Here is a 115,343-nt window from a genome sequence, read left to right on the forward strand (position 1 = left end):
AAAACTAAGGTTGCTGCCTTAGCATCGGCATTATAAATTATTGCTTTATCTTTTAACTTTTCATTAAACTGTTTAATCGCATATTGCTTCAATTGGTGGGTATATGTAATAATTTCTTGCAAAGTAACTGCATTAATAAAATCAATTGCTGCTCCAAAGCCAAAAATATCAGCAATATTAGCTGTTCCTGCTTCTAATCGTTCTGGTAATTTTTTTACACTATAATTTAAACCATCACTATCAATTCGGGCATTCATCCCTCCACCAACAATTAAAGGTTTTAATTCTAATAATAATTCTTCTTTTCCTCATAAAATTCCAATTCCCGTGGGCCCAAAAATTTTATGTGCCGAAAAAGTAATAAAATCAGCATCTCATTTTTGCACATCAGTTGGCATATGCATAACTCCTTGAGCACAATCAACAACAACAATTACCGCTGGATTAATCTTTCTAATCATTGCAATAATCGCTGTCGAGTCATTTTCATAGCCTAAAATATTTGGTACATTAGCAAAAGCAACAATTTTTGTTTTAGCAGTAATCATTGTTGCTAATTGTTCTAAATTAATTCTAAAATTTGTTTCTGGTAAAAATTTAACAACTGCTTTTTTTTCTTGCGCTAAACGATATCACGGTAAAATATTAGCCCCATGTTCTTGTTTGGTAATTAAAATTTCATCATCCTTCATAATCTTTGAGCTTAAACCATAAGCAATTTGATTTAAACCATATGTTGCTCCGGGTGTAAAAATAACTTCGGTTACTTTTTTAGCATTAATAAACTGTTTAATTTTCTTACGAACAATATCATATTGAACATTTGTTTTATAGCCTAAAATACTATCAATATTATGGGGATTAGTTCCATAATTTGCATAGTACTCACCAATCGCATCAATAACGACTTGGGGTTTTAAACTAGTTGCGGCACTATCAAGATAAATTTGCTCAGCATTATTTTTAAAAAAAGGAAATTGCTTTTTAATTTTTTTATAATCAATCATCGTTATTCTCCAATCTCTTTATCAATTTCATTAATAATATTTTTTTGTAATTCTTCGTTTTCAATTGCATCAATTACATTTTTAAAATAACCCATACAAATTAATTTTCGGGCCTGCGTTATTGTTAATCCTCTTGTTTGTAAATAAAAAAATTGTTCTGGGTCAAGCATTCCGACCGCATTAGCATGACTCGCCTTAATATCATTTTCATCAATTAATAAAATTGGATCAGAAATGGCTTTTGAAGTTTTATCAAAAACTAACAATCTTAATTCTTGATGTGCTTCTGATTTACTCATTGTTTTTTCAATATGACTAGTACATTTAACAGTTTGTAATGAATTATCTTTGGCAATTGAATATGTCTTAATTTCACTTTCCGTTCCCGGCGCTAAGTGATGGGCATAAATAATTGTTTTTTTATAATAATCATATGTTGACAAACTTGCCAAATAATATTTCAAAATACTACGTTTGCCTTGCAAATTAAAAGTAACATTTTCCGTAATACTACTATTAACAATATTTAAGTGATAAGTATTAACTTGGGATTTTTCTAATAAATTATAAAAAAGATTGGCCGTTTGTTCACATTCACGATTTTTATAAATATTAATAATACTAATTTGACTATTTGCAGGAATATTATAGTTAATTGTTACTTCTGATGTTAAATTTAAAAAAAACAAAAAAGTTTTATTAACAAGATTAGGAACAAAATTAATATCAATAACTTCCCCGGGTTGGTTATTCTCAAGGGCTAATTCCGTTGTTGTTGCATCAACATTAAATTTATCACTAACAAGTTCTTGTTTATTGACTAAAACACGCATTTTTATTTTCCTTTTTGCACAGCACAACCAATTCCTGCTAAAGGTTTGACCCCACTTTTTTTATTTTCCGCAGTTAAATTTAACTCTTGTAATAATCATTCGTAACCTTCTTCGTTAATTTTTTTAACTAAACTATAATCGCCACTTTTCACAATTTTCCCTTTCACAATAACATGCGCCTGTGTCGGTTTCACTAAATTAAAAAAACGATCATAATGTGAAACAACAATTGCCGCAAAATTTTTATTTCGCATTTTTTTTAATTCGCTACTAACAACATTTAAAGCATCAACATCTAAGCCCGAATCAATTTCATCAATTAAAGCTAATGATGGCTTTAATAAATTTAATTGTAAAATTTCATTTTTTTTCTTTTCGCCCCCAGAAAAACCAGTATTTAAATAGCGGTGAATCATATTATCATCAATTTTTAAATTCTTAATATTATGATTAATATCCTGATATAACTCGGGTAATTTAATTGGCAACTCACGATGTGCATTAATAATTGCTTTTAAAAAATCTAAATTTAAAACTCCCGAAATTTCAACTGGTGATTGCATTGCGAAAAAAATCCCCATTTTGCTTCGTTCATCTACTGTTTTTTCTAAAATGCTTTCGTCATCAATTAAAATATCCCCGCTTTCAACGGTATAACTAGGATGTCCCATAATTGTTGACAATAAAGTTGATTTTCCATTTCCATTAGGCCCCATTAAAGCATGAATTTCATTAATATTAACAGTTAAATTTAAACCATTTAAAATAACCTCATTATCCGCCGAAACAAATAGATCTTTTATTTCAATTTTTTTCACTTTAATCCCTCCTTTGGAATATTTTTATGCCAATCCAGAAGTGAAATTATCTTTATTTTTTTAATAAAGTCTACTTTTATTGTACAATAAAAGTAGACTTTATTAAATTTTTTTAATAGAATGTATTTAGTATTTTTTATCAAAAAGTACAAAAATAAAAAAAGTCAAAAGGAAGGATGAACTAAAATGAGAAAACTTTTATCATTACTGAGTAGCATGATAATAGTGTCCACAGCCGTAGTCACAACAAGTTGTAGTACTAAAGAGAAAAATAATCAGCACAAAAATGAAAATGGGGATAGTATTTGAGCATGAATTCCAGGAATTTTTGGGGGAAAAGAAATTACTTCACCTGATATTTGAAGTGTTCTAGAAAATCCATTTGTAAATGCAAGAAATGGAAAATGAACAAATGACCCAACCCAATGAGATGGACCTACTAGAATTAAAATGTCAGTAGAATTATCATTAATTTTAAGTGTTGCAATTTTGGCCAACCCTAGCAAGTTCTTTTTAGATAATAAAGAAAAAAATATTGATAGCGCAGATTATAAAGACTTAGTAAACATTTTAAAAAAACAATGAGAATTATTGGTTACAAGTACAAATAAAGCTGTTGAGAAAAAGAAACAAAGTTTTAAAGATAGCGACAAAAAAAAATGAGAAAAAAAATATCATGATTTCTTAGATTCAAACTATAAAGATATTAGCGGTAGTAATGGTAACAAAAAATATGAAATTAAAGAACAAAATTATAAGGCAGCTATTATGACAACAGGAGTTGATGGTGGTATTAGTGCAACGCAAATGTTAACTAGCACTTTGTTAAATAATAATATGCGTGTATATAAACAAAATACTACTAACAGTTCAGTTAAATTCTTAAAAGATTTTGCTACTTTCCTTAAAGATAAAAAATCACCAAAAGAATGAAATAGTAATAATCAAAATTTACGAATTCAATTAGCCTTAGCCTTTACTTGAGATAAAAGTAAAAATTCTTTTGGTGAAGATTTTAGTAAATTAACAATTAATGAGATTGATAGTCGTCTTGACAAAATTGCAAATAATTTAAAAACATATAATTATAACCATTTAGAATATATGAATGATAATCATCCACCAGTTTCAACACCTGTTTTTGAAAATTCAACAGCAACATCTATTGGAACACCAATATTAAGTGAAACATATGATGTTGGACAACTTTCATTATTTCAAAAATATATGACTAAAAAATGATTTCAAAATGAAAAACCATTAGCAATTTCAAAAATAACTTATGGTTTTAAATCAGGTGCAACACCAACTGATACTGGCTTTACAACAGATAGTTTTGATGAAGCAACAAAAAAACAAATTAATAATGATCTAAAAAATTTAACATCAGCTAAAAACTGAGAGGACTTTATTACTAACAGTGAAGGAACTGTTACCCCATCAAGTGACTTATTAACATTAAGTACACAAGCTGATGCTGTTAAATCAAATATTTTAAAATCAAGTGTTTATGAAAGTATTAATGCAAAGGGAGAAGCTGCACCTGCCGATATAGATACTGTAATAACTAAAATCAGTCGTAAAAATCAAGGTGACGCAATTAGTGCTAACTGAACAATTGGAAGTGGCAGCGGTGATATGGTTGTTAGTTTCTTTGATACAAATGGTTTAAATTTAGTTCATATTGATGGTCGTGAATATTTACAAGATGCAACTGCATCATCATATAAAGACTATAATATTGATTGACAATTCAAAAGTTTAAATTACTCAAGTAATACTTATAGTGCAATGGAGGATAAATCAGAAATTATGACAACTGATAAAGCAAAACAAATGATGAATACTCAATTTAGTAATGCTCAATACTTATGATATCTAGTAAACCGTAGCTTAGTTAATAATAGTAGCAATAGTAAACTTAAATTTAAAGTTTTAGATGAAGTTAAAAAATATGCTACTTTAAGTTCAAATTCTGGTTCAGCGGATGATAAAACATGATGATGAATTTTTGACTTTTTTAATAACTTTAATAATAAAATTTTAACAAATAATACAACTCCACAAGAGTGATTAAAAAAATTTATTACTTTTAATAATGATGGCGAAGGCCAAAATAATGCCGATTGATTTATTTCAATTATTAATGCGATGTCATCTAATTTATCTGGCGGAACTGTTCAACGTTTATACAGTAGTTTTGAAGCAGAAAATAAAAAAATTGAAGGTTATAAAATTGGTGGACCAGCGGCTAAAATTAAAACAAAAGATATTGTTCATAAAATTAGCAACGTAAAAATATGAAATGAAGAAATCAATGCCAATTACGCCGGGGCAAACAACAACGCAGCAGAAACAGCAGTGCTTTTAACACAATCAAGTGCTCCAGCAATGATACGTCCAACGACAAATCCAGCAATTTACTATAAAGGAGGTAGGCGATAATGAAAAAATTACTAAGCCTTTTAGGGGCAATAGCCTTTACTTCGTCTGCTAGTACATCAACCCTTGTTGCTTGTGCAAAAAAATCTTTTGAAAGATTTACTGAACCTGAGATTGCTGACCAAGTTAAACGTTGAATTATTGCCCAAATTAATGCAGAAGATGCATCAGATGTTGTTAAATATTCTTTCAATGATATTTTTACTAAAGCAGCATTAAAACAAATGGCAATAAGATTATTAGATACTAATATTTCAAAATATTTCTACGCTTCCGAAGAAGTAAAAAGAGCTCATTATACAGGAGTATCAATTGATATTAGTCAACCTGACTCATTATTAATTAAACAATTTATCAATTTTGTTGAACAAGTAGCCCTTGATAATTTAAGTACAAAATACTTTACTGGAATCTTTAATTCAACTCCATTAGAAACAACAATTGCCGGACAAGGATACGCTCCTGACTATCAAACCGAAAAATGATATGTTGGTGGTACTCAGTCATACTTCTGAACAGGTACATCTAACATAGATTATAAAAAATCACGAAAAGAACAAGAGGAAAATAACTTTAAAATTCAAATTAAAAGTGCTGGTAATAATTATAATGACTTTAATGCAATGTCAGAAAATGAGAAAAAAGCAGCATTAAAAGTGCGTTTTAAAGATTATTATATTCATGTCGAAGTACCAGCAGTTATCGATAAAATTATTACAGCGACATATTTACATCAAAACGAAATTAAACGTTATGGAAGCGTTGATAATAGTGTAATTTATTTAAATCGAAATAGTGCTTTATTTAATGCCACTCAATCATGAGATACTGTTAGTGGTGCACGATGAAAATCGTATCTTAAAATGGTTTGAGAATTAAAATTAGATAAAGAAAGTTTAGATAAATTATTTGCAGGAAGCGGTCCATTAGCAAAAGTTGAAGAATTAAATTATAATTTAACTAATTATAAAAATATCTTAACAGATATCCTAACAAAAATGTTTAATAATAAACAAAATAATGCATTTGATAACATGATTAAAGATGGGATTGATCCAATCTTTGGTATTAGTGGATTTAAAGGATTCGTAGGAATTAACAAAAGCAAAAATGATATTTTTACAATCCTAAGCAATGCTGATGCATATAAGCAAAAAATTATTGATACAGCAACTCCAGGAATTATTAAATCTGGTGAAGGGACAGATCCTTTAAGTTACCAATTCTTAGATGCTAATAAAAGATATGGTTCAGTTGTGTTAGTTTTACCAATCTATACCGTTGATTTAATGAAAAACATGAACATCAACTATAAAGCTGATAATAAAAATAACAAAGAATTATCATTAACTTGATATGGTTCAGGCGGAGCACAAACTGATTTAGACCAAGCTTGATTAGCACAACAAGGTGGTGCTAAACGTTCATTATCATGATTATACAAAGAAAAAGGTTACTTAGGAACCCACAATGAAACAGGAAGTCCACTTTATAATGACAAAGGAGCTCCTATTGACATTGCCAAAAATACAAAGGGACAAATCCTAAAATGAATTGAATATACTTTTGCTCAACAACAAAACTTACAAACAGCAGCAAAAACAAGATTATATTCCCTTGCCTTTGCTAATAATCCCGAGAATGTTTATTCACAAACCTTATATAATGCAATTAGATCATTCATTATTAAAGAAGAAGATTAAAAATCTTCTTCTTTAAATGTGTAAATTGTAAATACCAAATCATAAAAAGTTAACTATTAATTTAGTTAACTTTTTATGATTTGGTATTTACAATTTACACATTTAATATTCTCTTTTATTATGCAAAAAAATTAGTTTCATTTTCCGGACGAATTAAAATCCGATCAATTTTAATTGCTTTATTTGTTTTATCATCCACTTGTAATAATACTGCTGAAAAAATAAATCGATCATTTTCAGTTGCTGGTTCAAATCGCGCTGGTAATCCTGTTTTTTCTTTAATAATAATTTCATCTGGGTTAGCCCCAATAATTGAATCATAACTACCACACATCCCAACATCAGTAATATATCCGGTTCCTTTTGGCAAGATTCGATTATCAGCAGTTTGAACATGGGTATGGGTTCCAAAAAAACCAGTAATAATACCATCATAGTTTCAAGCAAAAGCTAATTTCTCAGCACTAGCTTCGGCATGAAAATCAACAAAATGATAATCACTATCATCATTTGCAATAATTTCTTCAAAAATGGTATAAGGATTATCAACAGGATCCATAAAACTGCGGCCCATTAAATTAGTAATGCGAACTTTTTTATTATTAACATTAATAACAACAGTCCCCTGCCCAGGGGTAAACGAGTTCATATTGGCTGGTTTTAATAAATCATTTACTTCTTTAATATATTTTAAAACTTCGGGATTCCGAAAAATATGATTCCCCGAAGTAATAATATTAATCCCCGCTTCTTTTAACTCATTATAATGATGCTTCGCTATTGACTTACCATGGGTTGTATTTTCACCATTGGCAATAATTAAATTAATATTATATTTTTTTATTAGTTGTGGTAAGTATTTTTTGACAGCTGTCCGACCAGCTTGCGCATAAATATCACCAATTATTAAAATATTCATTTTAGTTTCTCCTTAATCACTATCAATTTTTTTTAATTTTTTAATTAATCCAACGCATTCTTTAATGTTTTCAAATTCTTGATAAATAATATCCCGCTGATGCTGTTTAAATCCTAATTGTAAGTTATTTTCAAATTTTTGCAAAGCACTTGTAATTTTTACCAATGAATCATATACAGCGTTTCGAGAAACACTTTTTAAACCCGCAATTTCACTTAACGAGTAATCATCAAAAAAATATAATTCAAAATATTCTTTTTGCTTAGTTGTTAATAATTTGCTATACAACTCATATAAAATAATTAACTCATTTGATTTTTCTAAATCTTTCATTATTCTGTTTCCATTTCATTCTGATTAAATAAATCCTTTGTTAAATTATAAATATATTGTTCAATATCAAATTCTTGTAAATCAGTTGGTTGTTCACCTAAACCAATTAATTTAACCGGAATATTTAGTTGGTCTTTAATAGCCAATACAACGCCACCCTTAGCCGTTCCATCCATTTTGGTTAAAACAACTCCACTAACATCTGTTACTTCAGAGAAATTCTTTGCCTGGGAAATCCCATTTTGACCAGTAACCCCATCAATTACCAATAATGTTTCATGCGGAGCATCCGAAATTTCTCGTTTAATAATACGATTAATTTTATTTAATTCGCTCATTAAATTAACTTTATTTTGCAAACGCCCAGCGGTGTCAATAATAATAACATCAACATGGTCTTGTTTTCCTTTAACTAGGCCATCATAAATAACACTAGCCGGATCTTGGCCCTCTTTTAATGGTTTAACAATGGCAACTTGTAAGCGTTCTGCTCATTGGTTTAACTGTTCAACAGCCCCCGCTCGGAAAGTATCACCAGCAACTAATAAAACCTTTTGTTTTTGGTCAAGAAATTGTTTTGTTAATTTAGCAATTGTTGTTGTTTTTCCAGCTCCATTAACACCAACCATTAAGATAACATTGACACGATGATTCTTAATATTTAACTTATTTTTTTTACTTTTGGGGTCATTATATAAATCCATTATTACTTCGACTAAATAATCATTAGTGTCTTCAATACTTCACCCTTTTTGAACTTTCTTGCGAATTTGGTTCGTAATTCGTAAGACCATATTCATTCCTATATCACTGGCAATTAAAATTTCTTCTAATTCTGCTAAGTATTGATCATCATATTCTTTATACTTATGTACTAATTTTTTAATATCATGAGAAAAAGTTAAGCGTGTTTTTTGTAACGCCTTTTCTAATTTAATTTGTTTTTTCTCTTCACGCTTTGCTTTTAATTTTTGAAAAAAACTCATTTCTTTTCTTCACCCACTTCTCTATTGCGGATTATAATTTCACAACAACTTTGAAACTATCTTTATCTGTATACTGTAAAACTAAATCATAAAAAGTTAATAAAATTATAACAAATTAAAAATAAAAAACAATAATCACAAAAAATAGTAAATTAAAAATATTGTTTTTAATATTTATTTTTAATATTTCCGTTATTATCAATTTCTGGTGTATTTGGTTCACTGTCATTATTTCAGCAATAAACTGATTTAAAATAATCATCGCTTCTATATCATCAGTGAGAAAACTCAACAATACCAGATTTATATATATTTAAGTTAATACCCTTAATATCTGAATTAGTTAAATTTAAATTATAACCACTTAAATTATTAATATTTCTTTTTCCTGCAGGAGTATTTAAATCTATATTATTTTTAAATTTAACAATACGACAATCATCAGTTCCATTACCACGCCACACAACAAAATAATATTTATTATCTAATTTATTAAGTGGTTTTTCTTCTGGTGCTATTCATTCTAAAATACCATCTTTTATGTTTATATTGTTTTTCTCTTTTAGTTCTTTTAATTTTACTTCATTATATTCTGATTTATTACAAGCAACTAAACTTGTTGTAATTGTTCCAATTAAAGTGATGGTTGTTAAAAGATTTAATATTTTTTTCATATTTATATTATTTCTGTATTTAAAATTAGTTTAGGTTTTCCATCTCTTATTAAAGATAAAATTGCTTTTCCATTAAAAATTATACTATTATCTTCATTAATAATAATTTCATCTGGTAATAAACTATATTTTTGTAAAATCTGCATTGCTTCTTTAATTGATAATGTAACAATTTGCTCTTTATTATCACCACCATTAATTATTTCAACATTAATAGTTCCTATAATTTTTTGTTTTAAATTTATTGTAGATTCATATTTACTTTCTCTTACTGAATAAACAATTGTTTCTTTTTCATGGGGGAAAAGTTCTATTTCGTCTTCTGATTCATTAAATGAATATAAAATCATTTCTTGTTCTTGTTTATTTACATTTGATAAAGTATGTGTTGTTGTTTCATCCCTATAATTAATATTTAAAAAGTCTCATAATTCATTTTCATTATCCATATTTAAAGTTCAACCAGTTTGTAAATTATCTTTTCCATTTTTACTTATTCCTTTTATAATCTGAAAGATAAATTTTTATTTTTGATTATATTCACATTTGGATATGCTTACTGATTTTATAATTGAAGAATTTTTTTGCGTTCTTTTATAGTAAAAAAAACATTTTTATAATTAACACCCCAATTTAAATCTTCGTTTCTTTTTGCTTCAATATTTCCAAAATTTAAATTATTAGTATTAATATAATTTATTTTCTTAAATTTTAAATTGGGATTCTCATCTCGAAATTTAAAAAATACTGCTTTTTTAATTAATTTATTTAAATTAACAATTTTATTTTGTTGATTAATTATATAATATATTTTATTATTTTTAGAAAAATATTTATTACTATTATTTTTTTTCTTTTACTATAGCTGAATTATTTGTTTTGTTAATAATTTCTAATTATGAAATATCTAATTCAGGATTTAAATAATTTAATTCATTTAAAATTACACTATCAAAATTATTATTAATTTGTCCTAAATTATAATAATTAGGATCATATTCATAAACACTATTATCTCCTGAGCTAAAATATAATTTATTGTTGAAAACTACACCAGAAGAAGCAATTCAACCATTCATTTTAATAATAAATTTTTATTGTTTTGTTACTGGATCATATTCATAAACACTATTATCATCTGAACCAAAATATATTTTATTATTTAAAACAATTCCACTAGTAGAAATTCTGCCATTTGTTGTAATGATAATTTTTGTTCTATTTATTTTATCATTTTCATTGTTACTTCGCTTTTGTTTTTTATTATTTATATTTTCTATTTTTTGATACGGGCTAGCAGCAATGACATTTGGAATTGCAGTTCCGGTAATTGTTAATACACTTAATAAACTTAACAGTTTTTTCATTTTGTATAATTTCTTTTCTTTCACCTTGAAACTTTTTATTTATTTATCAAGATCTATTGACATTATATATATATATATATATATATAAACACTTTTAAATATATTTTAGAAAGAAGATTGTTTGGAATGATTATTATTGTAATTATATTGTACTAATCTGGGTTCGCGGGATTTTCTATAGTTTTACAGTATACAAATACTTAATAAAATGGGTGCAGTCCTTATCATATTTTCTTTTTTTATTTTGAATCTTTCCCAACGACTTTTTCTTTTTTTGCTGCTTCTTTGCGAGCTAAGATTTTCGCCATTTTTTTCTCCGCCATTAAACGACGACGTTTTTTCATTGACATTGCCATTTTATTATTCACCTTCTTCTTTTTAACTTTATTAGTAAAAATTTAATTTAATTTTGACTTAATAAATCTTGTTCAATTTCATTAGCAGTTACAAATCCTATCTTACGTTTTAATTCGTTTCCACTTTGAAAAATAATTAATGTCGGAATTGATAAAATCCCATGATCCTGAGCAATATCTTGTAGAACATCAACATTAACTTTAATAAAATTAACATCATCACGGGTTTTTGCTAACTCATCAATTATTGGAGCAATCATTTTACATGGTCCACATCAATCAGCATAAAAATCAACTAATGTTAACTTTGTATCAATAATTGCTTTTTTAAATTCATCAATATCTTTTATTTCTTTTATAGCCATCTTCATTTTCTCCTTTATTTAACTCTCTTACTTTTTTATCATATCATAAAAGTGCTATTTTTTTAAAAAATGTTGCAAATATTTTGCTGGGCCATCTTCACGATTTGATAATGTTACTTCATTGGCCATTTTTTTAATTCATCAATAGCATTACCAACAGCAATCCCAACTCCCGCTTGGCGAATTAATGAATATGTAAAGAAAAAAAGTCTTTGCTAAACTTTAGACTGCACCCAAAAAAGTAAGTAAAGAAAAAAAGTCTTTGCTAAACTTTAAAGGAGGTGCATTTTTATATGGCAAGAAAAGGACAAAAATTTAATAAATATACAGCATATTTTCGAAAAATGATAGTACAAGAGGTTAAAAATAATAGTATAAGTTTTATTGCAAAAAAATATCAAATTAATAAAAAAACTGTTTCTTCATGGTATGAAAATTTTAAGAAAGGAATTTTAAACACCAATAAAGGTCCAAAAGAATCATTTAAAAAAAGAGATTTAAACTATTACAAAGTTAGGTATGAATTACTAAAAAAGCTTCATGACTTTTACAATTAAATAAAAGAAAAATTGTATCTTTTATCAAAGAAAACATTAATAAATATCCACTAAATTTATTACTTGATATAACAGATTTAAAGCGTAGTTATTGAGATAAATATAAAAATTATTCAAGCAATGGTAAGGATAGCGAATCATTAAAAATATTGTAAAAGTCTATGAAGAAAATTTAAAACAATTTGGTTATCGTCGAATTACCAAATATTTAAAAGAAGATTATGGCATTGTTTATAATGCTAAGAAAGTATTGCGAATTATGAAAGAAAATAATATTCAAGCTGAATATGTAAAGCGTATGCGTAGAAAAATATTAATAAAACAAAATAGAAATAAAAATATAATTAAATATCCTGATTTAGTAAATCGTAATTTTAATGATATTAAAGAAAGATTTTCAATTTTATTTACTGATGTAACTTATTTAATTTGAAATGGTAAAAAACATTATCAATCAACAATATTTGATGGATATACTAAAGAAATTATTGATGTAAAATGATCAAAATTTAATAATAACAAACTTGTAATTGATAATTTAAATGATGCAATTAATAAAATTAAAAAAATAAAAAAAGATCTAAATAAAACAATAATTCATTCAGATCACGGATATCAATATACATCTAAAGATTACAATAGTAAATGTTTAGATAACAAAATTATAATTTCAATGGGTAAAAATTATCATTGTACAGACAACATTATTATTGAAAGTTTTCATTCATTACTTAAAAAAGGAACAATCCATAATAAAAATTATAAATCTCATAATGAATATATTAATGATGTTAAAAAATGAAATAAATGATATTCAAACCAAAAAGAAAAATATATAATAAATGAAAGTTTGTAAACCTTTTTATTAATGCTTACTAAACAGGGTGCAGTCTATATAATTAAATACCACAATTAGACCTTGCTTGGAAAATTTTACATCAAGACAATATTTTAAAAAAATTTTTTTAAATTAAATTAGTGTTTGTTAAGATTAGTAAAATTTATTTTTTGTTGTTTTTAATTTTATAATTTTAAAAATAAATATTAAAAATAATATTTTTAATTTACTATTTTTTGTGATTATTGTTTTTTATTTTTAATTTGTTATAATTTTATTAACTTTTTATGATTTAATTTTATAATATACAGAAAATAATGAGGGCCTTCACATGAATAATATTAGTTTCAAAAAAGTTGATTCCAAAATTATTGAATCAATTAATACTGCTTATCAAGCTTATACTATCAACAATGCCGATCTTAATAAAGTTAATGTTTTTAACAAAAACGGGATTACAATTACAATTTATAAAACCAATAGTGTTTTATTCCAGGGTTATCATTCCGAAAAAGAAGCCCAGCGGTTTTTTCCAACATTAACAAGTTCTTTGCCAAATAAAAAAAAAGAAAATGTTATTGCAATAAATTATTTTCAAAAAGATGTTATTGGTAATGATGAAGTTGGTGTTGGCGACATTTTTGGTCCGCTTGTTGTCACCGCTGCATATCTACCCTTGGCCACTTTTGACCAGTTAGCAGCCTTACCAATTAAGGATAGTAAAAAAATCACAAATCAACAAATTTTAACCTTAGCACCAACAATTAAAAAATTAGTTAAAAGCGCTACAATTATTATTAATAATGAACTTTATAATAAATGATATGATAAATACCAAAATGCCCATGTTATTAAAGCTTTAGGTCATAATCAAGCTTTGGTACAATTATTAGCAAAGTATAACCTAACTAATAAAACAATCTTTATTGATCAATTTGTTAATCAAACAAAATACTTTGAATATTTGCAACACACAAAGCCAATGATTAAAGATAATCTTGTTTTCATTACCAAAGGAGAGGAAAAATCATTAGTCATTGCCTGTAGTGCCATTTTAAGTCGTGCAACCTTTCTAATTAAAATACAAGAACTAGAAGCGAAATACCACCTTTTTTTCCCATTAGGAGCTAGTGAAACAGTTAAGACAGTGGCCCGAAACTACAAAGCAACAATGCCCGCCACTACGTATAATCAGTTTTTAAAAGAGCATTTTAATTTAACAAAAAAATAATACTTTCCAAGGATTATTTTTAATCTTCTGTATACTGTAAAACTAAATCATAAAAAGTTAATAAAATTATAACAAATTAAAAATAAAAAACAATAATCACAAAAAATAGTAAATTAAAAATATTGTTTTTAATATTTATTTTTAAAATTATAAAATTAAAAACAACAAAAAATAAATTTTACTAATCTTAACAAACACTAATTTAATTTAAAAAAATTTTTTTAAAATATTGTCTTGATGTAAAATTTTCCAAGCAAGGTCTAATTATGGTATTTAATATATCTAAAATAGATTTTAATCTACTACGAATATTAATTAATGGCTCATTTTAACCCAATCAACGCTTTATATCTCTATTTATTCTTTCTACTAATGCTTTCTGACGAGGTTTACCAGAATCACAAAAATAAACTCTTATTTTAAAATGTTTTTCTATTGTTTTTCATCTATAAAATTATTTTCCTCTATCGGTTAAAATACAACTAAATTTACTAATACCAATTTATTTAATCATTTTCATTAAAATTGTTAATACAATACTTGCCTTTTTACTAAATAAAATATGATAAAAAAGTATTTTTGATTTACGATTTACTAAAACTAACAAATAAAAATTACCACAATCAAGAGTATCCATTTCTCAAATTCCACTAAAACTTAAATCATTTCCATAATCATTTTAAAATTGCTTATAATCTCTAATATTAAGTAATTTTCCACGATTATCATTTTGTTCCCCATTTTTTGTTTTTCTTTTTTTATTTTTAAAATATAACATTTCTTTTTTTAAATTAAAATAACCTAATTTAATATACTTATACATTGTTTTAAACATACACCAAATTTTACATTATATTGTAATTCATACGAAGTAATAATATTTTGTGGCGAACAACCAAAATTATTATATTCATTAGAAAAATGACTTAATTCTTGTGAATTTAACATTGAATATTTACGACATTGTTTTTTATTTTTATCATGTATTTTTTGTGCTTTTGCAGCATTATAATCATTAATATTATCAAACAATATTTAACTCTTGCCAAATAGTTCTATAATCTCTATTCATTTGCTTAGCAATTTTTCGAATATTAATTATTCCATTTTCCTTTTTAAATAATTCATTATCTTTTAATTTTTCCAAATTTACTCTTTCATTAAAATCTAATCTTTCATATTTTTTCATACTTTATCTCCTAAAATATTTAAAATGTTATAATTTATGTGCAATAATTATAACATTTTAAATATTTTAGGAGATAAAGTATGAAAAAGTTGCTAAGTATTTTAGGAGCAATCGGATTAAAAGCAACAAGTACAACATCATTAATTAGTTGCGAAAAACCAAATAATAGTGAAAACGGCGAGTAATAAACCAGAACCCAAACCAGAGCAACGACCAGTTGGAAATAATTGAAAGTTAATTGAAGATTATAAATTACGCGGGATAATTTATTCTTTACTTTTTAATTTTAATATCATTTGCAATCTTATTGACAGTATTAATAACAATATCTTTACCATACTTTTTACTAACGACCGCAAAATTAAATATTGCTTTATTTGCATAATTTCAACCTCCTATAATTAACTTAAAAATTAACTTAAAAAAGTTAACTAAATTAATAGTTAACTTTTTATGATTTGGTATTTATAATTTACAATTCTATCACTACAGTAATTTTTTAATATTGATAATTTTAATCCTTAGGTTAATAAATTAATTATTTTTTTGGTTCTCGTTCGACAATAACATTAATGACGGGTAAACAACGATAACAAACTTGCGCTTGGTCAAACATTCGTTTCGCTGCTTGATTATCCTCGCTATCCTCATATTTGTCATCATCATAAATAACTTCTTTAATCCCCGCTTGAATAATAATCTTGGTACATTCAGTACAAGGAAACAAAGTTGTATAAATTCGACAATTCTCTAAGTTTGTTCGCGCACTTAAAATGGCGTTTAACTCTGCATGGGCAACATACGGATATTTTGTTTCTAAATACGCTCCTTCGCGTGCTCACGGAAAATAATCATCATTCAAACCACGCGGTAAGCCATTATAGCCTGTGGCTATAATTTGATAAATTTGGTTAACAACAAACTCCCAACTTGTGTATGGGGGTCTTTACTGCGCATTGCACAAACATGAGCAACACTTAAGAAAAATCATCCCATGATAAATAATCATCCCGTTTTTTGACTGTTAATACTGTCAAAAATTACCTAATCCGCCCAAGGCAAAAAGATTATCAAAACGAGTCTGACTATTTAATAAAAAGATTGGTCAATCCGGTTTGGGATAAAGATAATAATTATTTAACATGTCTTCAATGGCATTCCGACTCATTAATCCCGCACGTCAATAGCTTACTAAGACATCAATTACTGCCCCACTATATGGTGGCACATAACGCATTCATAATAAGGTAATGACACTGACTGTTATCATTGTGACAATAATAAAGACTGGATATAACATTGTTCAATTCACACGATGTGAGCGGTTAAATTCTAAGCCATAACCAATAGCACTCCCAACAAAAAAGCCAACAAAATTAATTAAATAATATGAATAACCTAAAAAGATTGGCATTATTAACAGCCATAACATAATAATTAAAGTTCATTGATTGGCAATTAAAACCCCTAAATTTTCTTTCCCATAATTATAACTAAACAAACTTCCTCATAGAATTGCTAATAAAATTGTTGAACCACCAAAAATTCAATTCGGTAACACGGCCCCTAAAAATAAGCCCGCTAATGGGACCCCTAACAATAAAATTACCGATAATCGTCAACGTCCTAACAAGGCTTCCACATAACGCGCAACGGTAAAAATCATAAATAAATTTAAAACTACTAATAATGAATTACTTGAAAATAAGACATATGTTCATAATCGTCATCATTGGTTATTTCAAATTAATAAATCCCGGGTAATTCCCCCATAAACCAGTTGCGTTGCTTTTTCACTTAATTCTTGCGTATTAAAAATCTGCGCTCCAAAAAAGATACCAATAAATGGAATCAGTAATAATAAGGCAATTAAAACTCACGTCACGCCTAGATTATTGACACTTAACTTATCACTTAATTGCTTTAAATTTTTCGTTAATTTACTATTTGGGTCTTTAATGCCATCTAAAATTTCTTCTGTTGTCATTCCCACCATTGAAGACTCGGTTTCACTACTTTCTTCTAACATGGTAATGTTCGGATAATAATTTTTTAACTGATCAAGATAATTATTTTTATTAACAAATAAGGTTACATTACCACTATCATCTTTGTAAATTTGCGAACGATTTTCAATTAAAACAATTGATAAAATAGTAATTTTTGCGCGTTGAAATTTCTTATTTAAAAAAGTCTTTAACATTTTCACAATTTCATCATTAATGATGAAATTGTGAAATTCACCACTAAAATTATCAATAATTTTAATAATTTGAAATTCTTTACTATCAACTTTATATAAGTAAGCATTATTATTATTTCGTGGTTTACTTTTATAAACACTGTATTTTTCTTGTTTTAAAAAATAATCAACTAGAGATAACTTATCTTTATCAAAACTCATTGTTTTCTATCCTTTCTCGCGTAGTATTGCTAATCTTTGTTCAAACTCTTGTGGTAATGTTGCTGTTATTGTCAGAAATTGTTTTGTAACTGGATGAACAAATGTTAATTGATAAGCATGCAGATATTGGCCAAAAATTTCTTTTTTATCAGTACTTGTCCCATATAACGGATCACCCACACTTGGATGATTAATGTATTTTAGATGGACGCGAATTTGATGCGTTCGTCCTGTTTCTAATTCACACTCTATATAAGTATAATCATTAAACCGTTCAATTACAAGAATATTAGTCACTGCTTTTTTAGAATTTTTTGCGGTTACGGTCATTTTTTTGCGGTTATTTGGATCGCGACCAATTGGAGCATCTATTTTAGCCCGCTTTTCGGTAATTTTACCATGAACAAGCGCTAAATACCGGCGTTGTAACTGTTTTGTTTGAATTTGTTCTTGCAACTGCTGATGAACAACATCATTTTTAGCAATAACTAAGACCCCTGTTGTTTGCCGATCAATTCGATGGACAATACCCGGACGTTGTTCACCACTAGCTGTTGACCAATCAACACCATGTGCTAATAAAGCATTCACTAAGGTATCATCTTGATGCCCTGGCGCGGGGTGAACAACTAAATTGTTTGCTTTATCAATCACCATTAAATATTCATCCTCATATAAAATTGTTAACAGCATTGCCCTCGGGGTTAAGGGACTGGCCTTTGGTTCGGGTAATTCAATAATAATTTGATTGCCAATTTTACCAAGCGAATTTGCTCGCACCACTTGGTCATTAACTTGTACTTGTCTGGCGGTGATTAATTCTTGCACTTTTGTGCGAGAAAAAGGAGTTGGTTGCGTCTTAAAATAATCAGTTAAAATTTTATCAATACGATTTGTTGTCGAAGCAATAAAAGTAATTTTAGCCATTTGACTCAACATTTTCCTCGTGATTGCTACGGCGGCGTTCAAGATAAAATTTAATAATTTCAATTATAATGGCAATAATTAGGACAATAACTCCTGCTGTTACTCAAGTATCAGCTAAATTAAAAATACTATACGGTGGAAATAAAATTCATGCCAGAAAGTCAACAACGCCCCCTTGATTTCACATTCGGTCAATTAAATTGCCAAAGCCGCCCGTTGTAATCATGATTAAACCAACAACCGCCGGTTTACTATTAACATACAGAAAAATTCCAAATGCGATCAAGGTAATAACAACAGCGCCAATAATTACAACCGGAAGATTATTCGCATTTACCCCAAAGGCAATCCCTGTATTAACCATAAATTTAAAGTTAATAAAGCCATCCAAAAATTTAACTTCTGGCGCATCAGGACTATGCGATAATAAATGAAAAACTAATTCTTTAGTAATAATATCTAAAATTAATAAGCCAATAAAAAGTGGTAAACAAACTTGCAGTTTGTATTTTCAAATATAATTCCGATTTTTAAAATGATCTTGAACATCGTGTCAGAATTGTTTTGTTCGTTCTTTCATTCGTTTTTAACTCCTTTATTTTTTTATATATTATTGCACATTTTTGGTCGATAAAACATTAAAACAACGATCACAGATTTCATTATTTTGAGCGTTTAAATGGTTATAAATTATTCAACAGCGTTGGCATTTTACCCCGGATTTTTCTTGCACTTTTAAATAACTTGTTTCATATTCAGTTAAATGATGATGATCAGTTGTAAAAATAATCTCACTAACAATAAAAATTTTATATAAATCCTTAATTGTTGCTAAGTCAGCATATGGTTCTTTTAAAGCAATCGTAACTTGGCACTCTAAGGATTTCTTAATTTCTTTTTGTTCACGACGACGTTCTAATTCTTTATTAACATCATCGCGTAATTTTAATACTTGTTCTCATTTTGTGATTAATGCTTGATCAATTGTGGTTGACAAAACAAAATTCTCTTCGCAATGCACCGAACTTTGTTGGTGGGGATATTTAATAAACTGGTGACTCTCTTCTACCGTATGCGGAATAATTGGTTTTAAAGCATCAACTAAAATACGAAATAAATAATATAAGGTTGTTTGCACAACACGCCGACGAGGATCCGCCATTTGCTCAATATATAAAATATCTTTGGTAAAATCTAAATAAAATTTTGATAAAGTTGTAATCACAAAATTATTAATTAACATATAAACATTATTAAAATTAAATTCCTCATAACTTTTATTAACTTTTTTTTGAAATTCATAGGCTAAATGTAACACATAATAATCAACTTCCGCTAATTGCGGTTGACAATCAGTTGCTGGATTAAAATCAGTTAAATTCGCTAATAAAAACCGCAAAGTATTACGAATTTTACGATAAGCTTCGGCAATTTGTTTTAAAATATCCGGACCAATTTTAACATCATCGCGATAATCAACCGATGCAACTCACAGTCGTAAAATATCGGCCCCATACTGGTCAGTAATCGCTAAGGGCGAAATTACATTCCCTAATGATTTACTCATTTTACGCCCCTTTTCATCATTAGCAAAACCATGCGCTAAAACTATTTGATATGGCGCATGCCCTGTGGCAACAACCGAAGTAATTAATGAAGAATTAAATCAACCACGGAATTGGTCAATTCCCTCTAAATAAACACTAACAGGATGCGGCAACTGGTAAGATTTTGTGACTGCTAAATTACTAACCCCACTATCAAATCAAACATCCATAATATCTTGCTCTTTGCGTCAATTACGCTTTTGATACGGTGGTGGTAATAATTGATCCGCTGTTCATTCAAATCAAATATCGGTTGTTTTTGCTTTAGCAAATAAATTAATAACATGTTCAATTAATTCGGGGCTAAATTGCGGTTGATTATTTTCATCATAAAAGGCAATAATTGGAACGCCCCATAATCTTTGCCGCGAAATACATCAATCTTGCCGGTTTTCAATCATTGTTGCCATTCGCTTCGCTGCTCATTCTGGATTTCATTGTACTTGTTTAATTTCCGCTAATAAGGCTGGTTTTATTTTTTCAATTGAAACAAATCATTGCGCTGTTGCCCGATAAATAACTGGTTTCTTTGTTCGTCAATCAATTGGTGAGCGGTGCTTAATAAATTTTAATTTTAATAATACGCCCTCTTGTTCTAAGCGTTGGCCAATCATTTTATTGGCATCTTCATAATACACTCCGGTTAAAGTATCATCGCCGACTTCGGCGGTATATTTCCCGGCATCATCTAAAGGAGCAAAAATTGGGACATTATTTGCTTTCGCAATCAAGTAATCATTTTCACCAAAACCAGAAGCCGTATGAACAACTCCCGTTCCTGTTTCAATCGTAACATGATGGCTAAGAACAACGGGGCTATAACGATCATATAAAGGGTGTTTTGTAATAATTCCCGCTAAGTTAGCCCCAACAACTTCTTGAATAATTTTAACTTTTTCTCAGTTAAAAAGAGATTGTAGCTGCTCTAATAACGCTTTGACAAATAAATACTTTTCACCATTAACTACAACTTCAACATAAACAATTTCTTCCCCCACTGCTAACATTTGATTCATTGGAATTGTTCATGGGGTTGTTGTTCAAATAATAAATTTTGTGCCTGGTTTAATTATTTTATTCCCTGTCGTTACCGGAAAGGTAATATAAATTGATGGGGAAATTAATTCGTCATATTCAATTTCGGCTTCCGCTAAGGCCGACTCACTCGATGGTGATCAATAAATTGGTTTTAATTGCCGATAAACTAATTTTTTTTGGACCATTGTTTGAAATAACCGGAATTGTTCTAGTTCATAGGCTAAATCTAATGTAACATATTTCTGCTGAAAATCACTAAATAATCCTAACCGACTAAATTGGTTAATCTGGTTATCAATTTGGTCAAGGGCATATTTTCGACAAATTTGGCGAAAGCGAACGGGTGGGGTTGTTTTACGATTGACCTCGCTTTTAACAACAGCAGTTTCAATTGGTAAACCATGGGTATCTCACCCACAAATTCAAGGACTATAGTATCCTTTTTGGTTATAATAGCGAACAATAAAATCCTTTAAAATTTTATTTAAGGCATGGCCAACATGCAAATCACCATTTGCATAGGGAGGGCCATCATGTAAAATAAAAGGTGGTTGGGTGACATTATGTTGATAACGACCAGCAACAACATTTGTTCGTAGTCATTCTAACTGGATTTTTGGTTCTTTCTCCGCTAAGTTAGCTTTCATTTCAAATAAGGTATTGGGAGTTAATAAGGTATCTTTATAATTCATCAGCGTTTTTTCCTTTCTGTCATAAAAAAAGCAAGACTATAAGAGCGCTTGGCGCGCGGTACCATCTTACTTTATAAATATTGCAATAATATTTACCTTTTTTGTTAATTTCTAATTGTAAAAACAAGAAATAATTATTTGCTGGCTATGATTAGCTCGCATCAACCTAATCTCGCTGGAATAGTCGTATCAAATAATCGTGGTTTGTTTTCTTATAATAAATATTACACTATTTATTTAATTTTGTTAATAATTTCTTTCTTAATCAATTCAGTAATTCGGTCACCATCATTAATAGAAAAAGCATAAATTCGTTTGTTGCGTTCTAAAAAATTATTAATGACTTTTAAAACAGCTTGGGAATTATGGCGATTATAATCAATGTCATCTAGTAAAACGGCAATCTCTTCTTTAAAAGCATAGAAAAAATAAACGGCTTTCATAATAATGTGCCCCGTGTTATGACTGGTAACTTCAAAGGTTTCGCGTGATTTCTCAATATTATAACGCGAAATATGTTCTAAATGTTGCAATTCTTGTAAACGAAGCATTAATTCCCGGTTATCATATGTTAATTTTTCAATAAATTCATTTTGCTCATAAATAACTGTCCATAAATCTTTCTCTTGTTCTGCCATATTTTCACCTACTTTTATGCAAACTTTGCAATCGTAATTCGATAATGTTGATTTTTTGATGTGTAAATTGTAAATACCAAATCATAAAAAGTTAACTATTAATTTAGTTAACTTTTTTAAATTAATTTTTAAGTTAATTATAGGAGGTTGAAATTATGCAAATAAAGCAATATTTAATTTTGCGGTCGTTAGTAAAAAAGTATGGTAAAGATATTGTTATTAATACTGTCAATAAGATTACAAATGATATTGAAATTAAAAAGTAAAGAATAAATTATCCTGCGTAATTTACAATCTTCAATTAACTTTCAATTACTTCCAACTGGTGGTTGTTGTGGTTTGGTTTATGGTTTATTACTCGCCGTTTTCACTATTATTTGGTTTTTCGCAACTAATTAATGATGTTGTACTTGTTGCTGTTAATCCGATTGCTCCTAAAATACTTAAAATGTTATAATTTTATTAACTTTTTATGATTTAGTTTTACAGTATACAGACACTTAAATAGATATCCTTCGCTGTCAAATATAAATCGCCAAGTACACGCATTTCTAATTTCATTTGATTTAAAATAAAACCAAGAATTTGGTGATGTTGTAATAAGTCTTGTTTTGGTTGGTTCGCATGTAACATAATAGTATTATCAGCATGCTCATTAAAACTAACGGTTGCCCGAAAACCATTGACAAAAGGCTGATGAATTTGATAATCAGTAATCTTTTCTTGCCGTAAGATTGCTTCTAAAATAACAATTTGACGTAAATCAAGAAAATCAGTGTTCATAACATGACCCCGCGTCCCTTGCTCACACCATCCTTTAATTTTATTAATTAACTCATAATCTTGTTAATAATGTTGTAATAACTGCGCCTTCTTAATCATTTTTTCGCACAGTAAAGTGGTGCGTGCGATGTTCAATTTTTTTGAACAGCACCATCAAATGCATACATCACACCACTAATGAAATCTAATAATCGGATTCGTTCTGCTTTTGGTATTTTCTCTAAATGGGCAATTAATTGCCCATTTGCCAATAATAAATCCGCCATTTTTGGAGCATCATGATAACTATCCGCAACAAAACCAGTTGTAATAACGCTAGTTGCACTGGCATCAGTTGGTTGCTTGTTCATTCCTTCACGCTCAAAAGTCACCTTTTGCAACGGGGCAGTGGTGACAGGAACAGGTTGGGGATTACTATGATCACTATAGACAATGGCTCAGTTAGACTATCACTAAAATCAATTCGTGACTGAGAATCGTAAATACTTCGTTTTTTTTCTTAAAAATACTCATTATTATCAACTACGACGAACAAATGGTGGTAAATCATCATCATCTTCATGGTCAATTACTTGACTATTATTAACATGTTCTCTTCGCGCATTAATGCGACGGTTGGCATTTGCCGTTTCGCGTTCAGCATTTTCTGATAAATTAGTAAAATAACTTGGTCGCTTACGCGCCATATCTTGATCATTATCATCAATTACATCTGGTTCACCTTCACGTATTGGTTTCGCCGCGGGACCTTCATATTCTTCCGAGGCAGTACGATAAGTATTATCCGAAGAACTAAAATTTTGTTCCTCATCAAAGCCAGTGGCAATAACTGTTACAATCATTTCATCGTCTAAATGTTCATTAACGGCTGTTCCAAAAATAATATTAACCTCGCCACCAATCGCTTGCTTAACAATATCAACCGCATCATTGGCATCGTTTAAAGTTAAGGTATTTCCACCAGTAACATTAATAATTGCATCACGAGCACCACGGATTGATGCTTCTAGCAATGGTGAAATTATTGCTTTATTAGCTGCTTCAATTGCTTTATCTTTCCCTGAACCAATCCCAATTCCAAATAAAGCGTTACCTTTATTTTTCATAATGGTTTTAATATCAGCAAAATCTAAATTAATTAAAGAAGGAACAGCAATTAAATCAGTAATTGTTTGGACTCCCTGACGTAAAATATTATCTGCTTCTTTAAAAGAATCCTTTAAGGGAACGCCGCCAATTACTTCTAATAAACGATCGTTTGAAATAATAATTAATGAATCAACATGTTTACGTAGTTCTTCGGTTCCTTGAATGGCATAACTATTCCGCGCACGACCTTCAAAGGAAAATGGTGTTGTAATAATCCCAACAGTTAAAGCACCTTGTTCGCGAGCAAGTTTAGCAATAATAGGAGTGGCCCCAGTTCCAGTTCCACCACCCATTCCAGCGGCAACAAAAACCATATCTGCTCCTTTTAAAGCTTCCTTAATTTCTTCCGCTGATTCAATTGCTGCTTGACGACCAACATCCGGATTAGCGCCAGCGCCCAATCCTTTTGATGTTTCTTTTCCTAATACAATTTTATTTTTTGATTTTGAAACACTAATAATTTGAGCGTCAGTATTGGCAACAATAAATTCAACGCCTTGTACACCGGCTTCAATCATGCGATTAACAGCATTATTACCACCCCCACCAATACCCATAACTTTTATTGATGCGACTTGTTCATAATTATCAAAATTTTCCATAACCTTAATTCCTCCACTTTTTATATATTATACTATTTATTTCACATTTTGGTAGTATTTTTGTTGATATTGTTTTGTGAACCGTTTAAATATTGATTATTGAGGTTCATTGCCCCTGATGCTGGATTAGCTCCAATTCCTGGTTGCTGTCCATCATAATAATGGTCAATTCGTTGGTCTTTTTTATCCACATTATTATTTAGATAACGAATATAACGATGATCAACGGATTGAATATTTGTGGCACTGACCTTATTTGCTAAATGTTGATAATAAATATTCCCTAGTAAACCAGTGCATCATGTTTCTTTAGCCCCTAACGTTGATACAATGTAAACTGAAATATTTTTATCTTTATTTAAAGCAAGTAGATTCTCTTTAAAACCACTAATTCGTAAAATTTCACCAACAACAATCACTGGATAGTCATAGCGCCCTAAGCTATTAGCTAACTTTTCACTTAATGTTTCCATTTCTTCTGTTAAAGCGTGATTAACAATCCGTTTTAAATCATAATGGGTAAAGTTTAATTGTGTTTGTTGTTGATGATCATATTTGCTATAAATAATTAAATTATCTTTACTATTATTATTTAAATTAATAATTTTATATAAATACTTTAGTGCTTGCTTGTTATCACAGCTTAAGACATTACGTAAACGCGTAATTATTTTTTTAATTCCACCCGAAATAATAATTTGTTCACACAATGTCTCACGTACAAAAACGTAAGCGGTAATATTATCATAATCTCAATTAATAATTGTAATCCCGTTTTGTAAATCAACCGGCGATGCAATATTTCACGCAAGACTAAACCCTTCTGGAAGGATGCCCATAACTTTAATTTTGGCATATTTAAGAGTAGCAAAAATACTTTGAATAACTTGTTTTTTTGTTACATAAACTATTGCCTTAATACTTACTTTGTGCGCTGCCTGTCCGATTGGTGGCGCTGATAATGCTTTTTGTTCATTAAGAATATAACGATATGGTCGAATAAAAAAAGCAGTTTCATCGTCTAATAAAGGAACTTCTTTTGCTAATGTAATCAATGAATCAATATCATTTTTGGTAATTAGTCGATCATGTGTTAAATTTAGCATTTTGGTTGAAGTTTTAATTGTCATATTATTAGCTGTAATACTAATTGCCACCCGCTCAATTACAATTCTTAATTGACGATTTGCATCTTTAATTAAATTAACTAATTCTTTTGCAACATTTTTTTCATCAATAATAACGCCGTTGTCACAAAAATGATATTCAAGATGTCGTTTATAAAGCACTTTAATTTGTGATTCACTATAAACACCAACCATAAAACTAAAACTATAATTTTTGATTTCTAACACGGCATATACTTCTTTTAACTTATATTCCACTTCGTTCACCTCCTTTTAAAAAGTGTTTGAATATTATTTTACCCGTTCTAATATTCGTAACTTAGCACTGGTACTCCGATGATTAATAGTTTGCTCATTAATCGAGGGAACGAGTGCTTTTTTGGTAATAATTCGATAATTACTTTCAAAATGTGATATTACTGGTAATTGCTGATTTATTTCATAATTAGGATCTTGTGTTAAACTTTGAAAATATTTTTTAACAATACGATCTTCTAATGAATGAAACGAAATTACAACTAAGCGTCCATGGACCGCTAATAGGGTTGTTGCTTGGCGTAATGACTCTTGTAAAACAAATAATTCTTGATTTACTTCAATCCGTAAGGCTTGAAAAACTCGTTTCGCCGGATGCTTCGCTTTTTTTAAAATTTTTTGCGGTAAGCTCTTTTTAATAATCTCAATAAGTTGGAAAGTTGTCACAATTTCTTGTTCATCCCGCGCAAGCACAATGTTTTTAGCAAGCACTTTAGCAAATGGTTCTTCGCCATAATCTTGGAAAACTTTTGCTAACGCTGCTTGCGAATAAGTATTAACAATTGTTCTCGCGATTAAACTTGCTGTTTGATTCATCCGCATATCCAAGGGACTATCATAACGATAACTAAAACCCCGTTTATAATCATCTAACTGTGGCGATGAAACTCCGAGATCATATAAAATCCCATTAACTGCTTTAATTTTCCGTAATTGCAATTCAGCAGCTAAATTAACAAAATTATTTTTAATAATTTCATAATTACGATATTTACTTTGATGCAAAATTTGTTCCGAAGCAGTAATTGCTGCTTCATCTTGCTCAAAACAATATAACTTCCCATTTGGGAGATGCTTTAAAATTTCAAGACTATGCCCCGCTCGCCCTAACGTGCAATCAACATAAACTTCATTTTTAATAATATTTAACCCGGCAATTGCTTCTTGTAATAAAACTGTTTGATGTTTAAATTCCATCGGTTAAATTTTTTCCTCAAAATTCTTTGCTGCTTCTTCCATTACTGGTGCTTGGTCAATATATACTTCTCAAACTTTTGGATCTCATAATTCTAAGTGATCATTGTTTCCAATAATAACAACATCTTTACTAATTTTTACTTTATTTTGTAAAATAGACAAAATTTTAATTCGCCCAGCATTATCGAAAGTAGTTTCATCAGACATTGACATAATTTTTCTTGTCAAAGCCCGTCCTTCGGCTGTGGCTTGCCCGGTTGAAGCAACTTTTTCTGCTCACTTCAATCATTCGGCATTATTACGAACATCAATACAACCATCAAAACCAAGCGAAATAAAGACTTTATCATCTTTAAACTGCTCTCTCATTTTAGAGGGAATTGTTAATCGTCCTTTATCATCTAATGTATGGTTGTAAGTTCCTAATAATGCCATTTTGACCCATTCTCCCCCACTTTCATACATATTGTATTATACTATTTTCCATATTGCAACATTTTTCCTAAACTTTTGCTGTAAATTGTGGATTGGTAACTGTAAATTGTAAATACCAAATCATAAAAAATTAACTATTAATTTAGTTAACTTTTTTTATAAGTTAATTTTTAAGTTAATTAAAGGGGGTTGAAATTATGCAAATAAAGAAATATTTAATTTTGCGATCGTTAGTGAAAAAGTATGGTAAAGATATTGGTATTAATACTGTCAATAAGATTGCAAATGATATTGAAATTAAAAAGTAAAGAATAAATTATCCCGCGTAATTTACAATTTTCAATTAACTTTCAATTACTTCCAATTGGTGGTTATTGTGGTTTGGGTTGTGGCTCCTCCATTTTCACTATTATTTGGTTTTTCGCAACTAATTAATGATGTTGTAGTTGTTACTTTTAATCCGATTGCTCCTAAAATATTTAAAATGTTATAATTATTGCACATAAATTATAACATTTTAAATATTTTAGGAGGTAAAGTGTGAAAAAATATGAAAGATTAGATTTTAATGAAAGAGTAAATTTGGAAAAATTGAAAGATAATGAATTATTTAAAAAGAAAAATGGAACAATTAATATTTGAAAAATTGCTAAGCAAATGAATAGAGATTATAGACTTTAGACTGCACCCTGTTTAGTAAGTATTAATAAAAAGGTTTACAAACTTTCATTTATTATATATTTTTCTTTTTGGTTTGAATATCACTTATTTCATTTTTTAACATCATTAATATATTCATTATGAGATTTATAATTTTTATTATGGATTCTTCCTTTTTTAAGTAATGAATGAAAACTTTCAATAATAATGTTGTCTGCACAATGATAATTTTTACCCATTGAAATTATAATTTTGTTATCTAAACATTTACTATTATAATCTTTAGATGTATATTGATATCCGTGATATGAATGAATTATTATTTTATTTAAATCTTTTTTTATTTTTTTAATTTTATTAATTGCATCATTTAAATTATCAATTACAAGTTTGTTATTATTAAATTTTGATCATTTTACATCAATAATTTCTTTAGTATATCCATCAAGTATTGTTGATTGATAATGTTTTTTACCATTTCAAATTAAATAAGTTACATCAGTAAATAAAATTGAAAATCTTTCTTTAATATCATTAAAATTACGATTTACTAAATCAGGATATTTAATTATATTTTTATTTCTATTTTGTTTTATTAATATTTTTCTACGCATACGCTTTACATATTCAGCTTGAATATTATTTTCTTTCATAATTCGCAATACTTTCTTAGCATTATAAACAATGCCATAATCTTCTTTTAAATATTTGGTAATTCGACGATAACCAAATTGTTTTAAATTTTCTTCATAGACTTTTACAATATTTTTTAATGATTCGCTATCCTTACCATTACTTGAATAATTTTTATATTTATCTCAATAACTACGCTTTAAATCTGTTATATCAAGTAATAAATTTAGTGGATATTTATTAATGTTTTCTTTGATAAAAGATACAATTTTTCTTTTATTTAATTGTAAAAGTCATGAAGCTTTTTTAGTAATTCATACCTAACTTTGTAATAGTTTAAATCTCTTTTTTCAAATGATTCTTTTGGACCTTTATTGGTGTTTAAAATTCCTTTCTTAAAATTTTCATACCATGAAGCAACAGTTTTTTTATTAATTTGATATTTTTTTGCAATAAAACTTATACTATTATTTTTAACCTCTTGTACTATTATTTTTCGAAAATATGCTGTATATTTATTAAATTTTTGTCCTTTTCTTGCCATATAAAAATGCACCTCCTCTAAAGTTTAGCAAAGACTTTTTTTCTTTACTTACTTTTTTGGGTGCAGTCTACAGCTAAAGTTTAGCAAAGATTTTTTTCTTTACTTACTCTTTTGGGTGCAGTCTATATTTGTATTAACAATTTTAATGAAAATGATTAAACAAATTGGTATTAGTAAATTTAGTTGTATTTTAAAACCGATAGAGGAAAAGAATTTTATAGATGAAAAAGAATAGAAAAACATTTTAAAATAAGAGTTTATTTTTGTGATCCTGGTAAACTTCGTCAGAAAGCATTAGTAGAAAGAATAAATAGAGATATAAAGCGTTGATTGGGTCAAAATGAGCCATTAATTAATATTCGTAGTAGATTAAAATCTATTTTAGATATATTAAATACCACAATTAGACCTTGCTTGGAAAATTTTACATCAAGACAATAATTTAAAAAAATATTTTTAAATTAAATTAGTGTTTGTTAAGATTAGTAAAATTTATTTTTTGTTGTGTTTAATTTTATAATTTTAAAAATAAACATTAAAAAAATATTTTTAATTTAATATTTTTTGTGATTATTGTTTTTTATTTTTAATTTATTATAATCTTATTAACTTTTTATGATTTAGTTTTATAGTATACATGATTTGGTATTTACAATTTACACGCTCCTTAAATATACTTAAAAATAATAAAATTCCAAATATTTATTTTTTTTTGAAAAAATGGTTGCAATTTATTAAAAATATTTTATTATTAATCTAGCAAGATATAAATTTGCTGTTTGTATCTACACAGTGCTTTTGTTATAATTTTATTAACTTTTTATGATTTAATTTTACAGTATACAAATTTGGATCATATTTTCGCCTAACTTTTGTTTTTAAAAACTAAGTGTTTGCAAAGAACTACTTTGTTTTTTTCGTAAATCGTTCATATAATTCATTAATCCGTTTTTCATATACACTATGTAATTTTGGATGATAATAAACAACTCCGCGCATTTCTTTTGGTAAATATTGCTGTGACACATAATCATTGGGAAAATCATGGGGATATTGATAACCAATCCCATTCCCTAACTTCCCAGCGGAAGCATAACTACTATCTCGTAAGTGATGTGGAATTGGATAAAGCTTACCATTTAAAACATCCTCATATGCTTGTTCAGTCGCTAAATAAGCACTATTTGATTTTTCACTTAAGCACATTTCAATAATCGCTAACCCCAATGGAATTCTGCCTTCTGGCAACCCAATTTGGCGAAAACTATCAATTGCTGTTTTAACGTGCCCCGCAATGGCTGGATTAGCTAAACCAATATCTTCATAAGTAATAATTTGCATTCGGCGAAATAATGCTTCATAGTCGCCACTCGCTAATAACCGAGCAAAATAATATAATGCTGCATCAACATCGCTTCCCCGAATTGATTTTTGCAAGGCTGATTTTAAATCATGATGCTCATCACCGGCAGAAAAATTAATTAAATTAGCTGATGGAGCAATATTTTTAACAATTACAGGTGTAATTTCTTCGGTAGGATATAAATTCAAACATAATTCTAAAATATTAATCGCAATGCGCAAGTCGCCACTCGCTAATTGGCAAATTAAAGTTAAAGCATCTGTTGTAATTGTTAAAGATAATTTTTTATTTATAATTAATTTTTCCAAACCAGTGAACATTTCTTCCAGCGTAATTCGTTCTAATTTAATAATATTAGCTCGGGAACGTAGCGCTGGGTTAATAACAAAATATGGATTTTCCGTTGTACAAGCAAACATAATTAAATGACCATTTTCTAAATATTGTAATAAAATATCCTGGCGATCTTTATTCATACGATGAACTTCTTCAACAATAATAATAAACCGTTTAACCGCTCCGGCTTGTTTGATAATGTTTTCTAAATCTTGTTTTTTATCAATTTCAGCATTAAAAATAGCATAGTCGATTTGTAAATCATTCGCCAATGCCCGGGCAATACTACTTTTCCCAACCCCTGGGTCACCATAAAAAATTAATGAACTGGCATAATTATATTTCAACATTCTTGAAATAACACCATTGTGGTAATTAATAATATGACTTTGCCCAATAATATCGGAAATTGTTGTGGGTCGTAATACAAATGCTAATGGTTCCGCCATTTTTTCTCTCCTAGGTGCTTTTTTTACATCATAACATAAAAAAACTGATAATTAATCAGTTTTATAATAAACCATCCTTAACTTTTGTTAGGTTGGTTTTGATTATTATAGTTGCTCTATGCTGACCATATTTGTTATTTTGGTATGCTATTTATCATTATATATAGCAACTTCTGACATAGTTTAATAATCTAATTCTTTGACTTTATGATGTTCTTGATGAATAATATCATAAATATCTGATTCGAATTTTTTTGTTCCATTGATAACAGCTAATAATGGTTGTTCACCAATCTTAGCTGGTAATTGCAAGGTATCTTCAAAGTAATCATCAATTCCTTTGATTAAACCACTACCCCCACAAATGGTAATTCCATTGCGGAAAATATCACCCGCCAATTCTGGTGGTGTTTCTTCTAGAGCTTGAACTGCTAAATCAATAATTCGTGATACTGGAACTTTTAAAACTTCTCGGATTTCTTCGGGGGTTAATTCAATTTCCCGTGGTAAACCTGAAACAACATCTCGTCCATATACTTTCATTTTTTGTTCATCACCATATTTTGCTAATGAGCCAATTTCGATTTTAATCATTTCTGCTGTTTTAATTCCAATTTCTAAACCATATTGTGAATGGACATATTTTAAAACCTCATCATTTAAATAATTTCCAGCAACTTTAACTGATTTTGAAATTACAATATCTCCTGAAGCAAGAATAGCAATATCTGTTGTTCCTCCTCCCATATCAATTACTAAGTTTCCAGCAGGTTTGTAAATATCAACCCCACCGCCTAAAGCAGCCATTTTAACTTCTTCCTCAACAAATACTTTTGTTGCCCCTAAATTAATTGCAATTTTTTTCAATGCATTTTTTTCTAATTCGGTAATGACTGACGGACAAGCTAATAACATAATTGAATTAACTAACTGTTTATTAACCCGTAAACGGTTAAAAATATATTTTAATTGTGCTTCAGTTGCACGAATATCAGTAATAACACCGTCAATCATTGGACGGACAATTCTAATTGTCTTATTTCCTTTTCCAATCATTTTATATGCTTCATTTCCGACAGCAATAATCTGGTTTTCTTTAATTTTATATGCCACAATGGATGGTTCATTATAAACAATCCCGCTCCCTGAGATATAAACCAAGGTAGAAGATGTCCCTAAATCCATTGATACAAAAATCGGCTTCTTATTATTAAATATGGCCATATCAAATCCTCCTTAGTAGTAATTATATTCTTTTTTATAAGAAAAACAATAAGTATTATTGCGAAACTACCTTTACCGAATTATTTTTCGTTTATCTTGTATACTATAAAACTAAATCATAAAAAGCTAATAAAATTATAACAAATTAAAAATAAAAAACAATAATCACAAAAAATATTAAATTAAAAATATTGTTTTTAATATTTATTTTTAAAATTATAAAATTAAACACAACAAAAAATAAATTTTACTAATCTTAACAAACACTAATTTAATTTAAAAAAATTTTTTTAAAATATTGTCTTGATGTAAAATTTTCCAAGCAAGGTCTAATTGTGGTATTTAATATATCTAAAATAGATTTTAATTTACTACGAATATTAATTAATGGCTCATTTTAACCCAAATCAACGCTTTATATCTCTATTTATTCTTTCTACTAATGCTTTCTGACGAAGTTTACCAGGATCACAAAAATAAACTCTTATTTTAAAATGTTTTTCTATTCTTTTTCATCTATAAAATTCTTTTCCTCTATCGGTTAAAATACAACTAAATTTACTAATACCAATTTGTTTAATCATTTTCATTAAAATTGTTAATACAACATAGACTGCACCCTGTTTAGTAAGTATTAATAAAAAGGTTTACAAACTTTCATTTATTATATATTTTTCTTTTTGGTTTGAATATCACTTATTTCATTTTTTAACATCATTAATATATTCATTATGAGATTTATAATTTTTATTATGGATTGTTCCTTTTTTAAGTAATGAATGAAAACTTTCAATAATAATGTTGTCTGCACAATGATAATTTTTACCCATTGAAATTATAATTTTGTTATCTAAACATTTACTATTGTAATCTTTAGATGTATATTGATATCCGTGATCTGAATGAATTATTATTTTATTTAAATCTTTTTTTATTTTTTTAATTTTATTAATTGCATCATTTAAATTATCAATTACAAGTTTGTTATTATTAAATTTTGATCATTTTACATCAATAATTTCTTTAGTATATCCATCAAGTATTGTTGATTGATAATGTTTTTTACCATTTCAAATTAAATAAGTTACATCAGTAAATAAAATTGAAAATCTTTCTTTAATATCATTAAAATTACGATTTACTAAATCAGGATATTTAATTATATTTTTATTTCTATTTTGTTTTATTAATATTTTTCTACGCATACGCTTTACATATTCAGCTTGAATATTATTTTCTTTCATAATTCGCAATACTTTCTTAGCATTATAAACAATGCCATAATCTTCTTTTAAATATTTGGTAATTCGACGATAACCAAATTGTTTTAAATTTTCTTCATAGACTTTTACAATATTTTTTAATGATTCGCTATCCTTACCATTACTTGAATAATTTTTATATTTATCTCAATAACTACGCTTTAAATCTGTTATATCAAGTAATAAATTTAGTGGATATTTATTAATGTTTTCTTTGATAAAAGATACAATTTTTCTTTTATTTAATTGTAAAAGTCATGAAGCTTTTTTAGTAATTCATACCTAACTTTGTAATAGTTTAAATCTCTTTTTTTCAAATGATTCTTTTGGACCTTTATTGGTGTTTAAAATTCCTTTCTTAAAATTTTCATACCATGAAGCAACAGTTTTTTTATTAATTTGATATTTTTTTGCAATAAAACTTATACTATTATTTTTAACCTCTTGTACTATCATTTTTCGAAAATATGCTGTATATTTATTAAATTTTTGTCCTTTTCTTGCCATATAAAAATGCACCTCCTTTAAAGTAGACTGCACCCTGTTTAGTAAGTATTAATAAAAAGGTTTACAAACTTTCATTTATTATATATTTTTCTTTTTGGTTTGAATATCATTTATTTCATTTTTTAACATCATTAATATATTCATTATGAGATTTATAATTTTTATTATGGGTTGTTCCTTTTTTAAGTAATGAATGAAAACTTTCAATAATAATGTTGTCTGCACAATGATAATTTTTACCCATTGAAATTATAATTTTGTTATCTAAACATTTACTATTGTAATCTTTAGATGTATATTGATATCCGTGATCTGAATGAATTATTATTTTATTTAAATCTTTTTTTATTTTTTTAATTTTATTAATTGCATCATTTAAATTATCAATTACAAGTTTGTTATTATTAAATTTTGATCATTTTACATCAATAATTTCTTTAGTATATCCATCAAGTATTGTTGATTGATAATGTTTTTTACCATTTCAAATTAAATAAGTTACATCAGTAAATAAAATTGAAAATCTTTCTTTAATATCATTAAAATTACGATTTACTAAATCAGGATATTTAATTATATTTTTATTTCTATTTTGTTTTATTAATATTTTTCTACGCATACGCTTTACATATTCAGCTTGAATATTATTTTCTTTCATAATTCGCAATACTTTCTTAGCATTATAAACAATGCCATAATCTTCTTTTAAATATTTGGTAATTCGACGATAACCAAATTGTTTTAAATTTTCTTCATAGACTTTTACAATATTTTTTAATGATTCGCTATCCTTACCATTACTTGAATAATTTTTATATTTATCTCAATAACTACGCTTTAAATCTGTTATATCAAGTAATAAATTTAGTGGATATTTATTAATGTTTTCTTTGATAAAAGATACAATTTTTCTTTTATTTAATTGTAAAAGTCATGAAGCTTTTTTAGTAATTCATACCTAACTTTGTAATAGTTTAAATCTCTTTTTTCAAATGATTCTTTTGAACCTTTATTGGTGTTTAAAATTCCTTTCTTAAAATTTTCATACCATGAAGCAACAGTTTTTTTATTAATTTGATATTTTTTTGCAATAAAACTTATACTATTATTTTTAACCTCTTGTACTATCATTTTTCGAAAATATGCTGTATATTTATTAAATTTTTGTCCTTTTCTTGCCATATAAAAATGCACCTCCTTTAAAGTTTAGCAAAGACTTTTTTTCTTTACTTACTTTTTTGGGTGCAGTCTAAAGTTTAGCAAAGACTTTTTTCTTTACTTACTTTTTTGGGTGCAGTCTATTTTATCAAAGAAAACATTAATAAATATCCACTAAATTTATTACTTGATATAACAGATTTAAAGCGTAGTTATTGAGATAAATATAAAAATTATTCAAGTAATGGTAAGGATAGCGAATCATTAAAAAATATTGTAAAAGTCTATGAAGAAAATTTAAAACAATTTGGTTATCGTCGAATTACCAAATATTTAAAAGAAGATTATGGCATTGTTTATAATGCTAAGAAAGTATTGCGAATTATGAAAGAAAATAATATTCAAGCTGAATATGTAAAGCGTATGCGTAGAAAAATATTAATAAAACAAAATAGAAATAAAAATATAATTAAATATCCTGATTTAGTAAATCGTAATTTTAATGATATTAAAGAAAGATTTTCAATTTTATTTACTGATGTAACTTATTTAATTTGAAATGGTAAAAAACATTATCAATCAACAATACTTGATGGATATAATAAAGAAATTATTGATGTAAAATGATCAAAATTTAATAATAACAAACTTGTAATTGATAATTTAAATGATGCAATTAATAAAATTAAAAAAATAAAAAAAGATTTAAATAAAATAATAATTCATTCAGATCACGGATATCAATATACATCTAAAGATTACAATAGTAAATGTTTAGATAACAAAATTATAATTTCAATGGGTAAAAATTATCATTGTGCAGACAACATTATTATTGAAAGTTTTCATTCATTACTTAAAAAAGGAACAATCCATAATAAAAATTATAAATCTCATAATGAATATATTAATGATGTTAAAAAATGAAATAAATGATATTCAAACCAAAAAGAAAAATATATAATAAATGAAAGTTTGTAAACCTTTTTATTAATACTTACTAAACAGGGTGCAGTCTAAAGTTTAGCAAAGACTTTTTTTCTTTACTTACTCTTTTGGGTGCAGTCTATAATTTATTCTTTACTTTTTAATTTCAATATCATTTGCAATCTTATTGACAGTATTAATAACACTATCTTTACCATACTTTTTCACTAAGACCGAAAAATTAAATATTGCTTTATTTGCATAATTTCAACCTCCTATAATTAACTTAAAAATTAACTTAAAAAAAGTTAACTAAATTAATAATTAACTTTTTATGATTTGGTATTTACAATTTACACTGTAAAAAACATTTCAAAAATGAAATGTTTTTTATCCTTTACCTTTGCATCCAAATCATGATATTAATTCATCAAATGTAGCTTTAATTGCTTCATATCCTGGTTTTAATAATTTTCGTGGATCAAACCCTTTACCATTTTCTGGTTTATCTTTTCCTTCTTCAATATATTTTCTAGTTGCAGCAACAAAAGCAATTTGTAATTCAGTATTAACATTTATTTTACTAATTCCTAATGAAATTGCTTTTTTAACTTGCTCTTGTGGAATTCCACTACCACCATGTAAAACCATCCCAATTTTTGCCACAGATTCAATATCTTCTAATGCTTGGAAGTTTAAACCTGGTCATCCTGTTGGATACGGTCCATGAATATTATTAATTCCAGCGGCAAGAAAATCAATTCCTGTTGTTACCATTTCGGCTGCTTCTTTTGGATCACCAATTTCCCCAGCACCAACAACACCGTCTTCTTCCCCACCAATAGTTCCAATTTCCGCTTCAACTGAAACAGCATTTGGTTTTGCATACGCTACTACTTCTTTGGTGTTTTTTAGATTTTCAGCAAATGGATGGTGACTACCATCATACATTACTGATGAAAAACCAGCATCAATAGCCATTTTACAACTCTCTACTGATTGCCCATGGTCTAAATGTAACGCTACTGGAACTGTAATGTTTAATGAATCTAATAAAGCATTAACCATCGCAACAACTAAATTATAGCCTCCCATATATTTAATTGTTCCTTCTGAAGCCCCTAAAATAATTGGGGTTTTTGTTTCTTGTGCCGCTTCTAATAAAGCTTTTGTTCATTCTAGATTATTAATATTAAAATGACCAACAGCGTATTTATTCTGATGTGCTTTTTTAATTATTTCACTAGCATTAACTAATTTAGCATGATATTTTTGTCCCATAATTTCTTTTCCCTCCTAAATAAAATATTACATTAATATTATAAACTTTTTATTTAAAAAAATACGGTAAAACAAAGAAATTTATTAATATTTGGATAATTTACCAAAATTTACCAAAAAAAGATAAAAAATAATAATTTTTAATCGTCTTATCACCTTTTTATAAATCCCGTGTTATAAATAACATACTATATGGCAATATATAGTAAACAAACAGAGCTTATCATTACCTGATGGATGGGCCTCCTAAAAGGTAATACCCAAAGATAGGTATCCGTTAGTAAATAGTTTTTTCTAAAGGGCATTCCTAATAAAGGAATGCCCTTTTTTATAGACTGCACCCTGTTTAGTAAGTATTAATAAAAAGGTTTACAAACTTTCATTTATTATATATTTTTCTTTTTGGTTTGAATATCATTTATTTCATTTTTTAACATCATTAATATATTCATTATGAGATTTATAATTTTTATTATGGATTGTTCCTTTTTTAAGTAATGAATGAAAACTTTCAATAATAATGTTGTCTGCACAATGATAATTTTTACCCATTGAAATTATAATTTTGTTATCTAAACATTTACTATTGTAATCTTTAGATGTATATTGATATCCGTGATCTGAATGAATTATTATTTTATTTAAATCTTTTTTTATTTTTTTTATTTTATTAATTGCATCATTTAAATTATCAATTACAAGTTTGTTATTATTAAATTTTGATCATTTTACATCAATAATTTCTTTAGTATATCCATCAAGTATTGTTGATTGATAATGTTTTTTACCATTTCAAATTAAATAAGTTACATCAGTAAATAAAATTGAAAATCTTTCTTTAATATCATTAAAATTACGATTTACTAAATCAGGATATTTAATTATATTTTTATTTCTATTTTGTTTTATTAATATTTTTCTACGCATACGCTTTACATATTCAGCTTGAATATTATTTTCTTTCATAATTCGCAATACTTTCTTAGCATTATAAACAATGCCATAATCTTCTTTTAAATATTTGGTAATTCGACGATAACCAAATTGTTTTAAATTTTCTTCATAGACTTTTACAATATTTTTTAATGATTCGCTATCCTTACCATTACTTGAATAATTTTTATATTTATCTCAATAACTACGCTTTAAATCTGTTATATCAAGTAATAAATTTAGTGGATATTTATTAATGTTTTCTTTGATAAAAGATACAATTTTTCTTTTATTTAATTGTAAAAGTCATGAAGCTTTTTTAGTAATTCATACCTAACTTTGTAATAGTTTAAATCTCTTTTTTTCAAATGATTCTTTTGGACCTTTATTGGTGTTTAAAATTCCTTTCTTAAAATTTTCATACCATGAAGCAACAGTTTTTTTATTAATTTGATATTTTTTTGCAATAAAACTTATACTATTATTTTTAACCTCTTGTACTATTATTTTTCGAAAATATGCTGTATATTTATTAAATTTTTGTCCTTTTCTTGCCATATAAAAATGCACCTCCTTTAAAGTTTAGCAAATACTTTTTTTCTTTACTTACTCTTTTGGGTGCAGTCTAGTCTAAAGCAAAGACTTTTTTTCTTTACTTACTTTTTTAGGTGCAGTCTATTATTTTAATTTTTGACAATAATTACAAAAATAAGTTCCTCTTCCATTCACAAAAATTTTGTCAATTTGTTGATGACAATTAACACATTCCATTTTATTTCGACCATAAACTTTTAAGTGTTGTAAAAATTTACCATTAACCCCTGGTTCGGGATGATAAGTTGCAACTGTTGTTCCACCTTCATTAATTGCTTTTTGCAGGACGAGTTTTGTATTATCAATAATATTTTGATAATCTTGATCTTCTAAATTTTTGGTCTTTTCTCCCGGATGAATTTTGGAAGCAAATAGAATTTCATTTGCATAAATGTTACCGATTCCAACAATAACATTTTGTTCCAATAATGTCGTTTTAATTGGTTGGCCTTTATTTTGTCAAGCATTCTTTAAGTATGAAACTGTCACTTTTTCCTCAAATGGTTCATATCCTAATTTATTTAACGGTGCTTGTTGTAAATAATCCTTTTTGCTATATAAATGCATTGTTCCAAATTTTCTTGTATCATGATAACGCAATTGAAAGTCCTTATCAAGCTCAAATAAAATCATAATATGTTGTCATTCCCCTGGTTCATCTTTTGTGGTGAAATAGTATTTCCCTTCCATTCGTAAATGACTAATTAAAACATAATCATCTAAAATAAAAAGCAAATGTTTCCCCATTCGATCAATTCAATTAATTTTTTGTTGAATAATTTCCTTAGTGAACTCTTTCGGATCAAGAGGATATTTTATTATTTTATTTCAAAAAATTTGGCAATCCGTAATTGTCTTACCAACGACATGTTTTGTTAAAGTACGGCGGACTGTCTCAATTTCTGGTAATTCTGGCATACTGTTTCTTCTTTCCTAATTAATAATTTAATTTTATTTTTATATCTAATGTAAATTGTAAATGCAAGTGCAAGAAATCTTTCAATTAAATAATAACATAAAAAATAATTAAAAGGCGCTGTATAGATACAAACGGCAAATTTAATATTTTTTGTGATTATTGTTTTTTATTTTTAATTTGTTATAATTTTATTAACTTTTTATGATTTAGTTTTACAGTATACAAATTAACTCAGAAAGGAATTGATTTGTTGCACTTCATATTACAGTTTACAATATTAGAATATTCATTAATAAATCATTTAAACATTGAATAATTTGAACTAATGGGACAACTTTATTTCGATATTCGGTTGTTTTAGCGGTAATTTCAATGCGTTTTTCTGGTGTTAATCCGATGACAAAATCATGATAAGCTTGTACCTCTTCAATAATTTTTTCTTTATTAAATTCTGGTAACTTGATTTTTCCTTCATTATAATCTTTTTCAATTTGATTAATATTTTCTAATTGCGCTTTTAATTTTTCATCTTTTTTTTCAACCGAAAAATCAGTTAAGATAATATCTCGTTGTAAAAATAAACCTAATTGATTTACTAAATTTCAAATTTCTAACGCATCATTAGTGTTATTAATATCTGTGATACATTTATCAAGAGCTGCATCAAGACCTTTAATTTCATCATCATAAATTTTTGTTAATTCCCCAACTTCAACTTTCATCATATTGACAAAAAGTTTATTTAAATCAACGGAACTAGCTTCTTTTGCACTAGTCATAAAATCATTTAAAAACCGTGGTAATGGAATAATCGCATTAAATAACTTGCTTACTTCAATTAAAGTAGTAACTTTTTTCTGATCAATTTCCTCGGGTTTTTTATCTTGAAAATATTCTGTTCTAATATCGTCAAATAATGGCTTTATTTTGGTTTTAACAAAATTAAATAAATCCTCAAAATTAGTTTTAAACTTTGCCCCCGCTAAAAAAGCTTCTATTTTTGGATTTTTTTCGGCCGTGTCTTTTTCATAGTCTGTTTCAAAAAGATTAATATATTTTGTTAAATAATTCATCATCCCTTTTTCAACATCTGCTCAGAAATTATTCTGTTCTGTCATATTTGATCCCTCTATTCTTCTAATAATAATTCGATGGCATATTTCAATTTTATAGTATACAGGAATTCGTTTAATTTGTAAATCATTTAATACTTTTCATTGTAAATTAAACATTTTTTCTTCATCAGGTGGTGTCTGATGATTATAACCTAAAATATGCAACATTCCATGGGTAAATAAAAAAGCAAATTCACGCCGAGGAGAATGGTTATATTCCGCAGCTTGCGCAAGTGCTTTTTCATAACAAATGAAAATATCCCCTAAACTACGTAATCCTGTTAATTTAAATAAATCAACCTTATTCTCCTCTTCTAAGGCAAAGGTAATAACATCAGCAACATAATCTTTTTGCCGATATTGCCGATTAAGTTCCAGTTGCTTTTGCTCATCAACAATAATTAATGATAATTCTAATGGTTCAGTTATTGCTAATGTTGTTTTAATTTTCTGAAAAATGGCATTAAAATCATCTTGATATGGTTTAATATCAAAATTTGTCTCATTGTAAATTACAAAATCATCATTCATTTCCTCACCGGAGCCTTCTATTTTTTTATTATAACAAATTAAATCATTATCTTCAGTAAATAATCTAATGTTGTTTGTTCCCCAAATTCTATTTTGGCTAGTAAATATCACACATTAATCATAAATTGCTGTTTATTGAAAAATAACATAATAATCATTTTCTCATTTAACCTGAGTTATCATCACATGTCATTGGTTTTTGATAAAATATCTTGTTGTTACTTGTTGGTGAACTTGTATGACACTGGTTGCTTGGTGCGGAACAAAAAGATAGTTTAATTCATCCATATTATTTTTACACTTAAGATAGTTTATTGGAAATTATTTGTTTTTAAAATTAGAATCTCTTAATTAAAAAAAATAACTCATTGCAATGAGTTATTTTTTTTCTTTATGTAAAGTGTGTTGATTACATTTTGAACAATATTTGTTAACTTCTAATTTTTCTTGTTGTTTCTTTTTATCACGTTTTGAAATGTAGTTTTCTTCCTTGCATTTTTCACAACGTAAAATTATTCCTTCACGCATTTGCTTATTCCTCTTTTCTGATTAAACATTCTTTTTTCGAATTTTTACAACAAATACATCATAACAAAATAATTTACTTTTGCCAATTATTTTTTCGGTCCTTTCCCCATTTTTTAATTATCTCAGCGGAAAATCCGGATATCAAGGAGGATTTATAATTTACAAACCCCAAGTTAATGTTGTTGCTTATGGGATGGGAAAAGGAAAGACTGAACGAACATATAATACTTTAAATTATATTTTAGATAATGATAAAGGTTCAATTGTTGTTGATGCCGATGGGATTAATGTATTAGATAAGTTGTGTGCACGTACTATTTTAATCCCGCATGCGTTAGAATTATCGCGTTTAATTAATAAAAGTGTTCCATAAATTTTAAGTAATCGGATTAATATTATGAAAGGATTTGCTAATAAATATAAAATTATTGTTGTTTTAAAAGGATACCAGTCAATTATTACCAATGGAAATCTTGTTTATGTTAAATGGGTACAGGTAACCCTTATATGGCAGTAGCGGGAATGGGGGATACTTTAACTGGTTTAATTGCTAATTTAGTCGGCCAAGGTTATTAATTATTTGAATCAGCAATTATTGGAACTTATTTACACGGTTTAGCTGGGGATGAAATAGCCCAGTCATAAAAACCATTTTTACGAACTGATATTATTGACCAAATTGATTTTTTGTTAGCTGAACTAATTGGCAATGATGATAATCTGCAGTTAGAAAAATAGATAATCGATATATTTTTTATTTTTTTAGATTTGATATAATAGATTAACATAAAGGGTGGAGAAAAACGATGCGCCAAATTTTAAAGAGTTATTTAAAATCATATTTTAAAAATTGGATTGAAGCGGGAGGTTTAATTCTTTTTATTATCATTATTATTGCCACAATTGCCGGGATTTTATCGGGCGCATTACAATATAAAATAAAATATAATGATTTAACTTATACTTCGGAAAAATGAGATTACGCTTTAAGAGGCAGGGCAAAAGATTATAAAAATAATTTTTTGAAAGATTATTATTTAAATAATAAATTTGTTAACAAAAATCAACAAGTAATTAATGTTACAGGGACCCCCCAAGCAATTTTAGCGAAAAATAGTGGTTGATGAAGAACCGTTCAAGCTGTTTGTAAGACTCTCCCAAGTATTGAAATGCAAAAAATTTGTCGAACACAACAAATTATTATTAAATTAGACAAAATCGGAACGAGTCGAGGAATTAATCAACAGATTGATGGTATTAATCCAATTGCGTGATGGTATCTTAAACAATATAATTATAATCGGAGTAAGGAACTTACAACGCGCTTATTAAGCCAACAACCTGCGGCTGCTTATAGTGGTGCTGGTTTTTTTGAAACAATCTCGTTTAAACAAGAAACTGGTGAAAATTATACTTTCAATATTACCCCAGCCGTTGTTAAAAATTTAGAAAAGACCGGAAATGTTAATTTTAATCAATTGAAATTATACCAGGGGCGGTTACCACTTGCAGTAGATGAAACAGTTGTTAGTAGTTTATTTGCGAAACAAAATCATTTCCAAATTGGCGATATTTTACCAGTTATTCCCCAACAACCAAAATTTGATTTAAAAATAGTTGGTATTGGGAATAATTTAGATAATTTTGTTAAGCGTACAAATTTAAAAGTAACTAATAATAATGATATTCGAAAATATGGTGTTTTATTTACAACTGCAGAGTTTCAAGCCAGAATTCAAGATGCTAATGTTAGAGGGGAATTAGGAACAATTAAATTGAACCACACCCAAAAAAGTTTAATTAAATTAAATCATCCTAATGCAACTTTAACTTTAAAAGAAAACTTAGGGCAAGCATATATTAATCCGACTGCTACTTTAGTTCCATATGAAGATAATTATATTGCTTTGCAAACGCAAAATATTAACATTCAAATTATTTTATATAGTTCAATTGGGGCTGTTCTCTTATTTTTAGAGTTTCTTTTTATTAATTATACGATGAAAAAAGAAATGAATAAAACGCGTCGTCAAATTGGTATTTTTAAAGCCTTTGGTTATCAATCGGGGGAATTATCGTGAATTTTTTCCACCAAGTTTTTTATGACCATGCTTTTTGGGATTGTGATCGGATATTGCTTTAGTATTCCAATTCAGTTATATGTTAATACCTTATATACAACAGGTTTATTAATTCCATTTAAATTAATTTATGTCTCGTGATGATTTATGTTTATTTTATTTTTTGTTATTCCAATCTTTTTTACAGCGTTATTCTTTTTATTCACCATTAGTTATTTAAAAAAACCAAGTTTAGTTTTAATTAATGTTGGTGGAAAAGTTCATTTTTATGCTTTAATGATTGGAATTAAAAAGATTTTTAGTAAATCAGGATTCTTGTTTCGGATTCAATTAGCTTTTTTCTTAAAAGAGTTTTGAAAATGAATGATTGTAATGTTTATTTTCTTTGTTTCTTACTTAATGTTTATTATTCAATTTAATGCATCGGATATTTTTAGTGATATTGTTCAAGCATTTAGTAATGTTTATCAAAAAGATGTTGACCATCGCTTTCAATTTCCTAATACATTAACAATGGCCACAAGTTATAAAAATCCTAGCGGGGAAGATAAATTACAATTAATCAATACTAATCATTTTCGGGTCTTACCAACTAGTGATGTTGAACAAACACAAGTTGTTTCATTAACTAAATTTAACGAATTAGCAACTGCGATTCATCATGAACCAGCAAATATTAAATTATGAGAAGAACTTGCTGTTTATCAACCAATTTATAAGTCAGTTTATTTAACTGATTTAATTCAAGTTTTCAAAGATTTAATAAATCTAAATCCTAGTAAGATAAAAATCCCCACTTGGGCAAAAAATATTCTTAATTTAAGTAGTTTGATTGACCAAACGAAAGTTAAAACGGTTGTTAGTTTTAATACCTTATATTATCATCCGCAAACAGAATTACCAATTCTTAATTTATCAGTAACCCCTAGCAATCGGGAGACAGCAGTAATTAGTGATCTTAGTTTGTGGGGAATTGAACCGCAAACTTGAAGTAAGTTTTATCAAATTGAAGGTGTTGACCCCATGGTTATTAAGAATTTATTTGCGGCACCCTTAACGAGAACAAACATCCCGGCCATTATTTCAGAAAAAATAGCAAAGTTAAATAATTTAGGGATTGGTGATTCGTTTGAACTTACGGTTAAAAATGCGGCAACTTCTTATAATTTAACAATTATTGTGCAAGAAATTAATAAAAATGATACCACACGGAGTAATGTTTTTATTAATACCGCTAACATTCGGTTCCTGTTTTGTAACATTGAAGGAAAGCCAGTGGAAGATTTATATAATGGGGTAATTTCAAAAGAAAAAATGATTTATGATAAGATTAACCCGAAAGATTTGTTAACCGGAAAACAAAATTATAAAATTACCTTACAAAATTTAACAATTAATATTTTTAATTATGATATTACGGATAATTTAGAAAATATTTTTCTAACCTTAACTAGTGATGGCAGTGATATTGGTGTTTTTACTAGTCCAGATAATGCTGAATTAATTACCTTGCAAAAATTATTAGCAAACGCCGGACTGGGAATGCTAAATGATTCATTATTAATTTTACAAATGTTAAACGGGATTATTATTTTTATCATTTTAGCAGTTATTACTTTGTCAGTGATTGATGAAGCTAGCCAAATTATTTTAACAATGTGAGCATTAGGATATAAACCATGCCAAGTAAACTTTATTGTTATTGGTAATTATGTGCTGGGGGTTTTATTTACTTTTGTTCTAGCTTATATTATCTCCTTATTAATTTGGCATTTTGCAATTAATATTATTTTACAGCAGTTTAAGTTTGTAATTAATTTACCATTAAATTGACAAACACCCGTGAAAGTTGGTGTGATTATTAATCTTATTTTAGTGTTATCATGATTTTTATCAATGTATTTAGTAAAAAAACAAAAACTAAATGAATTAACGGAGTAAAATAGGTTATAATAAGGTTATAAAATTTTAAATTAAATCGTTGATTTAGGAATAGTAATTAATATGCTTATCGTCAGAGAAGAGGTTATGGATGGTGCAAATAACTGGTGAGATATTAAGGAATTTATCTGAGGAGAGCTGCTAATCCCAGCCGGATTATTGAATGTAAATGATTCGTTAAGAAGGAATTAAAACTAATTTATTAGTAAAAAGGATGGTACCGTAAGAAATTGCTCCTTGTTTATATTTTTTTAATATAGGCAAGGATTTTTCTAACTTAATTAAAATTAAACAAGAAAGGATAAACTGATGGAAAAGGAATTAAAATTATTATTTACGCAAGCAACTAAAAAAATTACTGCGGCAAAAACAGTGGCCGAGCTTAATGCACTTCAATTAGAATATTTAGGGAAAAAATCAGTGTTAAATGATTTATTAAAAAAATTGAAGGATTTAAGCCATGAAGAACGGTTAATAGTTGGCCAAAAAGCAAATAAAATTAAGGCGGAATTAACTAATTTATGCCAAGATAAAAAAGTTGAATTGGAAGATGCATTGTTAATGACAGCCATTGAACAAGAGAAAATTGATTTATCATTGTCAGAGTATAATTTAACGTTAGCAACAAAGCATCCATTAAATCAAGTTATTGATGAGATTTCACAATTATTTCAAGAATTAGGATATGATATTGTGTTTGGAACGGAAGTTGATGATGATGAATATAATTTTCAACGTTTAAATTTACCATTAGGACATCCCGCTCGTGATATGCAAGATACATTTTATTTAACAAAAAATACCTTATTACGAACACATTGTACCAATATGACAGCGCGCACAATTTCCCAAATGAAAAATAACAAAGAAATTATTGCAATGATTTCAGCAGGAAATACTTATCGTCGCGATGATGATGACGCTACACATTCACATCAATTTATGCAAATTGATGGGTTTTTAATTGCCTCCAACATTACCTTTGCAAATTTAAAATGAACAATTCAATACTTTTGTCAAAGAATGTTTAGTGAAAAAACACAAACTCGGTTACGACCAAGTTTTTTCCCGTTTACCGAACCATCAGTCGAAGTTGATGTAACATGTGTTAATTGTCAAGGCGAAGGTTGTTCAATTTGTAAACAAACGGGATGAATTGAAATTATGGGGGCCGGAATGATTAATCCGCTTATTTATAAAGCATGTGGTCAAGATCCAACCTTAACGGGGTTTGCCTTTGGGATTGGGATTGAACGGATTGCAATGTTAAAATATGGAATTGATGATATTCGTCGTTTTTATACGAATGATGTTCGTTTTTTAGAACAATTTAAGAAATTTGATTAGGATGTGTTAAAGATGATTATTACAAGAAAATGATTAGATAAATATATTGATTTTACAGATATTAGTAATGACGATATTGTGGCTGCTTTAAATAGTTTGGGGTTTGAAGTTGAACGTACACATAATTTTGATCATAATCGCGATGTTGTTTGTGGACGGGTACAATTTATCAATGAAATTCTCGATACGCATTTAAAGTTTTGTTTAGTTGATACAGGGCAAGAATTAGTTGATCCAATTGTTTGCGGAGCTAGTAATCCTGTGGAAAATGGGTATGTTATTGTTGCCCGTCCAGGAACAGTTTTAGCGGATGGCACTAAAATTGCCAAACGACAAATTAAAGGATATGCGTCAGAAGGAATGATGTGTTCTTTAAGCGAGCTGGGAATTCCCGAGAAATATTTAACAGCGGTCGAAAAAGATGAAATTATTTTAACTTTTAATGAGAAAGAAGTTTCTTATGATATGATTGGTGCCGAAGATATTTTACCGAAAATTGGGTTAACCGATTATTTATTTGATATTGATTTAACATTGAATCGCAGTGATTGTTTAAGTGCTTATGAATTAGCCCGGGAATTAGCGCGTTATTTTAAACGAGAATTATTTCCATTAGAATTAGAATCAACGGAAAATTTAAAGGAATATCAAAACCCCTTGCAAGTTGGCATTAAGACTACGGCTGTTGAATCAGCAATTAGTGCCAATGTGAAGTTAACACCTGAAAAAAATCCGTTAAAATTAGCCGATCGAATTTGATTAAAAATTAATGAATATCAATCAGACAGTACTGATCCATTTGGCGATCTAGCAATTAAAACAACGATTGAAACCGGACAACCATTATTATTATATGATTTTAATAAAATTAAGGGTTCTTTAAAAATTACGGATGATTATGAAAATAAGGCTTTTAATATTAAAAAAGGGGATTTAGTTGTTATTGACAATAACGAATTTGTGGAATTAATTGGGGTTCGGGTAAATCCGGCTTATGCTATTACTTCAACAACAGCAGAAATAACTGTGTTAGCTTTACATTTAAATCATATTCTAATGCGTCAGCAACAACGAAAAGTTGGAATTAGTAATATTAATTTACAACGTTATATTAAGCCCCTTAGTTATGCAACGGTTGGATTAGGATTATCGCGTTATTTATATTTATTAAAGATTAATGGTTTTTTAGCGGAATTATCAGTTTTAAATTTTATTAAAAAGTATAAGAAAACTGTTGAGCCAATTCGGATTACATTAAATGAAATTAACCAGACAATTGGGCATCCTTTTAGTTTATTAGAAGTTAAAGCTTTGTTAGAACCATTAGCATTTCATTTTAAAAAGGCCGCGGAAATTTTACTTGTGATTCCACCAGTCATGCGCACGGATATTTTTCAAAAGGCTGATATAATTGAAGAAATTGCGCGTTTATTTGGTTATAACAATATTGTTTCAGAACCACCAGTCTTATCAAGCTTGGCCAAAGCAAATCGCCCAGCGGAGAAAACAATCAATAATTTTGAAACTTTCTTATTAAATAATGGCTTTTATCAAGCAAAAACATATGCTTTAGTTAAACAACAAGAAATTAAGGACTTTAACTTTTTTAATTATCAAAAGCCATATCAATTATTATCACCATTATCCGAAGAACATGAAGTAATGCGGCTAAGTTTAACAAATAGTTTACTAAATAGTGTGGTGTATAATAATGCACGAAATAATAAAAATATTAAATTATTTACAGTTGAAAAGATTTATGCTAATGGGGGAGAAAGTTATTATCATGGGGCTTTTGTCAGTCAAACGGAAATTATTGAAAATAAAGTAACAGGTAATAAACTAGCTAATTCATATTACTATGTTAAAAGTTTGTTGGAAGCTTATTTGCAAAGTGAACAAATTGATATTAATGAATTATCATATCAAGCGGCTCCCAAAAATAAAGTTTATCATCCTTATCAAACAAGTCAGGTTTTATTAGGGAAGCAATTATTAGCCGTAATTGGGGTCGTTCACCCCGCTTATCAGAATGCCGTTGATTTAAAAGGGGCCACTTATTTTGGTGAAATTAACTTCGAAGTAATTTTTAATCATTCGAATAAAAAACAAACATTTTTTACGCCACTTTCAAAATTTAGTGCAAGTAGTCGCGATATTTCAATTTGAGTACCAACAACGGTAAGCTATGAGCAAATTAAAAAGAAAATTTTAGCTGGGGTAAAAAATGTTGTTAAGATGGAAGTTATTGATCAATATTTTGATCCGAAATTAAAAGCTGGCCATAGTGCTTTAACAATTAGTTTTACTTTTAATGATATGACAAAGCAATTAACAGAAGCAGAAATTAATAAACAATTTGAACAAATTAAAAATAATTTAACAAAATTAGAATTATCAATTCGTTAAAAATAAAATTTATTGAGAATTAAGTTAAACTAGAACAAGGAGAACTTAATTTTTTTGTATACTGTAAAATTAAATCATAAAAAGTTAATAAAATTATAACAAGGCGTCCTGTGCGATGAATCGGCAAAAAACAATCTCACAATAATTGTTTTTTGCCGATTCATCGCACAGGACGCCTTGTTCCATTTTTCTTTTTAAATAATTCATTATCTTTTAATTTTTCCAAATTTACTCTTTCATTAAAATCTAATCTTTCATATTTTCATACTTTACCTCCTAAAATATTTAAAATGTTATAATTTATGTGCAATAATTATAACATTTTAAATATTTTAGGAGCAATCGGATTAAAAGCAACAAGTACAACATCATTAATTAGTTGCGAAAAACCAAATAATAGTGAAAACAGCGAGTAATAAACCAGAAACCAAGCCACAACAACCACCAGTTGGAAGTAATTGAAAGTTAATTGAAGATTGTAAATTACGCGGGATAATTTATTCTTTACTTTTTAATTTCAATATCATTTGCAATCTTATTGACAGTATTAATAACAATATCTTTACCATACTTTTTCACTAACGACCGCAAAATTAAATATTGCTTTATTTGCATAATTTCAACCTCCTATAATTAACTTAAAAAGTTAACTAAATTAATAGTTAACTTTTTATGATTTGGTATTTACAATTTATACTGCTAAAAGAGATTGAATAAAAAAATAATCTTACGGTTATTTTTTTAAATTTGAAACATGTTTTTTTAAATTATAGAATGTTTTAATTCCATCATATTCGGCTACTGTTCCTAATTCATCTTCAATTGCTAATAAACGATTATATTTGGCAATACGGTCACTTCTTGACATACTTCCTGTCTTAATTTGACCAGTATTTAAAGCAACAGCTAAGTCAGCGATTGTTGAGTCTTCTGTTTCTCCTGAACGGTGTGAAACAACAGCTGTTCAACCAGCTTTTTGTGCTAATTGAATTGTATCAATTGTTTCGGTAACTGTCCCAATTTGGTTTAATTTAATTAAAACTGAATTCGCTGCATTATGTGCAATTCCTTCTGCCGTAATTTTTGGATTTGTTACAAATAAGTCATCACCAACAATTTGGATTTTATGCCCCATTGTTTTAACTTGTAATTCAAAACCAGCTCAATCATTTTCTGCTAAACCATCTTCAATTGAAATAATTGGATATTTATCAACTAATTTGTCTAAATATTTAATTAATTCTTCTGTTGTCATTGCATAGTCTTTACCTGTAACTTTTTCAATTTTCTTAAAGTGATATTTTTTATCTTCAAAGTATAATTCTGATGAAGCACAATCCATTGCGATCATAACCCCATCTTCTCCTGCTTTATATCCCGCTGTTTTAATCGCTTCAACAATTAAGTCTAATGCAACTTCAGCTGGAGTTTTTGCTTGGAATGATGCTAAAGTTTGGTCTTTATATGCTCAATTAAAATGCGGAGCAAACCCACCTTCATCGCCAACGGCAGTAATATCTCCTTTATCATGTAAGATTTTCTTTAAAGTATGGAAAATTTCTGATGATCATCTTAAAGCTTCTTTAAATGTTTCAGCTCCAACAGGCATAATCATAAATTCTTGGAAATCAATTGCACTATCAGCATGTTCTCCTCCATTAATAATATTTAACATTGGAACTGGTAGTTTTTTCCCATTAGAACCGCCCAAGTATCGATATAATGGCATTTCTAATTCGCAAGCAGAAGCTTTGGCAACAGCCATTGATACTCCTAACATTGCATTAGCTCCTAAATTTTTCTTAAATTCAGTTCCATCTAAGGCAATCATGGCATGGTCAATTGCAACTTGATTTGTTGCTTCCATTCCAAATAGTAATTCGGCAATTTTTGTATTAACATTCTCAACTGCTTTTAAAACACCTTTACCTTGATAACGGCCTTTGTCACCGTCTCGTAATTCTAATGCTTCACGGCTTCCTGTTGAAGCTCCTGATGGAATCATCGCTGAACCATATCCACCAAATTCTGTTCAAGCTTCAACTTGAACAGTTGGATTTCCTCGTGAATCAATTACTTCACGAGCATTAATTTTCTCTATTCTCGACATAATTTTGTACTCTCCTTCTAAGTGTATATTATTATTATATTATTTGTTCAAAAAATAGTAAACAAAATCTTCTGAAAATCAAATAAAAAATGCCACTTTTATTGCTTTTCTTTTGTAATAACTAATATTGGTCGCATGGAAAAAAGTAGGGTTTTAAAAAAATCAGAAATTGAATAAGAATAATAAACCATTTACTAAAATGGTTTATTTATTTATAAAACCATAATTATAGATTAATTTAATTGAAACAGAGAAAAGACAGCATCTTATTTATATAATAAAAAACTTTATAATAACTTTTGATGCCCTCTTTAAGTTGTTTGTGCATTTATTAAATATATTAGAAATCTTTAAACAAAATATACCTGTTTTTTCTCCTAATTTAAGATGTTGTCTTTTCTCTGTTCCCGTTATATTAATCTCTATTGGCACACTTAATTATTTATTAAAAAAATTAATATTTAATATACAATCTTTGAAAACTTAATAGTATTTTTCAGTGTGCCAATTTTTACTATTTTGCATATTTTCGGTGTATCAAAATTTATTTTTACTATATATTTAATATATTTATTTAAAAGACAGAGAGATAAAGAGATAAAAAAAGAAAGTATTAATATTTCTCTCACTCTCTCATAAATAATTAGTTAATAACAAAATTAATATATTTGTTAATAAATAAATTATAGTAAAAGTAAGTAAAAAAGTATTAATAATAATTTATTTCAATCTCTATCATAAACAAACAATATAAATATATTAAATTAAATATTTTTGATAAACATATTGGCGTCCTGTACGATGAACCGGCAAAAAACAATTCTTGTGAGATTGTTTTTTTTATTTTTCTATTAAAAAAATAAATTTATTTGCATTATTCATCGGATAGTATCTTTAAATTTAGAACTTTTATCATAAAAAGATTAAATTCTGTTTTCCCTACACAAAATAAACGATATTTTATAAATCCTTTCAATAAAGGTATTATCCGATGAATAATGCAACGCTTAAAACTTAATATTTTGATGCTTAAAGATGGATAACTCATCTATGGCACGAAGCCTTAAAGAAAGTATGAAAGCGATTGGATTTACTCTCCTATTTATTTCTTTAATTATCGGCAAGATTAATCACTTGCGAAATGTCAGAGCGCGTGTTTTTTGGTTTGTTTTCATAAAAAAAGAGTGCTGTTAAACCGAAAAAAAACAATATCGGACACTAAAAAAACAAGAGGGTTGGAACTCCAAAAGGTTATTTTCTTTATATAAAGTTGTGTAGGGATGGATGAAGCGTAATTAATAACTGGGTAAACTGTTTTTTTTTATTTCCGTATGGGGATAAACTCTATCAAAATATCCTATCCGCCCCCGTTCACCTTCAAAGTGAAGCGGGCGGCGAAGTAATTAAATACTAAAATAAATTATTTAATAAATATCAAAATATTAACCAATAAAGGAATATTATGTTTTTTTACAGAAAAGAAAATATTTGATGAAAAAATGAAATAAAAAAATTAAAAATAAATTACAAGAATTAATGATACGAGCTTATCTGGTAACAGTAAATGATATTAATGATGAAATTTTAGTAACAAATAAAAAGAATTAAGGAATATAGATAAAATGCCAGAATATAAAAGTTTATATATTAATAAAACTTGAAATGAAATAACAACATCATTTGATTGAGTTAATTGTCAACCTATTAATTGTCGTATTTCACATCATAAAAAGCATTATGATTTGCAATGTTTAGAATGAGCCAAAATGTACTTAAATTTATTTAAAGACAAGTGAGATGTTATTGCTTCTTATATGCAACATTACAAAATTAACGATATTTTAGATTTAGCTTCCGATGGATGAAAAATATTACAAATTGACAAAAAAATAAAACAAATAAATTAAAATATATTATTGCAATTGACCCAGCTGGAATTGGACAAACTGGTATTATTATTTATAATGTTTTGCAAAAGAAAATAATTAATAATATTACTTTTAATTCCAAAAATGAAGAAGAAGCAATAAATAATATCTATTTAATATTAAACAATTTTCAAAAGCAAACTTGTTATTATTTAAATAAAGTTCTTGTAATAATTGAAGATTATCAACTGCATAAGGGATTAAAAATAAAAAACCCACTATCTACTCCTAAATTCATCGGTGGTTTAAAGGTTTTATGTAAATATCTATTTAATTTAAAATATGTTTTACAATCACCAGTCATTAAGAAAAATTATATTTATAAAGGAAATATTAAAATGACAGAGCATGAACACGATTCATGAAAACATTTACAATATTTTTTAACAAAAGGAGTTGATAAAAATGGCACAAACAAAAAGTAATTTACCTAAAAAATCAATAACTAATAAACCTAAAATAAAAAATAAAAGAGTTAACAAATTAGAACTAACTGTTAGATTACATGAAAATCCGATTAAAACCAAAATTAAGGCACTGGTTGCTGGGGGCGTTGAAGTTGATGCTTGTTCGGCTAAATGTCAATGAGACGGATTAAATTACTCAACATTATCAGTATATAACCCATCTATTTTAACTGAGTTTTTAAAATTAAAAAAAGATGATGAGATAAAAATTAAAGGCTCAGTATTTAATCAACTAAATTTAAAAACTAAACGATATTTTTTATCTTTTCGAGTTGATAGTTTTGAAATTATACAAAAAGCGATTAGAAAAAGAACAAATACAAATATTAAAAAATAGAAGAAAAAACAATGGCATTAAAAAATGTAAAATATGTTCTTATTGATGAAAATAATGAGTCTATTAAAAATGAAAACGATAGTTTTGATATTAAAACTGCCGAAATTATTTTAGAAAATATTGCTGAAGTTGAAGAATTTAATGCAAGTAATTTAAAAAATAGCAATCATCAAATCAACGAATTACAAACAAAAAACACTGAATTAATTTCACAACTTGAACAACAAACCCTGCAATTAAAACAAATTGAAATTAATAATTTTAATAATTCTTTAACTGATAATGAAGAATTTAAAAATGTCTTATTAAAATCTTATGATATTAATGATGATATTGAAGTAATTAAAACACACCTACAAAGTGTTTATGATGAATTAATTAAAGTACAAACCGTTAATACTGGTGGCGTACCAAAAATAGAAAACAAAGAAAACAATATTTTAGATACAGACAATGTATTTAATAAATAAGAAAGAAGGAGATAATTATGGCACAAAACCCACAAAGAATATTCGGAGATATTGTTAATCAAGCAACAAAAAGAGACCAAGAAACATTTGAGCAATGATATTTACAAACTTATCAACAAAAATTTAGTTGAGAGGCATTATTTGCATGAAAAGAAGCAAATAAATTTGGTTTAACATATAAAAGAAAGAAAAATATTCAATATAATGAAGGTTTAGGAAAAAATGGAAAAGTATTTAATACCGACGATAGTCTTTTAAACTACACTGAAGTAAAATTTGAAGATGGAACAGTTGAATTAGATACCATTTTAACATTTGCTCGTAAATTAGACCCCGTAGAAAGTGATTTTAACCCTAATTTATGGGCTGCTGATATTGAGCAAGCAATGGATACTGAAGTTGCTTATAAACGCAATAAAATTTTAGAAATTATTAATAAAGGAACAGTTACAACTATTCAAGAACAAAAAGCAGATGATACAAATGCTTTACAAATCCATGATGAAATTATGGATAAAATATATGAAAATGGCTTTACCCCATCAGAAACAGTTATATTGGGTTCGACTGATTTTATTCGTGGAATTCGTAATAAATTACAGTTACAACTTGGAGCAAATGACCAAATAAATAGCGTAATTGAAACAAGTGGAGCAATGAAAACTGTTGAAGGAACAACATACTATATGGTTCCTAAAAAATTACCAATTATTAATAAAGATGGTTCAGAAGGAACAATTAATCTATTACCAGAAGATGTTAATGCAATTTCCTTTAAATTTAGCAAAAAATACGACCCGCTTATTTTACGCAAAAAAGACCATACTCCATTAAGGATTGGTGCAGCCGCATTAGGTACTGGAATGGGTAATACTTTGATTATGGAAAGAGTTTTATATTTAGGTGGCGCTGTAGTTGAACCAAAAGGAATTATTAAACATATTGTTGCAAAAATTGATATTAGTAAAATTAATAAATTAGATAAACCAACTATTCATGTTGCAGACCCAACAAAAGCAACACCAGAACAGTTAAAACCACAATTTAAAGATGTTGTTTTAAAAGCAATAAAAGCAGTAGATAATTCTTTAACTGAAAGTGATTTTGATTACTTTATTGAAAGTAAAGGTGAAGATTGACCCATTGATATTACAAATGACAAAACTGTTGAAGTTCAAATTAAAGGTAAAAATAACGCTACTGGTCAAACAAATCCAATTGATGTTAAAATTAAAAATTCTTAATAATAGTACTAAAAAATAGTACTTTTTAGTTTTTAAAATGCCAATTGGAACATCTAAAACTGCTCTTATTTATGCTGTTAAAAAAATACCAACTAGATTGTCTATTCAACAACAAGAAAAAAGTTTTGGTTTACAATTATTAGAATTTTTAGGAATTCAAGTTTTAGCCCTTGGTTTATCAGTTTTAACTGGTGGTGTAGCATCTGCTGTTGGATTAGGTGCGGGATTGTCTAATTTTGCTGCAGCATTTATCTCATTTGGAGTAGAAACAGCAACTGATTTTGCCGTAAATCAAATATACGATAAATTAACATCAGAAGTGACAGCAAAAAGCACGGCCTTAAATTTGTTACCAGCAATTGGTGGTATTGGTAAATTAACGCGTGCTGCTCGCACAACTAGAATTTTAAAATTAGCAAAAGAAACTAAAATACTTGAAAAATTAGGTGTAATAACTGCTAATAACTTAGAAGATATTGTAAAACAAGTTACAGGTAAAAAGGTTTTATCTGATAAATTAATATTTGATTTTACAAAACAGGCTAATAATGAAACTTTATTATATACAATTGGAAAATTAGCCCGAAATGATTTTTATAAAGGTTTTAAAGTTTCTAATTTAAAAACAATTAATAATTTATTAAAAATTGAAAAAAATATTCAAAAAATAAGTCCTAAATTAGTTCAAAAAATACCGCGCGTAAATGAAAAAAATGTTAATAAATGGTTGTCTGAATATAGATTAAATATTGATAAAATAAGCAAAATTAGCACTAATGAGTGATATAAAATTATGACTAATCTTCATAAAAAAGGTGTTGGTAAAAAAAATAGACTGCACCCAAAAAAGTAAGTAAAGAAAAAAAGTCTTTGCTAAACTTTAGAGGAGGTGCATTTTTATATGGCAAGAAAAGGACAAAAATTTAATAAATATACAGCATATTTTCGAAAAATGATAGTACAAGAGGTTAAAAATAATAGTATAAGTTTTATTGCAAAAAAATATCAAATTAATAAAAAAACTGTTGCTTCATGGTATGAAAATTTTAAGAAAGGAATTTTAAACACCAATAAAGGTCCAAAAGAATCATTTGAAAAAAGAGATTTAAACTATTACAAAGTTAGGTATGAATTACTAAAAAGCTTCATGACTTTTACAATTAAATAAAAGAAAAATTGTATCTTTTATCAAAGAAAACATTAATAAATATCCACTAAATTTATTACTTGATATAACAGATTTAAAGCGTAGTTATTGAGATAAATATAAAAATTATTCAAGTAATGGTAAGGATAGCGAATCATTAAAAAATATTGTAAAAGTCTATGAAGAAAATTTAAAACAATTTGATTATCGTCGAATTACCAAATATTTAAAAGAAGATTATGGCATTGTTTATAATGCTAAGAAAGTATTGCGAATTATGAAAGAAAATAATATTCAAGCTGAATATGTAAGGCGTATGCGTAGAAAAATATTAATAAAACAAAATAGAAATAAAAATATAATTAAATATCCTGATTTAGTAAATCGTAATTTTAATGATATTAAAGAAAGATTTTCAATTTTATTTACTGATGTAACTTATTTAATTTGAAATGGTAAAAAACATTATCAATCAACAATACTTGATGGATATACTAAAGAAATTATTGATGTAAAATGATCAAAATTTAATAATAACAAACTTGTAATTGATAATTTAAATGATGCAATTAATAAAATTAAAAAAATAAAAAAAGATTTAAATAAAATAATAATTCATTCAGATCACGGATATCAATATACATCTAAAGATTACAATAGTAAATGTTTAGATAACAAAATTATAATTTCAATGGGTAAAAATTATCATTGTGCAGACAACATTATTATTGAAAGTTTTCATTCATTACTTAAAAAAGGAACAATCCATAATAAAAATTATAAATCTCATAATGAATATATTAATGATGTTAAAAAATGAAATAAATGATATTCAAACCAAAAAGAAAAATATACAATAAATGAAAGTTTGTAAACCTTTTTATTAATACTTACTAAACGGGGTGCAGTCTATTGAAGATGTTATTAAAAAAGATGATACAAAATAAAGGAGTTATATAAAATGGGATTGTTACCAGCCAAAAAGAAATTAAAGAAAAGCTATGATATTGATAGTTATTATCTTAATTTAGCATCAACGATTAGTAATCCTAAAAATGTTACTGTTCAAAAACATAATGATATTTTAGAAAAGAGAATTTGTGAAGATAATGCTAATTTTTTAAATCCGCGTGATTTAGAAATTAGCATTTATAATCCACTTACTAATCAAAAAATAGATACTAAATTAATTAATAACTTTTTAAAAATGCAGGACTTTACTAATAAAAATTGATATAATGAATATAAAATCAATAAATATGGTAAAGGTGCCTATTTTATTTTTGCTAATAATTCAAAACTTAATTTTATTACCATTGATTTTTATAATGACCAATATGACGAATTAGGTAATTTAGTATCTTGTACTTTTGATTATGATCCTTATCTTAAAAATGAACAAAGTGTTTTTATTACTGAAAAATTAGAAATTGATGCTATAACTAAGCAATTAAAAGTTATGCGAAAATTAAAAACAAGATTATACAGTACTATTACCGACTTATATATTGATGATGCAAAATGAAATAACTATACAACCTTACAAAGAGAAGAAATATTACCAATTGATTTTATTCCGATTGAAATTATTCCTAATAACCCTAATTTTGAACCTTCTGCTCGTTATGGTAAACAATTTGCTAGTATTTTAGATATTATTGCTGAAAAGATAATGTTAGACCCATTATTAAATAGTGGTAAATTTACCATTAATACTAATGGCGTGACTGGTGTTATTGACCAAGAAATTAGCAAAATGTTAGCTTCATTTATTGAAAATGACTTGTTATTAGTTGAAGGAGACCCCGATAGTAATTTTCAACCAGTAGACTATATTGCGGGTAATTTTAAAGGTGAACAATTAACTAAAATATATGATTGATTATTAACTAATTACTATAAAATAAATCGTCATCATGTGCCATCTATTGCTAAAGGGGCTCAACAAACCCAAGCAGAAGTTGCGGGAGTTAATATTCAAACAAACGCCTCTTATGAATAAATGATATATATCAGAGAAATTAAATTAACTGAATTTATTATTAAGTTAATTAAATATGACAATGCGATTTTAAATAATAGAACATTTAATATTAAAAATATTGATGAGTTAATTGTTGATGTTCACTTACCAGTAAATGCTACTTTAAACAGACAATTAAAAAACAACGAAACTATTATCAATATGCCTAATGAAAAAGGAGAACAATAATAATGTTAAAACCATCTGAAAAAATGTTAGCACAATTAACAAATGATGAACCAATTGATTATTCAATTGATAGTATCCCTTTAGATTTTGCTAATCAATCGCAGTACAGTGACCCTGATTTAGAACAATTATTTACCGAAGATCGCGCGAGAACCTTATATATTTATAAAATTAATAATCTTGTTAAGACAAAGCAAAAACCAACCTTAAACTACTCGCAAAATAGCGTTAAAATAGGTTTTATTGACAAAGATGAATATATTAAAATAACTGGTTATGAAATTAGTGAATTTAATTTTAAATTACAAATTCAATAAAATACTACAATTCAAGATAATAGCACAAGTTATGTAATGATTGATGAAAAAGATATTTTAATTAATGAGATGTCAAAACAAGACAAAGCATTTTTAGAAACATTAGATTTAAAAATAGTATCTATCAATGAACCGATTAGTGAAAATAACAAAAATGAATGTTATATCATCGAAGAATACAAACGCCCTTATTCGCCATACGGAATTGATATTATTAAATCTATGCACTTAGTTAAAATAACTGATTTTAAGTGAAAAAATCAGAATAGTATTAATTTAGTATTACAAAAATCATTGTCAGAAGATACAGTCTTTACTGGGATTGAAATTAAATATCCTAAAGCAATGTTATTTGGAAATATTAAATGCTGAGGTAATGTCAATGGTGTATATTCTTATCCATCATCAATAGTTCAAAATGCTAGTTTAGTGCCTTTATTATCAATGCCGATTGAAACAAATCCCAGTGTACGAATATTTCAATATTGATTTACCGAAAGTTTTTTTACCATGAAGGATTGCCAAAAACTATATTCAAGGTAAAGATATATTAGATATATTAGATGTTAAAAAATTAAATATTGTTTTGTTAAATTATCTAACATATCGTTATAATTATGACCGTAAATTTCAAGGTGCAAAATACAATGAAAAAGGTAACCCCACTAATAAAGCGGCTGAACTACGTCAAAAATTCGAAGGACAAAAACCCGAAGATGTCATTGATGGTTTATTTGAAAACTGAAAATTAGATAATTTTACTTCTTTAAATGATAATGCTGTCAAAATATTTAAACAAATTATCTATATGTTATCAAATTATACATATAGTAAATACGCAATTAATAAAGGTTATAATGACGATGTTAAATTGTTTTCTCCTTATTATTTTGAATTAATATCTAATCCAAGAGAACTAGAAACTGGGTATTGAGAATTTGAACATTGTAAAGTTAAATTAAATTCATCATATTTTAATTTTACTGGTGGATACATTCCGTCAATTCCAATAAATTATTGAGAAGATGTTTATTCAAATGATAAATCATTCAATAATGTTGATAATAAATATTATTATGTAGTATGGCGTGGTGATAAAAATGCTGGTTGAAAAATTGCTTTATTTAAATTTGAAAATACTAATGTCACAAATATTGATCAGTATGGTAAATACATTATTCAATATAGCGTTAAACAAGGATATAATTCTGGATTAATGTTGGTTGAAAAAAGAAATCCTGGAAATGTATTAATTAAAAGATGAGAAGATGATAATAAACAAGAATATTTTAAGTCTCTTTATCGTTGAAATAATGATAGTGAGCCAAATACACCATTTATCTCACCTAAAACAGGTCGAATTACAGAATTAAATTTAAAAGAAAAAAATAATATAAAAAAAAAGATGATGATATTAAATTAACTGTTAAAAACAAAGATATTTCAGAAAACCATATTTATCAATTAGACTCAAATTATTTTAATTGATTATCTATAACAAATGAATTAGAAACAAACAATATTCCTTCCCTTATTCCAGCAGAAATCAAATTATCTGATGGAGAATATGGTAAATATTTAACTAATTTAATTGTTTCTAACGAAAAAATAGAAGAATATTTAAACTATTTTTCACAATGATATAGATTACTTTATTCTAAAGCAGTTTGAATAAGTATGACTAAAGATTTAGTTGAGGATAGTATTAAAATAACTTTTTATAAACACGAAAAACTATTTGTTTTAAATAAAATTGAATTATCAGGCACATGGGGTTATGGAAATTATGATATTACAATTTTTACAGAAAAAGAACAAATTAATATTAATAATTTACAATTATTTAATAAAAATAATGAAAAATTATCATTGATTATATTAGAAATATAAAAAGTTATTTAGATTTATAAATCTAAATAACTTTTTAATTTATTTTTAACATCTATATTTGGCTCACTATCATTATTTCAACGATAAAGAGACTTAAAATATTCTTGTTTATTATCATCTTCTCATCTTTTAATTAATACATTTCCAGGATTTCTTTTTTCAACCAACATTAATCCAGAATTATATCCTTGTTTAACGCTATATTGAATAATGTATTTACCATACTGATCAATATTTGTGACATTAGTATTTTCAAATTTAAATAAAGCAATTTTTCAACCAGCATTTTTATCACCACGCCATACTACAAAATAATATTTATTATCAACTTGACTAAATGGTTTTTCTTGTGGTGCTATTCATTCTAAAACCCCATCTTTTGTTTTTATATTATTTTTTTCTTTTAAATCTGATAATTCTTTTTCTGTATATTGTGGTGTATTACAAGCAACTAAACTTGCTGTACTTGTTCCAATTAAAGTGATTGTTCCTAAAATAGTTATTATTTTTTTCATTTTATACTTTTTGTTTAATTATTTAAAAAATTACTATTAATTATATAAACATTACTATTATTTGTTACAATATATATATTTTTTTTATTATAATTAATGTAAATTGATTTAATTTCTTTTTTATTTATATTACCAATAATAGTTTTGTGAGAATATCCATCTTTATTCATTTCATAAATATTACCATCAGTTGTTCCAATATAAAAATAACTTACATGATTAAAAGTTTTTATAGCGGCTACAGAACTAACTTTTTCATTGTTAGGAACTTTAATTTCTCTTGCATCTCAACTATTTGCTGGAATATAATAAAGTTTTCCACTATATGTCATCGCATATGCACTACCCTCATGATCAATGTCAATAAATTTTATACTTTCATTTTCATTTATATAATTTATTTTTCCTACATTACCATTGCTTTGATATTTAAAACAAATACCATTTTGAAATCCAGTTCATAAACTTCCTGCTTTAACATAAGAACTAAGAGTACTATCTTTTTCTAAAGTTAAAATAAAGGTTGCTTTTATAATATTTATATTACCATCTTGAGGAAAATTAAGTTGTGATGCATCTCAACTATTTGCTGGAATATAATAAAGTTTTCCACTATATGTCATCGCATATGCACTACCTTGGTTATCAATACTAATATATTTTACACCTTCATTTAAATTATTAATTCTAGTTAATTCATAATCTTGTAAAGATCCTTCTTGATATTGAAAATAAACACCGTCAGTTGTTCCTATATATTTAGATCCTGCTTTAACATAAGAACTAAGAGTACTATCTCTTTTTAAGATACCGATTGAAGTAATTTGTAAACAGTTTTGTATTTTTCTTGGTACTCTATTTCTGTCCCTTCTTCTTATACCACTTGTAGAAGGTTGACAATTATTAAGTTCTTGATTTGTCTGTGCTGTTGTACTAATAACATTAATATTATTAGCATTACGTGTATTTTGATTTCTTGAATTTTGATCTCAATTTATAACTATATTATTTATATCATTTGATCAAGAAACTGTTGGCCTTGGATTATTTTGTTGTCTTGTTCTTAAATTTTGAATCATATTACGTATACTTCCTGTACGGATAGCTTCTGTTGATGTTAATAAAATACTACGTAAGCTTATTCTCATAAAATTATCACCATTATTATATCTTATCCTGTGAATATTATTATCAAGGATTATTTCTCTATTTGTTAACATATTATTAATTTGATTATATGAATTAACAATACTATCTCAGCTAATTTCTCCATTTCTACCAAGAGTACCATAATCTCCATCAAAATTTAAATCATAGGTATTATTAGTATCAATATCATCTAAGCGCGGAATTTGAGCATCACTAAAATGAAAATATCTTCTGTCACTTTCATTATTTCTATTTATTAAAATAAAACCTTGAAGATACAAATGTGTTGATAAAAAAACTAATTCACTTCTATAATTATCATTACTATCATTATCTATAGGCATGATAACAATTCTAGACAAATCATTTGCATAAGAAGTATTAAAACCTAGTAATCTATCTTCAAAAGTGGTTGTATTTGGAATAAGGTTAATTAAAATATTATTTTGAACCAAATTTTCTATAATTTCATTTATAGAAATTTCATAATCATTATTAGTTTCATAATCAATTTTTAAACTTGATGTAGTATAAAAATTTTGATTTAATTTACCTTTTTTACTTCTGTTTTTATAATTTTCAGTAAGAATTCAGGCCCCTCCATTATTATCAACTTTTATATCTTGTATTGCTTCATTTAAGCCAGCAACTTGCCCAATTTCTTCTCTATTGTTTTTTCGATAGTAAACTCCATTTTCAGTTGCAATTCAAACATCAGCAGCGTTTGAACTTGATGCATTAGGCACTAAACTTATTGAAAGAACAGGAACTTGAATATAACTAAGGAAATACGCGTTATTTGTTATAGTTTGTTTATTATTATCAACTCAATAAAGCTTACCACTTTTGGTAAGAATTCAGGCCCCTCCATTATTATCAACTTTTATATCTTGTATTGCTTCATTTAAGCCAGCAACTTGCCCAATTTCTTCTCTATTGTTTTTTCGATAGTAAACTCCATTTTCAGTTGCAATTCAAACATCAGCAGCGTTTGAACTTGATGCATTAGGCACTAAACTTATTGAAAGAACAGGAACTTGAATATAACTAAGGAAATACGCGTTATTTGTTATAGTTTGTTTATTATTATCAACTCAATAAAGCTTACCACTTTTGGTAAGAATTCAGGCCCCTCCATTATTATCAACTTTTATATCTTGTATTGCTTCATTTAAGCCAGCAACTTGCCCAATTTCTTCTCTATTGTTTTTTCGATAGTAAACTCCATTTTCAGTTGCAATTCAAACATCAGCAGCGTTTGAACTTGATGCATTAGGCACTAAACTTATTGAAAGAACAGGAACTTGAATATAACTAAGGAAATACGCGTTATTTGTTATAGTTTGTTTATTATTATCAACTCAATAAAGCTTACCACTTTTGGTAAGAATTCAGGCCCCTCCATTATTATCAACTTTTATATCTTGTATTGCTTCATTTAAGCCAGCAACTTGCCCAATTTCTTCTCTATTTTTTTTTCGATAGTAAACTCCATTTTCAGTTGCAATTCAAACATCAGCAGCGTTTGAACTTGATGCATTAGGCACTAAACTTATTGAAAGAATAGGAACTTGAATATAACTAAGGAAATACGCATTATTTGTTATAGTTTGTTTATTATTATCAACTCAATAAAGCTTACCACTTTCTGCAATTGTAGTTCTTTTTATTCTTTTTAAATTATTTGTTTGCAAATTAATATTTTTATTAATATTTTCTTGTTTTTTATAAGAACTAGCGGCAATTGTTGTTGGTATAGCACTTCCACTAATAGTTAATACACTTAATAAACTTAAAAGTTTTTTCATTTTGTATAATTTCCTTTCTTTAATCTTGAAACTTTTTATCAAGATCTATTGACATTATATATATATATATATATATGCAAGTCAAGCATTTTTAAATCTATTTTAGAAGGAAGTTGAATTATATATGATTATTATTGTGATTATATTGTACTAATCTGGGCTCGTGGTGATTTTCATAAGTTTTGTGAAAAATGCCTTAAAGTTTAAAAAAACTTTTGCCGCGCTTTTCAAAATACTTGGGAAAAATTCTAATCGTTAAGCGAAGAATTTTATAAAGGTTACCCAAATTTGTTTGAAAGAACCTCAAAATTTTTTTAACTTGTAAGTCATTTTATCACAAAAATTTAAGAAAATCAACCGCTCGCCCAAAACCCAAAAAAAATATAAAATGTATTTTTATATGCCCATTTTAAAACGATACGGATAAGAACCATAAAACAAAGCATCATATGGGTCGTGGTACATTTTACTGTCGGGTGTGTTTGTTTTGGTATCACTAAACCTTAATTCACTAATGCACCTCTATCTAAAAATGGAAAATTATCTAACATGCCATATATTTTACCTTGAACAAACATTTTTCTTATTCATGTTACACGATTGATTATGCCTGCTTCTTTATTAAGAGATGTTTGGTGTTTTTTGGCTTTAAATATTTTAATTTTATAACCTAAATAAGGATAAATATCTTCTTGTAGTTTTTGTATAAAGTCGTGGGCATTAATATCATAATGAAATGTAGCATATTCAAAACCATCAAATTTATCAAATGTATTAATTATTCATTGCCCGTAATGTTCAACTATTTCATTTAAATTCATGGCGTTTTTTGGGATAACAACATTTTCTTCAATTAAATATTTATCATATTCATTATTTTCATTAATTTTATAACCACTAAATAAAAATACCGTATGGTCTTCACTACCATTGGCATAATCCACACCAAATGAATAACTATCAAATTGATACTGTTTTGTATTGGAATTATAAAAATATTGTAAATTATACTCTTTAATATATTTACGATAATTTCGTAAAACATAAATGCTGGGGTCACTATCATTATATTCAAAACCGTAGTATTCAAGTTCAAATAAACCGGGTCGTTCTTCTTTATTTGCTAAAACAAGTTTTTTAGTAATATCAGGTATTTTATTTCAAACAGCACCCATAGTTAAACGCAAATTAAAAACACCCAAACCTTTAAATGCCTCTGTATTTTCTGAATATACTTGGTTGTGTTCTTTTAAAATATTTTTAATTCTTTCATTTAAAGATAAATATGGCGTTACAAATTTTTCATAAAAGACATGGTATTTATCAAAAGGGTTAAAAGTAAATTGATTAGAATATGTTTTATGAAAATATGTTGTTACTGTTATGTATTGTTTTGCTATGTTGTCTCATTCTTGACATGTCCAAGATAATTCTTTTACTGGAATAGGATTATCTAAATTATATTGTTCATTATCATTTTCGTCCGTGTATTTTTCATAAGATACTTTTAAACTTTTAGAACGAAACATTGAAACTCTTAAATTATTATATCTTTTATCTAATTCTTTGTCGGTTAAGATTTCTTTTTCTTCGGCATGTATCATTTCATCTGTTCATGCTGATATAATACCGCTACCTTTACCAACTTTCCCCATAATTTTATTACCATTAGCATAACCCGCAAAAGCAACACGAGTACCACTAGGAAAAACAATTTCACCACCTTCTTTAACATTTTTAGGTCAAACAATGCCATTTTCATTGTCGGGTCCTATATTAATCCCATATTTATCATATAAATAATTACAGACATTAATTGTATCACCAAATGTGGTATCTTCGTGGGTGTTGGCGTATCTTCGTAAAATATTAGATGAAGCATCGGTAAAATTACAAGCAAAAAATAATTTTTCTGCTAGGTGATTTCATGTCTTATTAGTACCACGACCAGCTGAGACAAACTTAAAAAAACATGACGAAGTAAAATATCGGGCATAACTATCACCAACAAAATCTTTAAATACTTATCAATCAAAACCAAAATTATAGTCACTAAAATTTAAATCATATTTTTTATTTAAATGTTCATAACTAGTAATTCGTTTTTTATTATTAATTTTACTAAATTCTTGCATATTTATTGACCTCTTTATTTTATATATAATACATTATAAGAAAAAATGAAAGGAATTTGTATAAAAATGAGAAAATTTAAACATTTAATATTTGATGAACGAGATTTATTTAAGGATTTATTATTATCTGATACTTGCAAAAAGAAAAATGGCACAATTAATTTATCTGAAATATCACGACAAACTGGTCGTGGAATTAATACTGTTAAAAGAGAAATTAAGCGATTTAAAAATATACAAGATTATAATCCATATCAAGCACAAAAAGATTATAAACAAAAACGTAAAAAATGCATTAAAAAACTACCTAAATTTACAAAAGAGCAGTTAGATTTTATTAAAATAAGATTTAATAAATACCACGATACACCCGAACAATTAATTTATCGTTATTTCTTGGAGTTTGGTGTTAAATTTCCTGCTTGTGTTAAAACTTTATATAAATGAATCCACTTAGGAAAATTGGGGTTAAGAAAAGAAAATTTACCCCATCGTGGTAAAAAATATAAAACAAAACAAAAACAAGATAATCGTGGAAAATTAATTAATTTTAAATCAATTTGAGATATTGAAAATAAAGTTTCTAGTATTGGTTGATTCGAAATGGATACTGTTGTGGGAAAACACCATCAATCTAGTTGTTTGGTATTAGTTGAACAATCAAGTAACAATTATTTTGCAATGAAATTAAAAAATAATACCGCTAATGAGGTTTTAGAAAAATTTAAAGATATTGTTATAAGTAATAATTTAATTGGAAAAATTAAAGGAATAATAACTGATAGAGGAAAAGAATTTAGTAAATGAAGAGAAATGGAAATATTTGCTGAAACACAAGTTTATTTTTGTGATCCTGGTAAACCACAATAAAAACCACTAATTGAACATATGAACGGCGAATTTAGATATTGACTTTCTAAAGGAACTGATTTTAATAATGTTAGTCAAAAAATGATAGATTGAATAGTTAATGTTATAAATGATAAACTTCGACCGTGTTTAAACTGAATAAGTGCAAAAGCAATGTTTTTACAAAATATTAAATAAATTTATTAGTTAAAATTTAATAAATCATTTTTAGTGTGCTTAAATATACTTAAAATAAGATGAAATTACAAAAATTTATTTTTTTTTGAAAAAATGGTTGCAATTTATTAAAAATATTTTATTATTAATCTAACAAGATATAAATTTGCCGTTTGTATCTACAGAGCGCCTTTAAAAATTAGTTAAAATATGTGGGTTATATATTGATAATGTTGAATGATTTAATCCTTCTCATTGACATTTAGCAGAACAAGCATCAACTTCAACACCACCAGCAACCATTGCCTTAATTTTAGTTTTAATCGGATTTTCATGTAATCTAACAGTTAATTCTAACTTATTAATTCTTTTATTTTTCATTTTAGATTTGTTAGTTATTAATTTTTTAGGTAAATTGCTTTTTGTTTGTGCCATTTTTATCAACTCCTTTTGCTATAAAATATTGTAAATGTTTTCAAGCATCATGCTCATGCTCTGACATTTTAATATTTCCTTTATAAATATAATTTTTCTTAATAACTGGTGATTGTAAAACAAAATTTAAATTAAATAGATATTTACATAAAACTTTTAAACCACCAATGAATTTAGGAGTAGATAATGGGTTTTTTATTTTTAATCCCTTATGCGGTTGATAATCTTCAATTATTACAAGAACTTTATTTAAATAAGAACAAATGTTATTTTTAAATTGATTTAATATTAAATAAATATTATTTATTGCTTCTTCTTCATTTTTGGAATTAAAAGTAATATTATTAATTATTTTCTTTTGCAAAACATTATAAATAATAACACCAGTTTGACCAATTCCGGCAGGATCAATTGCAATAATATATTTTAATTTATTTGGTTTATTTTTTTGTCAATTTGTAATATTTTTCATCCTTCTGTTGCTAAATCTAAAATATCGTTAATTTTATAATGTTGCATATATGAAATAATAACATCTCATTTATCTGCAAATAAATTTAAATACATTTTTGCTCATTCTAAACATTGTAAATCATAATGATTTTTATGATGGGAAATACGACAATCAACCGGTTTACAATTATCTCAATCAAATGATGTTGTTATTTCATTTCAATTTTTATTGATATATTTACTTTTATATTCTTGCATAATATTTTATTCCTTTCATTTTATTTATCTTTTTAAACAAACAGAAAATCCCTTTATGGGTTAATATTTTGATATTTAGTAAGAATATTTATATTTTGATTTAATTAGCTTAATTCGCCATCCACCTCACTTCGGGGGTGAGTGTGGTGGCGATACTAAAACTTTATATTTAGACAGAAGTTTATCCCCCGCGGAAGTAAAACAAATTTACCCAGTTATTAATTACGCTTCATCCATCCCTAGAACTTTATAAAGAAAATAACCTTTTGGAGCTCCACCCTCTTGTTTTTTTAGTGTCCGATATTGTTTTTTTCAGTTTAACAACACTCTTTTTATGAAAACAAACCAAAAAACACGCGCTCTGACATTTCGCAAGTGATTAATCTTGCCGATAATTAAAGAAATAAATAGGAGAGTAAATCCAATCGCTTTCACACTTTCTTTAAGGCTTCGTGCCATAGATGAGTTATTCATCTTTAAGCATCAAAATATTAAGTTTTAGATTGCATTATTCATCAGATAGTACCTTTATTAAAAATGATATTATTAGTTGTTAAACCGAAAAAATATAATAAATCATAGAAAGGAAATTATAAATATTAACTAATTTTTAATTTTAAAGATACTATCTGATGAATAATGCAAATAAAAAAATCGCTCTAATAAGCGATTCCTTTAATTTATATTTAATTACTTTATTTATAATTTTTATAAAACCTAAGCTTTTTTCCGACTACCCAAAAATACCATTCATTTAGTATTTGAAAAAGCAAGAATTAATTTTATTGACATGCTAAAAACAAAAAATATTTAATTTTAATAGACAATTTTAAAAAATGACATTATCATTACATTAATAAAAAGGAGAAAAAAATATGTTTTTAGATAAAAAATTAAAATTAGAATACGAAAACTTTAATAAAAATTGTTTTTCATCACACAACAAACAAGAATACTTTTTAGAAGAATATTGTCCCAATAATGAAAATAAAAGAAATCTTTATTGTCGTGGTAGTTAACAATAAAAACTATATAATACAAAAAAATTTAAAATAATTATTGATACATGAGATTTAAATGAAGCCATTGAATTTTTACAATCTTGCCAAGAAAAAATAAAAAAAGAAGAAAATAAAAATAATACTAATTGGAAAATTAGAGAATAAAATTATAAATACAAAATAATAATAATTTATTTAAAAAGGAAATAACAAAAATGAAAGAAAAAGAAAATATTTTTAAAAAAAGCTTTGATCAATGCATTTTACAAATAATAAATAATCAAAAAAATATTGATTTTATTTTAGAAAATTTTTGAATTGATATTAAAAACATAATTTTAGAAAAAATAAAAGAAAATTTAAAAACTAATTTTATCAAAAATAAAGAGCTGCCCAATTAACTGAGTCTCAATTTAATTAACTTTAAATAATTGGATCTTCAAATTTTACTTTTAAAAAATAATCAGCAAATTCATCAAAGTTTATCAAGATATTTTATTTTTTATAATTTTTTTTGTTCCCTTTCTTATAAGAAAGAACCAGAATTAATTATCCAGAATTATGTGTCTGTATAGCCCCTTAAATAATAATAAAAATTATTATAACTATTAATTATTTAAATTATTAATTTTTTCTTTTCTTATAATTTCTAATTGTTCTATTTCTTTATTTACTAATTCATTAATTTTTTTCTCTAACTCTTTTATTTTTTCATAAGCTTTATTCAATTTTGTATCATCATATTTATTTTCACAATATCTTAAAATAGTATCTCTTATTGAATCATTTATAATTTTTTTACATTCCTCAATTTCTTTATAATTACAAAAATTTTGATCTAATTCATTAGAATATTTGTTTATAATTTTTTCTTTTTCTTGTTCAAATTCTAAATTAATTTTACAAATATCACAATTACTACAAGAACATTCTTTATTTTTATCCATTTTATTTTTTCCTTTAATCAAATTAATAATATCATATTAATTCTTATAGGAAATTTTAATTGTCTTTTTTATTTGACATTATATTTTAATGACGGTATGATGACACACGACTAATGAGGTGAATAAAATTGGCAATCATAGGAAAAACATTTAATAACCATAATATTGAAGCAGCAGATGATGCAAATATACAAAATTATTTTTTATCAAGTAACACAGAAAACAAAATAGGAATTATTAAAAACAATGAAAAAGTACTTTATACGCAAAATAATAACAAAATAACTTTTAATCAAAACTATATTTTAATTTATGGCAGATTATTAGAACTTGAAGAAAATACAGAAATAGAATTAATTCAACCAAGCAATCCCAATGAAACTTACTATGGATATGTAATAATAAAAGTTAATTTAGGACAATCTGATCCAGTTAATTTAGAAATTAAATACAATAACGGCTCAACCCCAAATTTACAAAATGACAATCTAATTAATAAATAAAATGGCATTTATGAAATAGCATTAATTAGTTATCAAACAACATCAAATAATATTACAAATATTAAAGAATTATTAAATTACATTGAGACAGACCAGTTAATTAAAAATATTAAAAAAATTGAAGATATTAAGCAAGAATTTTATAAAAAAGCAGAAAACATTGAAACACAAATTAATAATGAAATTAATAATATTAAAAGGAAATTTAATATTTAATGGAACAAGTCCTTGAAATTATTACAATTATATTATTAGTTTTTACTGGCGGGGGTGCTGGTACAATGGCAATGTGATTAAATAAGAAAAATAAAAATATTAAACAACAAAATGCCAGTCTTCAAAAAGAAAATGAAAACATTAAAAGTGAATTAAAAACAATCAACAAAGAAATATCAAATATACAAAATATAAACAATATTTATATTAAAGAATTTAACGAATTAAAAAGCGAAATTCAATTATCAATTTTACGAATTGAAACAAAACTAGATATTATGACCGTTAATTTCAACAATAAATTATCAAATAACAACGAAATAAATATCAAACAAAAACAAGGAGGAGATAAGAAAAATGAAAAATAAAAAAATTAAACTCTTCTTTTTAAAAATACTATACTGGACTATTAACGGATTAACATTAGGACTGCCGGCATTATTAGCACAATTTAATAAATTACTAATTAAATTAAAAGAAAAAATTAAAAAAGAATGTGATCAATTAGATGATGAAAAAATAGAAACAATAATTAAAAATGATGATGACGCAAAATAAATAAAGGAAATAAAAAATGGGAATTAGAAAAATAACATTTGATAATGGCGGTATTATTTTAGCAAAAGATCAAATAATATTATACGATTTATTACTAAAACAACAAACAAAAACACTTTTACCTAATGGTGAAAATATATATCAAAATTCAACGGGTTTTTTAATCCAAAATGAAAATGAAAAACTAAAATATACATATAAAACAACAGATGATGGTGTTGAATTTACTTTTAATCCGCAATTATATTTAAGTATTTGTGGTCGCATTATAAAATTAGAAAAAAACACAAAATATTCATTTGATTGAAATGATATAGAAAATAATGAAACTTATTATATGGTAATTAGAGTGGATTTAAATAAAGAAGTAAAATTAATAAATGGTGAATTAAAAGAATTTGGCAATCCCGTTGAAGTAAAATTAATTAACATAAAAGAAAAATTAATTCAAGACAATTTAAATCAAAAACCAAATGATGGTATTTACGAATTTCCATTAATAAGTTTTAAAGCAAAAGTTAATAAAAACAATGTTGCTATTATAACTTTTGAAAATATCAAAGATGAAAGTACATATTTATTACCATTTTTAATAGAATCAGCCCACAACCCATCAAAACTATTAACAATCAACCAAAAAATTCAAGAAGAAACTCAAAATATTGAAAATAATCTAACAGATTTAAAATATCGAAAAATGAAAGAATTAAAAGAAGTAGAAGAATATATTTTAAGTAGATATATTAAAAATTGAAAAATAGTTTATAATTCTAAAGAAAGTTTAGAAAAAGAATTTAATCAAAAAAATGATAAATGATATATTTTGATATATGCTAGTAGATTTATATTAAAAGAGAAATATGATCAAGATGATAAAATTAAACTCTTTGATTTTTATAATACAGCTGATGGAATAACTTACAAAGCAATAAAATTTGGTACTGCAAAATATGCCACTTTAGAAGATTTGATTTTTTATCGTTGAGATGACAGTATAGATGAACCAAATACACCAATTATTGATTTATAATATGTATTTCGATAATTTTTGTAAATTGTAAATGCAAATTAAATATTTATTCCATTTTAATCTGTAATTTATATATAATTTTAGAAAAAATATTTTAGTTTAAGATTTAATTTAATTTTTTATTTTAATATTTATAATTGTTATAATAATTTATTTTAAGTTGAATAGATATTACAATAATTATAAATATTAAATTTATATTTAAAAAATAAAAAGTTCCTCCCAAAAAATTTAGCAAAGTCTTTTTTAACTTTACATATTTTTTGATGTACACTTTTTTGTTTTATTTTATACTTTTCAATTAATTTGTCTTTTTTGTTGGCTAATAATTGGTGTATTTGGTTCATCTATACTGCCATCTCAACGATAAAAAATCAAATCTTCTAAAGTGGCATATTTTGCATTACCAAATTTTATTGCTTTGTAAGTTATTCCATCAGCTGTATTATAAAAATAAAAGAGTTTAATTTTATCATCTTGATCATATTTCTCTTTTAATATAAATCTACTAGCATATATCAAAATATATCATTTATCATTTTTTTGATTAAATTCTTTTTCTAAACTTTCTTTAGAATTATCAACTATTTTTCAATTACTGTTTTTGGGCGGTTTTTCTAATTTATATTCATATTGTGATATATTACCATTTTTTATTTTATTATTATTATTATTTTTACAACCAATTAAATTGTTACTTCCGATAGTAATTAAACTAATTATTCATAAAATACTTAATATTTTTTTCATAATTTATATTATTTCTGTATTTATAATTAACTTTGGTTTATTATCTCTTATTAATGAAAAAATTGCTTTTCCGTTAAAAGTTATACTATTATCTTCATTAAGAAGAATTTCATCTGGTAATAAACTATATTTTTTTAATATTTGCATTGCTTCTTTAATTGATAATATAACAATTTGTTCTTTATTATTACCATCAATTATTTTTGCGTTAATTGTTCCCGTAATTTTTTGTTTTGAATTTAATGTTGATTCATATTTTCTTTCTCTTACTGAATAAAGAATTGTTGCTTTTTCATGAGGGGCAAGTTCTATTTCTTCTTCTGGCTCATTAAATGTATATAAAATCATTTCTTGCTCTTGTTTATTTAAATTTGAAAAATCAAAATAATTTGATAACTCATGTGCTATTACTTCATCTCGATAATTAATATTTACAAAGTCTGCTAATTGATTTTCATCATCCATATTTAAAATTCAACCAACTTGTGGATTATCTTTTCCGTTTTTACTTATTCCTTTAATAATTTGAAAGATAAAATTTGATTTTTGATTATATTCACATTTAGGTATTTTTACTGTTTTTTTAATCGGGGAATTGTTTTTGCGTTCTTTTGTAGTAAAACAAACATTTTTGAAATCAGTATTTAAATTTAAATCTTTATTTCTTGTTACTTCAACATTGCCAAAATTTAAATTATTTGTATTAATATCTTTTATTTCTTTAAAAAATAAAGTAGGATTTTTATCACGAAATGTTAAAAAATAGCTCTTTTTATTAATTTATTCAAGTTAATAATCTTATTTTTTTGATTATTTATTTTATAATATACTATATTTTCACCAATAGATTTAGTACTATTTATTTTTGCTTTAATTATTGCCAAATTATTTGTTATATTAATTACTTCTAATTCTGATATATCTAAATCAGGATTTAAATAATTTAATTCATTTAAAATAGTTTGTTGATTGCTATTTTCTAATTTTCCTAATTGGGTATTTGTAATAACATTACATAAATTTTGTTTATTATTTGTTATATATTCATAAACATTATGATCATGTGAGCCAAAATAAATTTTATTTTGTCATACTGCTCCTAAAGATCAAACTTCTCCTTCTGTTCTAATAACAATTTTTTGTTGTTTTGTCACTGTATCATATTCATAAACATTATGATCACTAGAACCAAAATAAATCTTGTTATCTAATATTATTCCAGAATAAGGAAACGAACCATCATTTGATGTAATAACAATTTTTTGTTGTTTTGTCACTGGATCATATTCATAAATATTATTATCTAATGAACCTATATATATTTTATTGTTTAAAACTAACGCCGAAAAACTAAGTGAACCATTTGCTGTAATAGCAATTTTTTGATTATTTATCATTAAGTCATATTCATAAAGATTATTATTATCTTGTGAATTAAAATATACTTTATCATTTAAAACCACTCCAAAAATTTTAATTTTTTCTTCTCTTGTGATAATTATTTTTTGCTCTCCTGCCATGGGGTCATACTCATAAATACCATAATTTAATCCACCAAAATAAATTTTATTATTTAACGTCTTTGTCGCCGATGATACAATTGATCCACCTCCATTAATAACAACTTTTTGCTGTCCTGTCATGGGGTCATACTCATAAACACTATTACCTGTTGAACCAAAATAAATTTTGTTGTTTAATATCGTTCCTGAATAAATAAACGAATTTTCTGCATAAGGAAACGGATCATTTGCTGTAATAACATTTTTTTGTTGTCCTGTAGCCGGATCATATTCATACACATTATGATCTCGCGAACCAAAATAAATTTTGTTATTTAAAACTACACCAGAAGAACGAATTAATCTATTTGTGGTAATAACAACCCTTTGTTTATTTATTATTGGATCGTACTCATAAACATTTTTATCTCATGAACCAAAATAAATTTTATTACTTAAAACTACGCCAGAAGATTGAATTAATACATTTGCTGTAATAACAATTTTTTGTTGTTTTGTTAATGGATCATATTCATAAACATTATTATCTGCTGATCCTATATATAATTTATTGTTTAATACAATACCGGAAGATCAAATAAATTTATTTGTTACAATAACAATTTTTTGTTGTTCTGTTATTGGGTCATATTCATAAACTTTTCCATCTCCTGCACCAAAATAAAGTTTATTATTCAACACTACACCAGAAGAATATGTACCTGCTGTAGTAATAACAATTTTTTGTTTATTTATTATTGGATCATATTCATAAAGAATATCATCTCCTGAGCTAAAATATATTTTGTTATTTAAAACTACTCCAGAAGAACGAACAACTCCATTTGTTGTAATAACAATTTTTTGTTGCCCTGTGACAGGATCATACTCATAAACATTATAATCATATTAACCAAAATATAATTTATTATTTAACACTAAACCAGAAGATTCAACTGCGCCATTTGTTTTAACAATAATTTTTTGTTGTTCTGTTATTGGGTCATATTCATAAACATTATGATCTCCTGAACCAAAATAAAGTTTATTATTTAAAACTACACCAGAAGAGAGAACAAATCCATTTGTTGTAATAACAATTTTTTGTTGTTCTGTAACAGGATCGTATTCATAAATATTACGATCATTTGAACCAACATATAATTTATTATTCAACACTACACCAGAAGATTGAATTCAATCATTTGTTGTAATAACGATTTTTGTTCTATTTATTTTATTATTTTCATTGTTGCTTTCTTTTTGTCTTTTATTTCTATTTAATTTTTCTAAATTAATTGTTTTATTATTTTCTTGTTTTTTATAATGACTAGCGGCAATTATTGTTGATATAGCAGTTCCGCTAATTGTTAATACACTTAATAAACTAAGTAATTTTTTCATACTTGTTTTTCTCTTTCTCATAATCTTGAAACTTTTTATCAAGATCAAGATCTAATTGCATTATATATATATATATATATATATACAAGCACTTTTAATTTTATTTTAGAAAAGTAGAAAAACTAGAATGATTATTATTGTAATTATGATTGTATTAATATAAATGGACTTGCGATTATTTTATTGATATTATAATTAATATAAATTAACTCCTCGCGTGGCGTTTAAAATAATTAATAAAATGGTAGATTATTTTAATTATTTATTTGACATTATATTTTATTGACGGTATCATCGTCATGTAAATTAAAGCGAAGGGAGTAAATATATGAAAATTAATGATTTAAAAATAAAAAAAATCAATGACTCAAATGAAAAAGGCTATTTTAATGTTGAAAAAAATTATAATAAGGTTAAAGACTCCATATCAATTTCTATAACAGTTAATAATGTTGATGATGCTATTGAATTTTTGGAAATAAGTAAAAAAATAGTTTAATTAAACTATTTTTATTTATAAAATAAAAATACTAATAATTAATTAATATTATTTATTTTTTAACTCCTATTTATTTTATTTCCCATACATCTACACACTTTATTTGTTAATGCTTCTATATCTTAAAGTTCAGATAATCTAATATTTGTATCATTTGCATATTTTTTAAATTCTTCTTCCAACAAAAATATTTTTTCTTTTAATTCTTTATTTTCTTTTAAAATTAAATCTAAATTATTTTCATTATTTTTATTCATTTATTTTTCACCTCCTTAATTTAACTAAAAAAAGTGATTATAAACACTTAAACTTCTATTCTTTTTATTGATAAACACAATAATTATATTATACTAGATTAGTAGAATGATAGTTAGCTTATCATTCTTTTTATTTATTAAATTAATTTAATTATATCATATTTATTTTTTTAGACAATGTTAATTGTCTTTTTTTATATTGACATTATATTTTAATGACAGTATCTATATAAAGCAAGATTCAAAAATGATGTACCATTTGTTAAATGGGAATTAAAAAGCTTTTTTAAATTGGTTGGAATAAAGTCCCGCGAAAATTGGTATTACTATATATACAAAGTCCTTGATAGATTGAGTAAGTAATATGACAAAAAAGTATGTATATATAATTTGACATAGGCGGCGATAGATAACCATAGCCGTCTGTTTTAATAAAAACTAATATAGTTAATAATATTTAATTATCGCCGTCTCCTTTCTATTACAAGATTATTATTAATCTTGTTTTTTATTAAAATTAAGCTTGACAAATATTTAAAGTGGAGTTAGTGTGTGGGCATTATTAATTTATAAATAAAAAGAAAAGAGGACAAAATAAATGATAAATATTGATAAAAATTTTATTAAAAATTCTTTTAATTTTTTAGATAAACAAAGCGTTAAAATTATTCAACAAAATTTAGAAAATTATGATGAATGAATTTTTAAAAATTATAGGAATGATAAAACTTTTAAAGAATTTAGAGAATATAAAGTAAAAGAATTTAAAATAAAAACATTAACTACTTTAAGGGGAAAAATAACTTTTAAAAGACAAAGATATTATAAAATTAATTCAGAAACAGGAAAAGAAAAGGTCGCACGGAAAAAAAATAGACTGCACCCTGTTTAGTAAGTATTAATAAAAAGGTTTACAAACTTTCATTTATTATATATTTTTCTTTTTGGTTTGAATATCATTTATTTCATTTTTTAACATCATTAATATATTCATTATGAGATTTATAATTTTTATTATGGATTGTTCCTTTTTTAAGTAATGAATGAAAACTTTCAATAATAATGTTGTCTGCACAATGATAATTTTTACCCATTGAAATTATAATTTTGTTATCTAAACATTTACTATTGTAATCTTTAGATGTATATTGATATCCGTGATCTGAATGAATTATTATTTTATTTAAATCTTTTTTTATTTTTTTAATTTTATTAATTGCATCATTTAAATTATCAATTACAAGTTTGTTATTATTAAATTTTGATCATTTTACATCAATAATTTCTTTAGTATATCCATCAAGTATTGTTGATTGATAATGTTTTTTACCATTTCAAATTAAATAAGTTACATCAGTAAATAAAATTGAAAATCTTTCTTTAATATCATTAAAATTACGATTTACTAAATCAGGATATTTAATTATATTTTTATTTCTATTTTGTTTTATTAATATTTTTCTACGCATACGCTTTACATATTCAGCTTGAATATTATTTTCTTTCATAATTCGCAATACTTTCTTAGCATTATAAACAATGCCATAATCTTCTTTTAAATATTTGGTAATTCGACGATAACCAAATTGTTTTAAATTTTCTTCATAGACTTTTACAATATTTTTTAATGATTCGCTATCCTTACCATTACTTGAATAATTTTTATATTTATCTCAATAACTACGCTTTAAATCTGTTATATCAAGTAATAAATTTAGTGGATATTTATTAATGTTTTCTTTGATAAAAGATACAATTTTTCTTTTATTTAATTGTAAAAGTCATGAAGCTTTTTTAGTAATTCATACCTAACTTTGTAATAGTTTAAATCTCTTTTTTCAAATGATTCTTTTGGACCTTTATTGGTGTTTAAAATTCCTTTCTTAAAATTTTCATACCATGAAGCAACAGTTTTTTATTAATTTGATATTTTTTTGCAATAAAACTTATACTATTATTTTTAACCTCGTGTACTATCATTTTTCGAAAATATGCTGTATATTTATTAAATTTTTGTCCTTTTCTTGCCATATAAAAATACACCTCTAGACTGCACCCCGTTTAGTACGTATTAATAAAAAGGTTTACAAACTTTCATTTATTATATATTTTTCTTTTTGGTTTGAATATCATTTATTTCATTTTTTAACATCATTAATATATTCATTATGAGATTTATAATTTTTATTATGGATTGTTCCTTTTTTAAGTAATGAATGAAAACTTTCAATAATAATGTTGTCTGCACAATGATAATTTTTACCCATTGAAATTATAATTTTGTTATCTAAACATTTACTATTGTAATCTTTAGATGTATATTGATATCCGTGATCTGAATGAATTATTATTTTATTTAAATCTTTTTTTATTTTTTTAATTTTATTAATTGCATCATTTAAATTATCAATTACAAGTTTGTTATTATTAAATTTTGATCATTTTACATCAATAATTTCTTTAGTATATCCATCAAGTATTGTTGATTGATAATGTTTTTTACCATTTCAAATTAAATAAGTTACATCAGTAAATAAAATTGAAAATCTTTCTTTAATATCATTAAAATTACGATTTACTAAATCAGGATATTTAATTATATTTTTATTTCTATTTTGTTTTATTAATATTTTTCTACGCATACGCTTTACATATTCAGCTTGAATATTATTTTCTTTCATAATTCGCAATACTTTCTTAGCATTATAAACAATGCCATAATCTTCTTTTAAATATTTGGTAATTCGACGATAACCAAATTGTTTTAAATTTTCTTCATAGACTTTTACAATATTTTTTAATGATTCGCTATCCTTACCATTACTTGAATAATTTTTATATTTATCTCAATAACTACGCTTTAAATCTGTTATATCAAGTAATAAATTTAGTGGATATTTATTAATGTTTTCTTTGATAAAAGATACAATTTTTCTTTTATTTAATTGTAAAAGTCATGAAGCTTTTTTAGTAATTCATACCTAACTTTGTAATAGTTTAAATCTCTTTTTTCAAATGATTCTTTTGGACCTTTATTGGTGTTTAAAATTCCTTTCTTAAAATTTTCATACCATGAAGCAACAGTTTTTTTATTAATTTGATATTTTTTTGCAATAAAACTTATACTATTATTTTTAACCTCTTGTACTATCATTTTTCGAAAATATGCTGTATATTTATTAAATTTTTGTCCTTTTCTTGCCATATAAAAATGCACCTCCTTTAAAGTTTAGCAAAGACTTTTTTTCTTTACTTACTTTTTTGGGTGCAGTCTACTCCTTTAAAGTTTAGCAAAGACTTTTTTTCTTTACTTACTCTTTTGGGTGCAGTCTAAAAAGAAAAGTATCTTTTTCTTTTAGATAAACTTTTAAGAATTGAAAAATGGCAACGAATAGATAATAGTGTTAAAGAAAAAATATTATCATTTATTGGTGAGAAAAAAAGATACCAAGATATTTTAGATACAATGGAATATGTAAAACTTTGTCTAAAAACAATTTCAAATATTATGAAAAATGCAAAAACAAACCAAGAATATTATTTTAATAAAACTGATAAAAAAATAAAAATATCGCATACTTTATATATTCAAATTGATGGTGCTTATTTAAAAATGTGAAATAACAAGAAACAGAAAAAGAAAAAAATAAAGAAACATATTATATTTTCAACTGTTCATACTGGCTTTGATGAAGAAAAATATACTGTAAAAAGACCTGTAATTGCAAACAAATTAGGTGTGATCGAATTAGATAATATTCCAGAATATATTAAAAAAGATGGGAAATTAACTAATTTTATCAGTAAATTACTTATATTAATTACAAGTTATTACGATATTAACGACAATATTGAAATTAGGGTTTTGGGCGATGGTGCTACTTGAATTAAAAATATTGCAAAATTTATTCAAGAGTACTTTTCTAAAAATAAGGTCCATTACACAATAGATAAATTTCATCTTACAAGTAGATTTAAAAAATTATATCCTTATCAAAGTAAAAATAAAGAAAATAGAGAAACATACCATAAAGTTATTGCTTATTTTTATTCTGCTAAATATGAAGAATTATTAAAATGCTTAAAAAGTAGTACATCTTTTATAAAAGAAACAAAAACAAAGTTATTAAAAGAAACAATTGGATTAATTAAAAATAATGAAGAAGGCATTAGAAACCAGTCATTATTAAATAATATCGGTTGTCATGTTGAGGGTGATATTTCTCATTATTGTAAAGGCGTTATGCTCAAAAAAGTAATTTATCATGAAAAAACTATTAAAAATAAATTAAATACTAGTATGATGAAATTTAAAAATAAAATTGATTTATTTAATTCAGAAGAAAATAAGTTAAATTATTTAGTTAATAATTTAAATAATAATTTACAACAAAATTTATATCTTTATTAATTTATTATAAAATTAAGTAATTAAATTAAGTAATTTTAATAAAAATATATTTTTTGTTGTGGAAAAATTTTAAAAATATTAAAATGTTGTTGACAATAAAATTAAAAGTTATATACTTTAATTAAGTAAATGGTATTTTTATCCCACAATTTCTGAAATATAAATAAAAACCCTAAAATAATACATGCGACCAAAATATTTGTTATGATTGGCATCGTACACGATGCCAATAAACACTTATGCTTCACCCGAAGTAAGTTGATATAACATTCAAGGTATTTAACCAACGATGTATACTGTAAAACTAAATCATTGTTTCAAAATCAAGCACTTTATTAGCTCAATTCACATTAAAATTAATATCATGCGTTGTAATTAAAACGGTTCCCTCAAACGCTTGAATTGCTTCTAACAATGCTTCTTTCGCTAAAACATCAATATGGTTTGTTGGTTCATCTAAAATTAATAAACTACATGGTTGTAATGATAAGGCAGATAAGCGAACTTTGGTTTGTTCACCTCCCGATAATTTTTCCATCTTGTTTTTCATTAAAGTACTTTTAACACCAAAGTTTGCCAAAATACTGCGAATGCGGCCATCTTCTAAATTTGGATATAAATGTTTTAAATATTTAATTGGAGTAACATCTATTAAATCTTCAATTTGATGGAAATATGCAATAACAACCCCATTATCAATTTTTAAAGTTCCCCCTAAATTAGGAATATTCCCTGCTAAAGTATTTAAAAAGGTTGTTTTCCCAATTCCATTATATCCCCGCACAATACATTTTTCGCCATCACGAATATCAAAAGTTAAAAGCTTAATTAAAGGAAACTGATAACCAATTGCTAATTGCTCAGCACTAACAATCGTTGTTGCTGTCGGTTTCTTATATTTAAAAACAAATTTTGGTTTTGTTAATTCATGACGTTTGTCTATCACATCCATTTTATCAATTTTTTTTTGACGTGATTGGGCAATTTTTGCTGTTGAAGCACGAGCTTTATTTTTTGCCACATAAGTTTCTAATTTTTTAATTAAGCGCTCTTGGTTTTTTTGGGCCTTATCATATTGGTCATTTTTTAATTCACTCAAGGCTAAATATTGTTGATAATTACCAACATAGCGATTAATACTTAAATTTTCAATAGCATAAATTATTCGTGCTACTTTGTTAATAAAATAAATATCATGCGAAACAACTAAAAAATCTTTCTCATAGTTTTGTAAAAATTTTGCTAATCATTCAACTTGTTCTAAATCTAAAAAGTTAGTTGGTTCATCTAATAACAAAAAATCATTCTCAGATAATAATAACTTCGCTAAAATAACTTTTCCTCGTTGCCCACCAGATAATTCGGACAATTTTACATTTAACTTTTCTGGATCAATTCCTAAACCATCAACTAAACTGCGAATTTCCTTATCAATTGTTTCAAATCCATTTTGATCTAAGTGTTCCTGTAATTTCAATGCTTTAACAAGTTCATCTTCATCATAAGTAAAACTCATCTTTTCATAAATCGCATGAATTTTTTCTTCAATGTCAAATAAATGTTGATATGTTAATTTTAAAAATTGGTCAACTGTTAATGACCCATCTAACTCCTGATGCTGATCTAGATAACCAATCTTTACTCGTGGGTGCAATTCAACGTCCCCTTGGTCAGGAGTAATCTTACCATAAATAATGCTTAGTAAAGTTGTCTTCCCTGTTCCATTGGCTCCGATTAATGCTAAGTGTTCACCCTTATTAATTCGAATTGATGAATTTTTATATAAAATCTTTCCACCGTTAGCATGACTTAAATTTTCAATATTAATTAAACTCATTTAAACCTCAATCCCTTATTCCAAAATAAAATTATATCTTATTTTCAAAAAAAAAAAAAAATAAAAATAGGTTGCGATAACAAAAATTAACTTCCACAAAAATAAAAAATGATGCCATTTTATGAATCATTTTCACTATTAATTATTTCACTAACCCTAAAAAAGATTTTGGTTCTAAACTAGCCCCACCAACTAAGGCTCCATCAATATCTGGTTGTGCTAATAATTCTTTAATATTTTCTGGTTTAACACTACCACCATATTGAATTCGCACAACATTTGCAACCACTTCATCATAAAGGCTTGCAATTTTTGCCCGAATAATGGCACAAACATTTTGAGAAATTTCTGATGTCGCTGTTTTACCCGTTCCAATGGCTCAAATTGGCTCATAAGCAATTACAATTGTTTTAACATCTTCCAAATAAATTCCTTGTAAGGCTTTTTCAATTTGGCTCTCAACAACTTGTTGGGTTTGATTTTTTTCATATTGTTCTAGGGATTCACCACAACAAATGATTGGAACCATTCCTTTAGCTAATATTTTTTTTGCTTTTAAGTTTACTGTTTCATCCGTTTCATTAAACATTTGACGACATTCTGAATGACCAATAATCACATGAGTCAGTTTTAAGTCTTTCAACATATTAACTGAAATTTCGCCGGTAAAAGCTCCCAAATCTTCATAATGACAGTTTTGCGCCGCAATAATTAAATTATGAGCATGTTGTTTCGCCAATGCTAAATTAACAAATGGGACAGCAACACCCGCATCAACTGTTAAATCAGCACAAGCATGATCCACTTCTTTGAAGAAATCAATTGTTTCACTTGTTGTTTTATACATTTTTCAATTTCCAATAATAATTGGTTTTCGCATTCTCTTCCCTCATTTCTATATAACGTGTATACTGTAAAACTAAATCATAAAAAGCTAATAAAATTATAACAAATTAAAAATAAAAAACAATAATCACAAAAAATAAATTTTATAATTTTAAAAATAAATATTAAAAACAATATTTTTAATTTACTATTTTTTGTGATTATTGTTTTTTATTTTTAATTTGTTATAATTTTATTAGCTTTTTATGATTTAGTTTTACAGTATACACCCACGGAAGTAAAAAAACAGTTTACCCAGTTATTAATTACGATTCATCCATCCCTACACAACTTTATATAAAGAAAATAACCTTTTGGAGATCCAACCCTCTTATTTTTTTAGTGTCCGATATTGTTTTTTTCGGTTTAACAGCACTCTTTTTATGAAAACAAGCAAAAACAAGTGCTCTGACATTTCGCAAGTGATTAATCTTGCCGAGAATTAAAGAAATAAATAGGAGTAGTAAAGCCAATCGCTTTCACACTTTCTTTAAGGCTTCGTGCCATAGATGAGTTATTCATCTTTAAGCATCAAAATATTAAATTTTAAGAGTTGCATTATTGATCAGATAATACCTTTATTTGAAAGGATTTATAAAAATAAAGTTTATTTTGTATAGGGAAAACAGAACTTAATCTGTTTTATAATAAAAGTTCTAAATTTAAAGATACTATCCGATCAATAATGCAAATAAATTTATGTTTTTTAATATAAAAATAAAAAAATCTCACAAGAATTTTTTTGCCGGTTCATCGTACAGAACGCCAAATTAAAAATAAAAAACAATAATCATAAAAAATATTAAATTAAAATTATTGTTTTTTATTTTTAATTTGTTATAATTTTATTAACTTTTTATGATTTACTTTTACAGTATACAAATAATTATATAGGCCGATGGGAAAGAAGAGGGGAGTTAATAATGGGAGTACCAACATTTTGTCCAATTCATTTAAAAATTCATGAATGTCCGGAAAATAGTAATAAAGCAATTTCAAGTGCAACAGAAAATAAAATTAAAGCTAAAATGAATCGAATGTTAAATCCAACTAATAATAGCGAACCTGATAAAACAGCAAAAGCTGAAAAAGGAACAATTCAATATATTTTAGCAAATGCTAAAAAAAATAATGATGATATTAAAAATAAACTAGGGTTAGAAGATGAAGATGGCAAAAGCATTGGCGTCGATGAAAATGATATTAAAGCTAAAATGGCCCGTCTACGAGCTGCTGTCACTGGTAATAATAAAGATGAAGTAGGGAATATTCCCTCCCCTACTCTTACTAGTAAAAAAATCCTGGTTTACAAGAAATAATTGATCATGCTTATCGTCTTAATCGTGGTGTATACTGTAAAACTAAATCATAAAAAATTAATAAAATTTATTTTTAATTTGTTATAATTTTATTAATAATTTTTTATGATTTAGTTTTACAGTATACACAATTTACAAAATGAACAAATAATAACTTCATCTTGGCAATCATACTTAAATCATTTTCACTATCATAAAATAAATTTAATGTTTTCTGACTAATTTTTAATTCCACATCAGAATTTAAAATTTCTGATTCATAAGTATCAATGACCAAACTCTTTCCAACTAACTCCCCTGTTAACCGCACTACTTGTTCTTGGTCTAAAATCATCGAAGCATTAATTGTTGAAAAAGTTGAATTTGCAACGGGAGCAATTTCTTTTAATTGCCATAAAGTTGAAGTATTAGTCGCAATAATTGAACCATTAATTGCTCGCATATAACCCATTGACCCCGTTTTAGTTGCAAAAACAAGACCACTTCCCCTGAAATGTTCTAATAATTCATTATTAACATAAATCTCAGTTCTAATTGTTTTAACATGATCAACAACCTTCGCTTCATTTAAAGCATACCGAATTAAATTTTGATTATATTTAATTTCTAATAAGGGCATTTCACGCAGATTAATCTTCTGATTAAGAATGTTAGCAATTGCTTTTGGATAAGTATTTTGATCATAATTGGCATAAAACCCTAATGAACCTGACTTAATAACAATAAAAGCAACTTTGTCAATAATCTCTTGAAATTTATTAACTGCTCGTAATAAGGTTCCATCTCCCCCAATAATAAAAACATATTGCGGATTAACAAGGTCTTCTTCGAAATGTTCCTCTTGTAAAAGTTTCTTAATTTTAGTAACCAACTGTGTTGATTCCTGATAATCATTGGCAATAATCGCATATTTAAACATTGTTAGCGTCACCTTTTCTTTCTTTTAAGTATGTATACTGTAAAACTAAATCATAAAAAGCTAATAAAATTATAACAAATTAAAAATAAAAAACAATAATCACAAAAAATATTAAATTAAAAATATTGTTTTTAATATTTATTTTTAAAATTATAAAATTAAACACAACAAAAAATAAATTTTACTAATCTTAACAAACACTAATTTAATTTAAAAAAATTTTTTTAAAATATTGTCTTGATGTAAAATTTTCCAAGCAAGGTCTTCTAATTGTGGTATTTAATATATCTAAAATAGATTTTAATCTACTACGAATATTAATTAATGGCTCATTTTGAGCCAATCAACGCCTTATATCTCTATTTATTCTTTCTACTAATGCTTTCTTGCGAGGTTTACCAGGATCATAAAAATAAACTCTTATTTTAAAATGTTTTTCTATTGTTTTTCATCTATAAAATTCTTTTCCTCTATCGGTTATACTAGACTGCACCCTGTTTAGTAAGTATTAATAAAAAGGTTTACAAACTTTTATTTATTATATATTTTTCTTTTTGGTTTGAATATCATTTATTTTTTGATTGTATTTATTATTTAAGGGTTTTAATTAATACCTTAGAAATTGTGGAATAATATACCACTTACTTATTTAGATTATATTACTTTTACTTTTATTGTCAATATATTTTTCTATTTTTTTAAATTTTTCCACGACAAAAATACATGTTTATTAAAGTTATTTAATTTATTAGATAAAATTAATAAAAATATAAGTTTGATTGTAAACTATTATTTACAAAATTATTAACTGAATAATTAATTCTATTTTCTTCTAATGGTTCATTAGTATTAAATAAATTAATTTTATTTTTAAAATTCATCATACTAGTATTTAATTTATTTTTAAGAGTTTTTTCATTATAAGTTGCTTTTTTAACCGAAACACCTTTACAGTAATGTGATATATCACCCTCAATATGACAACCAATATTATTTCATAATGTTTGATTTCTGACACCTTCTTCATTATTTTTAATTAATCTAATTGTCTCTTTTAAGAATTTCATTTTTGATTCTTTTATAAAAGAAGCGCTGTTTTCTAAACATTCTAATAATTCTTCATATTTAGCATTAAAAAATAATCAACTGCTTTATGATATGTTTCTTTATTTTGCTTGTTTTTACGTTGATAAGGATATAATTTTTTAAATCTACTTGCAAGATGAAATTTATCTATCGTGTAATGTACTTTATTTTTAGAAAAGTACTCTTGAATAAATTTTGCAATATTTTTAATTCATGTTGCTCCATCACCCAATACCATAAATTCAATATTGTCATTAATATCATAATAACTTGTAATTAATATAAGTAATTTATTAACAAAATTAGTTAATTTACTATTTTTTTTAATATATTCTGGGATATTATCTAGTTCTATAACACCTAATTTATTTGCAATTAAAGGTCTTTTTTTAGTTGATTTTTCTTTATCAAATCCAGTATGAACAATTGAAAATATACTATGTTTTTTTATTTTTTCTTTTAATTTTTTCTTTTCATTTCACATTTTTAAATAAGTTCCATCAATTTGAATATATAAAGTATGAGGTACCTTTATTTTTTATCAGTTTTATTAATATAATATTCTTTATCAGTTTTTGCATTTTTCATAATATTTGAAATTGTTTTTATACAAATTTTTACATGTTCCATAGTATCTAAAATATCTTGATATGTTTTTTTATTGCCAATAAATGATAATATTTTTTCTTTAACAGTATTATCTATTCTTTGTCATTTTTCAATTCCTAAAAGCTTATCCAAAGGAAAAATATATTCTTCTTTGCCTGTTTCTGGATTAATTTTATAATATTTTCTTCTTTTAAAAGTTATTTTCCCATTTAAAATAGTTAATGTTCTTAGTTTTATTTCTTTTACTTTATAATCTTTAAATTCTTTTAAAGTTTCATCATTTTTATAATTTTTAAAAATTCATTCATCACAATCTTCTAAATTTTGTTGAATAATTTCAATACTTTGTTTATCAAAAAAATTAATAGAATTGTTAAAAAAATTCTCATCAATATTTATCATTTATTTTGCCCTCTTTTCTTTTTTATTTATAAAGTTAATATTGTTCACACACTAACTCTATTTTAGATATTTGTCAAATTTATTTTTAATAAAAAACAAGATTAATAATAATCTTGTACATAGAAAGGAGGTGGCGATAATAAAATGTTATTATATTAATTTTTATTAAAACAGAGAGCTAGGAGGTTATGGTTATAGCCACCTATGCCAAATTATATGTGATTTTTTTCTGTCTTTTTATACAAACTATACAGTTTTATTTTATGATGATATTTTAGTTTAAAATAAATCTCAATTAAAAAAAAGACAATTAACATTGTCTAAAAAAATAAATATGATATCATTAAATCAATTTAATAAATAAAAAGAATGATAAACTAACTATCTGCAATGTTTCTCCTAACTTTATATATTAATAATAATCTAGAAAAATTTTTATTTATATATCTCAGTTAAAAGAAACTGTGCAATCTGTTGTTTCTGCTGTTGTTATATAAATTGCATGTGGTAAACCTTGAGTATCAACTGCAATATGACGTTTTATTCCTGAAATATTTTTACCAGCATCATAACCTTTCTTTTCAGCACTGTCTGTATTTTTGACACTTTGAGAATCAATTATACAAAAACTAGTTTTTTCTTGACGATTATTGTTTATGCGAACTGTTTCAACTAATTTTTTTAAAACTAATTGCAACAAACTAGGATCTTTATCATTATTTTTACTTCAAATTTGAAAATAGTAGTATACAATTTGTCACTTTGGAAAATCTTTTGGTAACATTCTCCATTGACAACCGCTTTTCAATATGTATAGTACTCCGCAAAATATTTCATATAAATCTAAAATTATTGGTTTTGTTTTCTTTTTACTGTTTTATAAAATTGATCTTATTTTTTCAAATTGCTTTTTACTTATATTACTAGGATAATTTTTATTCATATATACCTCTTATTTTAAAATATATATTTATTTTATCTTATTTTCTAAAAGATTTTAAACAGGTTCTTATAATCACTTTTTTAGTTAAATTAAGGAGGTGAAAAATAAATGAATAAAAATAATTTAGATTTAATTTTAAAATAAAATAAAAAATTAAAAGAAAGAATATTTTTATTGGAAGAAGAATTTAAAAAATATGCAAATGATACAAATATTAGATTATCTGATCTTGAAGATATAGAAGTATTAACGAATAGTGTAGAGAGAGACTAGACTGCACCCAAAAAAGTAAGTAAAGAAAAAAAGTCTTTGCTAAACTTTAAAGGAGGTGCATTTTTATATGGCAAGAAAAGGACAAAAATTTAATAAATATACAGCATATTTTCAAAAAATGATAGTACAAGAGGTTAAAAATAATAGTATAAGTTTTATTGCAAAAAAATATCAAATTAATAAAAAAACTGTTGCTTCATGGTATGAAAATTTTAAGAAAGGAATTTTAAACACCAATAAAAGTCCAAAAGAATCATTTAAAAAAAGAGATTTAAACTATTACAAAGTTAGGTATGAATTACTAAAAAAGCTTCATGACTTTTACAATTAAATAAAAGAAAAATTGTATCTTTTATCAAAGAAAACATTAATAAATATTCACTAAATTTATTACTTGATATAACAGATTTAAAGCGTAGTTATTGAGATAAATATAAAAATTATTCAAGTAATGGTAAGGATAGCGAATCATTAAAAAATATTGTAAAAGTCTATGAAGAAAATTTAAAACAATTTGGTTATCGTCGAATTACCAAATATTTAAAAGAAGATTATGGCATTGTTTATAATGCTAAGAAAGTATTGCGAATTATGAAAGAAAATAATATTCAAGCTGAATATGTAAAGCGTATGCGTAGAAAAATATTAATAAAACAAAATAGAAATAAAAATATAATTAAATATCCTGATTTAGTAAATCGTAATTTTAATGATATTAAAGAAAGATTTTCAATTTTATTTACTGATATAACTTATTTAATTTGAAATGGTAAAAAACATTATCAATCAACAATACTTGATGGATATACTAAAGAAATTATTGATGTAAAATGATCAAAATTTAATAATAACAAACTTGTAATTAATAATTTAAATGATGCAATTAATAAAATTAAAAAAATAAAAAAAGATTTAAATAAAACAATAATTCATTCAGATCACGGATATCAATATACATCTAAAGATTACAATAGTAAATGTTTAGATAACAAAATTATAATTTCAATGGGTAAAAATTATCATTGTGCAGACAACATTATTATTGAAAGTTTTCATTCATTACTTAAAAAAGGAACAATCCATAATAAAAATTATAAATCTCATAATGAATATATTAATGATGTTAAAAAATGAAATAAATGATATTCAAACCAAAAAGAAAAATATATAATAAATGAAAGTTTGTAAACCTTTTTATTAATACTTACTAAACAGGGTGCAGTCTAAACAATATTTTTAATTTAATATTTTTTGTAATTATTGTTTTTTATTTTTAATTTGTTATAATTTTATTAACTTTTTATGATTTAGTTTTACAGTATACACACTTAATAAACTTAATAACTTTTTCATACTTTTCTTTCTCCTTTTTACAAATTTCTATTTACATTATATATATAAGTCTAAAATAGGATTACTTAATAAATTTACAATTTACATTTATTATCAATTAAGTGATTCTATTGAAATAGAATAATTAACATCTATATTTCCACTATAAACAGTTAAATCAGAAAAATTAATGGTTGCTTTATTATTACTAATATTTTCAACTTTTATTTTATCAATATCTACCAATAATGGATTTAATTCTTTTACTTTATTCTTAATTTGTTGTACTGTTGGGTTAGATAAATTATTAGTTTTAAATTCGCCTAAAGTATTATTAGTAATAAATGTACTTAGTAATACAGATTTATCAACTGTAAAATTGATATCTAATATATCAGAAACAATATCATTTGGAATACAACTAATTTTTGCATTTGTAGAAGTTATACTATTAATTTTCAAAAAATTTAAAAATCTACTTTTTAACATCGTAGAGTCTAATTCTTTTATTTTATCTTTAATTTGATTCTCTGTTGGTATACTTAGACCATTGGTTTTTATTACACCCAAATTATTATTTTTTATATAAAAACCTAATGGTAAAGTATATTTAATATCTGTTTCACCAGTATAAACGTTTGTGTCATTTGAAGTAATTTTGGAAGAATGTGTATTAAGTTGTTTAATATTAATTTTTGAAATATTTAATGACGGAAATAGTTCTCTTAATTTATTTTTAATTTGTATTTTACTTATATTTACAATATTTTTTTTACCCTCCTCATTACTAATTATTTGACCTAAACTAGCATTATTTGAAATTATAGTATTTAAATCAACAGATTTATCAACTATAAAATTAATTGTTTTTTTACCACTAAAACCAGTTATTGTGATTACTGCACTATTTTCAGTAATTTCTGTAACATTAATTTTATTAATATCTAACTTGGAATTTAATTCTTTTATTTTGTTTTTAATTTGTTGTTCTGTTGGTTTATCAGCTCCATTAGTTTTAAATATATGTTTAATTTTATTATTTGTATTTTTTTTATTTTTGGTTATATTTAAACCTGTTCAATTTAATTCTGATAAATCTTTAATGTTATTTTTTTGATAAGGACAATCAGCGATTACAGTTGGTGCAGCAATTCCAATAATTGTTAATACACTTAATAAACTTAATAACTTTTTCATACTTGTCTTTCTCCTTTTTATCAATTTCTATTTACATTATATATATATATATATATATATACAAGTATAAAATAGGATTACTTAATAAATTTACAATTTACACGTTATTATTAATTCATTTTTCATTTAAGTAATAACTAATACAATATGACATTTCTCTGTAAATTGTAAATACCAAATCATAAAAAGTTAACTTTTAAGTTAATTATAGGAGGTTGAAATTATGCAAATAAAGAAATATTTAATTTTGCGGTCGTTAGTGAAAAAGTATAGTAAAGATATTGTTATTAATACTGTCAATAAGATTGCAAATGATATTGAAATTAAAAAGTAAAGAATAAATTATCCCGCATAATTTACAATCTTCAATTACTTCCAATTGGTGATTGTTGTGGTTTGGGTTCTGGTTTATTACTCGCCGTTTTCACTATTATTTGGTTTTTCGCAACTAATTAATGATGTTGTACTTGTTGCTGTTAATACGATTGCTCCTAAAATACTTAGTAACTTTTTCATATTTTTATCTCCTTATTTAAAATGTTATAATTATTGCACATAAATTATAACATTTTAAATATTTTAGGAGGTAAAGTGTGAGAAAATATGAAAGATTAGATTTTAATGAAAGAGTAAATTTGGAAAAATTAAAAGATAATGAATTATTTAAAAAGGGAAATGGAACAATTAATATTCGAAAAATTGCTAAGCAAATGAATAGAGATTATAGAACTATTTGGCAAGAGTTAAATATGTTTTGATAATATTAATAATTATAATGCTGCAAAAGCACAAAAAATACATGATAAAAATAAAAAACAATGTCGTAAATATTCAATGTTAAATTCACAAGAATTAAGTCATTTTTCTAATGAATATAATAATTTTGGTCGTTCGCCACAAAATATTATTACTTCGTATGAATTACAATATAATGTAAAATTTGGTGTATGTTTTAAAACAATATATAAATATATTAAATTAGGTTATTTTAATTTAAAAAAAGAAATGTTATATTTTAAAAATAAAAAAAGAAAAACAAAAAATGGGGAACAAAATGATAATTATGGAAAATTACTTAATATTAGAGATTATAAGAAATTTTTAAATGATTATGGAAATGATTTAAGTTTTAGTGGAATTTGAGAAATGGATACTCTTGATTGTGGTAATTTTTATTTGTTAGTTTTAGTAAATCGTAAATCAAAAATACTTTTTTATCATATTTTATTTAGTAAAAAGGCAAGTATTGTATTAACAATTTTAATGAAAATGATTAAACAAATTGGTATTAGTAAATTTAGTTGTATTTTAACCGATAGAGGAAAAGAATTTTATAAATGAAAAACAATAGAAAAAAATTTTAAAAAAATTTTTTTAAATTAAATTAGTGTTTGTTAAGATTAGTAAAATTTATTTCTTGTTGTGTTTAATTTTATAATTTTAAAAATAAATATTAAAAACAATATTTTTAATTTAATATTTTTTGTGATTATTGTTTTTTATTTTTAATTTGTTATAATTTTATTAACTTTTTATGATTTAGTTTTACAGTATAAAAATAAAGCTTTCTTAATTAATTTAAATTTAATGGATTGATTGTTTCACTGAAAGGAGCAACAGCCGGATAAGAAATTGGTAACAAGGTACCGATTCCTAATAAGATGATGGTTGCCACGACAATTCCAACAATTAATGGTCATGATGCTTTCATAAAGCTACCATAAGAAATTTTTGAAATTGATAAGGCGGCCATTAAAATTGCACTTGTTGGTGAAATTAAATTAATAATTCCATTCGCAAATGAAAAGGCTGTGATTGTTTCCGATGTTAATCCAACGGCAACGCTATTAGCAACTGGTCCTAAAATTGGGAAAACAGTTTGTGCAAAACCAGAACTCGATGGAATAACAAATGAAATAATTAAGAAGAAAAAAAAGGCTACCATAATAAAACCGGTTCTTCCTAATTTTGACACTGGGGCTGATAAGCCACTAATTAATTTTGTTTGCATTCCCGTATTAGTCATAATAAAACCAATTCCCGTAGCAAAGGCAATAACTAAACAAACTGATAGAATATCAGCTGAACCACTAATAAAACTATTAACATAGTTTTCTTCACCTTTTCAATTAATTAATGCAATAATAATTGATGCAATGAAGAAAAAAGCGGAAATTTCCATAAATGATCATTGTCCTAATGGCGTAAAGAAATGCGCAATAAACAGAGCATGTTTGCTAACTAACTCGGTAAAATTAACAAAGAATGGAATTCCAAATTTATCTCATCCAATTAAGGAAAAAATCATAAAAATAAAACTTAGCATAAAGATTGCCATAATTGCTTTTCGTTTACCATTATATTCTGGTAAATCATCAACAATCGCAAATTCTGCTTCATAAAAATCTTTTTTATCAAATAATGGTGATTTCCCTGGAGTACGACGCACACGTAAGGCATATCAAACAACAAAAGAAATTCCTCCCGCAGTTAGTAATACTCATGAAACAGCTCTTCAAATGATTCCTGTTGTTGATGTTAAATCAGGAATACCAGCTGAATCGGCAGCAACTTGAATTACAAATGGATTTAAGGTTGACCCAATACATCCAATTCCTGCTCCAAATAAAATTGCCATTACTGCGGTTAAAACATCAAAACCAGCAGCTAATAACACCGAAATAATAACTGGATATAAGGCAATTGTTTCTTCACCCATTCCATAAGTTGTTCCTCCAACGGAAAATAAAAACATTACAATTGGAATAATTCAGATTTCACAGCCTTTCATTTTAACAACTAAACGGCCAATTCCCGCATCTAATGCTTTCAATTGAATAATAATTCCTAAGAATCCTCCTAGGACTAAAATAAAGACAATAACATCAACTTTATCTTTAAACCCTTGCATTGGGGCTAAAAATAAGTCAAAAATTCCGGCAGGTCCTCCAAGAACTTTTCCATCCGCATCTGTTCATGTTTGCGTTGTTCCTGGAATCCAGGAAATTATAATAATTAGCAACGTAATTCCCAATAAAATTGTGAATGCTGTTGGTAATTTAAATTTAAACTTCTTTTTACTTTTTACATCCATTTTTGCATTCCCATCTAACCTTTTTGTTAATAATTGTATACTGTAAAACTAAATCATAAAAAGTTAATAAAATTATAACAAATTAAAAATAAAAAACAATCTCATAAGAATTTTTTTGCCGGCTCATCGTACAGGACGCCAAATCTTTTTTTATTTTTTTAATTTTATTAATTGCATCATTTAAATTATCAATTACAAGTTTGTTATTATTAAATTTTGATCATTTTACATCAATAATTTCTTTAGTATATCCATCAAGTATTGTTGATTGATAATTTAAATGATGCAATTAATAAAATTAAAAAAATAAAAAAAGATCTAAATAAAACAATAATTCATTCAGATCACGGATATCAATATACATCTAAAGATTATAATAGTAAATGTTTAGATAACAAAATTATAATTTCAATGGGTAAAAATTATCATTGTGCAGACAACATTATTATTGAAAGTTTTCATTCATTACTTAAAAAAGGAACAATCCATAATAAAAATTATAAATCTCATAATGAATATATTAATGATGTTAAAAAATGAAATAAATGATATTCAAACCAAAAAGAAAAATATATAATAAATGAAAGTTTGTAAACCTTTTTATTAATACTTACTAAACGGGGTGCAGTCTAATATTTATTAAATTTTTGTCCTTTTCTTGCCATATAAAAATGCACCTCCTTTAAAGTTTAGCAAAGACTTTTTTTCTTTACTTACTTTTTTGGGTGCAGTCTAGGATTATCCTTTAAATAATTCAAATAATGTTTTAATCATTATTCCGGTTCCACGACCATCATTAGTATCTGCTGTTCCAGCAATGTCTAAATGAATATATGGTTTTTCTTCCACAAATTCGCATAGGAAGGCAGCAGCAGTTGAGCTAGCAGCAAAACTTGAACTTTCAGCATTTGTTAAATCGGCAATTGGTGTTTTTCGCATTATGGCAGTGTGCTCTTCTAAAATTGGCATTCTTCAAATTCCTTCATGGGCATTAGTTGCCGCTTGAGCAAATTGATCATATCAAGCATCATTGTTAGCAAAGACTCCAGTTAATCATTTTCCTAAGGCAACTAGAATTGCTCCAGTTAAAGTTGAAACTTCAATTAATTTATAAACATTTAATTTATGAATAGCATAAGTAATACCATCGGCTAGGACTAATCTTCCTTCAGCATCAGTATTGTCAATTTGAACTGTTTTTCCATTCATTGAAGTAATAACTGATTCTGTTAGGGTTGTTTTACCACCAATACGGTTTTCTGTTAAACAAGCTACTGCGGCAATATTTGTTTTAACTTGGGCTTTTGCTAAAGCTAAGACAGTTGAACAAACAATTGCTGCTCCAGACATATCAAATTTCATTCCAGTTAAGGCTGTTGAAGGTTTTAAATTATATCCACCACTATCAAAAGTAATTCCTTTTCCAATTAACCCAACTTTTTCTTTTTTGCTACTATCACCTAAATATTCTAAAATAACAACGCGTGGTTCTAAGTAACTTCCAGCGTTAACAGATAAAAGTAACCTCATTTTTTCTTTTTCAATTTCTTTTTTATCTAAAATTGTCACTTTTAAATTTGGGATTCCTTTTGCCATTGCTATAATTTTTTCAGCAAAAACTTCTGGATACATTAAATTTGGAGGAGTATCTTGTAACATACGGGCAAAGTTCACAAATTCCATTTTAATTTGAATTTCTTTAAATGCGGCAGGCGCTTTTTCACAGGTGTGAATTAAATTAACGGTGTAATCTGTTTTTTCTTTTTTACCTGTTTTTAAATTATAACTATCATTTAATGCATATAGTGTTCCTTCGGCTAAGGCTTGGAAAAGATGACTATTTGCTTCGGCTCCTTTTTTGAAAGTATCAACATCAATGTTTAAATTATATTTGATTGTTGTCATAAATTTTTTTATAAAATCTTCTGCACTTTTAAAAGTTAACGCTTTTTCAAAATAAACATAAATTGTTTTTTGTTCTGAAATTAAAGTTGTTGTGCCATTTTCTTGAACAACTAAGGGGTTAATTTCGTCATCTTTAAAAACTGCTTTTAAAGTTAAATCTTGTTTCTTATCATTTAATAATATCATTGTAAAATTTCTTCTTTCTATATTGTATACTGTAAAACTAAATCATAAAAAGTTAACAACATTATAACAAATTAAAAATAAAAAACAATAATCACAAAAAATAGTAAATTAAAAATATTGTTTTTAATATTTATTTTTAAAATTAAAATGGCATCATGTACAATGAAGCTCCAAAAAATAACTCTTGTAAATTGTAAATACCAAATCATAAAAAGTTAACTATTAATTTAGTTAACTTTTTAAGTTAATTATAGGAGGTTGAAATTATGCAAATAAAGCAATATTTAATTTTGCGGTCGTTAGTGAAAAAGTATGGTAAAGATATTATTATTAATACTGTCAATAAGATTGCAAATGATATTGAAATTAAAAAGTAAAGAATAAATTATCCCGCGTAATTTACAATCTTCAATTAACTTTCAATTACTTCCAACTGGTGGTTGTTGTAGTTTGGGTTCTGGTTTATTACTCCCCGTTTTCACTATTATTTGGTTTTTCGCAACTAATTAATGATGTTGTACTTGTTGCTGTTAATCCGATTGCTCCTAAAATAGTTAAAATATTATAATTATTGTACAATAATTAGACTGCACCCTGTTTAGTAACAATTTTAATGAAAATGATTAAACAAATTGGTATTAGTAAATTTAGTTGTATTTTAACCGATAGAGGAAAAGAATTTTATAGATGAAAAACAATAGAAAAACACTTTAAAATAAGAGTTTATTTTTGTGATCCTGGTAAACCTCGTCAGAAAGCATTAGTAGAAAGAATAAATAGAGATATAAGGCGTTGATTGGGTCAAAATGAGCCATTAATTAATATTCGTAGTAGATTAAAATCTATTTTAGATATATTAAATACTACAATTAGACCTTGCTTGGAAAATTTTACATCAAGAAAATATTTTAAAAAAATTTTTTTAAATTAAATTAGTGTTTGTTAAGATTAGTAAAATTTATTTTTTTTGTGTTTAATTTTATAATTTTAAAAATAAATATTAAAAACAATATTTTTAATTTAATATTTTTTGTAAAATTATTGTTTTTTATTTTTAATTTGTTATAATTTTATTAACTTTTTATGATTTAGTTTTACAGTATACAGTTATAATATAAAAAGATGGATTTAGAAGAAAAAGGAGAAAATAATGAAACGAAATGAAGCATCACCACAATATAAATGAGATTTTAGTCATTTATATCAGAATCATGAGGCTTGAAAAAAAGATTTAACAAAAATTGTAAAAAAATTAGAAGAAATTATTAGCTTTAAAGGAAAATTAAATCAAGCAGCAACTTTTAAAAAATATATTTTATTAGACGAAGAAATTGACTTAATTGCCAATAAAATGGCGCAATATCTTCACATGGGGGATATTGATACAACTGACTTATCATATCAAGAATTGGGCGGAATTTATTCAAATACTTTAAATCAAATTACAAGTCAATTAGCTTTTGTTGCATCAGAATTAAAAGCAATTGGAGAAAAAAAAATTATGACATGACTTAAAGAAGACTCTGACCTTCATGCGCATGAATATAGTTACCGTAAGTTTTTTAAAAGTGCAAAATATATCTTGTCAGAACGTGATGAAGAGATTTTAGCATTAGTAACACGATCACGAAACGTTGCTTATGATTTATATGATTTATTGGCATATGCTGATAAAAAACGAATATTTATTGATTATCAAGGGAAGAAAATAGAATTAACAAATTCAATATATAGTGAAATTATGGAAAAATCAGACCCATTAGCGGATCAAGAACTTCGAATTAACACAGCACAATTATTTACTAAGCATTTAGTTGATAAAAAACATTCTTTTGCCCGAATTTATGAAGGAATTATTCAACAGAGTGTTGAGTCGATACGTTTACGCGGTTATAAAAACACTTTGCAAGCATCATTGAGTAATGATGATGTTTCTGAAGAAATTTATACTAGTTTAATTAAATATGGCCGTGAAAATAGCCATTTATTTGTTCAATATAATGAACTATTAAAAAAATATTTTAAATTTAAAAAGTTTTATCCAACTGATCGTAGTTTAAAATTAGTGAAAAATATTGCTTCATTGGATAAAAAATATACTGTTGAAGATGCAAAGAAAATGATTCGTGAATCACTGCAATTATTAAGTGATGAATATTTAACGCAATTAGAATTAGTATGACGTGATCATCGCATTGATTATTTTGAAGATACTAATAAACGTAGTGGTGCTTATTCATCGGGTGGTTCTGGTGTTGAACCAATTATTTTAATGAATTGAGATGATACAATTGGGTCAGTTAATACCTTAGCACATGAAGCGGGTCATTCAGTCCATACCTTATTAGCAGATTTAAATAATAAATATCCATTGAATAATTATCCAATTATTTTAGCGGAAGTTGCTTCAACAGTTAATGAGCATTTATTATTTGATTATTTATATAAAAATACGGTAAGCAAAGAGGAAAAAATTTATTTATTACAAAATCGAATTGATGAAATTATGGCAACATTCTTTCGCCAAATTCATTTTGCTGATTTTGAATGAACAGCCCACAAAATGGTTGAAAATAATGAACCATTAGATGCGGATAAATTAGCCGATCTTTTTGTTCAAAAAGCTGATGAGTTTGGGTATACTGTTTTTGATAAATATGAACCACAGAAAAAAACATATGATTGACCACGAATTTTACATTTCTTTAATTCACCATATTATGTTTATAAATACGCCACATGTATTGTTGCTTCTTTTAAATTGTATAATGATGTTATTAATGGACATCCAGAGCATTTATTGAACTTTTTAAAACAATGTGGTCGTAAAGAACCATTAGCAATTTTAAAAGATATTGGGATTGATTATACTGATCCGAATATTTATAGTGGCTTGTTGATAAAATTAACAGAAATGATTGATAATCTTACCGAATTATTAAACTAATTTGATTTTAATATTAAAAATAAGGAATAAATTTCTGTTAAATTATTATCATTGTATACTGTAAAAATAATTCAGGAAGTGGGTGGTTTCAATTATGCAGGATGGAATTTTTTTAATTAATAAACCAACAGGAAAAACGAGTCATCAAGTTATTCAAGAAATTAAACAAAAATTACAAATTAATAAAATTGGCCATGCCGGAACATTAGATCCATTAGCAACTGGCCTTTTAGTGATTTTAGTGAGTAATGCAACGAAAATGAGTGAATATTTGTTAACAGCTGATAAAGCTTATGATGTAGAAATGAAACTATTTATTGAAACAGATACTGGTGATGTTACTGGTAATGTTCTTAATGAAACAACGCCATTTAAAATTCAAAAAAAAATATTAAAAAAAATTTTTAATGAATTCAATGGTTTCATGTATGAACAATATCCACCAAAATATTCAGCAATTAAAATTAATGGGAAGAAACTTTATGAATATGCTCGCGAAGATAAAGAAGTTGAAATTAAACCACGAACTGTCACAATTAAAGAAATTAAACTAAAAAAATATGATGCGCATAATCATACCATTAAATTTAGTGTATTCTGTACAAAAGGAACATATATTAGAAGTTTAGTTACTGATATTGCGGAAAAATTAAATACAATTGGGACCGTTCAAAACTTATGTCGTACGCAATCAGGGAATTTTTTGTTATCAAAAGCAATTACTCTTGACGAAGTAAATTTTAATGCATTAATATCAATGTATGATGTTTTATTTACGAATAATCAGCAATTGATGCTTTATCATTATGATGAAGAAATTCGACAAGGAAAGCCAATTGTTATTATTAACCATGCTGATCCAATTATTTTTATTATTGATAAAAATAAAAATGTTCTAGCAATTTATAAACATATTGGGAAACATGTTTATGCTTGCCAGCGGGGATTATGATCAAATATTGAGCCGTCTAAACAAGAAGAAAGCGAGAAAGGCGACCGTTATTAATGAAAACTTTACTATGAAATAAGCCAGCTTCTCAGAAACCAAAAATTGCTTGTTTAGGTTTGTTTGATGGTTTTCATCAAGGCCATTTAAAATTAATTAATCGCTTAATGGAAATTAAAAACCAAGAACAACTTCCAGCCTTATTTTTTACAATGTTCCAAAGTGTTACTGATTTTTTACATCAAACAGATACGAAACTAATCGATAATGTTTCAAAACAACAAACTGCAGCCAAATTAGGTTTTGACTATTATTTGAAAGCACCACTAACAACTGAATTTATGAATTTATCAGCAAAAAAATTTTTAACAATTTTAAAAAAACATTACAATGTCATAAAAGTTGTGATTGGTTCTGATTTTCGCTTTGGCAAAAATCGCGAAGGTGATTTTAATGATATTATTACTTTTTTTGGCCAAGAAAATATTTATTTAATTCCACGACAAGATAGTTTATTTTCTTCAACAACAATTCGGAATTTATTATTGCAGTATAATTTATCATCAGCAAACAAATTATTATATGAAGATTATCATTTACGTGGTGAAGTAAATTCGGGAAAAAAGTTAGGCCGAACAATTAACTTTCCAACCGCTAATATTTATTTACCCCAAAAAGTAATTTTACCTTATGGTGTTTATGTAACAGAAACATTAGCTCAAGGAAAACTTTATCCATCAATGACGTCTTATAGATTATTTGAGGGAAAAGAAGTTGTTGAAACATATTTACTTGATGTTAATCTCGACTTATATGGGCAAGAAATTATCGTTTATTTTAAAAAATATTTGCGACAAAATGTTAAAATTAATAATTTAGCCGAATTAGTGGCTCTTTTAGAACAAGATTTAGCTAATACCCTTGCTTTTTATACTAATAAAGCATAGTATTAATAGGGTTGTTATTTCGTTGATTTAAGATAACCCTTTCTTAAACTCTTTGATTTAACATGATTAAGCCACTAAATGAAGGGAGAAAATTATAATGGCTTCAAAAGGAAAAAAAGCAGAATTAGTGTCAAAATTTGGTAAAAATGAAAAAGATACTGGTGCAACAAAAGTTCAAATTACAATTTTAACAGAAGATATTAATAATTTAACAACACACTTGAAAGTCCATCAAAAAGATATTGTTTCAAGAAGAAGTTTATTACAAAAAGTAGCGCAAAGAAAACATTTACTTGCTTACTTAACTAAAAATGACTTTAATGAATATAAAATCATCATTAAAGAATTAGGAATTAGAAAATAAAGTTTAAGAATTTTAAACTTTATTTGTAAATTATTAAGACAAGTGTAATAAATTGGTCGCATAAAAAAGATTAGGGTTTTAATTAATATCAAATAAAATTTGGCGTCCTGTACGATGAGCCGGTAAAAAACAATTCTTGTGAGATTGTTTTTTATTTTTAATTTGTTATAATTTTATTAACTTTTTATGATTTAGTTTTACAGTATACAATTAAAATAATTAAAAGGAGTGAAAGGTATGGCATTAATTAGTAATGAGAAAATTGATTTAATTAGATCAAAAGTAAATATTGTTACAGTAATGTCCGAGTATTTATTGCTTGAAAAACGGGGTCGCAATTATTGAGCGGTTTGTCCTTTTCATAAAGATTCCCACCCTTCAATGAGTATTTCACCAGAAAAACAAATTTATCGTTGTTTTGCTTGTTCGGCAGGGGGGAATGTTTTTACTTTTTTAAAAGAATATGAAAATATTAATTTTATTGAAGCTTTAAAAAAGGTTGCGGTGATGGCAAATATTTCGTTAGATGAATTAACCGTTTATCAAGAAAAACCAAAATACGATGCAACAGATCAGTTAATTTTTGAAATTAATGCCCTAGCAAGAGGTTACTTTAGTAATAATTTAGCAACAAAAAAAGGCCATGTGGCAAAAGAATATTTAACCCAGCGGAATATTAATAATAATGAAATTGAATTATTTCAAATTGGGTATGCGGAAAGCGGGTTTGATCATTTATGTCATTTTTTAATTAAAAAAGGATACACAATTAATGATATTCAGCAAACAGGATTAATTGCAATTAGGAATGATAAAGTATATGATTATTTTAATGAGCGAATAATGTTTCCAATTAAGAATGAAGATAATCATATTATTGGGTTTTCTGGGCGAATAATTGGTAGCACCAGCCAGGTTGCAAAATATCTTAATACGCCCGAAACGAAAGTATTTAAAAAAGAACAACTAATGTATAATATCCATCGGGCAAAACCTTTTATTCGCCAGCATAATAATCTAATTTTATTAGAAGGATATATGGATGTTATTAGCTTAGAAAAGTTAAATATTAAAAATACGGTTGCTTTAATGGGCACTAATTTAAGTGAGTACCACTTAAAGGAAATTAAAAAAATAACGCTGGAGTGTTTAGTTTTTTTAGATGGGGATAAAGCCGGGATTAATGCCAGCTTAAAATCCGCGGTGAAATTATTAAGTAATAAGGTCAAAGTTAAGATTGTCTTAAACGAAACTCAACAAGATCCTGATGAATTAGTTAATAGTGGGCAGGGTGAATTAATTCAGACAATGTTAAGCCAGGCAGAACATCCAATTAATTTTGCGCTGGATTATTTTAAAAATAAATTTAATTTACAAGTTGCCAATGAATTAGAGAAATTTATTAATATTGTTGCGCCCTTAATTAAAGCGAGCCCTAACCCGCTTGAACAAGAGTTAGCGATTAATAATTTAGTTACAATAACCGGAATTTCAAAAGCAACAATTACAATAAAAATTGAACAAATTAAAGGATATCAAAAAGGACCTTTAAATTCGCCAAGACCATTAACATCCCTGCCAAAAAGGGAAGATAATAACCAGCCGCTGCTGCGCTCACCAGCGAAGGTAAATTCAGCGCCGCTCAATACCATTATTGTTCAAAATACCAAATATAAAATTAAAAATTTAAAACGATATATTTTAGCCGAAGAAAAAATGTTATTACAATTACTTGCTTCGCGAAAAGCAGCGGATTTTTATCAAAAAAAAATTGGAAATTTAAATTTTGATGGTTATCGTTTGCTAGCAAACGATATAATTACTTATTATAATGAACATTTAGGGGTAGAAAATGTTAAAATTAATATATTGTGTGAAGAAATAAATGATCCTACTTTAAAAAAAATGTTACTGAATATTATTAATAAATCAACGATTAAAATTAAATATAATAAGAAAGAATTAGAAGACCATGCGCTTTTAATTGATGATTTTGCTAATGAAAAAGAGATTGCAATGTTATGAAATAAATTAGAAAAAGCAAATAATATGATTGAACAACAAGAAATTTCAATGGAAATTGATAAGTTGAATCAACGATTAAAATTTAAAAAGGGGTAGAGAGAATGGGATTATCAAAAAAAGAAGTCAGAGATATGAAATCTTTTGATGAATTTAAAGAATATATTGGTAAATATTTAGAAGAAAATAACAATGAAATTAAACAAGAAAAGTTAATAACTTTAATTAACGATCATTTTGAAGTGGATGATAATGATGTTGAAGAATACTTTGATGAATTAATCACCAATGGGGTGGAATTTCTTGATGTTAATTTAAAGGAAATTGAAGAAGCAGAAACTGTTGAGTTAGATAAAGTAGCCAAAAAAAAAGTCAATGAGAAATTGCGTTATAAAGTTGGTGGAATTTCGAATGAAACAAAAATTCAAGATATTATTAAAGCATACTTTAATATTCTAGGAACAAGTAAGATTTTAACGCGAGAAGAAGAAATTAAATATGCCAAAATGTTAGAATCAACTGATCCCGAGGAAAGACGCTTTGGTCGGGATAAATTAATTACTTCTAACTTAAAGTTAGTTGTTTCTGTTGCCCGAAAACATTTAAACCGGGGATTAGATTTTTCTGATTTAATTGAAGAAGGAAACATTGGGTTAATGAAAGCCGTTGATAAGTTTGATTATAAGCGTGGTTTTAAATTTTCGACTTATGCAACTTGATGAATTCGCCAAGCGACAACGCGAGCAATTGCTGATCAAGCGCGAACAATTCGGATTCCTGTTCATATGGTTGAAACAATTAATAAACTAATAAGAATTGAACGACAATTAACGCAAGAATTAGGGCGTGAACCAAGTTACAACGAAATTGCCGAAAAAATGGGGCAAGGAATGGTTGGCGAAAAAGTTCGTGAAATTAAAAGATTATCAATTGAACCAGTGTCATTAGAGAAACCAATTGGTGATGAGGATGACACTCATTTTGGTGATTTTGTCGATGATAAAGATATTTTTACCCCCGATGAATACGCCGAAAAAGAATCATTACGGGAAGTAATTGATGAAGTTTTTCATGAAATTTTATCAGCACGCGAAGAAAAAGTAATTAGAATGCGTTTTGGGTTGTTACCAACAAAATTACGAACAGTTTTACGATTAGCAAAGGAATGTGAAGATGAAACCTTTCCGAAGTTAGTGCAAACAGTTAAAGCCCTTGATATTCACTATGACACGCCAATTGAAAAAGTTCAGAGTCAAAAGAATACTTTAATTGATAAACATTTATCGAAATATGATTCACCAAAGACGTTAGAAGAAGTGGGGAAAGAATTTAAAGTTACCCGCGAACGAATTCGTCAAATTGAAGCGAAAACAATTCGTAAGTTTAAACCAAATCAAGCTAATTCAAAAGCAAAAGTATTAAAAGATTTTTTCAAAGGATAGAGGGTCTTAAAAATGGATAGATTGTCAGAACGTTTATTATTAATTGCCAAACAAGTTAATGATAAAGATATTATTTGCGATATTGGAACAGACCATGCGATGATTCCAATTTATTTAGCGAAAGGAAATTTAATTACCAAAGCTTATGCTTGCGATATTGCCGAACAACCACTAGTTCAAACGAAAAAGAATATTGCAAAATATCAACTTGAAGAAATTATTACCCCAATTTTAGCCGATGGATTAATGGGCCTTGCCAACATTAAAATTGATTCATGTATTATTTCGGGCTTAGGAAGTGCGACAATTTTAGGTATTTTTCAACAAGATTCTGATTTAATTGATCGTTATATTTTATGTCCAAATGATGACCCGATGTTATTACGGACATGAATTAAAAAACAAAAGTATTTTATTGAAAAAGAGTTATTATTGAAAGAAAATAATCTGATTTATGAAATTATTGTTGTCAATAAAGTTGCCGGGCGCAAAGTTAAAAATAAAAAAGATATTTTCTTTGGTCCCTGGTTACGAAAAGAAGCACATCAAATTTTTCAAGAAAAATGATTATTAAAAAAGGATTATTATTTAACATTGTTAAATCAAATTCCGCTTAAAACTGAGCGCCATCAGGAAATTAAGGCAAAAATAAAAATGATTAATACGGTGATATAATGTTAATTAAAAAAATATATCAAGAAATTGAAACTGATTTTCCCTTGAAAGCAGTTTGCAAATGAGATTATAGTGGTCATCAGTATGGTCGTACAAATAATTTTGCCACAAAAATTATTATTAGTTTAGATTTAACAAGTGAAGTTATTAATACCGCCATTGCTAAAAAGGCGAATGTGATTATTACGCATCATCCCTTTTGTTTTGGCAAGAAAAAAACCATCCATCGAATTCCATATAAACAAAAAATTATGAACTTATTGACCAAACATCAAATTACGGTCTATGCTGTTCATACGAATTATGATGGTTTAATGAATGAATTAATTTTACAAGAATTAAATTCGGTTAAAATTGTTTCTTTTAAGGGGGATGATTTAACAAAAGTTGGATATGTAACATTAACCGCGGATGAGATTATTGCAAAGTTAAAAACAATTTTTAACATTGAAACCGTCCAGCATAATTTAACAATACTAACGCAACCGATTACAACTGTTGCGTTAGCCGCTGGGGCAGCCGGGAATGTTATTACGAAAATTACGAAAGATGTTGATCTTTTTATTACGGGAGAAGTAAAATGAGATCAATGAATCTTAGCGAACGAGCAGCAATTAGCTGTTATTTGTTTTAACCATTATATGGAAGATTTTTTTACTACGGCATTTATGGGCTATCTAACTCGTAAGTTTCCAACTTTAACAATTATTCCTTATCATATAAAAAATATTATTAACTATCGTTAATAATATTTTTTATATTTGTTCTGTAAATTGTAAATACCAAATCATAAAAAGTTAATTATTAATTTAGTTAACTTTTTTAAGTTAATTTTTAAGTTAATTATAGGAGGTTGAAATTATGCAAATAAAGCAATATTTAATTTTGCGGTCTTAGTGAAAAAGTATGATAAAGATATTGTTATTAATACTGTCAATAAAATTGCAAATGATATTTAAATTAAAAAGTAAAGAATAAATTATCCCGCGTAATTTACAATCTTCAATTAACTTTCAATTACTTCCAACTGGTCGTTGTTGTAGTTTGGGTTCTGGTTTATTACTCGCCGTTTTCACTATTATTTGGTTTTTCACAACTAATTAATGATGTTGTAGTTGTTGCTTTTAATCCGATTGCTCCTAAAATATTTAAAATGTTATAATTATTGTACAATAATTATAACATTTTAAATATTTTAGGAGGTAAAGTGTGAAAAAGTATGAAAGATTAGATTTTAATGAAAGAGTAAATTTGGAAAAATTAAAAGATAATGAATTATTTAAAAAGAAAAATGAAACAATTAATATTCGAAAAATTGCTAAGCAAATGAATAGAGATTATAGAACTATTCGGCAAGAGTTAAATATGTTTGATAATATTAATGATTATAATGCTGCAAAAGCACAAAAAATACATGATAAAAATAAAAAACAATGTCGTAAATATTCAATGTTAAATTCACAATAATTAAGTCATTTTTCTAATGAATATAATAATTTTGATCGTTCGCCACAAAATATTATTACTTCGTATGAATTACAATATAATATAAAATTTGGTGTATGTTTTAAAACAATGTATAAATATATTAAATTAGGTTATTTTAATTTAAAAAAAGAAATGTTATATTTTAATTTACATTTCATAATATTTTTTCTTAATTTCCCGAAATAAATGGTTAACCCCTGACTTTGAAATCTCTAAACCAATTTCATTTTCTAATAGTGTTGATAAATCTTGTAATGAAGCATCCGGATTAGTGATTCGTAATAAAGCAACCTTTTTGGTATTTTCATTTAATTCATCAAACAAATTATGATCAATTAAATAATTGATCATAATGACTTGTTCTTCCCCCGCTTTTAGTGCTTTTTGTTGATTTGAAATTTCAATATTATTTAAACGATTAATGCTGTTAACCATATCCCGAGAAATACGCGTATTTTCAAATGTTAAAACACTATTAATTGCATCAATTAATTTTAAGAAATCCGAAACTAAAATTGAACATTTTAAATAACAAACATAACGGTCATGTCGAATAATAATCTTAAAAGGAAAATGAAATTTATGCAATAATTTTCGAAAATACTGTGCCGAAGCTTCAGCATTAAATTGAACCTCCAAATGATAATTACTTGTTTCGGGTGAATTAACACTCCCACAAGCAACAAAAATTCCCGCAATATATGCGCGTTGTTGGCGTTCATTTCATTCCGGAGGGATGGCAATGATTTTCTGATTAAGGTCAGCATCAAAAATATGCAAGTCTTTTAAAATTTCGGTTACTCGTTCCTTAATTCGTAAAATAAATGTTTTGTTCTTTTTTAACTTTGTATTTTGCACAATAATAATCTCAATGTTAACTTGATATAAATTTTTTAAAAAATTATAAATAGTACGAATAATAACATTACTAATTGAAGAAACTTCAAAATTAAAAAAATGATTACTAATTCTTAATATCATATTATATTTAACAAACCCCGTTAAAAAAGCTTTCTGATACATTTGGTCAAATTCTTTTTTAACGATTTCTTCTTTTACTTCCATGGCAAAACTCATCTTCATTCCCCTTTCTCCTTTAATAATACAGAAAAACCACTATTTTGGCATAGTGGTTTAATAATTAACCTTTTTGTTTAAACTCACGAACTTCTTGTTCGGTATCATGCATCGGATCAACTTTCACATCCCCATCAACTTTTCGAATAACAACATTTGCTAACTTAATAACAATTTCGTGTGCAATTGATAATTGCATATCTTCAAATAATTTGGCTGCTTCTTCAACATAAGCATGTAATGGATTTGTTTGGGCATAACTTCGTAAATAAATCCCACTTCGTAACTTACTTGCTTGATCAATGTGTTTTGTTCAATATTCATCAAACGAACTAATAATGGCATTTCGTTCAATTTGGTTCATCACATTCGGTGGCACATCTTCTGTTCGAGCTAAATAAAAATCATTCATTTTTGTTGAAACATACTTCGCCACTTTGTCGCGGGTCATTTTTTCCATTACGGCTTTATCTAATACATTTTCCGCCACAACTTTATCACTAACCCCTTTGATTAATTCATCATAATGAATAAATCATTCGCCATGTGATTGGTTTCCAAATATTTTTGTTAAATCATAAGCAGCTGAATATTGCATTTTTCTAATGATTGGTTTTAAATTATTCGCTGCTAAAATTTGATCACGGCACGTATACATCGCTTCCCGGTGTTGCGCTAAAACATTATCATAATCTAAAATATTTTTTCGTTGGTCAAAGTTCATTCCTTCCACTTTTTTCTGAGCATTAGAAATTGCTCTTGTCAACATTCGTGATTGAATAAAATCTGACCCTAAGCAACCAAACATACGACGTAAACGATCACCACCAAAACGCATCATTAGTTCATCATCTATTGCGACATAAAAACGCGAAAAGCCAGGATCACCTTGGCGTCCTGCCCGTCCGCGCAACTGATTATCAATCCGACGAGCTTCATTTCGTTCAACACCAAAAACTGCTAAACCACCAATTTCTTGGACACCCTCACCTAATTTAATATCGGTTCCCCGTCCAGCCATATTTGTTGCTAAAGTAATAGCTCCCTGTTCACCAGCCTTCACAATAATATCCGCTTCACGTTCATGGTTTTTGGCATTTAACATTTCAAATTTTAAATTAGCCTTTTGTAAATAATGCGAAACAATTTCTGATGAATCAACTGAAGTTGTCCCAATTAAGATTGGTTGACCTTTTTCATGCAAAGTAATAATTTCCTTCATCATTGCCTGCATTTTTGCATCACGATTGGCAAACATATAGTCTACTTCGTCTCGGCGAATTAACGGACGATTAGTTGGAACTTGAATTACCCGCATATTATAAATTTTAATAAATTCCTCTTCTTCTGTTTTTGCCGTTCCGGTCATCCCACTTAATTTATTATATAATCTAAAAAAATTTTGGTAAGTAATTGTCGCCATTGTCACTGTTTCTTGTTCAATATCAGCATGTTCTTTAGCTTGTAATGATTGTTGCAAACCATCACTATAAGCACGCCCTGGCATTAAACGACCCGTAAACTGGTCAACTAAAACAATTTCATGGTTTTGAACAACATATTCAACACCATTTTTAAAAACAAAATTAGCTTTTAAAGCATTCAAGATTAAATGATATAATTCTGTATTTTTAATATCAAATAAAGAATTAATTGAAAAAATATTTTCTGCCTTGGCAATTCCTTCTGGTGTTAAATAAACTTGTTTTGTCTCTAAATCAATTTTTAAGTCAGTATCACATGATAATGATTTTGCAAAATGATCAGTTGCTTGATATTGCGGTGTCCGATTTTGTTGTCCTCCCGAAATAATTAAGGGGGTTCTTGATTCATCAATTAAAATTGAGTCGGCCTCATCAATAATTGCATAGTTTAATCCTCGTTGGACTTTCTCACTATAAATTTTTACCATATTATCACGTAAATAATCAAATCCTAATTCAGCATTAGTGGTATAAATAATATCACAACTATAAGCTGCTCTTTTGGCATCTTTTGTAATATCACGGGCATTTAAACCAACAGTTAAACCTAAAAAATTAAAAACTTGCCCATTAATTTCTGAGTCCCGTCTTGATAAATATTCGTTAACTGTAACAATATGAACCCCATTGCCAGTTAAAGCATTCAAATATGTTGGCATTAAAGCAGTTAAAGTTTTTCCTTCTCCGGTTTTCATTTCCGCAACATCACCTTGATGAAGCACAATTCCCCCAATTAGTTGGACACGATAAGCATGTAAACCAAGAATCCGGCGCGCTGCTTCACGAACCACTGCAAATGCTTCAATTAAAATATCATCCAATGTTGCCCCATCGGCTAATTTAGCTTTAAATTCGTCCGTCTTTGCTTGTAATACATCATCTGACAATGCTTGCATTGTTACATCTAAGACCATGATTTTATCTGCTATTTTTCCATGTTTTTTTACAATTTTACGATCACTAACTGCCATTAAACTTTCTCCTCTATTCTACATAATAATTATTATCAGCATTCACACTTATTTTATCATAAAAAGGAATAGTTAGTATAGTTATTATAATATGGGAACACATATTATTTGAAGAATTAATTGGTCGCATAAAAAAGATTGGTGTATACTGTAATACTAAATCATAAAAAGTTAACTAAATTAATAGTTAACTTTTTATGATTTAGTATTACAGTATACAGGTTTTAAAATCCGCTTAAGTTAGAACTTCCGAGCCAGTTGGGGTAATTAAAATCGTGTGTTCAAAATGCGCACTACATAATCCAATCGCTGAAACTGGGGTTCAATTATCAGCTAACATTTTAATATCTTTTCTCCCAATTTGGACCATTGGTTCAATACAAATTGTCATTCCCACTTGTAAACGCATACCCGTTCCCTCTGTTCCCACATTGGGAATCATTGGTTCTTCATGTAAGGCCAGACCAATCCCATGACCGGTAAATTCGGTTGGTAAGAAAAAATCCTCTCCTTCAACATAGGTTTGAATTGTCGCCCCAATATCCCCGATCCGAACCCCTGGTTTTAAAATTGCAATCGCTTTTGTCAAGGCTGTTTCAGTTACGGTTAATAACTTCTGATGTTCAGCACTACGCGGTTCACCAACAATGACGGTAAAAGCACCATCGCAATGATACCCTTGATACGAACAACCTGCATCAACGGAAACAAGATCCCCTGCCACAAATGGCTTATTATTCGGAATGCCATGCACTAACACTTCGTTTAAAGACACACAAATCGCCGCCGGAAAACCATACAGCCCCTTAAAATTAGGTTGACAATCATTTGCTAAAATAATTTCTTCCGCGCGTTGGGTTAGCATTGCCCCCGTCATCCCCGGTTTAATTATCGCTCTTAATTCCTGATGAATTTTTTTCAATGTTGCAGATGCTTTACGCATATAACTTATTTCCTGGTCAGTTTTAATTGTAATCATCGTTAACTTCCTTTCAATTTTTATTTTATTGTATACTGTA

General features: G+C 26.4%; 122 protein-coding genes and 19 pseudogenes (1 of these 141 running past the window's edge). 57 read left to right on the plus strand and 84 right to left on the minus strand.

The annotated features are described in order from the left end of the window. The 3 genes in view from AACK78_RS04035 to sufC are tightly spaced (at most 2 nt apart) and all read right to left on the minus strand, a layout consistent with a single transcriptional unit that may run on beyond the window. Window positions 1–1,007: the 5' portion of an aminotransferase class V-fold PLP-dependent enzyme gene (locus tag AACK78_RS04035; protein ID WP_338954512.1), read on the minus strand. The gene continues 223 nt to the left of window position 1, outside the view; the window shows 1,007 of its 1,230 coding nt (coding positions 1–1,007); the start codon lies at window positions 1,005–1,007; its stop codon lies beyond the left edge, outside the window. Between the two features lie 2 nt (window positions 1,008–1,009). Then, entirely contained in the window at window positions 1,010–1,840 is an 831-nt protein-coding gene (locus AACK78_RS04040; protein ID WP_338954515.1) for a SufD family Fe-S cluster assembly protein, read from the minus strand. Window positions 1,841–1,842: 2 nt separating this feature from the next. After that, window positions 1,843–2,658, minus strand: a complete 816-nt coding sequence (gene sufC / locus AACK78_RS04045) for a Fe-S cluster assembly ATPase SufC (RefSeq protein ID WP_338954517.1) — start codon at window positions 2,656–2,658, stop codon at window positions 1,843–1,845. Window positions 2,659–2,844: 186 nt separating this feature from the next. Here sufC and AACK78_RS04050 point away from each other — a divergent pair, with 186 nt between their 5' ends. Both AACK78_RS04050 and AACK78_RS04055 read left to right on the plus strand, forming a co-directional pair. Next, window positions 2,845–5,103 (plus strand): hypothetical protein, encoded by a 2,259-nt coding sequence (locus tag AACK78_RS04050; RefSeq protein WP_338954519.1) that lies wholly within the window; start codon window positions 2,845–2,847, stop codon window positions 5,101–5,103. Further along, complete coding sequence (locus AACK78_RS04055) at window positions 5,103–6,803, plus strand: lipoprotein (protein ID WP_338954521.1); 1,701 nt, start codon at window positions 5,103–5,105, stop codon at window positions 6,801–6,803. The genes AACK78_RS04050 and AACK78_RS04055 overlap by 1 nt, the downstream gene beginning before the upstream one ends. Before the next feature lie 118 nt (window positions 6,804–6,921). Here the strand turns inward: AACK78_RS04055 and AACK78_RS04060 are convergent, their stop codons facing one another. The 8 genes from AACK78_RS04060 to trxA all read right to left on the minus strand — a co-directional run bounded on the left by AACK78_RS04060 (window position 6,922) and on the right by trxA (window position 11,803). After that, window positions 6,922–7,722, minus strand: a complete 801-nt coding sequence (locus AACK78_RS04060) for a TIGR00282 family metallophosphoesterase (protein ID WP_338954523.1) — start codon at window positions 7,720–7,722, stop codon at window positions 6,922–6,924. 12 nt (window positions 7,723–7,734) lie between these two features. Next, a complete protein-coding gene (ylxM, locus tag AACK78_RS04065; RefSeq protein WP_338954525.1) occupies window positions 7,735–8,055 on the minus strand; it encodes a YlxM family DNA-binding protein in 321 nt (106 codons plus the stop codon). Continuing rightward, on the minus strand, window positions 8,055–9,041 hold the full coding sequence (gene ftsY / locus AACK78_RS04070; protein ID WP_338954527.1) for a signal recognition particle-docking protein FtsY: 987 nt from the start codon (window positions 9,039–9,041) through the stop codon (window positions 8,055–8,057). The genes ylxM and ftsY overlap by 1 nt, the downstream gene beginning before the upstream one ends. A gap of 167 nt (window positions 9,042–9,208) precedes the next feature. Further along, window positions 9,209–9,715, minus strand: a complete 507-nt coding sequence (locus AACK78_RS04075) for a lipoprotein (protein WP_338954529.1) — start codon at window positions 9,713–9,715, stop codon at window positions 9,209–9,211. 2 nt (window positions 9,716–9,717) lie between these two features. Next, window positions 9,718–10,164, minus strand: coding sequence for a hypothetical protein (locus tag AACK78_RS04080; RefSeq protein ID WP_338954531.1), 447 nt, complete (start codon window positions 10,162–10,164; stop codon window positions 9,718–9,720). A gap of 447 nt (window positions 10,165–10,611) precedes the next feature. Further along, a complete protein-coding gene (locus tag AACK78_RS04085) occupies window positions 10,612–10,794 on the minus strand; it encodes a hypothetical protein (protein WP_338954533.1) in 183 nt (60 codons plus the stop codon). Between the two features lie 15 nt (window positions 10,795–10,809). Then, on the minus strand, window positions 10,810–11,082 hold the full coding sequence (locus tag AACK78_RS04090) for a hypothetical protein (RefSeq protein ID WP_338954535.1): 273 nt from the start codon (window positions 11,080–11,082) through the stop codon (window positions 10,810–10,812). 403 nt (window positions 11,083–11,485) lie between these two features. After that, window positions 11,486–11,803 carry a thioredoxin gene (gene trxA / locus AACK78_RS04095; RefSeq protein WP_338954537.1) on the minus strand — a complete coding sequence of 106 codons (318 nt, stop codon included), beginning with the start codon at window positions 11,801–11,803 and terminating at the stop codon, window positions 11,486–11,488. A gap of 293 nt (window positions 11,804–12,096) precedes the next feature. On the opposite strand from trxA, the gene AACK78_RS04100 reads away from it, so the two are divergent. The 3 genes from AACK78_RS04100 to rnhC all read left to right on the plus strand — a co-directional run bounded on the left by AACK78_RS04100 (window position 12,097) and on the right by rnhC (window position 14,429). Beyond that, a complete protein-coding gene (locus AACK78_RS04100; protein WP_338954539.1) occupies window positions 12,097–12,360 on the plus strand; it encodes a transposase family protein in 264 nt (87 codons plus the stop codon). A 259-nt stretch (window positions 12,361–12,619) separates the two neighbouring features. Next, window positions 12,620–13,216, plus strand: coding sequence for a DDE-type integrase/transposase/recombinase (locus AACK78_RS04105; RefSeq protein ID WP_338954541.1), 597 nt, complete (start codon window positions 12,620–12,622; stop codon window positions 13,214–13,216). Between the two features lie 313 nt (window positions 13,217–13,529). Next, window positions 13,530–14,429, plus strand: a complete 900-nt coding sequence (gene rnhC / locus AACK78_RS04110) for a ribonuclease HIII (RefSeq protein WP_338954542.1) — start codon at window positions 13,530–13,532, stop codon at window positions 14,427–14,429. A 202-nt stretch (window positions 14,430–14,631) separates the two neighbouring features. Here the strand turns inward: rnhC and AACK78_RS07560 are convergent. After that, window positions 14,632–15,618 (minus strand): annotated as a pseudogene (locus tag AACK78_RS07560) (IS30 family transposase). A gap of 80 nt (window positions 15,619–15,698) precedes the next feature. Here AACK78_RS07560 and AACK78_RS04135 point away from each other — a divergent pair. Next, on the plus strand, window positions 15,699–15,803 hold the full coding sequence (locus AACK78_RS04135; protein WP_338954550.1) for a lipoprotein: 105 nt from the start codon (window positions 15,699–15,701) through the stop codon (window positions 15,801–15,803). A 353-nt stretch (window positions 15,804–16,156) separates the two neighbouring features. On the opposite strand, the pseudogene AACK78_RS07565 reads toward AACK78_RS04135, so the two are convergent. The 14 genes and pseudogenes from AACK78_RS07565 to AACK78_RS04205 all read right to left on the minus strand — a co-directional run bounded on the left by AACK78_RS07565 (window position 16,157) and on the right by AACK78_RS04205 (window position 28,757). Further along, window positions 16,157–16,655: pseudogene (locus AACK78_RS07565) on the minus strand (deoxycytidylate deaminase). Continuing rightward, on the minus strand, window positions 16,643–18,022 hold the full coding sequence (locus AACK78_RS04145) for a rhomboid family intramembrane serine protease (protein WP_338954554.1): 1,380 nt from the start codon (window positions 18,020–18,022) through the stop codon (window positions 16,643–16,645). The pseudogene AACK78_RS07565 and the gene AACK78_RS04145 overlap by 13 nt, the downstream one beginning before the upstream one ends. 6 nt (window positions 18,023–18,028) lie before the next feature. Beyond that, a complete protein-coding gene (locus AACK78_RS04150; protein ID WP_338954556.1) occupies window positions 18,029–18,949 on the minus strand; it encodes an RluA family pseudouridine synthase in 921 nt (306 codons plus the stop codon). Further along, on the minus strand, window positions 18,942–19,529 hold the full coding sequence (gene lspA, locus AACK78_RS04155) for a signal peptidase II (protein WP_338954558.1): 588 nt from the start codon (window positions 19,527–19,529) through the stop codon (window positions 18,942–18,944). The genes AACK78_RS04150 and lspA overlap by 8 nt, the downstream gene beginning before the upstream one ends. A gap of 30 nt (window positions 19,530–19,559) precedes the next feature. Then, window positions 19,560–22,286 carry an isoleucine--tRNA ligase gene (gene ileS / locus AACK78_RS04160; protein WP_338954559.1) on the minus strand — a complete coding sequence of 909 codons (2,727 nt, stop codon included), beginning with the start codon at window positions 22,284–22,286 and terminating at the stop codon, window positions 19,560–19,562. Window positions 22,287–22,519: 233 nt separating this feature from the next. Beyond that, on the minus strand, window positions 22,520–22,924 hold the full coding sequence (locus AACK78_RS04165) for a hypothetical protein (RefSeq protein WP_338954561.1): 405 nt from the start codon (window positions 22,922–22,924) through the stop codon (window positions 22,520–22,522). A gap of 354 nt (window positions 22,925–23,278) precedes the next feature. Beyond that, window positions 23,279–23,374, minus strand: a complete 96-nt coding sequence (locus tag AACK78_RS07570) for a lipoprotein (RefSeq protein ID WP_422396887.1) — start codon at window positions 23,372–23,374, stop codon at window positions 23,279–23,281. Window positions 23,375–23,407: 33 nt separating this feature from the next. Further along, window positions 23,408–23,707, minus strand: coding sequence for a hypothetical protein (locus AACK78_RS04175; RefSeq protein WP_338954564.1), 300 nt, complete (start codon window positions 23,705–23,707; stop codon window positions 23,408–23,410). Between the two features lie 47 nt (window positions 23,708–23,754). Further along, on the minus strand, window positions 23,755–24,078 hold the full coding sequence (locus AACK78_RS04180) for a cell division protein SepF (RefSeq protein ID WP_338954565.1): 324 nt from the start codon (window positions 24,076–24,078) through the stop codon (window positions 23,755–23,757). Window positions 24,079–24,222: 144 nt separating this feature from the next. Further along, the gene (gene ftsZ, locus AACK78_RS04185) at window positions 24,223–25,458 is read right to left on the minus strand and encodes a cell division protein FtsZ (protein ID WP_338954566.1); all 1,236 of its coding nucleotides are present in this window, start codon (window positions 25,456–25,458) and stop codon (window positions 24,223–24,225) included. 32 nt (window positions 25,459–25,490) lie between these two features. Next, entirely contained in the window at window positions 25,491–26,843 is a 1,353-nt protein-coding gene (locus AACK78_RS04190; protein ID WP_338954568.1) for a cell division protein FtsA, read from the minus strand. Window positions 26,844–26,876: 33 nt separating this feature from the next. Beyond that, window positions 26,877–27,818, minus strand: coding sequence for a 16S rRNA (cytosine(1402)-N(4))-methyltransferase RsmH (gene rsmH / locus AACK78_RS04195; protein WP_338954570.1), 942 nt, complete (start codon window positions 27,816–27,818; stop codon window positions 26,877–26,879). Between the two features lie 3 nt (window positions 27,819–27,821). After that, window positions 27,822–28,253, minus strand: coding sequence for a division/cell wall cluster transcriptional repressor MraZ (mraZ, locus tag AACK78_RS04200; protein WP_338954573.1), 432 nt, complete (start codon window positions 28,251–28,253; stop codon window positions 27,822–27,824). A 354-nt stretch (window positions 28,254–28,607) separates the two neighbouring features. Then, window positions 28,608–28,757, minus strand: a complete 150-nt coding sequence (locus AACK78_RS04205) for a hypothetical protein (protein ID WP_338954575.1) — start codon at window positions 28,755–28,757, stop codon at window positions 28,608–28,610. A 36-nt stretch (window positions 28,758–28,793) separates the two neighbouring features. Here AACK78_RS04205 and AACK78_RS04210 point away from each other — a divergent pair. Continuing rightward, window positions 28,794–28,928, plus strand: a pseudogene (locus AACK78_RS04210) (IS30 family transposase); the annotation flags it as partial. 41 nt (window positions 28,929–28,969) lie between these two features. Here AACK78_RS04210 and AACK78_RS04215 read toward each other — a convergent pair. From AACK78_RS04215 to AACK78_RS04220, 3 genes and pseudogenes are all read right to left on the minus strand, one after another. Further along, window positions 28,970–29,566 (minus strand): DDE-type integrase/transposase/recombinase, encoded by a 597-nt coding sequence (locus tag AACK78_RS04215; RefSeq protein WP_338954579.1) that lies wholly within the window; start codon window positions 29,564–29,566, stop codon window positions 28,970–28,972. A gap of 21 nt (window positions 29,567–29,587) precedes the next feature. After that, window positions 29,588–29,860 (minus strand): annotated as a pseudogene (locus AACK78_RS07575) (hypothetical protein); the annotation flags it as partial. After that, window positions 29,827–30,090, minus strand: a complete 264-nt coding sequence (locus AACK78_RS04220) for a hypothetical protein (protein WP_338954581.1) — start codon at window positions 30,088–30,090, stop codon at window positions 29,827–29,829. The gene AACK78_RS04220 and the pseudogene AACK78_RS07575, both read right to left, overlap by 34 nt. A 127-nt stretch (window positions 30,091–30,217) precedes the next feature. On the opposite strand from AACK78_RS04220, the pseudogene AACK78_RS04225 reads away from it, so the two are divergent. Then, window positions 30,218–30,531, plus strand: a pseudogene (locus tag AACK78_RS04225) (IS30 family transposase); the annotation flags it as partial. Window positions 30,532–30,993: 462 nt separating this feature from the next. Here AACK78_RS04225 and AACK78_RS04230 read toward each other — a convergent pair. The 9 genes and pseudogenes from AACK78_RS04230 to AACK78_RS04260 form a co-directional block, all read right to left on the minus strand. Beyond that, entirely contained in the window at window positions 30,994–32,238 is a 1,245-nt protein-coding gene (locus AACK78_RS04230) for a replication-associated recombination protein A (protein WP_338954585.1), read from the minus strand. Window positions 32,239–32,421: 183 nt separating this feature from the next. After that, window positions 32,422–33,462: a rod shape-determining protein gene (locus AACK78_RS04235; protein ID WP_338954587.1), complete on the minus strand. Its 1,041-nt coding sequence runs from the start codon at window positions 33,460–33,462 to the stop codon at window positions 32,422–32,424. 271 nt (window positions 33,463–33,733) lie between these two features. After that, window positions 33,734–34,070, minus strand: a pseudogene (locus AACK78_RS07580) (IS30 family transposase); the annotation flags it as partial. A 39-nt stretch (window positions 34,071–34,109) separates the two neighbouring features. Next, window positions 34,110–34,706: a DDE-type integrase/transposase/recombinase gene (locus tag AACK78_RS04245; protein ID WP_338954388.1), complete on the minus strand. Its 597-nt coding sequence runs from the start codon at window positions 34,704–34,706 to the stop codon at window positions 34,110–34,112. Window positions 34,707–34,727: 21 nt separating this feature from the next. After that, window positions 34,728–35,000, minus strand: a pseudogene (locus tag AACK78_RS07585) (hypothetical protein); the annotation flags it as partial. Window positions 35,001–35,006: 6 nt separating this feature from the next. Beyond that, on the minus strand, window positions 35,007–35,231 hold the full coding sequence (locus AACK78_RS04250) for a transposase family protein (RefSeq protein ID WP_338954592.1): 225 nt from the start codon (window positions 35,229–35,231) through the stop codon (window positions 35,007–35,009). A 61-nt stretch (window positions 35,232–35,292) separates the two neighbouring features. After that, a complete protein-coding gene (locus tag AACK78_RS04255) occupies window positions 35,293–35,889 on the minus strand; it encodes a DDE-type integrase/transposase/recombinase (RefSeq protein WP_338954594.1) in 597 nt (198 codons plus the stop codon). 21 nt (window positions 35,890–35,910) lie between these two features. After that, window positions 35,911–36,183, minus strand: a pseudogene (locus tag AACK78_RS07590) (hypothetical protein); the annotation flags it as partial. Continuing rightward, window positions 36,150–36,413, minus strand: a complete 264-nt coding sequence (locus tag AACK78_RS04260; protein WP_338954596.1) for a transposase family protein — start codon at window positions 36,411–36,413, stop codon at window positions 36,150–36,152. The pseudogene AACK78_RS07590 and the gene AACK78_RS04260, both read right to left, overlap by 34 nt. Before the next feature lie 105 nt (window positions 36,414–36,518). Here AACK78_RS04260 and AACK78_RS04265 point away from each other — a divergent pair, with 105 nt between their 5' ends. After that, a complete protein-coding gene (locus AACK78_RS04265) occupies window positions 36,519–37,370 on the plus strand; it encodes an IS3 family transposase (RefSeq protein ID WP_338954597.1) in 852 nt (283 codons plus the stop codon). A 336-nt stretch (window positions 37,371–37,706) separates the two neighbouring features. Here AACK78_RS04265 and fba read toward each other — a convergent pair whose 3' ends face one another. The 7 genes and pseudogenes from fba to rpmG form a co-directional block, all read right to left on the minus strand. Continuing rightward, on the minus strand, window positions 37,707–38,597 hold the full coding sequence (fba, locus tag AACK78_RS04270; RefSeq protein ID WP_338954599.1) for a class II fructose-1,6-bisphosphate aldolase: 891 nt from the start codon (window positions 38,595–38,597) through the stop codon (window positions 37,707–37,709). Between the two features lie 369 nt (window positions 38,598–38,966). Next, window positions 38,967–39,563, minus strand: a complete 597-nt coding sequence (locus tag AACK78_RS04275; RefSeq protein ID WP_338954388.1) for a DDE-type integrase/transposase/recombinase — start codon at window positions 39,561–39,563, stop codon at window positions 38,967–38,969. A gap of 21 nt (window positions 39,564–39,584) precedes the next feature. Continuing rightward, a pseudogene (locus AACK78_RS07595) lies at window positions 39,585–39,857 on the minus strand (hypothetical protein); the annotation flags it as partial. 6 nt (window positions 39,858–39,863) lie between these two features. After that, complete coding sequence (locus tag AACK78_RS04280; RefSeq protein WP_338954601.1) at window positions 39,864–40,088, minus strand: hypothetical protein; 225 nt, start codon at window positions 40,086–40,088, stop codon at window positions 39,864–39,866. Between the two features lie 120 nt (window positions 40,089–40,208). After that, window positions 40,209–41,042 (minus strand): DNA-formamidopyrimidine glycosylase, encoded by an 834-nt coding sequence (gene mutM, locus AACK78_RS04285; protein WP_338954603.1) that lies wholly within the window; start codon window positions 41,040–41,042, stop codon window positions 40,209–40,211. 270 nt (window positions 41,043–41,312) lie between these two features. Then, the gene (ybeY, locus tag AACK78_RS04290) at window positions 41,313–42,800 is read right to left on the minus strand and encodes an rRNA maturation RNase YbeY (protein WP_338954605.1); all 1,488 of its coding nucleotides are present in this window, start codon (window positions 42,798–42,800) and stop codon (window positions 41,313–41,315) included. A gap of 267 nt (window positions 42,801–43,067) precedes the next feature. Beyond that, a complete protein-coding gene (rpmG, locus tag AACK78_RS04295) occupies window positions 43,068–43,217 on the minus strand; it encodes a 50S ribosomal protein L33 (RefSeq protein ID WP_338954608.1) in 150 nt (49 codons plus the stop codon). Window positions 43,218–43,410: 193 nt separating this feature from the next. Between rpmG and AACK78_RS04300 the strand changes: the two genes are divergently transcribed. From AACK78_RS04300 to pheT, 5 genes are all read left to right on the plus strand, one after another. Beyond that, window positions 43,411–43,590 carry an NAD(P)H-hydrate dehydratase gene (locus AACK78_RS04300; protein WP_338954610.1) on the plus strand — a complete coding sequence of 60 codons (180 nt, stop codon included), beginning with the start codon at window positions 43,411–43,413 and terminating at the stop codon, window positions 43,588–43,590. Between the two features lie 113 nt (window positions 43,591–43,703). Beyond that, window positions 43,704–43,793, plus strand: coding sequence for an NAD(P)H-hydrate dehydratase (locus AACK78_RS04305; RefSeq protein ID WP_338954612.1), 90 nt, complete (start codon window positions 43,704–43,706; stop codon window positions 43,791–43,793). A 230-nt stretch (window positions 43,794–44,023) separates the two neighbouring features. Next, a complete protein-coding gene (locus AACK78_RS04310; RefSeq protein WP_338954614.1) occupies window positions 44,024–47,239 on the plus strand; it encodes an ABC transporter permease in 3,216 nt (1,071 codons plus the stop codon). Between the two features lie 309 nt (window positions 47,240–47,548). Next, on the plus strand, window positions 47,549–48,586 hold the full coding sequence (pheS, locus tag AACK78_RS04315; protein ID WP_338954616.1) for a phenylalanine--tRNA ligase subunit alpha: 1,038 nt from the start codon (window positions 47,549–47,551) through the stop codon (window positions 48,584–48,586). 12 nt (window positions 48,587–48,598) lie between these two features. Continuing rightward, a complete protein-coding gene (gene pheT / locus AACK78_RS04320; protein ID WP_338954618.1) occupies window positions 48,599–50,995 on the plus strand; it encodes a phenylalanine--tRNA ligase subunit beta in 2,397 nt (798 codons plus the stop codon). A 19-nt stretch (window positions 50,996–51,014) separates the two neighbouring features. On the opposite strand, the gene AACK78_RS04325 is transcribed toward pheT, so the two are convergent. After that, window positions 51,015–51,305, minus strand: a complete 291-nt coding sequence (locus AACK78_RS04325) for a hypothetical protein (RefSeq protein ID WP_338954621.1) — start codon at window positions 51,303–51,305, stop codon at window positions 51,015–51,017. On the opposite strand from AACK78_RS04325, the gene AACK78_RS04330 reads away from it, so the two are divergent. Next, on the plus strand, window positions 51,298–51,411 hold the full coding sequence (locus AACK78_RS04330; protein ID WP_338954623.1) for a lipoprotein: 114 nt from the start codon (window positions 51,298–51,300) through the stop codon (window positions 51,409–51,411). The two genes, AACK78_RS04325 and AACK78_RS04330, sit on opposite strands and share 8 nt — an antisense overlap. Before the next feature lie 317 nt (window positions 51,412–51,728). Here AACK78_RS04330 and eno read toward each other — a convergent pair whose 3' ends face one another. Further along, the gene (gene eno / locus AACK78_RS04335) at window positions 51,729–53,105 is read right to left on the minus strand and encodes a phosphopyruvate hydratase (RefSeq protein WP_338954625.1); all 1,377 of its coding nucleotides are present in this window, start codon (window positions 53,103–53,105) and stop codon (window positions 51,729–51,731) included. 1,622 nt (window positions 53,106–54,727) lie between these two features. Here eno and AACK78_RS04340 point away from each other — a divergent pair. The 15 genes and pseudogenes from AACK78_RS04340 to AACK78_RS04405 all read left to right on the plus strand — a co-directional run bounded on the left by AACK78_RS04340 (window position 54,728) and on the right by AACK78_RS04405 (window position 63,117). After that, window positions 54,728–55,012: a hypothetical protein gene (locus AACK78_RS04340; RefSeq protein WP_338954628.1), complete on the plus strand. Its 285-nt coding sequence runs from the start codon at window positions 54,728–54,730 to the stop codon at window positions 55,010–55,012. Continuing rightward, window positions 54,967–55,458, plus strand: coding sequence for a hypothetical protein (locus AACK78_RS04345; protein ID WP_338954630.1), 492 nt, complete (start codon window positions 54,967–54,969; stop codon window positions 55,456–55,458). Before AACK78_RS04340 ends, AACK78_RS04345 begins: the two co-directional genes overlap by 46 nt. Then, window positions 55,439–55,837, plus strand: a complete 399-nt coding sequence (locus AACK78_RS04350) for a hypothetical protein (RefSeq protein WP_338954632.1) — start codon at window positions 55,439–55,441, stop codon at window positions 55,835–55,837. Before AACK78_RS04345 ends, AACK78_RS04350 begins: the two co-directional genes overlap by 20 nt. 11 nt (window positions 55,838–55,848) lie before the next feature. After that, window positions 55,849–56,307, plus strand: a complete 459-nt coding sequence (locus AACK78_RS04355; protein WP_338954634.1) for a hypothetical protein — start codon at window positions 55,849–55,851, stop codon at window positions 56,305–56,307. 17 nt (window positions 56,308–56,324) lie between these two features. Then, complete coding sequence (locus tag AACK78_RS04360; protein ID WP_338954636.1) at window positions 56,325–57,551, plus strand: hypothetical protein; 1,227 nt, start codon at window positions 56,325–56,327, stop codon at window positions 57,549–57,551. 37 nt (window positions 57,552–57,588) lie between these two features. Beyond that, window positions 57,589–58,404, plus strand: coding sequence for a hypothetical protein (locus tag AACK78_RS04365; RefSeq protein ID WP_338954638.1), 816 nt, complete (start codon window positions 57,589–57,591; stop codon window positions 58,402–58,404). 48 nt (window positions 58,405–58,452) lie between these two features. Then, entirely contained in the window at window positions 58,453–58,719 is a 267-nt protein-coding gene (locus AACK78_RS04370; RefSeq protein ID WP_338954640.1) for a transposase family protein, read from the plus strand. Window positions 58,720–58,888: 169 nt separating this feature from the next. Next, window positions 58,889–58,954: pseudogene (locus tag AACK78_RS07600) on the plus strand (hypothetical protein); the annotation flags it as partial. Between the two features lie 21 nt (window positions 58,955–58,975). Next, on the plus strand, window positions 58,976–59,572 hold the full coding sequence (locus AACK78_RS04375) for a DDE-type integrase/transposase/recombinase (protein WP_338954641.1): 597 nt from the start codon (window positions 58,976–58,978) through the stop codon (window positions 59,570–59,572). Between the two features lie 87 nt (window positions 59,573–59,659). Next, window positions 59,660–60,700, plus strand: a complete 1,041-nt coding sequence (locus tag AACK78_RS04380) for a hypothetical protein (RefSeq protein WP_338954644.1) — start codon at window positions 59,660–59,662, stop codon at window positions 60,698–60,700. Further along, window positions 60,701–60,910 carry a hypothetical protein gene (locus tag AACK78_RS04385; RefSeq protein ID WP_338954646.1) on the plus strand — a complete coding sequence of 70 codons (210 nt, stop codon included), beginning with the start codon at window positions 60,701–60,703 and terminating at the stop codon, window positions 60,908–60,910. 2 nt (window positions 60,911–60,912) lie between these two features. After that, window positions 60,913–61,227 carry a hypothetical protein gene (locus AACK78_RS04390; RefSeq protein WP_338954648.1) on the plus strand — a complete coding sequence of 105 codons (315 nt, stop codon included), beginning with the start codon at window positions 60,913–60,915 and terminating at the stop codon, window positions 61,225–61,227. A 36-nt stretch (window positions 61,228–61,263) separates the two neighbouring features. After that, window positions 61,264–61,770: a hypothetical protein gene (locus AACK78_RS04395; protein ID WP_338954650.1), complete on the plus strand. Its 507-nt coding sequence runs from the start codon at window positions 61,264–61,266 to the stop codon at window positions 61,768–61,770. After that, window positions 61,694–62,650, plus strand: a complete 957-nt coding sequence (locus AACK78_RS04400; RefSeq protein WP_338954653.1) for a hypothetical protein — start codon at window positions 61,694–61,696, stop codon at window positions 62,648–62,650. Before AACK78_RS04395 ends, AACK78_RS04400 begins: the two co-directional genes overlap by 77 nt. Window positions 62,651–62,904: 254 nt before the next feature. Beyond that, window positions 62,905–63,117 (plus strand): hypothetical protein, encoded by a 213-nt coding sequence (locus tag AACK78_RS04405; RefSeq protein ID WP_338954655.1) that lies wholly within the window; start codon window positions 62,905–62,907, stop codon window positions 63,115–63,117. 14 nt (window positions 63,118–63,131) lie between these two features. On the opposite strand, the gene AACK78_RS04410 is transcribed toward AACK78_RS04405, so the two are convergent. From AACK78_RS04410 to AACK78_RS04420, 3 genes are all read right to left on the minus strand, one after another. Then, window positions 63,132–63,632: a lipoprotein gene (locus AACK78_RS04410; protein ID WP_338954657.1), complete on the minus strand. Its 501-nt coding sequence runs from the start codon at window positions 63,630–63,632 to the stop codon at window positions 63,132–63,134. Window positions 63,633–63,646: 14 nt separating this feature from the next. Then, window positions 63,647–66,589, minus strand: a complete 2,943-nt coding sequence (locus tag AACK78_RS04415; RefSeq protein ID WP_338954659.1) for a hypothetical protein — start codon at window positions 66,587–66,589, stop codon at window positions 63,647–63,649. Between the two features lie 503 nt (window positions 66,590–67,092). After that, a complete protein-coding gene (locus AACK78_RS04420) occupies window positions 67,093–68,244 on the minus strand; it encodes a hypothetical protein (protein WP_338954661.1) in 1,152 nt (383 codons plus the stop codon). Between the two features lie 175 nt (window positions 68,245–68,419). On the opposite strand from AACK78_RS04420, the gene AACK78_RS04425 reads away from it, so the two are divergent. Beyond that, complete coding sequence (locus AACK78_RS04425; protein WP_338954663.1) at window positions 68,420–68,587, plus strand: hypothetical protein; 168 nt, start codon at window positions 68,420–68,422, stop codon at window positions 68,585–68,587. A gap of 203 nt (window positions 68,588–68,790) precedes the next feature. Further along, a pseudogene (locus AACK78_RS04430) lies at window positions 68,791–69,771 on the plus strand (IS30 family transposase). A 171-nt stretch (window positions 69,772–69,942) separates the two neighbouring features. On the opposite strand, the gene AACK78_RS04435 reads toward AACK78_RS04430, so the two are convergent. The 4 genes from AACK78_RS04435 to AACK78_RS04450 all read right to left on the minus strand — a co-directional run bounded on the left by AACK78_RS04435 (window position 69,943) and on the right by AACK78_RS04450 (window position 71,355). After that, window positions 69,943–70,185, minus strand: a complete 243-nt coding sequence (locus AACK78_RS04435) for a hypothetical protein (protein WP_338954665.1) — start codon at window positions 70,183–70,185, stop codon at window positions 69,943–69,945. Further along, window positions 70,157–70,657 carry a hypothetical protein gene (locus tag AACK78_RS04440; protein WP_338954667.1) on the minus strand — a complete coding sequence of 167 codons (501 nt, stop codon included), beginning with the start codon at window positions 70,655–70,657 and terminating at the stop codon, window positions 70,157–70,159. Before AACK78_RS04440 ends, AACK78_RS04435 begins: the two co-directional genes overlap by 29 nt. Beyond that, complete coding sequence (locus AACK78_RS04445) at window positions 70,612–70,896, minus strand: hypothetical protein (RefSeq protein WP_338954670.1); 285 nt, start codon at window positions 70,894–70,896, stop codon at window positions 70,612–70,614. The genes AACK78_RS04440 and AACK78_RS04445 overlap by 46 nt, the downstream gene beginning before the upstream one ends. 222 nt (window positions 70,897–71,118) lie before the next feature. Beyond that, a complete protein-coding gene (locus tag AACK78_RS04450; protein ID WP_338954673.1) occupies window positions 71,119–71,355 on the minus strand; it encodes a hypothetical protein in 237 nt (78 codons plus the stop codon). Between the two features lie 416 nt (window positions 71,356–71,771). Between AACK78_RS04450 and AACK78_RS04455 the strand changes: the two genes are divergently transcribed. Together AACK78_RS04455 and AACK78_RS04460 are read left to right on the plus strand one after the other, a co-directional pair. Continuing rightward, the gene (locus AACK78_RS04455) at window positions 71,772–71,915 is read left to right on the plus strand and encodes a hypothetical protein (protein WP_338954676.1); all 144 of its coding nucleotides are present in this window, start codon (window positions 71,772–71,774) and stop codon (window positions 71,913–71,915) included. Window positions 71,916–72,112: 197 nt separating this feature from the next. Further along, window positions 72,113–72,298 (plus strand): hypothetical protein, encoded by a 186-nt coding sequence (locus AACK78_RS04460; RefSeq protein ID WP_338954680.1) that lies wholly within the window; start codon window positions 72,113–72,115, stop codon window positions 72,296–72,298. A 207-nt stretch (window positions 72,299–72,505) separates the two neighbouring features. Here AACK78_RS04460 and AACK78_RS04465 read toward each other — a convergent pair whose 3' ends face one another. Beyond that, window positions 72,506–72,844: a hypothetical protein gene (locus AACK78_RS04465; RefSeq protein ID WP_338954683.1), complete on the minus strand. Its 339-nt coding sequence runs from the start codon at window positions 72,842–72,844 to the stop codon at window positions 72,506–72,508. A gap of 128 nt (window positions 72,845–72,972) precedes the next feature. On the opposite strand from AACK78_RS04465, the gene AACK78_RS04470 reads away from it, so the two are divergent. The 4 genes from AACK78_RS04470 to AACK78_RS04485 all read left to right on the plus strand — a co-directional run bounded on the left by AACK78_RS04470 (window position 72,973) and on the right by AACK78_RS04485 (window position 75,151). Beyond that, entirely contained in the window at window positions 72,973–73,347 is a 375-nt protein-coding gene (locus AACK78_RS04470; protein WP_338954686.1) for a hypothetical protein, read from the plus strand. A 215-nt stretch (window positions 73,348–73,562) separates the two neighbouring features. After that, entirely contained in the window at window positions 73,563–73,931 is a 369-nt protein-coding gene (locus AACK78_RS04475) for a hypothetical protein (RefSeq protein ID WP_338954688.1), read from the plus strand. Beyond that, a complete protein-coding gene (locus AACK78_RS04480) occupies window positions 73,921–74,121 on the plus strand; it encodes a hypothetical protein (RefSeq protein WP_338954690.1) in 201 nt (66 codons plus the stop codon). Before AACK78_RS04475 ends, AACK78_RS04480 begins: the two co-directional genes overlap by 11 nt. A gap of 16 nt (window positions 74,122–74,137) precedes the next feature. Next, window positions 74,138–75,151: a hypothetical protein gene (locus AACK78_RS04485; protein ID WP_338954693.1), complete on the plus strand. Its 1,014-nt coding sequence runs from the start codon at window positions 74,138–74,140 to the stop codon at window positions 75,149–75,151. 288 nt (window positions 75,152–75,439) lie between these two features. Here the strand turns inward: AACK78_RS04485 and AACK78_RS04490 are convergent, their stop codons facing one another. From AACK78_RS04490 to AACK78_RS04505, 4 genes are all read right to left on the minus strand, one after another. Beyond that, complete coding sequence (locus AACK78_RS04490; RefSeq protein ID WP_338954695.1) at window positions 75,440–75,901, minus strand: hypothetical protein; 462 nt, start codon at window positions 75,899–75,901, stop codon at window positions 75,440–75,442. 3 nt (window positions 75,902–75,904) lie between these two features. Beyond that, window positions 75,905–76,366 carry a hypothetical protein gene (locus tag AACK78_RS04495; protein WP_338954697.1) on the minus strand — a complete coding sequence of 154 codons (462 nt, stop codon included), beginning with the start codon at window positions 76,364–76,366 and terminating at the stop codon, window positions 75,905–75,907. 290 nt (window positions 76,367–76,656) lie between these two features. Next, complete coding sequence (locus AACK78_RS04500; protein ID WP_338954699.1) at window positions 76,657–78,105, minus strand: PQQ-binding-like beta-propeller repeat protein; 1,449 nt, start codon at window positions 78,103–78,105, stop codon at window positions 76,657–76,659. A gap of 207 nt (window positions 78,106–78,312) precedes the next feature. Continuing rightward, window positions 78,313–78,807, minus strand: coding sequence for a hypothetical protein (locus AACK78_RS04505; protein WP_338954701.1), 495 nt, complete (start codon window positions 78,805–78,807; stop codon window positions 78,313–78,315). A gap of 328 nt (window positions 78,808–79,135) precedes the next feature. Here AACK78_RS04505 and AACK78_RS04510 point away from each other — a divergent pair, with 328 nt between their 5' ends. Beyond that, the gene (locus AACK78_RS04510; protein ID WP_338954703.1) at window positions 79,136–79,306 is read left to right on the plus strand and encodes a hypothetical protein; all 171 of its coding nucleotides are present in this window, start codon (window positions 79,136–79,138) and stop codon (window positions 79,304–79,306) included. Between the two features lie 122 nt (window positions 79,307–79,428). On the opposite strand, the gene AACK78_RS04515 is transcribed toward AACK78_RS04510, so the two are convergent. Then, complete coding sequence (locus tag AACK78_RS04515; RefSeq protein WP_338954705.1) at window positions 79,429–79,563, minus strand: hypothetical protein; 135 nt, start codon at window positions 79,561–79,563, stop codon at window positions 79,429–79,431. Window positions 79,564–80,161: 598 nt separating this feature from the next. Between AACK78_RS04515 and AACK78_RS04520 the strand changes: the two genes are divergently transcribed. Next, window positions 80,162–80,455 (plus strand): hypothetical protein, encoded by a 294-nt coding sequence (locus AACK78_RS04520; RefSeq protein ID WP_338954706.1) that lies wholly within the window; start codon window positions 80,162–80,164, stop codon window positions 80,453–80,455. A gap of 19 nt (window positions 80,456–80,474) precedes the next feature. Here AACK78_RS04520 and AACK78_RS04525 read toward each other — a convergent pair whose 3' ends face one another. The 6 genes and pseudogenes from AACK78_RS04525 to AACK78_RS04540 all read right to left on the minus strand — a co-directional run bounded on the left by AACK78_RS04525 (window position 80,475) and on the right by AACK78_RS04540 (window position 82,768). Continuing rightward, entirely contained in the window at window positions 80,475–81,071 is a 597-nt protein-coding gene (locus AACK78_RS04525; RefSeq protein WP_338954388.1) for a DDE-type integrase/transposase/recombinase, read from the minus strand. Between the two features lie 21 nt (window positions 81,072–81,092). Continuing rightward, window positions 81,093–81,365 (minus strand): annotated as a pseudogene (locus tag AACK78_RS07605) (hypothetical protein); the annotation flags it as partial. Between the two features lie 67 nt (window positions 81,366–81,432). After that, window positions 81,433–81,594 (minus strand): hypothetical protein, encoded by a 162-nt coding sequence (locus AACK78_RS04530; protein WP_338954708.1) that lies wholly within the window; start codon window positions 81,592–81,594, stop codon window positions 81,433–81,435. Window positions 81,595–81,647: 53 nt separating this feature from the next. After that, a complete protein-coding gene (locus AACK78_RS04535) occupies window positions 81,648–82,244 on the minus strand; it encodes a DDE-type integrase/transposase/recombinase (protein ID WP_338954388.1) in 597 nt (198 codons plus the stop codon). Between the two features lie 21 nt (window positions 82,245–82,265). Continuing rightward, window positions 82,266–82,538, minus strand: a pseudogene (locus AACK78_RS07610) (hypothetical protein); the annotation flags it as partial. Then, complete coding sequence (locus AACK78_RS04540; RefSeq protein ID WP_338954390.1) at window positions 82,505–82,768, minus strand: transposase family protein; 264 nt, start codon at window positions 82,766–82,768, stop codon at window positions 82,505–82,507. The gene AACK78_RS04540 and the pseudogene AACK78_RS07610, both read right to left, overlap by 34 nt. Before the next feature lie 186 nt (window positions 82,769–82,954). On the opposite strand from AACK78_RS04540, the gene AACK78_RS04545 reads away from it, so the two are divergent. Then, a complete protein-coding gene (locus AACK78_RS04545) occupies window positions 82,955–83,974 on the plus strand; it encodes an Mbov_0401 family ICE element transposase-like protein (RefSeq protein ID WP_338956494.1) in 1,020 nt (339 codons plus the stop codon). 304 nt (window positions 83,975–84,278) lie between these two features. Here AACK78_RS04545 and AACK78_RS04550 read toward each other — a convergent pair whose 3' ends face one another. Beyond that, complete coding sequence (locus AACK78_RS04550) at window positions 84,279–85,811, minus strand: ABC-F family ATP-binding cassette domain-containing protein (RefSeq protein WP_338954710.1); 1,533 nt, start codon at window positions 85,809–85,811, stop codon at window positions 84,279–84,281. A gap of 142 nt (window positions 85,812–85,953) precedes the next feature. Next, a complete protein-coding gene (gene tpiA, locus AACK78_RS04555) occupies window positions 85,954–86,691 on the minus strand; it encodes a triose-phosphate isomerase (protein WP_338954712.1) in 738 nt (245 codons plus the stop codon). A 928-nt stretch (window positions 86,692–87,619) separates the two neighbouring features. Here tpiA and AACK78_RS04560 point away from each other — a divergent pair. Next, on the plus strand, window positions 87,620–88,015 hold the full coding sequence (locus tag AACK78_RS04560) for a hypothetical protein (protein WP_338954714.1): 396 nt from the start codon (window positions 87,620–87,622) through the stop codon (window positions 88,013–88,015). A 103-nt stretch (window positions 88,016–88,118) separates the two neighbouring features. Here AACK78_RS04560 and AACK78_RS04565 read toward each other — a convergent pair whose 3' ends face one another. The 6 genes and pseudogenes from AACK78_RS04565 to AACK78_RS04590 all read right to left on the minus strand — a co-directional run. Further along, window positions 88,119–88,934, minus strand: coding sequence for an NAD(+)/NADH kinase (locus AACK78_RS04565; RefSeq protein ID WP_338954716.1), 816 nt, complete (start codon window positions 88,932–88,934; stop codon window positions 88,119–88,121). A gap of 205 nt (window positions 88,935–89,139) precedes the next feature. Further along, window positions 89,140–89,409 (minus strand): annotated as a pseudogene (locus tag AACK78_RS04570) (IS30 family transposase); the annotation flags it as partial. 283 nt (window positions 89,410–89,692) lie between these two features. Then, window positions 89,693–90,001, minus strand: a complete 309-nt coding sequence (locus tag AACK78_RS04575) for a hypothetical protein (protein ID WP_338954720.1) — start codon at window positions 89,999–90,001, stop codon at window positions 89,693–89,695. Window positions 90,002–90,042: 41 nt separating this feature from the next. Beyond that, a complete protein-coding gene (locus AACK78_RS04580) occupies window positions 90,043–90,504 on the minus strand; it encodes a UPF0236 family transposase-like protein (protein WP_338954722.1) in 462 nt (153 codons plus the stop codon). Between the two features lie 47 nt (window positions 90,505–90,551). Continuing rightward, a complete protein-coding gene (locus tag AACK78_RS04585) occupies window positions 90,552–91,031 on the minus strand; it encodes a UPF0236 family transposase-like protein (protein ID WP_338954724.1) in 480 nt (159 codons plus the stop codon). A gap of 469 nt (window positions 91,032–91,500) precedes the next feature. Next, window positions 91,501–91,974 (minus strand): annotated as a pseudogene (locus AACK78_RS04590) (IS5 family transposase); the annotation flags it as partial. A 340-nt stretch (window positions 91,975–92,314) separates the two neighbouring features. Between AACK78_RS04590 and AACK78_RS04595 the strand changes: the two are divergent. The 3 genes and pseudogenes from AACK78_RS04595 to AACK78_RS04600 all read left to right on the plus strand — a co-directional run bounded on the left by AACK78_RS04595 (window position 92,315) and on the right by AACK78_RS04600 (window position 93,435). Further along, the gene (locus AACK78_RS04595) at window positions 92,315–92,578 is read left to right on the plus strand and encodes a transposase family protein (RefSeq protein ID WP_338954725.1); all 264 of its coding nucleotides are present in this window, start codon (window positions 92,315–92,317) and stop codon (window positions 92,576–92,578) included. A 173-nt stretch (window positions 92,579–92,751) separates the two neighbouring features. After that, window positions 92,752–92,817, plus strand: a pseudogene (locus AACK78_RS07615) (hypothetical protein); the annotation flags it as partial. Window positions 92,818–92,838: 21 nt separating this feature from the next. After that, a complete protein-coding gene (locus tag AACK78_RS04600; protein WP_338954727.1) occupies window positions 92,839–93,435 on the plus strand; it encodes a DDE-type integrase/transposase/recombinase in 597 nt (198 codons plus the stop codon). Between the two features lie 255 nt (window positions 93,436–93,690). On the opposite strand, the gene AACK78_RS04605 is transcribed toward AACK78_RS04600, so the two are convergent. Further along, the gene (locus tag AACK78_RS04605; RefSeq protein ID WP_338954729.1) at window positions 93,691–94,776 is read right to left on the minus strand and encodes a hypothetical protein; all 1,086 of its coding nucleotides are present in this window, start codon (window positions 94,774–94,776) and stop codon (window positions 93,691–93,693) included. A 411-nt stretch (window positions 94,777–95,187) separates the two neighbouring features. Next, a complete protein-coding gene (locus AACK78_RS04610) occupies window positions 95,188–95,292 on the minus strand; it encodes a lipoprotein (protein WP_338954731.1) in 105 nt (34 codons plus the stop codon). A gap of 77 nt (window positions 95,293–95,369) precedes the next feature. Here AACK78_RS04610 and AACK78_RS04620 point away from each other — a divergent pair. Further along, window positions 95,370–96,141: pseudogene (locus AACK78_RS04620) on the plus strand (IS30 family transposase); the annotation flags it as partial. 208 nt (window positions 96,142–96,349) lie between these two features. Here the strand turns inward: AACK78_RS04620 and AACK78_RS04625 are convergent. Beyond that, window positions 96,350–97,870 (minus strand): YfcC family protein, encoded by a 1,521-nt coding sequence (locus tag AACK78_RS04625; protein ID WP_338954736.1) that lies wholly within the window; start codon window positions 97,868–97,870, stop codon window positions 96,350–96,352. An 82-nt stretch (window positions 97,871–97,952) separates the two neighbouring features. Next, window positions 97,953–98,159, minus strand: a complete 207-nt coding sequence (locus AACK78_RS04630) for a hypothetical protein (protein ID WP_338954738.1) — start codon at window positions 98,157–98,159, stop codon at window positions 97,953–97,955. Here AACK78_RS04630 and AACK78_RS04635 point away from each other — a divergent pair. Next, entirely contained in the window at window positions 98,135–98,464 is a 330-nt protein-coding gene (locus AACK78_RS04635) for an integrase core domain-containing protein (RefSeq protein WP_338954740.1), read from the plus strand. The genes AACK78_RS04630 and AACK78_RS04635 overlap by 25 nt on opposite strands. Before the next feature lie 144 nt (window positions 98,465–98,608). Here the strand turns inward: AACK78_RS04635 and AACK78_RS04640 are convergent, their stop codons facing one another. Next, window positions 98,609–99,961: a M17 family metallopeptidase gene (locus tag AACK78_RS04640; RefSeq protein WP_338954742.1), complete on the minus strand. Its 1,353-nt coding sequence runs from the start codon at window positions 99,959–99,961 to the stop codon at window positions 98,609–98,611. A gap of 465 nt (window positions 99,962–100,426) precedes the next feature. Continuing rightward, window positions 100,427–100,540 (minus strand): lipoprotein, encoded by a 114-nt coding sequence (locus tag AACK78_RS04645; RefSeq protein WP_338954743.1) that lies wholly within the window; start codon window positions 100,538–100,540, stop codon window positions 100,427–100,429. 10 nt (window positions 100,541–100,550) lie between these two features. Between AACK78_RS04645 and AACK78_RS04650 the strand changes: the two are divergent. From AACK78_RS04650 to AACK78_RS04690, 9 genes and pseudogenes are all read left to right on the plus strand, one after another. Next, window positions 100,551–100,892: pseudogene (locus tag AACK78_RS04650) on the plus strand (IS30 family transposase); the annotation flags it as partial. A gap of 219 nt (window positions 100,893–101,111) precedes the next feature. Beyond that, entirely contained in the window at window positions 101,112–102,908 is a 1,797-nt protein-coding gene (gene pepF, locus AACK78_RS04655; protein ID WP_338954747.1) for an oligoendopeptidase F, read from the plus strand. Between the two features lie 94 nt (window positions 102,909–103,002). Beyond that, on the plus strand, window positions 103,003–103,914 hold the full coding sequence (gene truB, locus AACK78_RS04660) for a tRNA pseudouridine(55) synthase TruB (RefSeq protein ID WP_338954750.1): 912 nt from the start codon (window positions 103,003–103,005) through the stop codon (window positions 103,912–103,914). Beyond that, the gene (ribF, locus tag AACK78_RS04665; protein ID WP_338954751.1) at window positions 103,914–104,801 is read left to right on the plus strand and encodes a riboflavin biosynthesis protein RibF; all 888 of its coding nucleotides are present in this window, start codon (window positions 103,914–103,916) and stop codon (window positions 104,799–104,801) included. The genes truB and ribF overlap by 1 nt, the downstream gene beginning before the upstream one ends. A gap of 97 nt (window positions 104,802–104,898) precedes the next feature. Beyond that, window positions 104,899–105,165, plus strand: a complete 267-nt coding sequence (gene rpsO / locus AACK78_RS04670) for a 30S ribosomal protein S15 (RefSeq protein ID WP_338954753.1) — start codon at window positions 104,899–104,901, stop codon at window positions 105,163–105,165. Window positions 105,166–105,402: 237 nt separating this feature from the next. Then, the gene (gene dnaG / locus AACK78_RS04675) at window positions 105,403–107,286 is read left to right on the plus strand and encodes a DNA primase (protein ID WP_338954754.1); all 1,884 of its coding nucleotides are present in this window, start codon (window positions 105,403–105,405) and stop codon (window positions 107,284–107,286) included. A gap of 5 nt (window positions 107,287–107,291) precedes the next feature. Then, window positions 107,292–108,629 carry a sigma-70 family RNA polymerase sigma factor gene (locus tag AACK78_RS04680; RefSeq protein WP_338954755.1) on the plus strand — a complete coding sequence of 446 codons (1,338 nt, stop codon included), beginning with the start codon at window positions 107,292–107,294 and terminating at the stop codon, window positions 108,627–108,629. Between the two features lie 12 nt (window positions 108,630–108,641). Then, window positions 108,642–109,304, plus strand: a complete 663-nt coding sequence (locus AACK78_RS04685; RefSeq protein WP_338954756.1) for a class I SAM-dependent methyltransferase — start codon at window positions 108,642–108,644, stop codon at window positions 109,302–109,304. Then, window positions 109,304–110,050 carry a Nif3-like dinuclear metal center hexameric protein gene (locus AACK78_RS04690; protein WP_338954757.1) on the plus strand — a complete coding sequence of 249 codons (747 nt, stop codon included), beginning with the start codon at window positions 109,304–109,306 and terminating at the stop codon, window positions 110,048–110,050. The genes AACK78_RS04685 and AACK78_RS04690 overlap by 1 nt, the downstream gene beginning before the upstream one ends. 313 nt (window positions 110,051–110,363) lie before the next feature. Here AACK78_RS04690 and AACK78_RS04695 read toward each other — a convergent pair whose 3' ends face one another. Then, complete coding sequence (locus tag AACK78_RS04695; RefSeq protein WP_338954759.1) at window positions 110,364–110,477, minus strand: lipoprotein; 114 nt, start codon at window positions 110,475–110,477, stop codon at window positions 110,364–110,366. 36 nt (window positions 110,478–110,513) lie between these two features. Between AACK78_RS04695 and AACK78_RS07620 the strand changes: the two are divergent. Then, a pseudogene (locus AACK78_RS07620) lies at window positions 110,514–110,936 on the plus strand (helix-turn-helix domain-containing protein); the annotation flags it as partial. Window positions 110,937–110,939: 3 nt separating this feature from the next. Here the strand turns inward: AACK78_RS07620 and whiA are convergent. The 3 genes from whiA to map all read right to left on the minus strand — a co-directional run bounded on the left by whiA (window position 110,940) and on the right by map (window position 115,303). Further along, window positions 110,940–111,875 (minus strand): DNA-binding protein WhiA, encoded by a 936-nt coding sequence (gene whiA, locus AACK78_RS04705; RefSeq protein WP_338954762.1) that lies wholly within the window; start codon window positions 111,873–111,875, stop codon window positions 110,940–110,942. A gap of 58 nt (window positions 111,876–111,933) precedes the next feature. After that, a complete protein-coding gene (secA, locus tag AACK78_RS04710) occupies window positions 111,934–114,324 on the minus strand; it encodes a preprotein translocase subunit SecA (RefSeq protein WP_338954764.1) in 2,391 nt (796 codons plus the stop codon). A 235-nt stretch (window positions 114,325–114,559) separates the two neighbouring features. Further along, a complete protein-coding gene (gene map, locus AACK78_RS04715) occupies window positions 114,560–115,303 on the minus strand; it encodes a type I methionyl aminopeptidase (RefSeq protein ID WP_338954766.1) in 744 nt (247 codons plus the stop codon). Between the last annotated feature and the right edge of the window lie 40 nt (window positions 115,304–115,343).

The organism is Spiroplasma endosymbiont of Polydrusus cervinus (assembly GCF_964019755.1).
Lineage (GTDB): Bacteria > Bacillota_I > Bacilli_A > Mycoplasmatales > Mycoplasmataceae > Spiroplasma.